Annotated in this window: 113 protein-coding genes, 1 tRNA gene, 1 pseudogene and 1 riboswitch (1 of these 116 cut by a window edge); of the genes and pseudogenes, 47 read left to right on the forward strand and 68 right to left on the reverse strand. The window is 58.1% G+C overall.

The genetic code is table 11. The annotated features are described in order from the left end of the window. Positions 1–268: 268 nt before the first annotated feature. Positions 269–1030, forward strand: coding sequence for an NAD kinase (locus tag AC2FD9_RS09150; RefSeq protein ID WP_496836479.1), 762 nt, complete (start codon positions 269–271; stop codon positions 1028–1030). A 258-nt stretch (positions 1031–1288) separates the two neighbouring features. On the opposite strand, the gene AC2FD9_RS09155 is transcribed toward AC2FD9_RS09150, so the two are convergent. From AC2FD9_RS09155 to AC2FD9_RS09165, 3 genes are all read right to left on the reverse strand, one after another. Continuing rightward, entirely contained in the window at positions 1289–2722 is a 1434-nt protein-coding gene (locus tag AC2FD9_RS09155; protein ID WP_496836480.1) for an amidase family protein, read from the reverse strand. Between the two features lie 91 nt (positions 2723–2813). Next, entirely contained in the window at positions 2814–4703 is a 1890-nt protein-coding gene (gene prpE, locus AC2FD9_RS09160) for a propionate-CoA ligase PrpE (protein ID WP_496836481.1), read from the reverse strand. 274 nt (positions 4704–4977) lie between these two features. Further along, positions 4978–7251, reverse strand: coding sequence for an NADP-dependent malic enzyme (locus tag AC2FD9_RS09165; protein ID WP_058274225.1), 2274 nt, complete (start codon positions 7249–7251; stop codon positions 4978–4980). A gap of 185 nt (positions 7252–7436) precedes the next feature. Between AC2FD9_RS09165 and AC2FD9_RS09170 the strand changes: the two genes are divergently transcribed. The 7 genes from AC2FD9_RS09170 (at position 7437) to upp (ending at position 13835) form a co-directional block, all read left to right on the forward strand. After that, the gene (locus AC2FD9_RS09170; protein ID WP_282169182.1) at positions 7437–8141 is read left to right on the forward strand and encodes a hypothetical protein; all 705 of its coding nucleotides are present in this window, start codon (positions 7437–7439) and stop codon (positions 8139–8141) included. Then, positions 8104–9207: a cupin domain-containing protein gene (locus AC2FD9_RS09175; RefSeq protein WP_496836482.1), complete on the forward strand. Its 1104-nt coding sequence runs from the start codon at positions 8104–8106 to the stop codon at positions 9205–9207. The genes AC2FD9_RS09170 and AC2FD9_RS09175 overlap by 38 nt, the downstream gene beginning before the upstream one ends. A gap of 103 nt (positions 9208–9310) precedes the next feature. Then, positions 9311–9703, forward strand: a complete 393-nt coding sequence (locus AC2FD9_RS09180) for a cytidine deaminase (RefSeq protein ID WP_282153767.1) — start codon at positions 9311–9313, stop codon at positions 9701–9703. A gap of 4 nt (positions 9704–9707) precedes the next feature. Further along, positions 9708–11015, forward strand: a complete 1308-nt coding sequence (locus AC2FD9_RS09185; protein ID WP_496836483.1) for a thymidine phosphorylase — start codon at positions 9708–9710, stop codon at positions 11013–11015. Beyond that, positions 11012–12223: a phosphopentomutase gene (locus AC2FD9_RS09190; protein ID WP_496836484.1), complete on the forward strand. Its 1212-nt coding sequence runs from the start codon at positions 11012–11014 to the stop codon at positions 12221–12223. Before AC2FD9_RS09185 ends, AC2FD9_RS09190 begins: the two co-directional genes overlap by 4 nt. Next, a complete protein-coding gene (locus tag AC2FD9_RS09195) occupies positions 12220–13206 on the forward strand; it encodes an adenosine deaminase (RefSeq protein WP_496836486.1) in 987 nt (328 codons plus the stop codon). Before AC2FD9_RS09190 ends, AC2FD9_RS09195 begins: the two co-directional genes overlap by 4 nt. Beyond that, positions 13203–13835 carry a uracil phosphoribosyltransferase gene (gene upp, locus AC2FD9_RS09200; RefSeq protein WP_058274218.1) on the forward strand — a complete coding sequence of 211 codons (633 nt, stop codon included), beginning with the start codon at positions 13203–13205 and terminating at the stop codon, positions 13833–13835. Before AC2FD9_RS09195 ends, upp begins: the two co-directional genes overlap by 4 nt. A 5-nt stretch (positions 13836–13840) precedes the next feature. Here the strand turns inward: upp and AC2FD9_RS09205 are convergent, their stop codons facing one another. Continuing rightward, complete coding sequence (locus tag AC2FD9_RS09205; RefSeq protein ID WP_496836488.1) at positions 13841–14854, reverse strand: hypothetical protein; 1014 nt, start codon at positions 14852–14854, stop codon at positions 13841–13843. A 153-nt stretch (positions 14855–15007) separates the two neighbouring features. On the opposite strand from AC2FD9_RS09205, the gene AC2FD9_RS09210 reads away from it, so the two are divergent. Together AC2FD9_RS09210 and AC2FD9_RS09215 are read left to right on the forward strand one after the other, a co-directional pair. Beyond that, entirely contained in the window at positions 15008–15943 is a 936-nt protein-coding gene (locus tag AC2FD9_RS09210) for a DMT family transporter (protein ID WP_496836490.1), read from the forward strand. A 321-nt stretch (positions 15944–16264) separates the two neighbouring features. After that, the gene (locus AC2FD9_RS09215) at positions 16265–17023 is read left to right on the forward strand and encodes a Hint domain-containing protein (protein WP_282119944.1); all 759 of its coding nucleotides are present in this window, start codon (positions 16265–16267) and stop codon (positions 17021–17023) included. Positions 17024–17087: 64 nt separating this feature from the next. On the opposite strand, the gene AC2FD9_RS09220 is transcribed toward AC2FD9_RS09215, so the two are convergent. From AC2FD9_RS09220 to AC2FD9_RS09255, 8 genes are all read right to left on the reverse strand, one after another. Then, positions 17088–19289, reverse strand: coding sequence for a 3-hydroxyacyl-CoA dehydrogenase NAD-binding domain-containing protein (locus AC2FD9_RS09220; protein ID WP_496836493.1), 2202 nt, complete (start codon positions 19287–19289; stop codon positions 17088–17090). Next, on the reverse strand, positions 19282–19770 hold the full coding sequence (locus AC2FD9_RS09225; RefSeq protein ID WP_496836494.1) for a cupin domain-containing protein: 489 nt from the start codon (positions 19768–19770) through the stop codon (positions 19282–19284). The genes AC2FD9_RS09220 and AC2FD9_RS09225 overlap by 8 nt, the downstream gene beginning before the upstream one ends. Then, positions 19770–20981: an acetyl-CoA C-acetyltransferase gene (locus AC2FD9_RS09230; protein WP_472724145.1), complete on the reverse strand. Its 1212-nt coding sequence runs from the start codon at positions 20979–20981 to the stop codon at positions 19770–19772. The genes AC2FD9_RS09225 and AC2FD9_RS09230 overlap by 1 nt, the downstream gene beginning before the upstream one ends. An 11-nt stretch (positions 20982–20992) precedes the next feature. Then, positions 20993–21631, reverse strand: coding sequence for a glutathione S-transferase family protein (locus tag AC2FD9_RS09235; protein WP_496836497.1), 639 nt, complete (start codon positions 21629–21631; stop codon positions 20993–20995). Positions 21632–21766: 135 nt separating this feature from the next. Next, complete coding sequence (locus tag AC2FD9_RS09240) at positions 21767–21979, reverse strand: hypothetical protein (protein WP_058274212.1); 213 nt, start codon at positions 21977–21979, stop codon at positions 21767–21769. Positions 21980–22033: 54 nt separating this feature from the next. Further along, positions 22034–23815, reverse strand: a complete 1782-nt coding sequence (locus AC2FD9_RS09245) for an acyl-CoA dehydrogenase C-terminal domain-containing protein (protein ID WP_496768292.1) — start codon at positions 23813–23815, stop codon at positions 22034–22036. A gap of 49 nt (positions 23816–23864) precedes the next feature. After that, positions 23865–24266 carry a MerR family transcriptional regulator gene (locus AC2FD9_RS09250; RefSeq protein ID WP_058274210.1) on the reverse strand — a complete coding sequence of 134 codons (402 nt, stop codon included), beginning with the start codon at positions 24264–24266 and terminating at the stop codon, positions 23865–23867. A 283-nt stretch (positions 24267–24549) separates the two neighbouring features. Beyond that, positions 24550–24918 (reverse strand): MerR family transcriptional regulator, encoded by a 369-nt coding sequence (locus tag AC2FD9_RS09255; protein ID WP_058275812.1) that lies wholly within the window; start codon positions 24916–24918, stop codon positions 24550–24552. 117 nt (positions 24919–25035) lie between these two features. On the opposite strand from AC2FD9_RS09255, the gene AC2FD9_RS09260 reads away from it, so the two are divergent. Genes AC2FD9_RS09260 through AC2FD9_RS09270 form a run of 3 tightly spaced genes read left to right on the forward strand, consistent with a single transcriptional unit; the run spans position 25036 to position 27296 of the window. Then, positions 25036–25455 (forward strand): PaaI family thioesterase, encoded by a 420-nt coding sequence (locus AC2FD9_RS09260; protein WP_108860423.1) that lies wholly within the window; start codon positions 25036–25038, stop codon positions 25453–25455. Continuing rightward, the gene (locus AC2FD9_RS09265) at positions 25455–25973 is read left to right on the forward strand and encodes a PaaI family thioesterase (RefSeq protein WP_496836499.1); all 519 of its coding nucleotides are present in this window, start codon (positions 25455–25457) and stop codon (positions 25971–25973) included. The genes AC2FD9_RS09260 and AC2FD9_RS09265 overlap by 1 nt, the downstream gene beginning before the upstream one ends. Positions 25974–25979: 6 nt before the next feature. Next, entirely contained in the window at positions 25980–27296 is a 1317-nt protein-coding gene (locus AC2FD9_RS09270; protein WP_496836500.1) for an MATE family efflux transporter, read from the forward strand. Here the strand turns inward: AC2FD9_RS09270 and arsC are convergent. From arsC to AC2FD9_RS09290, 4 genes are read right to left on the reverse strand one after another with little or no spacing between them, the layout of a single operon-like run. Next, positions 27293–27634 carry an arsenate reductase (glutaredoxin) gene (gene arsC, locus AC2FD9_RS09275; protein WP_496836502.1) on the reverse strand — a complete coding sequence of 114 codons (342 nt, stop codon included), beginning with the start codon at positions 27632–27634 and terminating at the stop codon, positions 27293–27295. The two genes, AC2FD9_RS09270 and arsC, sit on opposite strands and share 4 nt — an antisense overlap. Next, positions 27631–28689: a quinone-dependent dihydroorotate dehydrogenase gene (locus AC2FD9_RS09280; protein WP_496836504.1), complete on the reverse strand. Its 1059-nt coding sequence runs from the start codon at positions 28687–28689 to the stop codon at positions 27631–27633. Before AC2FD9_RS09280 ends, arsC begins: the two co-directional genes overlap by 4 nt. Continuing rightward, on the reverse strand, positions 28686–29117 hold the full coding sequence (locus AC2FD9_RS09285; protein ID WP_496836506.1) for a DUF1330 domain-containing protein: 432 nt from the start codon (positions 29115–29117) through the stop codon (positions 28686–28688). Before AC2FD9_RS09285 ends, AC2FD9_RS09280 begins: the two co-directional genes overlap by 4 nt. Beyond that, on the reverse strand, positions 29114–29452 hold the full coding sequence (locus AC2FD9_RS09290) for a DUF952 domain-containing protein (RefSeq protein WP_496836508.1): 339 nt from the start codon (positions 29450–29452) through the stop codon (positions 29114–29116). The genes AC2FD9_RS09285 and AC2FD9_RS09290 overlap by 4 nt, the downstream gene beginning before the upstream one ends. A gap of 108 nt (positions 29453–29560) precedes the next feature. Here AC2FD9_RS09290 and AC2FD9_RS09295 point away from each other — a divergent pair, with 108 nt between their 5' ends. The 3 genes from AC2FD9_RS09295 to mnmH all read left to right on the forward strand — a co-directional run bounded on the left by AC2FD9_RS09295 (position 29561) and on the right by mnmH (position 33039). After that, the gene (locus AC2FD9_RS09295) at positions 29561–31138 is read left to right on the forward strand and encodes a bifunctional metallophosphatase/5'-nucleotidase (protein ID WP_496836510.1); all 1578 of its coding nucleotides are present in this window, start codon (positions 29561–29563) and stop codon (positions 31136–31138) included. Between the two features lie 140 nt (positions 31139–31278). Then, positions 31279–31944 (forward strand): SOS response-associated peptidase, encoded by a 666-nt coding sequence (locus AC2FD9_RS09300; protein ID WP_496836512.1) that lies wholly within the window; start codon positions 31279–31281, stop codon positions 31942–31944. 42 nt (positions 31945–31986) lie between these two features. Continuing rightward, positions 31987–33039, forward strand: coding sequence for a tRNA 2-selenouridine(34) synthase MnmH (mnmH, locus tag AC2FD9_RS09305; RefSeq protein WP_496836514.1), 1053 nt, complete (start codon positions 31987–31989; stop codon positions 33037–33039). On the opposite strand, the gene selD is transcribed toward mnmH, so the two are convergent. The 7 genes from selD to AC2FD9_RS09340 are packed head-to-tail and all read right to left on the reverse strand — an operon-like array spanning position 33030 to position 41116. Then, on the reverse strand, positions 33030–35189 hold the full coding sequence (selD, locus tag AC2FD9_RS09310) for a selenide, water dikinase SelD (RefSeq protein ID WP_496836516.1): 2160 nt from the start codon (positions 35187–35189) through the stop codon (positions 33030–33032). The two genes, mnmH and selD, sit on opposite strands and share 10 nt — an antisense overlap. A 5-nt stretch (positions 35190–35194) precedes the next feature. Further along, positions 35195–35581 carry a Na+/H+ antiporter subunit G gene (locus tag AC2FD9_RS09315; protein ID WP_472724135.1) on the reverse strand — a complete coding sequence of 129 codons (387 nt, stop codon included), beginning with the start codon at positions 35579–35581 and terminating at the stop codon, positions 35195–35197. 7 nt (positions 35582–35588) lie between these two features. After that, the gene (locus AC2FD9_RS09320; RefSeq protein ID WP_058274196.1) at positions 35589–35858 is read right to left on the reverse strand and encodes a K+/H+ antiporter subunit F; all 270 of its coding nucleotides are present in this window, start codon (positions 35856–35858) and stop codon (positions 35589–35591) included. Beyond that, positions 35855–36355: a Na+/H+ antiporter subunit E gene (locus tag AC2FD9_RS09325; RefSeq protein WP_496836518.1), complete on the reverse strand. Its 501-nt coding sequence runs from the start codon at positions 36353–36355 to the stop codon at positions 35855–35857. Before AC2FD9_RS09325 ends, AC2FD9_RS09320 begins: the two co-directional genes overlap by 4 nt. Further along, the gene (locus AC2FD9_RS09330) at positions 36352–37890 is read right to left on the reverse strand and encodes a monovalent cation/H+ antiporter subunit D (RefSeq protein ID WP_496836520.1); all 1539 of its coding nucleotides are present in this window, start codon (positions 37888–37890) and stop codon (positions 36352–36354) included. The genes AC2FD9_RS09325 and AC2FD9_RS09330 overlap by 4 nt, the downstream gene beginning before the upstream one ends. Next, positions 37887–38246: a Na+/H+ antiporter subunit C gene (locus AC2FD9_RS09335; RefSeq protein WP_108860216.1), complete on the reverse strand. Its 360-nt coding sequence runs from the start codon at positions 38244–38246 to the stop codon at positions 37887–37889. Before AC2FD9_RS09335 ends, AC2FD9_RS09330 begins: the two co-directional genes overlap by 4 nt. Next, entirely contained in the window at positions 38246–41116 is a 2871-nt protein-coding gene (locus AC2FD9_RS09340; RefSeq protein ID WP_496697038.1) for a monovalent cation/H+ antiporter subunit A, read from the reverse strand. The genes AC2FD9_RS09335 and AC2FD9_RS09340 overlap by 1 nt, the downstream gene beginning before the upstream one ends. A gap of 218 nt (positions 41117–41334) precedes the next feature. On the opposite strand from AC2FD9_RS09340, the gene AC2FD9_RS09345 reads away from it, so the two are divergent. Then, entirely contained in the window at positions 41335–41808 is a 474-nt protein-coding gene (locus tag AC2FD9_RS09345) for a rhodanese-like domain-containing protein (protein WP_282169202.1), read from the forward strand. Then, positions 41805–42620: a CE1 family esterase gene (locus tag AC2FD9_RS09350; RefSeq protein ID WP_496836521.1), complete on the forward strand. Its 816-nt coding sequence runs from the start codon at positions 41805–41807 to the stop codon at positions 42618–42620. The genes AC2FD9_RS09345 and AC2FD9_RS09350 overlap by 4 nt, the downstream gene beginning before the upstream one ends. Here AC2FD9_RS09350 and mdoH read toward each other — a convergent pair whose 3' ends face one another. From mdoH to cbiE, 13 genes are all read right to left on the reverse strand, one after another. Further along, positions 42621–44489, reverse strand: coding sequence for a glucans biosynthesis glucosyltransferase MdoH (gene mdoH, locus AC2FD9_RS09355; protein WP_496836523.1), 1869 nt, complete (start codon positions 44487–44489; stop codon positions 42621–42623). Beyond that, the gene (locus AC2FD9_RS09360; RefSeq protein WP_496836525.1) at positions 44486–45985 is read right to left on the reverse strand and encodes an OpgD/OpgG family glucan biosynthesis protein; all 1500 of its coding nucleotides are present in this window, start codon (positions 45983–45985) and stop codon (positions 44486–44488) included. The genes mdoH and AC2FD9_RS09360 overlap by 4 nt, the downstream gene beginning before the upstream one ends. After that, a complete protein-coding gene (locus AC2FD9_RS09365; RefSeq protein ID WP_496697028.1) occupies positions 45982–47199 on the reverse strand; it encodes an OpgC family protein in 1218 nt (405 codons plus the stop codon). The genes AC2FD9_RS09360 and AC2FD9_RS09365 overlap by 4 nt, the downstream gene beginning before the upstream one ends. 32 nt (positions 47200–47231) lie before the next feature. Then, positions 47232–48602: a tetratricopeptide repeat protein gene (locus AC2FD9_RS09370; protein WP_496836528.1), complete on the reverse strand. Its 1371-nt coding sequence runs from the start codon at positions 48600–48602 to the stop codon at positions 47232–47234. Between the two features lie 181 nt (positions 48603–48783). Next, positions 48784–49968 carry a CaiB/BaiF CoA transferase family protein gene (locus AC2FD9_RS09375; RefSeq protein WP_496836529.1) on the reverse strand — a complete coding sequence of 395 codons (1185 nt, stop codon included), beginning with the start codon at positions 49966–49968 and terminating at the stop codon, positions 48784–48786. Continuing rightward, on the reverse strand, positions 49955–51574 hold the full coding sequence (locus AC2FD9_RS09380; protein ID WP_109313950.1) for a thiamine pyrophosphate-binding protein: 1620 nt from the start codon (positions 51572–51574) through the stop codon (positions 49955–49957). Before AC2FD9_RS09380 ends, AC2FD9_RS09375 begins: the two co-directional genes overlap by 14 nt. A gap of 78 nt (positions 51575–51652) precedes the next feature. Further along, positions 51653–52111, reverse strand: a complete 459-nt coding sequence (locus AC2FD9_RS09385) for a DUF302 domain-containing protein (RefSeq protein ID WP_496836531.1) — start codon at positions 52109–52111, stop codon at positions 51653–51655. Between the two features lie 100 nt (positions 52112–52211). Further along, entirely contained in the window at positions 52212–52955 is a 744-nt protein-coding gene (cobF, locus tag AC2FD9_RS09390) for a precorrin-6A synthase (deacetylating) (protein WP_496836533.1), read from the reverse strand. Further along, positions 52948–53676, reverse strand: coding sequence for a uroporphyrinogen-III C-methyltransferase (gene cobA, locus AC2FD9_RS09395; RefSeq protein WP_496697020.1), 729 nt, complete (start codon positions 53674–53676; stop codon positions 52948–52950). Before cobA ends, cobF begins: the two co-directional genes overlap by 8 nt. After that, positions 53673–55001: a cobyrinic acid a,c-diamide synthase CobB gene (locus tag AC2FD9_RS09400; RefSeq protein ID WP_496697018.1), complete on the reverse strand. Its 1329-nt coding sequence runs from the start codon at positions 54999–55001 to the stop codon at positions 53673–53675. The genes cobA and AC2FD9_RS09400 overlap by 4 nt, the downstream gene beginning before the upstream one ends. Continuing rightward, positions 54994–55788 carry a precorrin-4 C(11)-methyltransferase gene (gene cobM, locus AC2FD9_RS09405; RefSeq protein WP_058274182.1) on the reverse strand — a complete coding sequence of 265 codons (795 nt, stop codon included), beginning with the start codon at positions 55786–55788 and terminating at the stop codon, positions 54994–54996. Before cobM ends, AC2FD9_RS09400 begins: the two co-directional genes overlap by 8 nt. Continuing rightward, positions 55785–56153, reverse strand: coding sequence for a cobalamin biosynthesis protein (locus tag AC2FD9_RS09410; protein WP_109313944.1), 369 nt, complete (start codon positions 56151–56153; stop codon positions 55785–55787). The genes cobM and AC2FD9_RS09410 overlap by 4 nt, the downstream gene beginning before the upstream one ends. Continuing rightward, a complete protein-coding gene (gene cbiE, locus AC2FD9_RS09415) occupies positions 56150–57349 on the reverse strand; it encodes a precorrin-6y C5,15-methyltransferase (decarboxylating) subunit CbiE (protein ID WP_496836535.1) in 1200 nt (399 codons plus the stop codon). The genes AC2FD9_RS09410 and cbiE overlap by 4 nt, the downstream gene beginning before the upstream one ends. Here cbiE and AC2FD9_RS09420 point away from each other — a divergent pair. Beyond that, a complete protein-coding gene (locus tag AC2FD9_RS09420) occupies positions 57348–58097 on the forward strand; it encodes a cobalt-precorrin-6A reductase (protein WP_472724117.1) in 750 nt (249 codons plus the stop codon). The two genes, cbiE and AC2FD9_RS09420, sit on opposite strands and share 2 nt — an antisense overlap. Here AC2FD9_RS09420 and cobJ read toward each other — a convergent pair. The 8 genes from cobJ to AC2FD9_RS09460 all read right to left on the reverse strand — a co-directional run bounded on the left by cobJ (position 58070) and on the right by AC2FD9_RS09460 (position 66689). After that, positions 58070–58822 (reverse strand): precorrin-3B C(17)-methyltransferase, encoded by a 753-nt coding sequence (gene cobJ, locus AC2FD9_RS09425; protein WP_496836536.1) that lies wholly within the window; start codon positions 58820–58822, stop codon positions 58070–58072. The genes AC2FD9_RS09420 and cobJ overlap by 28 nt on opposite strands. Next, positions 58819–59547 carry a precorrin-2 C(20)-methyltransferase gene (locus AC2FD9_RS09430; protein WP_496836537.1) on the reverse strand — a complete coding sequence of 243 codons (729 nt, stop codon included), beginning with the start codon at positions 59545–59547 and terminating at the stop codon, positions 58819–58821. The genes cobJ and AC2FD9_RS09430 overlap by 4 nt, the downstream gene beginning before the upstream one ends. Then, entirely contained in the window at positions 59544–60173 is a 630-nt protein-coding gene (locus AC2FD9_RS09435) for a precorrin-8X methylmutase (protein ID WP_496836539.1), read from the reverse strand. The genes AC2FD9_RS09430 and AC2FD9_RS09435 overlap by 4 nt, the downstream gene beginning before the upstream one ends. Next, positions 60173–61300 carry a ferredoxin-like domain-containing protein gene (locus tag AC2FD9_RS09440; protein ID WP_496836541.1) on the reverse strand — a complete coding sequence of 376 codons (1128 nt, stop codon included), beginning with the start codon at positions 61298–61300 and terminating at the stop codon, positions 60173–60175. Before AC2FD9_RS09440 ends, AC2FD9_RS09435 begins: the two co-directional genes overlap by 1 nt. Then, entirely contained in the window at positions 61297–64590 is a 3294-nt protein-coding gene (gene cobN / locus AC2FD9_RS09445) for a cobaltochelatase subunit CobN (protein WP_496836543.1), read from the reverse strand. The genes AC2FD9_RS09440 and cobN overlap by 4 nt, the downstream gene beginning before the upstream one ends. A 3-nt stretch (positions 64591–64593) precedes the next feature. Beyond that, positions 64594–65649: a cobalamin biosynthesis protein CobW gene (gene cobW / locus AC2FD9_RS09450; protein WP_496836545.1), complete on the reverse strand. Its 1056-nt coding sequence runs from the start codon at positions 65647–65649 to the stop codon at positions 64594–64596. Further along, complete coding sequence (locus tag AC2FD9_RS09455; RefSeq protein ID WP_058274172.1) at positions 65646–66035, reverse strand: DUF1636 family protein; 390 nt, start codon at positions 66033–66035, stop codon at positions 65646–65648. Before AC2FD9_RS09455 ends, cobW begins: the two co-directional genes overlap by 4 nt. 84 nt (positions 66036–66119) lie before the next feature. Then, positions 66120–66329: riboswitch (cobalamin riboswitch) on the reverse strand. Between the two features lie 286 nt (positions 66330–66615). Beyond that, positions 66616–66689: transfer RNA gene (locus AC2FD9_RS09460), tRNA-Cys, on the reverse strand. A gap of 227 nt (positions 66690–66916) precedes the next feature. Here AC2FD9_RS09460 and AC2FD9_RS09465 point away from each other — a divergent pair. The 3 genes from AC2FD9_RS09465 to AC2FD9_RS09475 all read left to right on the forward strand — a co-directional run bounded on the left by AC2FD9_RS09465 (position 66917) and on the right by AC2FD9_RS09475 (position 69923). Continuing rightward, on the forward strand, positions 66917–67570 hold the full coding sequence (locus tag AC2FD9_RS09465) for a protein-L-isoaspartate O-methyltransferase family protein (RefSeq protein ID WP_282119906.1): 654 nt from the start codon (positions 66917–66919) through the stop codon (positions 67568–67570). A gap of 95 nt (positions 67571–67665) precedes the next feature. Further along, on the forward strand, positions 67666–69084 hold the full coding sequence (locus AC2FD9_RS09470; RefSeq protein ID WP_496836548.1) for a TolC family outer membrane protein: 1419 nt from the start codon (positions 67666–67668) through the stop codon (positions 69082–69084). A gap of 74 nt (positions 69085–69158) precedes the next feature. Then, positions 69159–69923: a hypothetical protein gene (locus AC2FD9_RS09475; RefSeq protein ID WP_496836550.1), complete on the forward strand. Its 765-nt coding sequence runs from the start codon at positions 69159–69161 to the stop codon at positions 69921–69923. A 3-nt stretch (positions 69924–69926) separates the two neighbouring features. Here AC2FD9_RS09475 and AC2FD9_RS09480 read toward each other — a convergent pair whose 3' ends face one another. Further along, the gene (locus tag AC2FD9_RS09480) at positions 69927–71384 is read right to left on the reverse strand and encodes a cobyric acid synthase (RefSeq protein WP_496836552.1); all 1458 of its coding nucleotides are present in this window, start codon (positions 71382–71384) and stop codon (positions 69927–69929) included. Between the two features lie 60 nt (positions 71385–71444). Between AC2FD9_RS09480 and AC2FD9_RS09485 the strand changes: the two genes are divergently transcribed. Then, the gene (locus AC2FD9_RS09485; protein ID WP_496836553.1) at positions 71445–72014 is read left to right on the forward strand and encodes a cobalamin biosynthesis protein CobQ; all 570 of its coding nucleotides are present in this window, start codon (positions 71445–71447) and stop codon (positions 72012–72014) included. A 67-nt stretch (positions 72015–72081) separates the two neighbouring features. Here AC2FD9_RS09485 and AC2FD9_RS09490 read toward each other — a convergent pair whose 3' ends face one another. Continuing rightward, positions 72082–72402 (reverse strand): DUF6280 family protein, encoded by a 321-nt coding sequence (locus tag AC2FD9_RS09490; protein WP_008757056.1) that lies wholly within the window; start codon positions 72400–72402, stop codon positions 72082–72084. 218 nt (positions 72403–72620) lie between these two features. Between AC2FD9_RS09490 and efp the strand changes: the two genes are divergently transcribed. Continuing rightward, entirely contained in the window at positions 72621–73184 is a 564-nt protein-coding gene (efp, locus tag AC2FD9_RS09495; protein ID WP_058274164.1) for an elongation factor P, read from the forward strand. 58 nt (positions 73185–73242) lie between these two features. On the opposite strand, the gene AC2FD9_RS09500 is transcribed toward efp, so the two are convergent. Further along, positions 73243–74187, reverse strand: a complete 945-nt coding sequence (locus tag AC2FD9_RS09500) for an ABC transporter transmembrane domain-containing protein (protein ID WP_282153716.1) — start codon at positions 74185–74187, stop codon at positions 73243–73245. A 106-nt stretch (positions 74188–74293) separates the two neighbouring features. Further along, positions 74294–75031 carry a CAF17-like 4Fe-4S cluster assembly/insertion protein YgfZ gene (gene ygfZ, locus AC2FD9_RS09505; protein WP_282119900.1) on the reverse strand — a complete coding sequence of 246 codons (738 nt, stop codon included), beginning with the start codon at positions 75029–75031 and terminating at the stop codon, positions 74294–74296. 74 nt (positions 75032–75105) lie between these two features. On the opposite strand from ygfZ, the gene AC2FD9_RS09510 reads away from it, so the two are divergent. Beyond that, positions 75106–75780 (forward strand): TIGR04283 family arsenosugar biosynthesis glycosyltransferase, encoded by a 675-nt coding sequence (locus tag AC2FD9_RS09510; protein ID WP_282119899.1) that lies wholly within the window; start codon positions 75106–75108, stop codon positions 75778–75780. A 7-nt stretch (positions 75781–75787) separates the two neighbouring features. Here the strand turns inward: AC2FD9_RS09510 and AC2FD9_RS09515 are convergent. Both AC2FD9_RS09515 and AC2FD9_RS09520 read right to left on the reverse strand, forming a co-directional pair. After that, a pseudogene (locus AC2FD9_RS09515) lies at positions 75788–76543 on the reverse strand (hypothetical protein); the annotation flags it as partial. A 78-nt stretch (positions 76544–76621) separates the two neighbouring features. Next, positions 76622–77509 carry a MurR/RpiR family transcriptional regulator gene (locus tag AC2FD9_RS09520; protein ID WP_108860251.1) on the reverse strand — a complete coding sequence of 296 codons (888 nt, stop codon included), beginning with the start codon at positions 77507–77509 and terminating at the stop codon, positions 76622–76624. A gap of 136 nt (positions 77510–77645) precedes the next feature. On the opposite strand from AC2FD9_RS09520, the gene AC2FD9_RS09525 reads away from it, so the two are divergent. The 10 genes from AC2FD9_RS09525 to AC2FD9_RS09570 all read left to right on the forward strand — a co-directional run bounded on the left by AC2FD9_RS09525 (position 77646) and on the right by AC2FD9_RS09570 (position 89109). Continuing rightward, on the forward strand, positions 77646–78401 hold the full coding sequence (locus tag AC2FD9_RS09525; RefSeq protein ID WP_496836557.1) for an N-formylglutamate amidohydrolase: 756 nt from the start codon (positions 77646–77648) through the stop codon (positions 78399–78401). Further along, positions 78398–78982, forward strand: coding sequence for a TRAP transporter small permease subunit (locus AC2FD9_RS09530; protein WP_282119896.1), 585 nt, complete (start codon positions 78398–78400; stop codon positions 78980–78982). The genes AC2FD9_RS09525 and AC2FD9_RS09530 overlap by 4 nt, the downstream gene beginning before the upstream one ends. Beyond that, positions 78979–80298 (forward strand): TRAP transporter large permease, encoded by a 1320-nt coding sequence (locus AC2FD9_RS09535; protein WP_113790362.1) that lies wholly within the window; start codon positions 78979–78981, stop codon positions 80296–80298. The genes AC2FD9_RS09530 and AC2FD9_RS09535 overlap by 4 nt, the downstream gene beginning before the upstream one ends. A 50-nt stretch (positions 80299–80348) precedes the next feature. Next, complete coding sequence (locus AC2FD9_RS09540) at positions 80349–81383, forward strand: TRAP transporter substrate-binding protein (protein ID WP_058274157.1); 1035 nt, start codon at positions 80349–80351, stop codon at positions 81381–81383. Between the two features lie 148 nt (positions 81384–81531). Next, positions 81532–83217, forward strand: a complete 1686-nt coding sequence (locus AC2FD9_RS09545) for a Na/Pi cotransporter family protein (protein ID WP_496836560.1) — start codon at positions 81532–81534, stop codon at positions 83215–83217. Positions 83218–83267: 50 nt separating this feature from the next. Next, a complete protein-coding gene (locus tag AC2FD9_RS09550; protein WP_496836562.1) occupies positions 83268–84629 on the forward strand; it encodes a glutamine synthetase family protein in 1362 nt (453 codons plus the stop codon). A 131-nt stretch (positions 84630–84760) separates the two neighbouring features. Beyond that, entirely contained in the window at positions 84761–86143 is a 1383-nt protein-coding gene (locus AC2FD9_RS09555; RefSeq protein ID WP_496836563.1) for an aldehyde dehydrogenase family protein, read from the forward strand. A 67-nt stretch (positions 86144–86210) separates the two neighbouring features. Further along, positions 86211–87356: an iron-containing alcohol dehydrogenase gene (locus AC2FD9_RS09560; RefSeq protein ID WP_058274153.1), complete on the forward strand. Its 1146-nt coding sequence runs from the start codon at positions 86211–86213 to the stop codon at positions 87354–87356. 74 nt (positions 87357–87430) lie between these two features. Continuing rightward, entirely contained in the window at positions 87431–88270 is an 840-nt protein-coding gene (locus AC2FD9_RS09565; RefSeq protein WP_496754620.1) for an EamA family transporter, read from the forward strand. 68 nt (positions 88271–88338) lie between these two features. Then, a complete protein-coding gene (locus AC2FD9_RS09570) occupies positions 88339–89109 on the forward strand; it encodes an alpha/beta hydrolase (RefSeq protein ID WP_496836566.1) in 771 nt (256 codons plus the stop codon). Positions 89110–89127: 18 nt separating this feature from the next. Here the strand turns inward: AC2FD9_RS09570 and AC2FD9_RS09575 are convergent, their stop codons facing one another. From AC2FD9_RS09575 to AC2FD9_RS09590, 4 genes are all read right to left on the reverse strand, one after another. Beyond that, complete coding sequence (locus AC2FD9_RS09575; protein ID WP_496836567.1) at positions 89128–89409, reverse strand: hypothetical protein; 282 nt, start codon at positions 89407–89409, stop codon at positions 89128–89130. Between the two features lie 254 nt (positions 89410–89663). Beyond that, positions 89664–90626 carry an MrcB family domain-containing protein gene (locus tag AC2FD9_RS09580; protein ID WP_472724097.1) on the reverse strand — a complete coding sequence of 321 codons (963 nt, stop codon included), beginning with the start codon at positions 90624–90626 and terminating at the stop codon, positions 89664–89666. A gap of 8 nt (positions 90627–90634) precedes the next feature. Then, positions 90635–92593, reverse strand: a complete 1959-nt coding sequence (gene parE / locus AC2FD9_RS09585; protein WP_108860261.1) for a DNA topoisomerase IV subunit B — start codon at positions 92591–92593, stop codon at positions 90635–90637. Positions 92594–92752: 159 nt separating this feature from the next. Continuing rightward, positions 92753–93307, reverse strand: a complete 555-nt coding sequence (locus AC2FD9_RS09590) for an NYN domain-containing protein (protein WP_472724096.1) — start codon at positions 93305–93307, stop codon at positions 92753–92755. Positions 93308–93497: 190 nt separating this feature from the next. Here AC2FD9_RS09590 and AC2FD9_RS09595 point away from each other — a divergent pair, with 190 nt between their 5' ends. Continuing rightward, the gene (locus AC2FD9_RS09595; protein ID WP_496836569.1) at positions 93498–94106 is read left to right on the forward strand and encodes a carboxymuconolactone decarboxylase family protein; all 609 of its coding nucleotides are present in this window, start codon (positions 93498–93500) and stop codon (positions 94104–94106) included. Between the two features lie 6 nt (positions 94107–94112). Here AC2FD9_RS09595 and AC2FD9_RS09600 read toward each other — a convergent pair whose 3' ends face one another. After that, positions 94113–94988 (reverse strand): alpha/beta fold hydrolase, encoded by an 876-nt coding sequence (locus tag AC2FD9_RS09600; protein WP_496836571.1) that lies wholly within the window; start codon positions 94986–94988, stop codon positions 94113–94115. A 126-nt stretch (positions 94989–95114) separates the two neighbouring features. Here AC2FD9_RS09600 and ppk2 point away from each other — a divergent pair, with 126 nt between their 5' ends. Beyond that, entirely contained in the window at positions 95115–96038 is a 924-nt protein-coding gene (gene ppk2 / locus AC2FD9_RS09605) for a polyphosphate kinase 2 (protein WP_496836573.1), read from the forward strand. Between the two features lie 117 nt (positions 96039–96155). Next, positions 96156–97508 carry an MATE family efflux transporter gene (locus tag AC2FD9_RS09610; RefSeq protein WP_496836575.1) on the forward strand — a complete coding sequence of 451 codons (1353 nt, stop codon included), beginning with the start codon at positions 96156–96158 and terminating at the stop codon, positions 97506–97508. A gap of 11 nt (positions 97509–97519) precedes the next feature. Here the strand turns inward: AC2FD9_RS09610 and AC2FD9_RS09615 are convergent, their stop codons facing one another. Continuing rightward, complete coding sequence (locus tag AC2FD9_RS09615; RefSeq protein ID WP_058275875.1) at positions 97520–97921, reverse strand: hypothetical protein; 402 nt, start codon at positions 97919–97921, stop codon at positions 97520–97522. A gap of 10 nt (positions 97922–97931) precedes the next feature. Beyond that, positions 97932–99134, reverse strand: coding sequence for a pyridoxal phosphate-dependent aminotransferase (locus tag AC2FD9_RS09620; protein ID WP_496836577.1), 1203 nt, complete (start codon positions 99132–99134; stop codon positions 97932–97934). A gap of 91 nt (positions 99135–99225) precedes the next feature. Here AC2FD9_RS09620 and AC2FD9_RS09625 point away from each other — a divergent pair, with 91 nt between their 5' ends. From AC2FD9_RS09625 to AC2FD9_RS09635, 3 genes are all read left to right on the forward strand, one after another. After that, a complete protein-coding gene (locus AC2FD9_RS09625) occupies positions 99226–99618 on the forward strand; it encodes a helix-turn-helix domain-containing protein (RefSeq protein WP_496766884.1) in 393 nt (130 codons plus the stop codon). Positions 99619–99653: 35 nt separating this feature from the next. Beyond that, positions 99654–99872 carry a succinate dehydrogenase assembly factor 2 gene (locus AC2FD9_RS09630; protein ID WP_108860430.1) on the forward strand — a complete coding sequence of 73 codons (219 nt, stop codon included), beginning with the start codon at positions 99654–99656 and terminating at the stop codon, positions 99870–99872. Between the two features lie 78 nt (positions 99873–99950). Further along, positions 99951–100448, forward strand: coding sequence for a MarR family winged helix-turn-helix transcriptional regulator (locus AC2FD9_RS09635; protein WP_282169244.1), 498 nt, complete (start codon positions 99951–99953; stop codon positions 100446–100448). Here the strand turns inward: AC2FD9_RS09635 and AC2FD9_RS09640 are convergent, their stop codons facing one another. From AC2FD9_RS09640 to AC2FD9_RS09650, 3 genes are read right to left on the reverse strand one after another with little or no spacing between them, the layout of a single operon-like run. Next, positions 100449–101171 carry a DUF1194 domain-containing protein gene (locus AC2FD9_RS09640; protein WP_109313912.1) on the reverse strand — a complete coding sequence of 241 codons (723 nt, stop codon included), beginning with the start codon at positions 101169–101171 and terminating at the stop codon, positions 100449–100451. Continuing rightward, the gene (locus AC2FD9_RS09645) at positions 101168–101872 is read right to left on the reverse strand and encodes a DUF1194 domain-containing protein (RefSeq protein ID WP_282153691.1); all 705 of its coding nucleotides are present in this window, start codon (positions 101870–101872) and stop codon (positions 101168–101170) included. The genes AC2FD9_RS09640 and AC2FD9_RS09645 overlap by 4 nt, the downstream gene beginning before the upstream one ends. Further along, a complete protein-coding gene (locus AC2FD9_RS09650) occupies positions 101869–102297 on the reverse strand; it encodes a VOC family protein (RefSeq protein ID WP_282153690.1) in 429 nt (142 codons plus the stop codon). The genes AC2FD9_RS09645 and AC2FD9_RS09650 overlap by 4 nt, the downstream gene beginning before the upstream one ends. 175 nt (positions 102298–102472) lie before the next feature. Between AC2FD9_RS09650 and thyX the strand changes: the two genes are divergently transcribed. Beyond that, a complete protein-coding gene (thyX, locus tag AC2FD9_RS09655) occupies positions 102473–103384 on the forward strand; it encodes an FAD-dependent thymidylate synthase (protein WP_058274136.1) in 912 nt (303 codons plus the stop codon). Positions 103385–103613: 229 nt separating this feature from the next. On the opposite strand, the gene AC2FD9_RS09660 is transcribed toward thyX, so the two are convergent. Beyond that, positions 103614–103820: a cold-shock protein gene (locus AC2FD9_RS09660; protein ID WP_010439113.1), complete on the reverse strand. Its 207-nt coding sequence runs from the start codon at positions 103818–103820 to the stop codon at positions 103614–103616. Positions 103821–104035: 215 nt separating this feature from the next. Here AC2FD9_RS09660 and AC2FD9_RS09665 point away from each other — a divergent pair, with 215 nt between their 5' ends. Both AC2FD9_RS09665 and AC2FD9_RS09670 read left to right on the forward strand, forming a co-directional pair. Further along, on the forward strand, positions 104036–104353 hold the full coding sequence (locus AC2FD9_RS09665; protein ID WP_496836581.1) for an ArsC/Spx/MgsR family protein: 318 nt from the start codon (positions 104036–104038) through the stop codon (positions 104351–104353). Between the two features lie 39 nt (positions 104354–104392). Beyond that, complete coding sequence (locus tag AC2FD9_RS09670; RefSeq protein ID WP_058275883.1) at positions 104393–104761, forward strand: hypothetical protein; 369 nt, start codon at positions 104393–104395, stop codon at positions 104759–104761. A gap of 1 nt (position 104762) precedes the next feature. Here AC2FD9_RS09670 and AC2FD9_RS09675 read toward each other — a convergent pair whose 3' ends face one another. The 7 genes from AC2FD9_RS09675 to AC2FD9_RS09705 all read right to left on the reverse strand — a co-directional run bounded on the left by AC2FD9_RS09675 (position 104763) and on the right by AC2FD9_RS09705 (position 110562). Continuing rightward, complete coding sequence (locus AC2FD9_RS09675; RefSeq protein WP_058274133.1) at positions 104763–105290, reverse strand: DoxX family protein; 528 nt, start codon at positions 105288–105290, stop codon at positions 104763–104765. Next, on the reverse strand, positions 105287–106048 hold the full coding sequence (locus AC2FD9_RS09680; RefSeq protein WP_496836583.1) for an HvfC/BufC family peptide modification chaperone: 762 nt from the start codon (positions 106046–106048) through the stop codon (positions 105287–105289). The genes AC2FD9_RS09675 and AC2FD9_RS09680 overlap by 4 nt, the downstream gene beginning before the upstream one ends. Further along, entirely contained in the window at positions 106045–106902 is an 858-nt protein-coding gene (gene bufB, locus AC2FD9_RS09685) for an MNIO family bufferin maturase (protein WP_496836584.1), read from the reverse strand. Before bufB ends, AC2FD9_RS09680 begins: the two co-directional genes overlap by 4 nt. Positions 106903–106972: 70 nt before the next feature. Then, positions 106973–107275, reverse strand: a complete 303-nt coding sequence (locus AC2FD9_RS09690) for a BufA1 family periplasmic bufferin-type metallophore (RefSeq protein ID WP_058275886.1) — start codon at positions 107273–107275, stop codon at positions 106973–106975. Positions 107276–107497: 222 nt separating this feature from the next. Continuing rightward, complete coding sequence (gene thrS / locus AC2FD9_RS09695; RefSeq protein ID WP_496836586.1) at positions 107498–109456, reverse strand: threonine--tRNA ligase; 1959 nt, start codon at positions 109454–109456, stop codon at positions 107498–107500. 177 nt (positions 109457–109633) lie between these two features. Further along, positions 109634–110014: a hypothetical protein gene (locus AC2FD9_RS09700; protein ID WP_282119870.1), complete on the reverse strand. Its 381-nt coding sequence runs from the start codon at positions 110012–110014 to the stop codon at positions 109634–109636. 134 nt (positions 110015–110148) lie between these two features. Continuing rightward, the gene (locus tag AC2FD9_RS09705; RefSeq protein WP_282119869.1) at positions 110149–110562 is read right to left on the reverse strand and encodes a hypothetical protein; all 414 of its coding nucleotides are present in this window, start codon (positions 110560–110562) and stop codon (positions 110149–110151) included. A gap of 411 nt (positions 110563–110973) precedes the next feature. Here AC2FD9_RS09705 and AC2FD9_RS09710 point away from each other — a divergent pair, with 411 nt between their 5' ends. The 3 genes from AC2FD9_RS09710 to AC2FD9_RS09720 all read left to right on the forward strand — a co-directional run. Continuing rightward, a complete protein-coding gene (locus tag AC2FD9_RS09710) occupies positions 110974–111267 on the forward strand; it encodes a putative quinol monooxygenase (protein WP_282169252.1) in 294 nt (97 codons plus the stop codon). Between the two features lie 41 nt (positions 111268–111308). Continuing rightward, a complete protein-coding gene (locus AC2FD9_RS09715) occupies positions 111309–111767 on the forward strand; it encodes a GFA family protein (protein WP_496836589.1) in 459 nt (152 codons plus the stop codon). A gap of 232 nt (positions 111768–111999) precedes the next feature. Beyond that, a protein-coding gene (locus tag AC2FD9_RS09720; RefSeq protein ID WP_282169254.1) for an SDR family NAD(P)-dependent oxidoreductase crosses the window boundary here: on the forward strand, positions 112000–112291 show its 5' end (the start). It continues 434 nt past the right edge of the window; only the first 292 of its 726 coding nucleotides appear in the window; the start codon lies at positions 112000–112002; its stop codon lies beyond the right edge, outside the window.

A 112291-nucleotide genomic window follows, 5' to 3' on the forward strand; every position in this document is an offset into this window, starting at 1 on the left:
GCTGACGACCCAGCTCGGATGTGATCGAGCCGAACAGCTCGGGATCACGGTCAGACAGGGACTGGGTGAAAAATCCGGTATCACGGAGATTGGCGTTCATGGGGGCTCCACATGGCTGGGTAAGAATCTTGCGGATTTCCTATCGGAAACGGTACATGCGCAAAAGCTTTAAAGCGACGAATTGGCCCGCTGTGGCGTCAAGTCTGGCTTATCGGGGAAAGGTATGGTTGTTTCGGAACCAAATGTGCAAGACCGGAAACCGCAACAAATGATCCAGAGAATCGCTTTCCTCGCCAGCGACGTCAAAGTGGCCCAAACAGCCCGCGACGTGCTGGTGAAACGTTATGGAAACGCGGCACCGCGGGATGCCGATGTTGTCGTTGCACTGGGCGGTGACGGGTTTATGCTCCATACGTTGCACAGCATGCAGCATCTGGACACGCCGGTTTATGGCATGAACCGAGGAACAATCGGCTTTCTGATGAACGAGTTCCACGAAGCCGACCTTATGGCCCGTCTGGGCGAAGCCGAGGAAGAAGTCATTAACCCACTGGCCATGCGTGCGATGGATCAGTCAGGTAAGATGCACGAGGCGCTGGCGATCAACGAGGTGTCGCTGCTGCGCGCAGGGCCACAAGCCGCGCGCCTCAGGATAAGTGTCGATAGCCGTGTTCGCATGGATGAACTGGTCTGTGATGGCGCGTTGTTGTCCACGCCTGCCGGATCGACCGCCTATAACTACTCGGCTCACGGCCCGATTCTGCCAATTGGATCAGATGTTCTTGCCCTGACGGCTATTGCTGCATTCAGGCCGCGTCGGTGGCGCGGTGCGCTGTTGCCCAAGATCGCCAAGGTGCGTTTCGATGTGCTGGATGCGGACAAACGCCCGGTCATGGCCGATGCAGATTCGGTTTCATTCCCTGATATCGACTGGGTCGAGATCCGCTCTGAACCTGCAATCCAGCACCGCATTTTGTTCGACCCTGGGCATGGGTTGGAAGAGCGCCTGATATCCGAGCAATTCACCTAAATTTTGGGACTTACGAATTTTTTAGAACTTGTGTGAAGCAGTTCACATGAGCTTCATTAACTTTCCGCTAATCTGATCTTGCCCGGAGAACACGTCTAGGTGGGAGTGAGTGGCCACCAAACGACGTTTTCGAACGATTGCGCAGTTTACGCGCTGGCGAGGGTAGGTGGTGCTACGCTCGTTAATGATATCTGGGCTTATTTTAGTAAGCGGACCCCGGGCACAATAACCCGGGGTCTATTTTCGTTTTGGGTCGCACTACGTGCCCATCTTTTCCCACAACGGAAAGCACATCTGACCGACGCGCGCCTCAATTGCGGCGGTGGCATCCACGGCCATATCTTCACGCCAGCGGCGGGCAGCGATCTGGACATTGATCGGCTGCGGGCCGCTGGGCAAATCCGCCAGCCGGGACGGAACGCAAGCGGCGGGCAGGCCAAGGAAGTTCATCGCATAGGAATAAACGGCGCATCCAAGTACCTCGTGCACCCCTTCGGCACCTTCGGTGTCCCGATCCGGTTTGAAGAATGGTTGCGGCAGGAAGGGCGACAAGACCAATGCGTAGTCTTCCATAAACAACGACCATTCACGGGCAAACTGGGTGCGCTTGGCCAGCATTCGGATCAGGTCGGTTTCAACTATGGGCGGGAATTCCTGAAAATAGACGTCAAAGATCTCGCGGATGGTTTCAGATCCTGCCGCCTTGATGTCGTTTTGCATCAATGTCAGGACTTCGCCCATCAAGGCGCGATACCCTGACCGACCACACTCGAATACATCGGGCGGGTCGATCTCCTCCACCAGATAACCGGCGTCGACCAGCGCATCGCGGGCCGTGTTCAGCGCCTTGTCGACCTCGGGGTGTAGCGCATAGCCGAAGGTGTTCTTGGTGAAGGCAACTTTGATCGGATCATCCAAGGCTTCCCCTCGCCACGGCATTGAAACGTGAAACGGATCGCGCGGGTCGGCGGCGATCAGGCTGGGCATGGACAGATGCAAGTCGGCGGCAGAGCGGGTAATCAGCCCCTGCACCGACATGGATTGTGCCAGAATTCCGCGTTCGGCTTGCTGGCTGGGGTTCCACGCGGGGACGCGCCCCAGCCCTGGTTTGACTGTGACCGCGCCATTGGCCGCCGCGGGAAACCGCAGACTGCCACCGATGTCGTTGCCATGCGCCAGCGCGCCAATCCCAGCCATCACGCCCGCACCGGCCCCGCCCGAAGACCCGCCGGGTGAGATATGGCGGCCCCAAGGGTTGTGTGTCCGGCCATGCAGCGGGTTGTCTGTATCGGCGCGGAATGAGAATTCGGGCGTGTTCGTCCGCCCGATCACGATGGCCCCGGCTTTCTGCAGATTGCGCACAACCGGCGCGTCGTCGGGCGCGATCACATCCTTCAGGGCAACAACACCGTTCGAGGTCGCACGCCCCTTTTGATCGACGTTAATTTTGATAGTGACGGGAACGCCATGCAACGGCCCCGCGGGTGCACCGCCTGCCACGGCCGCATCCAGTTCACGCGCACGCTCCAACGCCTCGGTGCTCAGGTCTTCGACCACCGCGTTCAGGTCTGGGTTGGCCTGATGCATTCGGTCGACTGCATGCTGAGTGACCTCCAACGCGCTCAACTCACCGCTGCGGGTCAAGGCGGTCAGGTCGGTGGCGTTCAGACGCCAGATATCGGTTTGTGTCATGGGCCCTCGCTGTCTTGGGATGACAGTAGGGGGCTTGTTTCAGGTTGCAAGAGAAAGACATGCGGGCGACGGATCGTCGCCCGCATGTCTGCTACTGAGCGTAGCCAAGGGTTTTCAACGCGACGGTGATCTCGTCCAAAATAGCCGGGTCATCGATGGTAGCTGGCATCTTGTAGTCCTTGCTGTCCGCAATCGACACCATCGTTCCACGCAGGATCTTGCCCGAGCGGGTCTTGGGAAGGCGGTCTACCACCACGGCTAGTTTGAACGCAGCGACCGGCCCGATCTTTTCGCGCACCAGTTTGACGACGTCTTGAACCACCTCGCCATGGTCGCGGTCACAGCCTGCATTCAGGCAAAGGAACCCTACTGGCATTTGACCTTTCAACTGGTCGGTCACACCGATCACTGCACATTCGGCCACGTCGGGGTGGGCGGCCAGAACCTCTTCCATCCCGCCGGTCGACAAGCGGTGGCCAGCGACGTTGATCACGTCATCGGTGCGCGCCATGATGTATAGGTAGCCATCCTCGTCGACCATGCCTGCATCGCCGGTCTCGTAATAACCGGGGAAGTGGTTCAGGTATGAACTTTTGAACCGATCCTCGGCATTCCACAGCGTTGGCAAGGTGCCCGGGGGCAGGGGAAGCTTGATCGCAATAGCGCCCAGCTCACCTGGCTTCATCGGATGACCGCCTTCGTCCAAAATTTGCACATCATAGCCAGGCATCGGTTTGGCGGGTGAACCCAGCTTGACCGGCAGTTCCTCGATCCCCAGTGGGTTGCCGGCGATGGTCCAGCCGGTTTCGGTCTGCCACCAATGATCGATCACCGGCACCTTCAGCGCGTCCTGCGCCCATTCGATCGTATCGGGATCAGCCCGCTCACCTGCCAGATATAAGGCGCGCAAGCAGGAGAGGTCATACTTCGCCAGCATTTCCCCCTTGGGGTCTTCACGCTTCACGGCGCGGATGGCGGTCGGGGCGGTGAAAAAGCTTTTGACCTTATGCTCGGAAATCACCCGCCAGAACGTGCCTGCGTCGGGGGTGCCAACAGGTTTACCTTCGAACACAATCGTCGTGTTGCCGTGGATCAGCGGAGCGTAGCAGATATAGGAATGCCCCACGACCCAGCCCACATCCGAGGCCGCCCAGAACACATCGCCCGGATCGACATCGTAGATGTTCTTCATTGTCCAGTTCAGCGCCACCAAATGGCCTGCGGTCGGGCGTACAACACCTTTGGGTGCGCCGGTGGTGCCGGAAGTATACAGGATGTACGCCGGATGATTGCCATCGACTGGAACGCATTCTGCCGGTTCGACACCATATTGGAAGCCATGCCAGTTGTAGTCGCGCCCTTCAATTAATTGCGCCACTTCCTGCTCGCGCTGGAAGACCACGCAGAACTCGGGCTTGTGGTTGGCCATGTCGATGGCCCCGTCCAGCAGCGGTTTGTAATGCACGACGCGACCCGGTTCCATCCCGCAGGATGCGGCGATGATGGCCTTGGGCTTGGCGTCGTCGATCCGGACAGCCAGCTCATTGCTGGCAAAGCCGCCGAACACCACCGAGTGCACGGCCCCCAGACGGGCGCAGGCGAGCATGGCCTCCAGCGCTTCGGGGATCATCGGCATATAGATGATGACACGGTCGCCCTTTTCGACGCCCTTGGCGCGCAATGCCCCGGCCAGATTGGCCACGCGGTTGCGCAGTTCGACATATGAAATCTCGCGCTTGGTGTGGGTGATCGGGCTGTCATAGATGATTGCGGCCTGTTCGCCGCGACCATTTTCGACATGCCGGTCGACCGCGTTCCAGCAGGTGTTCACTTTGGCATCGCTGAACCACTCATACAAAGGGGCGTTGTCGTCAAACAGGGCTTTGGTCGGCGGTTGAACCCAGTCAATTGCCTTTGCAGCGTTCATCCAAAAAGCCTCTGGATCCGATTTCCAGCCTTCGTAAATGTCCTGATATGCCACGGTGAACTCCTCCTAAATCTCCTTGAGAAATGTGTTATGTGGCCAAGGGGCACCGCACAAGCGAGCGCTGTGACGGAGCGTCACTTTATCGCAAAAAATTTGCAAGAATCCGCAGGTTGGCCTGCAAATTTTTGCAAATCATCGCCTTTTTGCTGACTTTTAAGGATCAATTTTGCGCTTTTGCAAAGTTGAATATTTTGGCGTGCAAATTATTGCCTGCTGTGAATCAAACAGGGTGCCGATACTGGCGCCCTGAATACTGTGCTCAGGTTTATTAACCGTAATGCGCTACGGGTGTACCCGCGATCGCCGCCATATTCAGCAATCCGCGCGCTGTGATCGACGGCGTCACGATATGCGCCTTGTTGCCCATGCCCATCAGGATCGGGCCGACCTCCAAGCCATCGGCCTTCATTTTCAGGATATTGCGCACTCCGCTCGCCGCATCCGCATGGGCAAAGATCAGAACGTTTGCTGTTCCTTTCAGGCGTGAGTTCGGGAAGATCCGCGAACGCAGTTCAGGGTCGAGGGCCAGATCCAGATTCATTTCACCTTCATATGTGAAATCGCGCGGCTCGGCGTCGAGGATATCCAGTGCCGCCCGCAACCTTTTGCCCGATCCTTCAGCCTGATTGCCAAACTGCGACTGAGAACAGAAGGCGATTTTAGGCTCGATCCCGAAACGCCGAACATGACGCGCGGCGCCAATGGTCGACTCGGCCAGCTCTTCGGGGGTTGGTAGCTGCCGAACATGGGTATCGGCAATGAACAGCGGTCCGTCCTCGAGGATCATCAGCGACAGCGCGCCATGCGGGTGCAGATCGACATCGCCCAGAACCTGTTCGACGTAGTTGAGGTGCCAACGATACTCGCCAAAGGTGCCGCAGATCATGCTGTCTGCCTCACCACGTTGCACCATGATGGCCGCAATGGCGGTGTTGTTCGTCCGCATGATCGCCTTTGCCAGGTCCGGCGTGACACCGCGGCGTTGCATGATCTCGTGATACGAGTTCCAGTAGTCATAATATCGCGGGTCGTCTTGCGGGTTTACAATCTGGAAGTCTTTGCCGGGACGGACCGTCAGCCCCAACCGTTCGCATCGTGCATTGATCACTTCGGGGCGGCCGATCAGGATTGGGGTTTCGGTTGTTTCCTCAAGAATAGCCTGAGCTGCGCGCAGAACACGCTCGTCCTCGCCCTCGGCAAATACGATCCGGCGCGAGGCCACGGCCGCGGCCTCAAAGACCGGGCGCATCAGCAGGGCAGACTTGAAGACAGACTGATTCAACCGTTCTTTGTATGCCTCGAAGTCGTCGATCGGGCGCTTGGCCACACCGCTTTCCATCGCGGCTTTGGCAACGGCCGAGGACACGACGCCGACAAGGCGCGGGTCAAAGGGTTTGGGGATCAGATAATCGGGGCCAAATGTCAGTTGCTCACCTTTGTAGGCCGCAGCCGCCTCGGCGCTGGTCGTGGCGCGTGCCATCTCGGCGATCCCGTCCACACAGGCGATCTGCATTTCGTCGTTGATTTCGGTCGCGCCCACATCCAGCGCGCCGCGGAAGATGAAGGGGAAACACAGCACGTTGTTGACCTGATTGGGAAAGTCGCTGCGGCCGGTGGCAATGATCGCGTCCGGCGCGACTTCGCGTGCGGCTTGTGGCAAAATTTCCGGGCTTGGATTGGCCAGCGCGAAGATGATCGGGCGCTTGGCCATCTTCTCAACCATCTCGGGCTTCAGGACGTTCGGCCCGCTAAGGCCAAGGAACAGGTCTGCATCGCCGATTACATCGTCCAGCGTGCGCAAATCCGTTTTTTGTGCGAATTGATCCTTGTGCGGGTTCATGTCCTCTTCACGGCCTTCATAGACAAGCCCGTGAATGTCGCACAGCCAGATATTCTCGCGTTTGACGCCCAGTTTGACCAGCATCATCAGGCAGGCAATTCCCGCCGCGCCGCCACCGGTTGAGACCACTTTGACGTCTTCAAAATTTTTGCCGGCGACGTGCAGCGCATTCTTGGCCGCGGCACCCACGACAATCGCGGTGCCGTGCTGGTCGTCGTGAAAGACCGGGATGTTCATCCGTTCCCGGCACAGCTTTTCGACAATAAAACAGTCCGGCGCCTTGATGTCTTCAAGGTTGATCGCGCCAAAGGTCGGTTCCAATGCGCAAACGATATCCGCCAGTTTTTCGGGGTCGGGTTGATCGACCTCGATGTCAAAGCAATCGATCCCGGCGAATTTCTTGAACAGGACGGCCTTGCCTTCCATCACCGGTTTGGATGCAAGTGCGCCGATGTTTCCCAGCCCCAGAACAGCTGTCCCGTTTGAGACGACAGCTACCAGGTTCCCGCGTGCGGTATACAGCTCGGCGTTGGCAGGATCCGCTTTGATTTCCAGGCTGGCCTCTGCCACACCGGGCGAATAGGCGCGTGCCAGATCGCGGCCGTTCGCCATCGGTTTTGTCGCTTTGATTTCAAGCTTACCGGGCTTTGGATGGGCGTGATATTCTAGCGCGGCCTGCCGCAGGCTGGGTGTGTCCGACATCGGCGACTCAACTCCTCAGAAAATTTGATTTAGTGTTAAACTATTTCCCCGGCTTTGGCTACGCTACGTCATTTTGCAACAGTTTCGCTAAAGTTCACCGACATCCCGTTGAAAAGCGTCGTATTGCTTTTACATTCGGGCAACTTTGGAGCCAACTTAGACCTGTCGAGCACTGAAAGCCATAAATGAGCTATAAAGACGAAATTCAGGCCGGGACTGCCTTTCCGGCGGAACAAGTTGTGGTTGGTCCGGATCGCGCCGCTTACGTATCGGTTTTGCTGATCGCCATCCTTATCCTTGCCGCCGTCAGTATCTGGCCGGTTCAAGCCCTTGCTCTGAACGAAGAGGGGGGATTGTTCGAAACGATCTCGGCCGCAGCGCTTTTTGCCTCAGGTCTGGCCGCGCTCTGGCGCTATCCCGGCATCACCCGTCTTTATATTGCGCTGGTCTGTCTGTTGCTGGCGGAAAGAGAGCTTGAGGCGGAAATCTATCCAGTCGACAGCCTGCCATATTGGATCCTTAACGGTTTGGACAGTGTGCTTGATATGACGTCTGTCCGGATTGTTCTGGCCGTCATCGTGATCGGAGGTGCCCTATGGCACGGAGCCCCGACGGCATGGCAGGCGGTAAAGCGACGGGCGCCTTTTTTCTTGATTTTCGTGCTGGCGGGATTGCTGGCGGTAACCGCTCAGCTGCTCGAGGAAGTTTCCGGAATCTACCAGGCAGATCTGTCCACACTTATGACGGTGCGGTTCTTTGTGCTGGAAGAAACGCTTGAGATGTTCTTTTCGATTGGCATTTTGGCCTCTGTTCTGATCGGATGGCCAAAATCCGATGCCGAAGAGACGCTGAATGACCTCGACCTTGAACAACAGCCAGACGCGCGCTGAAATCCGACTGCCCACCAGCGAGCTGCGCGACGATATCCCGTTTTTCACAAAGACCCTCGGAATGAGGATGGATATGATCTATCCCGCTGACGATCCGAGTGTTGCCGTGTTTTCAGGCCACGGGTTGCGCCTTCGGGTTGAGAGGGACGCGCCTGAAGCGGCAGGCACGATCCGCATCCTGACAGACGATCCTGACGGTTTTGCGGGCGGACAGCGGACTCTGGTCGCGCCAAATGGTACACGGGTTGAAATTGACGAGTTGAACCCGCCAATGGTGATGCCTGAAACGGTGCATTCCTTTGTGGTTCGCAGGCTCAAGGATCAGGCACCCTGGATCATCGGGCGGGCAGGGATGCACTACCGCGATCTTGTGCCGGATCGGCTAGGTGGGTCGATCATCGCCAGCCATATCCGTATACCCGATGGCGGCCCGGTGCCGGATATGGTGCATTTCCACAAGGTTGGGTTTCAACTGATTTTCTGCATCCATGGTTGGGTTGACGTCGTCTACGAGGATCAGGGCGACAAAATGCGCCTGACAGCTGGGGATTGCTTTATCCAACCCCCAGAAATCCGTCACCGCGTTCTTGAAGCCTCGGATAATGTTCAGGTGATCGAAATCGGTGTTCCCGCCGAACATGTCACCGAAATCGACCACGAGATGGAACTGCCTACGCCGAATTTCCGCCCGGACCGCGAATGGCAAGGGCAGCGTTTTGTTTATAACAAAGCCGAGAATTCAGAGTGGGGACCATTCCGCCTGCCAGGATACATCTGTCGCGACACGACGATTGCCGAGAATACCAAGGGTGTTGCAGGCGTGCAGGTAGTACGAAAAGGGCAGGGTGAACCGGTCTGGGCGACGCATGACACGGATATCCATTTTACCTTCGTCATGACGGGCGAGGTAACTTTGGAAGGTGAAGGGCGCGACCCCTACCGTCTGGAACAAGGGGATGCGTTCGTGATCCCGCCCGGTATGCGCACCAAACTGTCCGAACCTTCTGATGATGTCGAATTGCTTGAAGTCACCCTTCCGGGGGTCTTCAATACCGATCTGGGCTAGGTGAGAATTTGCCTGGGAATCTTGTACTCGGGGGTTCAACTCCCCGGGCAGTTTCCTTTAGGGTGTGATTTTCTGACCAGTTGATCAAAAATGGGGAATCGCCATGACTTTGAAAGATGCAGCACTGTCTGTCCGGGAAAAAGCCTATGCGCCTTATTCCAACTTCAAAGTTGGAGCTGCACTCCGGTCAGCCAGCGGTGAGGTCTATTCCGGCTGTAACGTGGAAAATGTGGCGTATCCCGAGGGCACCTGTGCCGAGGCCGGAGCTATTGCCGCGATGGTCGCTGCGGGCGAACAGGAACTGTCCGAGGTCTATGTTGTCGCCTCAAGTCCGCAACCGGTTCCGCCGTGTGGCGGTTGCCGGCAAAAGTTGGCCGAATTTGGCAAGCGGGACGTCAAGGTGACGTTGGCGACCATGGATGGCGCCGAGTTTGTAACCACGATTGGACAATTGCTGCCGGGCGCTTTCGACGCCTCGCACATGGAGGACGTGTGACCCCATGGACGCCCGTTCGATCATTGCAAAACTGCGCCGGAATGAAGTGCCGACCGGAGATGAGCTAAACTGGTTCGCGCAAGGTTTGGCCGATGGTGGTGTCAGCGACGCTCAAGCGGGCGCTTTTGCCATGGCCGTCTGCATGGGCGGATTGGGTACCAAAGGGCGCGCCGATCTGACGATCGCAATGCGCGACAGCGGTGATGTGCTCAGCTGGGATTTCGATGGCCCGGTAATTGACAAACACTCGACCGGTGGGGTGGGAGACAGCGTAAGCCTCGTGCTCGCCCCTGCACTGGCTGAGATGGGGGCTTATGTCCCTATGATCTCGGGGCGGGGTCTGGGTCATACTGGCGGCACCCTGGACAAGCTTGAGGCCATTCCTGGTGTCAGCACCCAGATCGGTCAGGACCGCCTGACGCAGATTTTGCGGGATACAGGCGCGGCTATTGTCGGGGCTACGGGGCAGATCGCCCCGGCCGACAAACGCCTTTATGCGATCCGTGATGTGACGGCGACCGTTGAAAGCCTGGACCTGATCACAGCGTCGATCCTGTCCAAGAAACTGGCCGCCAGCCCCGAGGCATTGGTGCTGGACGTCAAGGTCGGCAGCGGCGCGTTTATGAAGACGCTGGAGGATGCGCGCAAACTGGCAAAGGCCCTGTCGGAAACTGCGAATGCAGCAGGTTGCCGGACCTCGGCGGTCATCACCGATATGCACCAACCTTTGGTGCCTGCGCTGGGCAATGCGTTGGAAGTGGCCGAGGTGATGAAGGTCATGACGCAAGACCCCTATGCCCCGCTGGCCGAAATCTCGGCCGAGTTGGGCGGGGTTCTGCTGGCGGATGCCGGGATGTTCGCAACCGCCGAAGAAGGGCGCGACAAGATCACGGATGTCATCCGCGACGGTCGCGCGGCGGAACGCTTTGGGCGTATGATGGCAGCCGTAGGCGCGCCGCTGCAATTTGTTGAAAACTGGTCCCGGTACTTGCCAGAGGCCAGCGTGATCCTTGAAGTTCCGGCACCGACCAACGGACACATCACTGCCATTAACGGTGAGGCGCTGGGCCTGACAGTTGTTGCACTGGGCGGCGGACGGCAGGTTGAAGACGACGTCATCAACCCGGCCGTGGGTCTGTCTGACATCGTCCGGCTGGGCGACAAAGTCGAGAAGGGCGCGCCTTTGGCGGTAATCCACGCTTCGCGGGAGGATGCCGCGCGGCGGGCCGCCCAGAGCGTTCTCAGCGCGATCACGATAGGTGCCGATGCCCCGGCAGAGCCCACTCTTGTCCACGAAAGGATTACGCCGTGACCCGCGCGTTTCTTGTGGTGATGGACTCGGTTGGCATCGGCGGCGCGCCGGATGCTGATCGGTTCTTTAATGGTGATGTGTCGGACACGGGTGCAAACACACTGGCCCATATTTCACAGGCCTGCGCCGAAGGGCGGGCTGATGACGGGCGCTCAGGTCCACTGTACCTGCCAAACTTGGATGCGCTGGGACTGGGGGCCGCAACGCGGTTGGCATCGGGGTCGGAAACACCGGGGTTGGAGGTCGATCCGTCTGGGCGCTGGGGGTGCGCGAGAGAGCATTCACTGGGCAAGGATACGCCTTCGGGCCACTGGGAGCTGGCCGGTCTGCCTGTGCCGTGGGATTGGCATTACTTCCCGGATACCACGCCAACCTTCCCCGCCGACTTAAGCCGGGCTGCGGCCCAGGCGGCTGGAACAGACAGTATTCTGGGTGATTGTCACGCCTCGGGCACGACCATTATCGCTGAACTAGGGGCCGAGCATATGCGGACGGGTCGGCCGATCTGCTACACCTCCGCTGACAGCGTTTTCCAGATCGCGGCACATGAGGAGAGCTTTGGCCTCGACCGCCTGCTGGACATGTGCAAGGCGCTTGCCCTGCGGTTGCATGAGATGAAAGTGGGTCGCGTCATCGCGCGACCTTTCACAGGCTCACCCGATCAGGGCTTTACCCGCACCACCAACCGAAAGGATTTTGCCATTCTGCCGCCGGCGCCGGTTTTGACCAATTGGGTGCAGGATGCAGGACGCCGCGTCCATGCGGTGGGCAAGATCGGTGACATCTTCTCGATGCAGGGGATCGACACGCTACGCAAAGGGTCGGATGCCGAGTTGATGGGCCACTTGTCCGATTTGGTCGATCAGGCCGAAGAAGGCAGCCTGACCTTCGCCAATTTTGTTGAATTCGACAGCCTCTATGGCCACCGCCGTGATATCAGCGGCTATGCCCGCGCCTTGGAATGGTTCGACCGCGAGATCGGTTTGATTCTGAACAAGCTGCGCCCGGGCGATCTTATGCTTTTGACCGCCGATCACGGCAATGACCCCAGTTGGATCGGAACCGACCACACGCGCGAACAGGCGCCCGTTCTGATCGCGGGGCAGGGCACGGGCCAAATCGGGGCCGTCGATTTTGCCGATGTCGCTGCAAGTATCGCACACCATCTGAACATTCCGGCACAAGGGCCGGGGAAGAGTTTTCTATGACCGTCGCAGACCTACCCAAAATCGAGTTGCACCTGCACCATGAAGGGGCAGCACCGCCTGAATTCATCCGTCAGCTTGCGCATGAAAAACGCATAGACCTGAGCGGTATCTTTAAATCAGACGGAAGTTATGACTTCCGCGACTTCGCCCACTTTCTCAGTGTCTACGAGGCCGCCTGCGAGGTGCTTAAATCACCCGAGGATTTCCGTCGCCTGACCTTGGCCATTCTAGAGGAAAGCGCTGCGAATGGGGTGGTCTATTCGGAAACTTTCCTCAGCCCTGATTTCTGCGGCGGCGGGGATGTGCACGCCTGGCGTGACTATCTGAACGCCATTCAGGATGCGGCAGACGAGGCCGAGCGCAAGTTCGATATCACCCTGCGCGGCGTTGTCACGTGCGTCCGGCATTTCGGACCCGAACAGGCGAAACAAAGCGCCTATTGCGCAGCAGAAACCGCCGGTGACTGGATCACCGGGTTTGGCATGGGCGGTAATGAGGGCGTCGGGACGCAGGGCGATTACAAATGGGCCTTTGAATGCGCTCGCGAAGCTGGGTTGCGCCTGACCACCCATGCCGGAGAGTTCGGCGGGCCTGAAAGCGTACGCGATGCTGTTCGGGACCTCGGTGTCGAACGGGTCGGCCACGGCGTGCGGGCCATCGAGGACGACGATCTGATCCGGGAACTTGTCGACCGCGAAGTCACACTTGAAGTCTGCCCCGGTTCCAACGTGGTTCTGGGCCTGTTTCCCGATTTTAAGGCACATCCTATTGCCCGGTTGCGCGATCAGGGCGTGAACGTCACAGTTTCCACCGACGATCCGCCGTTTTTCCATACCACCATGCGGCGCGAATATGAGATGCTGCATCAGGCCTTTGGCTGGGACGCCGAGGATTTTGCGGCCCTGAACGACACAGCCTTGAACGCGGCCTTCTGCGATGATGAAACCCGCGAACGGGTCAAGAAAAGACTGGAGAGAACATGAGCGAACACCTGACCGTCGTTGACCACCCGCTGGTGCAGCACAAACTGACGCTCATGCGGGACAAGGGCACCTCGACCGCCGTGTTCCGCCAGCTGTTGCGCGAGATCACGCTGCTGTTGGCCTATGAGGTCACGCGTGAGCTGAAGCTGACCACCCGCCACATCGAAACCCCAATGGAGGAAATGGACGCCCCCATTCTGGCCGGTAAAAAACTGGCTCTGGTGTCGATCCTGCGTGCGGGCAACGGAATGTTGGATGGGGTGCTGGAACTGGTCCCATCAGCGCGCGTAGGCTTTGTCGGACTGTACCGCGACGAAGAAACCCTGAAACCCGTTCAGTATTACTTCAAAGCGCCCGAAGGTCTGAAGGATCGTCTGGTCATCGCGGTTGATCCGATGCTGGCAACCGGCAACAGCTCGGCCGCGGCGATTGATCTGCTGAAAGAGGCCGGGGCGACCGATATCCGATTCCTCTGCCTGTTGGCCGCGCCCGAAGGCGTCGCCCGCATGAAAGAGGCGCATCCTGACGTGAATATCGTCACGGCGTCGCTGGATCGCGAGTTGAACTCGAAAGGGTATATCATGCCTGGGTTGGGCGATGCCGGCGACCGGATGTTCGGCACCAAGTAACCGGCCTACTCGCCACAGATATTCTGCAGTCGGACCCAATCGCGGTCCGGCAGCACTTGCGGCAGCGGGCGCCCGGCCATCGGGTCAGCCTCGATCAAGCCCAGAGTGTCTTCCCCCGTGACATCCACAGCATAGGCATATGGCGTTGATGGCAGCGCTGCCTGGGCAAAAACCTCTAGCAAAGCTTGATCGGACAAAGTTGGGCGCGGTTCTGACAAGACCTGTTCGGTATAGGCGTCAACGATCTCGGGCGTCAGCTCTCCGGTTGTTAGCAGGCGGAATGCCGTGGTTGGGCCGGTTCGGTCCAGTACCTCGTCCAAGGGATCCTGTGCGGCAGCCCGCGCGCGTTCGGCGATGATGTAACCGGCGGCGATGGATGGGTCCTCGTGATCTTCAACCAATGAGCGGTTCAACAGAATGATCCCACCAGGCAGGCCGAGGCTTGTTTGCACCCCGGCGGGCAGAATAACGACCTCTCGCACTCCGGTTCGGACTGCCAGTTGGTCCAACGCAGCCTGCGCATCCTCTGAGGTGCACGAAACACCCGAAACCCGTTCAATCCGGTGCAGGATCGCATCTCCGATATCGTATCGCTTGATCTCGGGGACAACAGAAACGACGTGGCTTTGCAGTGCGGCCGGAACCCAAAACAGCAATAGTGCGGCAACTGCAGCAACCACTCCCGCAACACTAAGCCAGCGCAACCGTCCGGGATGCGGGCGCGACCGATCAATTGCCTTTTGCAAACGGTCGATCGCCGCGATCATCGTGGTCTCTGTTTCTTCCAGCTCCAGCGTTTCGTCGGGGTCGCCGTCCGGGTTAAAGATTGCGGGATAAAGTCCGGGGTTCTGTCGTTCCAGCGCAGCCAATGACCAATGGGTCAATGCCCGATCGTTGAAATCAGAAATCGTCAGCGTTGCTTCGCCAATCGACACCACAACCTCGCGCCGCTGCACGTCGGGCGAGGGGCGCCACAGACCGGTGGCTTCGATCCGTTCGTACTGTTTCAGAGCCGTCATCAAGGTGAAGTTTGCTCGTTATTATTTTGCCCCAGCTTAACATGGTAAATTCAAAGGGCGCAAACCAGTTGCGCCGTCTGCAGTAAATGTGCTGGATACAACGGCGCGCGAAGGATCGGCCTGTCGTGCTCCACTGTTATGCTGAGGTGAATGATGCAGGCGGACACTCAGACGTCACCGATACTGGCATCGGTGCTGATGATCAGCGCGATGGCGATCATCGGCGTGATAGACAACGTAGTGATCCTGTTGGCGGAAACGGTTGGCCTGTGGCAATTCCACCTGAGCCGCGCGTTGCTGATGTTGCCGCTGATCTTTGGTCTGTCGCTATTGGGGCTGGGCAGTATGCGCCCGAAACGATTTGGCCCGGTGATTCTGCGCAGCGTACTGATCACCCTGGCCATGTTGTTCTATTTCGCGTCGCTTGCGGTCATGCCGATTGCGCAGGCGCTGGCCGGGTTGTTCACGTCGCCGATCTTTGTCCTGTTGATCTCGGCCCTGGCAATGAAACAACGGATTGGTCCTTGGCGTATCGTTGCGGTTTTGCTGGGGTTTGCAGGGATCCTGTGCGTGCTGCAGCTTGACCCCTATGATTTCGATACCCGCAGCCTGTTGCCGGTCGCCGGGGGCATGTTCTACGCGCTGAGTGCCGTTATCACGCGCAGCCACTGTTCGGATGAAAGCACCGTCGCTCTGTTGGCCGCGATGATCATCACGCTGGGGGCGGCCGGGGGGATCGGTCTTCTGGTTCTCGAGCTGATTCCGGTGGCCGCGCCGGATGGCCCCGACGGCTTCGCCGCCCGGGGGTGGGTCTGGCAGATGCAGCCCGCATTGTTGTGGATCGCAATACAGGCGGTTGGTTCCACGATTGCCGTCTTCATGTTGATCAAGGCCTATCAGGTGGGTGAGCCGTCCTATGTCGCGGTCTTTGAGTACTCGGTCATGGTCTTTGGTCCGCTCTTTGCTTTTGCGGTCTTCGGGCAGGCAATCGGGCCGATGCAGATTGCTGGGATTGGCTTGATAGCAATCGCTGGTGCCCTGTTGGGATGGCGTGCAGGGCGCGAGGCTGCTCGGCCAGAACCGGTTTAGCCGTATCCTGAGGCCAGCCTATTGTTTTGAGTGGGCAAGCGGGGATCATTCAGACCTGATACCGATGGGTGTAACATGACCCGGGCGATTTCAATCGACGGGCTCCGACAGATTCGGCCGCACGGATGAGCGCTGGTGGTCATTATAGTTTCCAAAAACCTGCCAATATTTCCCAATTGCGCAGTGTTGTTCAAAGAATTGTTGTTTTTCACGGCTTTAAGAGCGCAAATTGGGCAGCAATGTGTCTAAACAAAGTCGGCCATGATTAAGTTGTGCTAGTCGTTATGAGTAGTTGTTTTGTGTCAGAAGTGGGTGCGACACGTGTTAAAAGTACAGAGTGTTTTGAGTTATGAGGCCGTTCCGAACCATCAAGTGCAGGACAACCCTGCGGTTTCGTTGAACGCGCGTCGGGGTGGTTTTGTCCACGGAACTAAGATTGCGACGGATCGCGGTTGGCAGCCTGTTGAAGGACTGCAAGCAGGCGATCTGATCCGAACGATGGACAACGGGTTCAGGGCAGTCTCGCGGGTTGCGACCGATTGCATCGCAATCCCTGCCAGTGAGACCAAAGCGGAAAACCTGCCGGTCCGTGTGCCGTCAAACACTTTGTATAATGGCGATCCGGTCTGGTTGATGCCAGAGCAGGGCGTGGCGTTGGATAATACCAAACTGAACCGGGGTCCGATCACGCTGCCGATCAGCATGCCCGTGGTCCCTGCGCGGGTTCTCAGCGGTACGTTCCGGCTTTCGTCCAGCGCGCCATCATTGCTGTTTGAGGTTTGTTCGTTGTTCTTTGAGCAAGACGAAGTGATCTACATTGAGGGCGGACTGCGCGCCTTTTGTCCTGCGGGTCGCTTTGGGTCGAACAGCCGGCCCGCGAATGCCTCTTACAAGGTGGTCGATGCTGAGCGGACCGAAGATCTGATCGACATGGTCGCGCATAGCAGGGATATAGCAGTGCTTGCAAACTCACTGGGCGCGCTACCGGCGCCGATCATGCAGAACCCGATTTTTCCGGCGCGACCTGTTATGGGCGCGCGACGTCCTGGGAGACCGGGGCGGCCTGCTCCGATATTCTAATTTTCTTAAAGCTATTGATTAAAGAATGGCGCTGGCGCGGTAACCCGCACCAGCGTCTATTTTTTTAGGCAGCTTTTGCTTCGGGGTCAAAGCGACCATAGAAGCTCTGGCCTTTCTCAGCCATCTCACGCAGCAGTGGCGGGCAGGCGAAGCGTTCGCCATACTGCGCAGCCAACTGATCACAGCGCTCGGCCGCGTAGGGCGTACCGATGATGTCCAGCCAGCTGAGCGGACCACCCGACCATGGCGCAAAGCCCCAGCCAAGGATCGCACCTACGTCGCCTTCGCGGATGTCCTCCAGAACGCCTTCTTCCAACGCGCGGACCGCTTCAAGAACCTGCGCGAACATCAGACGTTCTTGCACTTCGATCAGGTCAGGCTGGTCCTCGGCATGCGGGTATTTCTCCTGCAGACCCTTCCAGTACTCGGTGCGCTTGCCTTTTTCGTCATAGTCGAAGAAGCCCGCGTTTGCCTTGCGGCCCAGACGGCCCTGTTCTTCCATCCAGAAGATCAGATCATCGCCCGGGTTTTCCGGATAGGCATCGCCCATCGCGGCTTTGGTGGCGCGTGCAATCTTGGCGCCCAGATCAATCGAGGTTTCATCGTTCAGCTGGATCGGCCCAACGGGGAAGCCCAGCTGACGCGCGGCGTTGTCAATCAGCACAGGGCTGACGCCCTCGGTGATCATGCGCAAACCTTCGTTGATATAGGGGATGATGCAGCGGTTGGCGTAGAAGAAGCGTGCGTCGTTGACCACGATCGGCGTCTTGCGGATTTGGCGGACATAGTCCAGCGCCTTGGCCACCGCGCGATCACCGGTTTCCTTGCCCTTGATGATCTCGACCAGGAACATCTTCTCGACCGGTGAGAAGAAGTGAATCCCGATGAACTGATCCGGGCGCACGCTCGCCTTGGCCAGATCCGAGATCGGCAGGGTCGAGGTGTTCGAGGCAAAGATGCAATCCTCAGGGATGATCGCCTCGACCTTCTTGGTCATCTCGGCCTTTACGCCGACGTCTTCAAACACGGCTTCGATGATCAGGTCGCAGCCCTTGAGGTTGTCCAGATCCGGCGTCGCAGTGATGCGACCCAGCATGGCCTCTTTCTTTTCAGCGGTGACCTTACCGCGCTTCATACCCTTGTCCAGGTAGCTCTCGGTATAGGCTTTGCCTTTATCCGCGGCCTCTTGGTCACGGTCGATCAGAACCACTTCCATACCGGCCTGAGCTGAGACCAGCGCGATACCGGCACCCATCATGCCTGCGCCCAGAACACCGATCTTCTTGACCCGCTGATCGGGTACGCCCGCGGGGCGAACGGCACCTTTTTCCAGCGCTTCCTTGTTCAGGAACAGCGAACGGATCATTGCGCCCGAAGACGGGTTCATCAAAACAGATGTAAACCACCGCGCTTCGATCTTCAGTGCGGTGTCGAAATCGACCAGTGCGCCTTCGTAAACTGCACTCAGCAGAGCCTTAGCCGCAGGGAAGGCGCCTTGGGTTTTGCCGTTCACCATCGCCGATGCGCCGACAAAGTTCATGAAACCGGCAGGGTGGTAGGGGGCACCGCCGGGCATCTTATAGCCCTTCGCATCCCACGGCTTGACGATGTCTGCATCCTTGGCGTTAAGCACCCATTCTTTGGCTGCGGCCATCGGGTCGGCTGCGATCTCGTCAATATAACCCGCGCCCTTGGCTTTCTTGACGTCCAGCATCTTGCCTTCCAGCAGCAGCGGAGCGGCGGCAATCGCGCCAACCTTGCGGACCATCCGGGTGGTGCCGCCCGCGCCGGGGAAGATGCCGACCATGATTTCGGGCAGGCCATATTTGGCCTTGGGGTTTTCGGCCGCAAATATGCGATGCGTAGACAGCGGCAGTTCCATGCCAATGCCTGCGGCAGTGCCGGGCAGAACGGTCGCAATCGGCTTGCCGCCCTTCTTGGTCTTGGGGTCCATGCCCGCCATCTCGATCTTGCGCAGCAGGGCGTGCATCTGCATCGTGCCCTCGAACAAGCCTTTTGCCGGGTTGTCGCCCGCCTGTTCCTTCATCACGGCCAGCAGGTTCAGGTCCATGCCGCCTGCAAAGGAGCCTTCTTTACCGGATGTGATAACGATCCCTTTGACGTCTTCATCAGCCAGCGCTTGATCGACCAGATCGCTCAGTTGCGCCAGCCCGTCAAAGGACATCACGTTCATGGTTTTCCCGGGCACGTCCCAGGTAATAATGGCGACGCCGTCTGCGTCTTTGCTCAGAGTGAAATCAGTCATTGTCATCTCCAATCTGGTCAGCCGTCAGCGGGCTGCCATCTTTGCGGGTGAAGGCGAATCCGTTCTCATCATCCTTCACCATCATGTCTATGTCGCTGTAATAGCCGGTCTCGGTCGGGGTCCGTGTGCCCACCACCAGAAAGGTCGCGGGCGCATCGGTTTTGTTCACAATGTGGTGGCCGTTGGCCTCACCTGCGGGCCAAGCGGCGCAATCGCCGGGCTGCATCTCATGCTCACCATCATCATCGATCAGCACGCAGGTGCCGCTGAGCATGATGGCAAATTCGTCCTGCTCCATGTGGTAATGGCGCAGCGAAGACATGCCTTGCGGTTCCAAGCGCACGATGTTGACCCCGTATTGGGACAGCCCGCCTGCATCGCCCACACGCTGGACGAAACGACCTGCGGTCGCCTCGGCCAGTTTGCCGGGATAGGATGAGCCACCCTGAAACGGGATCTGAGAGAGATCCAGCTTGGGCATCAGACGCGCTCGATGATCGTCGCTGCACCCATACCGGATGCAATGCAGAGCGTGGCCAGACCGGTTTCCTTGTCCTGACGCTCCAGTTCATCCAGCAGAGTGCCGATGATCATCGCACCGGTTGCGCCCAGCGGGTGGCCCATGGCGATCGAACCGCCGTTGACGTTGACCAAACCGGGGTCGACATCAAACGCCTGCTGGAACCGCAGAACGACTGAGGCAAAAGCTTCGTTCACTTCGAACAGGTCCAGATCGCTGATTTTCATTCCGTTGTCGGCCAGAATCTTCTCGGTCACCGGTACCGGGCCAGTCAGCATGATGGTCGGGTCGGTGCCAATCTTGGCCGTCGCTTTGATGCGGGCGCGCGGCTTCAGACCGTATTTCTCGCCGAATTCCTTGTTGCCAATCAGAACGGCCGCAGCACCATCCACGATGCCAGAGCTGTTGCCTGCGTGGTGGATGTGGTTGATCTTTTCCAAGTGCGGGTATTTCAGCATCGCCACCTTATCAAAGCCGGGCATCTGTTCGCCCATCATCTGGAAGGCCGGGTTCAGGCCGCCAAGGCTTTGCATGTCAGTGCCGGGGCGCATGTATTCGTCGCGGTCCAGAATGGTCAGGCCGTTCTGATCCTTGATTGTGATAACCGATTTATCAAAACGGTTGTCTGCCCATGCTTCTGCTGCGCGGCGTTGGGATTCCATCGCCAACGCGTCTGCGTCATCACGACTAAAGCCATATTCGGTCGCGATGATATCGGCCGAGATTCCCTGTGGCACGAAATAGGTGTCCATCGCCAACGAGGGATCAACGGCAATCGCTGCGCCGTCGCTGCCCATGGCAACGCGTCCCATCATTTCCACGCCACCTGCGATGTACGCTTGGCCAGCGCCGCCCTTGACCTGGTTTGCCGCCAAGTTCACAGCTTCCATGCCGGACGCACAGAAACGGTTGATCGCCAGACCGGGGATCGACTGGTCCAGGTCCGAGGCCAGAACCGCGGAACGTGCCAGACAGCCGCCTTGTTCCATCACCTGCGTGACATTTCCCCAGATCACGTCCTCAACGGCGTGGCCTTCCAGATTGTTGCGCTCTTTCATCGCATTCAGGGTCAGGGCGGACAGGCGTACCGAGGTTACCTCGTGCAGGCTGCCATCCTTGCGGCCCTTGCCGCGCGGTGTGCGCAGGGCGTCATAAATATAAGCTTCGGTCATGGGGTCTCTCCTTAAGCTCGATCCGACGGTTTGCCGGGCATCAGGTCATAGGGGTGTTTCCAGCCTGGCTGTTCCGACAAGCGGGTCAGCCAAGCGTCGATATGGGGCCAGTCGGCGCGGTCAAAGCCGAATGGTTCGGGATAATACAGATAGCTGCAGCAGCTGAGATCGGCATTCGTGACATCGTCGCCAACAATCCAGTCGCGGCCGTTCAGATGATCGTTCAACACTTGGTAAGCGGCCTTCAGGCGCCCTTGATTGAAAGCGATCACATCGGGATTGCGGTGCTGTTCCGGGAGGAAATTGATCAGGAAGCGGGTCAGGCCGGCCATCGAGCTGAGTTTGTGATTATCCCACAGCACCCAGCGCAGAACATCGTAATTCTCTTCCCGGTTCTTGCCACCGAACTTACCTGACTTCTCAGTCACATAGGTCTGAATGGCGCCAGACTGGCTTGTGCGGAAATCACCGTCGATCAGGACAGGTGCTTCGCCCATTTCATTCACTTCGGCGCGAAACTCGGGCGTGCGAGTTACACCTTTGAAAAAGTCGACAAAGACCGGTTCCCACTCCAGCCCGGACATTTCCAGCGCCAGCGCAGCCTTATAACTGTTTCCGCTTTCTCCGAAGCAATGAAGCATGATTGTCATGTGATCGCCCCTCCCAAGGCGCATGGTGCGAAGTCGAATTTCGCGTATTTCGAGAAAGACGAACCATAAGGCTAAGCGCCAAAGGGCATTGTCTTGCTGAAAACACGCCCACCTGAGTGAAGGTGGCTGTAGTGTTTAACGCTTGCGGTCATCCAACTCGGAATTGAAGATTCGCAGGCGATGGGTCAGGTTGTCCTCGTTGATCACGCTGTTGAAATTCTCGAATAGAAACGACAGCGCCTCTCCTTCGTCCAATCCAGCATCACGCGCGAACGCTTTGAGCTTGCGATACCCGTCTTCGGTCATTGCGACGGGAAAGCGGCGGGTTAGTCGAAAACGCTTTGGCATGTGGTTCCTCCGGTAAGCTGGGTCCGGGCGATATCGCCCGGACCCAGACTGAGATCAGAAGTTCGCCGCGTCCAGAGCCATGACCGTGTCCGCGCCCGTCTGGATGCGCGCCAAATGCATGCCTGTGGCGGGCAGGCGGCGCGCCATGTAGAAGCGCCCGGTGTTGATCTTGGTCTCGTAGAACTCCTTGTCCGACGCGCCGCCATCCAGCGCATCTTGCGCGGCTTTGGCCATCTGCGCCCACATCAAGCCCAGGCAAACATGTCCGAACATGTGCATGAAGTCATAAGAACCGGACAGAGCATTGTTGGGGTTCTTCATGCCTTCCTGCATGAAGTACATGCCAGCGGCCTGCAGGTCTTTGGACGCAGCCTTCAGCGGTTCGATGAAGGCCTTGTCATAGGCTTCGTCTTTACCAGCGTTGTCTTTGCAGAAGGTCTTGACCATGTCGAAGAACGCCATGACGTGCTTGCCGCCGTCTTGCGCCAGCTTACGACCGACCAGATCCAGCGCCTGAACCCCATTGGCCCCTTCGTAGATCATCGCGATACGGGCATCGCGGGTGTATTGCGACATGCCCCATTCTTCGATGTAGCCGTGGCCGCCATAGACCTGCTGCGCCTGAACGGTCATGTCATAGCCCTGATCGGTCAAAAAGCCTTTGATGACCGGTGTCAGCAGCGAGATCAGTCCGTCCGCATCTTTGTCGTCAGACCGATGCGCCTTGTCGATCATGGTCGCGCCCCACAGGATGAACGCACGCGCACCTTCGGTGAAGCTTTTCTGGTCCATCAGGTTGCGGCGGATGTCCGGGTGCACGATCAGCGGATCAGCTGGGCCGTCCGGGTTCTTTACACCGGTCACGTCACGGCCCTGCAGGCGGTCTTTGGCGTATTCGACGGCATTCTGGTACGCGGCCTCTGCCTGAGACAGACCTTGCATGCCCACACCCAGACGCGCTTCGTTCATCATGGTGAACATGGCACGCATGCCTTTGTGCTCTTCGCCCAGCAGCCAGCCGGTGGCTTCGTCATAGTTCATGACGCAGGTCGAGTTGCCGTGGATACCCATCTTCTCTTCGATCTTGCCGACCGAAACTCCGTTACGCTCGCCCGGCGTACCATCTTCATTGACGATGAACTTGGGCACGATGAACAGGGAGACGCCCTTGATTCCTTCGGGGCCGCCGGGGATCTTGGCCAACACCAGGTGGATGATGTTGTCAGCCATGTCGTGATCTCCGGACGAGATAAATATCTTTTGGCCCGAAATCTTATAGCTGCCGTTGCCCTGCGGTTCTGCCTTGGTGCGCATCAGGCCCAGATCGGTGCCGCAATGCGGTTCCGTCAGGTTCATGGTGCCGGTCCATTCGCAGCTGACCATATTGGGCAGGTATTTGTCTTTCTGTTCGTCGGTTCCGTGCGCCAGGATCGCTGACGCCGCGCCGTGCGTCAGGCCCTGATACATCACGAATGCCTGGTTCGCAGCCGAGAACATCTCGCCAACGGCGGTGCCCAGGACGTATGGCATATTCTGACCGCCATACTCTTCCGGCATGTCGAGCCCAGTCCAGCCACCTTCTTTCATCTGCTCAAAGGCGTCTTTGAACCCGGTCGGCGTGTATACGATACCGTTTTCCAACCGGCATCCTTCGGTGTCCCCAACCACGTTCAGCGGGTGCAGAACATTGGTGGCCACTTTGCCTGCTTCTTCCAGAACGGCGCCTGTGAATTCGGCTTCAAGCTCGTTGTACCCCGGAACGTCGGAGTCCGAGATTTTCAGTACGTCGTGCAGAATGAACTGCGTATCTTTGGTTGGCGCGTTGTAGACGGGCATGTGAAGCTCCCTTTAATTCATATGTCCGGGTGGTAGGCAGGCGAGGGGGTTACTCGGCAGCCTTTTTGTCTTGTTTGACCGAGGCGATGACTTTCTCGCCCCAGCGCAACTGTTCTTTCAGGTCGTCGATCGCCTGGGTCAGTTCCTCACGGCGCGCTTCCATGTCTTCCAGACGCTCGCACGCAATTTCATAGGTGCGCGATATCTGAGTCATCTGTTGGTCGCCGACATGGTAAAGGTCCAGAAGCTGGCGAATTTCTTCCAGGCTGAACCCAAAGCGCTTGCCGCGCAGGATCAATTTCAGGCGGGCACGATCGCTTTTGGTGAACAGCCGTTTCTGGCCTTCACGGATCGGAAACAAAAGCTCTTTGGCCTCGTAGAACCGCAACGTACGGGGCGTGACATCATAGGTCTCGCACATTTCGCGGATGGTCATCAGATCTTCGGTCATGGTTTCAGCACTCTCGTCACTGGCGTCAATGAAAGTCAGTTGCGCAGTCGATGCGCACGTTACAACACGTAGATGACGTTCACGTAATGTGAACGCTGCGTCACAACAGAAGTTTACGTAACTTCCGCGCGCGTCAAGTCGCGGATTTCCGACTTTTTCGGAATTAACGTAACGGAATTTGTGGGTGGCAATTCCCGCAGAGCGACCCAACACACCTTAAGGCATGGCCGAAGTGTGCGAGATTCGCTTCATTTTTTGAGTGCGCGATGGTGCGCCAACGGAATCACTCGAGCGATTTGGCAGTCTGGTCGCGCATCTCGGTCAGGGCATCAATTGCCTCGTCCAATTGCTGTTTTTGCTGGTTCAGTTCGACGATCTGCTTATCCGCGACGTCGACAAATGCACGCATTTGGATCTCGTTGCCTTCATTTTCATAGATCAGCAGCCACTGCCGGATATCTTCCAGCGAAAACCCATATTTGCGGCCGCGCAGGATCAAAGTCATGCGTGCGCATTCCCGCGGACCATAATATCGCGATCTGCCTTCCCGATCGGGTTGCAGCAATTCGATGTACTCATAGTAGCGCAGGGTACGTGGAGTCACATCGTACTCGGCGCACATCTCTTTGAATGACAAACGGTTGTCGGACATTCCTGATCTCCTCTGGCGCAGCCTATGTTCTGTCAGCGGCAAGCGCAACCGGCGGGCTTGCTCTTTTGGCGGACACGGGCTCATAAAGGGATAAACCAAAAGAACGGATTCAAGTACATGGTCGACAAAGCCGCAATTGCGCGCCAGTTCATCGAGGCGATCCCGCATGCAAGGGCGTTGGGTCTGAAGCTGACCTCAATCGGAAATGGCGAAGCGGGTATTACAATGCCGTACAGCAAAGAGCTTGTTGGCGATCCGCGCACTGGGGTAATTCATGGCGGCGCTGTTTTCGCCGCACTGGATACCTGTTGTGGTGCCGCCGTCATGAGCCATCCGTCGGCCCCAGGGGGTACGGCGACAATTGACCTGAGGATCGACTATATGCGGGCGGCAACACCGGGACAGACGATAACGACCCAGGCGACATGCTACCACATCACACGGAATGTCGCCTTTGTGCGCGCGACGGCGATGGACGAAGACGATGGTCTTCCGGTGGCCACAGCGGCAGGGTCATTCACGGTGGAGGGTCTGTAATGGCGCGTACTCGCCCGGAACCCGTCCAGGTCGTAAAACAACGCCGGGATGCGGCGCTGAACGCGATTGTCGATGGTGTGCCCTACATTCGGTTCCTCGACATCGGCTTTGATCGCCGCGGTGATGAACTGACTGGTGTTTTGAACTTTGATCAGAAACTGATCGGTAATCCGTTACTGCCCGCATTGCATGGCGGCGTCACGGCGGCGTTTCTAGAAGTCACGGCCGTCATCACGCTGAGTTGGGAGTTCTTGCTGCCCAAGATCGAAAGCGGGGAACTAAATGCCAGTGATATCGCCGACTACAAAAAAGTACGTTTTCCAAAGACCGTTGATTTCACCGTCGACTATCTGCGGTCAGGCCTGCCGCGTGATGCCTATGCGCGCGCATTCATCAGCCGGGCCGGGCGTCGCTATGCCTCTGTCAGGGTCGAGGCCTGGCAGGACAATCACGCGAAGCTCTTTGCACAGGCTTCGGGGCATTTCCTGATGCCACAGCCCACTACCGACGGAAAATAGAACGCTATGCACGACGCTTCGGCACCCATTACGCATAAGCGGGTGCTCCGGATTGCAGCGCCGATCGTATTGTCCAATGCGACGGTGCCAATTCTGGGGGCGGTGGATACTGGTGTCGTGGGGCAGTTGGGTCAGGCGGCCCCAATCGGTGCGGTCGGCATGGGAGCCGTTATTCTAGCCACCATCTACTGGGTGTTCGGGTTCCTGCGTATGGGGACAACCGGTCTTGCTGCCCAGGCACGTGGTGCAGGGGACACGGCGGAAACCGGAGCCTTGCTGATGCGCGGGCTGTTGCTGGGCGGCGCGGCGGGTCTGTTCTTTATACTGACGCAGGTCTGGTTGTTCTGGGGGGCGTTCGCCCTGTCTCCAGCCAGTCCAGAGGTTGAATCTCTGACCCGCGCCTATCTGGAGATCCGTATCTGGGGTGCCCCGGCGACGATCGCGCTTTTTGCCGTGACAGGTTGGCTGATCGCGGTAGAGCGCACCAAGGGTGTGTTCGTTTTGCAGATCTGGATGAACGGGCTGAACATCGTTCTGGATCTCTGGTTTGTTCTTGGCCTTGGCTGGGGCGTCGAAGGTGTCGCCATCGCGACGCTGATCGCCGAATGGACCGGGTTGGCGCTTGGTCTCTGGTTGTGCCACGACGCTTTCGCTGGAAATCAGTGGCGCGACTGGCCCAGGATTTTTGACCCTGCGCGTCTGCGCCGAATGATGCAGGTGAACGGCGACATAATGGTGCGTTCGGTGCTTTTGACCGGCGCATTTACCACTTTTTTGTTTGTTGGTTCCGATCTGGGGGACGTCAATCTGGCGGCAAATCAGGTGCTGCTGCAATTTCTTGAGATCACGGCTTTTGCCTTGGACGGTTTTGCCTTCTCTGCCGAGGCGCTGGTGGGCAGTGCGGTCGGCGCGCGTGATCGCGCCCAGGTCCGGCGCGCGTCGATCATGGCGTCGCAATGGGGCGTCGGGGGTGCGTTTGCCCTGGGTCTTGTGTTTTTTCTGACCGGACCATCCCTGATTGATCTGATGTCAACCTCACCCGAAGTGCGGATTGCCGCGCGGGAGTTTCTGCTCTGGGCGGCCCTTGCGCCGGTGATCGGCGTAGCCAGCTGGATGTTCGACGGTATCTATATCGGGGCGACCTGGACCCGCGCCATGCGGCAGGCGATGATCCAGTCCGTCGCGATATATGTAGTGGCCCTATTCCTGTTGGTGCCGACGTTCGGCAACCATGGGCTTTGGGCCGCGCTGATGGTCCTGAACATCGTGCGCGGGGTCACGTTGGGATGGCGATACCCTAAGCTGGAAGCGCAGATCGCTTAAAGCAGCGACAGCAGGTTTTCGGGCGGACGACCAATCGCGGCCTTGTCGCCGGCAATGGCCAGAGGACGCTCGATCAGGATGGGGTTTTCGGCCATAGCTTGAATCAGGTCATCATCGGGTGTCGTTTTCGTCAGGCCCAGTTCCTTGAACCGCTTTTCGCCTGTCCGCATCATCTCGATGGCCGGAATTCCCAATTGGGACAACACCGCGCGCAGCTCATCAGCAGACGGCGCATCCTCCAGATATTTGCGAACCTTGACGGTCGCACCTTTTTCTTCCAGCAACGCCAGACCGGCGCGGGATTTGGAACAGCGCGGGTTATGCCAATATTCAATCACAGCCAGTCCTCTCTTTTGCTGCCAACGGCCTCTGCGACCGAAGTGAACCCGTCTTGCGCCAGCAGTTCATCCAGATCTTCGGCAATTTCTGCGGCCAATGAAATGCCGCCATATACCATGGCCGTATAGAACTGCACAGCCGAAGCCCCGGCGCAGATCTTGGCGTAAGCCTGCTTTGCCGTCCCGATCCCGCCAACGCCAATCAATGGGATTTGCCCGTCGGTCAACTGGCTAAGACGTGCCAGAACGCGGGTCGATTTCTGGAATAACGGTGCGCCGGACAGACCGCCTGCTTCACCCTTATGGGCACTGCGCAGACCTTCGCGTGACAGGGTCGTGTTGGTGGCAATCACCGCATCCACGCCGGTTTCGCGGGCCACATCGGCGATGTCTTGCAATTCGCCTTCGGTCAGATCCGGAGCAATCTTCAGGAAGATTGGCAAGGGGCGGGGCAGTGCGTTGCGCGTCTCAATCACGCCACTTAGCAACGCACTCAGGGCCGCCTTGCCCTGAAGATCACGCAGTTTTTCCGTATTCGGGGATGAGACGTTGACCGTGGCAAAATCCAGATGCGCGGCGCAATGGGCCAGGACCTTGGCAAAATCGCCGGGGCGGTCGTCGCTGTCTTTGTTGGCACCCAGGTTCAGGCCAATCACCGCGTCCTTTGGGCGGTCAGCCAGACGGCGGGCCATGACCTCCATGCCTTCGTTGTTGAACCCGAACCGGTTGATGGCGGCCATGTCCTGGGTCAGGCGGAACAGGCGTGGTTTCGGGTTGCCGGGCTGCGGGCGCGGGGTCACGGCACCGACCTCAATAAACCCGAACCCTGCGCGGGACAAAGGCGCAAGAACCTCACCATTCTTGTCGAATCCTGCGGCCAGGCCAACGGGATTCGGCAGGTCCAATCCCGCCACTTCGGTGCGCAACCGACTGGAGGTCACTGGACCCGGCGCAGGGGCCAATCCGGCCTTTAGCGCCTTGATCGATAATCCGTGAGCTGTCTCAGGATCCATGCGGTGCAGGGCTGCCAGCCCCAGTTTTTCAGTCAGTTTCATCCGAATGCCTCTCCGCCAATGGTAGGGGCGCATCGTATAAGGCGCGTGGTTTCGACGGCGGCTTGGCGGTGCACCACAGCCATTTGGTAAACCGGGTCCGTCACCATTTCCAGAAACGCGTGCGCTGTGGGATAGCGGGCGATGAATACTGCGTCCCAGTTTTCGTTTTGCGGGCCGATCAGTGTCGTCTGAAACACGCCGCGCCACAGGATCGAAGCGCCAAGGCGCGCTATGATCGGAGCGGTTTCCGAGCCGTACTTGCCGTAAGCCTGCGCGCCGGTCAGCCCGGCATCCACGAGTTTGTGCCCTGCGGGATACTCAGCAGCGTCGCGGAACTTCACCAAGTTCAGCATCTCGATCGGGTGGTCCCGATCAAGGTCCTTGAAGGCCTCAAACTGGGCGCGGTCCGGATCGACAAAATTGGTCATTCCATATCCTTGGGGTACTGGTGAGCGGTTCCATCAAAGGGCAGGGCGCGCGACCAGACAACATCGGTCATTTTGATCTGCCGATAAAGATGGGGGAAAAGCGCGCCACCGCGCGAAACCTCCCATTTCAGGTCGTCGCCCATCACATCGGCGTCACACGCCAGCAGGGTCAGCCCTTCGACCCCGGCAAAATGTTTGGCAGCTGTTTCTGCCGCCTGCTTGGCAGTCGAGAAGTGAACATATCCGTCAGAGACATCAATCGGCGCCCCGTCTGATGCGCCTTGCGCCTGTAACGTGGCCCATTCATCGGCCCGAAAAATTTTGTAAATCAGCATGCGGTCGTGATGCACCGGGCCACGGGTAGAATCAAGCCGGATTTCCCCCTTTGACTCTCGGCGTTGCGCGTCGCAACATCTCCGCAATTAACAATAGGGAGTTAAACTATGCTCACCCGTCTTTTGACATCTGCTGCGGTGCTCAGCCTGACCGCAGGCATGGCATTTGCCGAGTACAAACTGACGATTCTGCACACCAACGATTTCCACTCGCGTTTTGAGCCGATCAACAAATACGACAGCGGTTGCGGTGATGAAGACAATGCCGAAGGCAAGTGCTTTGGCGGTTCCGCGCGCTTGGTCACTGCGGTCGAGGAGGCACGTGGCCGTGCCGAAAACTCGATTCTGGTTGATGGCGGAGACCAGTTTCAGGGATCGCTGTTCTATACTTATTACAAGGGCAAGGTCGCGGCCGAGTTCATGAACAAGCTGGGCTACAACGCGATGACGGTGGGTAACCACGAATTCGACGACGGCCCCGAGGTTCTGCGCGGCTTTATCGACTCGGTCGATTTCCTGGTTCTAATGTCCAATGCGGATGTTGCGGACGAAGAGTTGCTGACCGACAAGATCAAGAAATCGACCGTAATCGAAGTTGGCGGCGAAAAGATCGGCCTGATCGGCCTGACACCTATCGACACTGATGAGCTTGCCTCGCCCGGTCCGAATATCTCGTTCTCGGACCCGGTGCCTGCGGTTCAGGCTGAGGTGGATAAGCTGACCGGTGAAGGCGTCAACAAGATCATCGTTCTCAGCCACTCGGGCTACGGTGTGGATCAGCGCGTTGCGCAGGAAACCACCGGAGTTGACGTGATCGTAGGTGGCCACTCGAACACATACCTGTCGAACACCTCGGACAAGGCCGCCGGCCCGTACCCGACCGTGGTAAACGGCGTGCAGATCGTTCAGGCCTATGCCTACGGCAAATTTCTGGGTGAGCTGAATGTGACCTTTGACGATGACGGCAACGTGGTCGAGGCTGCTGGCGAGCCGCTGATCATGGACAACACAGTCACCGAGGATCAGGCCGCTTTGGATCGTATTGCCGAGCTGGCCGTGCCATTGGATGAAATCCGCAACAAAGTGGTTGCAAACTCTGCCGATGCCATCGAAGGCGACCGCGCTATTTGCCGTGTTCAGGAATGCCAGATGGGCAACCTTGTGGCCGACGCAATGTTGGCACGCGTCGCGGATCAGGGCGTTAAGATTGCGATTGCCAACTCGGGCGGTCTGCGGGCTTCGATCGATCCGGGCGACGTGACCATGGGCGAAGTGCTGACCGTGCTGCCGTTCCAGAACACGCTGTCGACCTTCGAGATCAGCGGCCAGGGCGTCATCGATGCGCTGGAAAACGGCGTCAGCCAGGTGGAAGAGGTCAAAGGCCGCTTTCCGCAGGTTGCTGGCCTGACCTTCACCTGGGACCCGGCCGTTGCGCCGAACGAAGGGCGTATCGCTGAGGTCATGGTTGCCGACGGAGACGGGTTTGTTCCCATCGATCCGGCCGCGACTTATCTGGTGGTCACCAACAACTACGTCCGCAATGGCGGTGACGGCTACAAGATGTTCTCGGGTGACGACAAAAACGCCTATGACTTTGGCCCCGATCTGGCCGATGTAACGGCAGAATATCTTGCCGAAAACGCGCCCTACACGCCTTATCTGGATGGGCGGATCAAGCAGAAGTAAATCTGTTTCGATAAACAAACCAAAAGGCCGCGTTTGACGCGGCCTTTTCAGTCTTATGGTCAGAAACGGCTTGATGGTGTTCCACTCGGTATCGGCGCGGGCGACATTAACCTACAATTTCTGAAAAAGGGACAAGGCCTATGTGCGGACGGTTTGCCGTAACACTTCCCAACGATGCAATGGCGCAGCTTTTTTCGGCGCGCCCGGCTAATACTTTGCCTGCGGTGCCGAATTTCAACGTCTGCCCGACCAATCAGGTGCATGTGGTGCGCGCGGGGGAAACCGGGCGCACGCTTGACCCGCTGCGCTGGGGGTTTTTGCCCCATTGGTACAAGGCCGAAAACGCAGGACCTCTGTTGATCAACGCGCGGGCGGAAACGCTTGCCGAAAAGCCCGCCTTTCGTGCCGCGTGCCGGGAACGCCGCTGCCTGATCGCCGCGACGGGGTTCTATGAATGGACCAAGACGGAACAAGGCGACCGGTTACCGTGGTACATTTTTCGTCAGGACAACGCACCGATTGCCTTTGCCGGTGTTTGGCAGGATTGGGGGCCTGAAGATGCGCGGCAGGGCACCTGCGCCATCGTCACGACGCCGGCCAACCGTCACCTGAGCGCGATCCATCATCGCATGCCTTTGATTCTGGAACCCGATGACTGGCCGCTGTGGCTGGGGGAGGCCGGAAAGGGGGCCGCGCGTCTGATGCAGCCAGGGGACGAAGATGTCCTCAGCTATCATCGCGTCAGCCCGACCGTGAATTCGAACCGCGCCAGCGGGCCGGAATTGATTGAACCGATCGAAATTTAGCCCTGCCTTTTCATTCACGGCTTTGCGGGATAGACCTCTGACATGGTTCTGAAATTCAACAGTTTGCCCGATCTATATGCGCATGAATTTGACACGGTGATCGACGTGCGCAGCCCGGCGGAATTTGCCGAGGACCATCTTCCTGGTGCCATCAGCCTTCCCGTTTTGGACAACGAGGAACGCGCCCGTGTCGGCACGATCTATGTTCAGGAAAGCCCATTTTTGGCGCGCAAACTGGGGGCCGCGCTGGTGTTTCGGAATGCGGCCAATCACATCGAGAACAGCCTGTCCCATCATGAAGGAGCATGGCGACCTTTGGTGTATTGCTGGCGCGGTGGGCAAAGATCGGGCTCGTTCACATGGATGCTGCAACAGATCGGCTGGCGCGCCGAAGTGGTCGAGGGTGGCTATCGCACCTATCGCCGCTTGGTGAAGCGGTATCTTTATGATGACCCGCTGCCGCATCGCCTGATCGCGCTGGACGGATATACCGGCACGGCGAAGACCGAACTATTAGTGCATCTTGCTGCTCGCGGCGTTCAGGTTCTGGATCTAGAGGGGCTGGCCAACCACCGTGGGTCCTTGCTGGGTGATATGCCCGGTGGACAACCCAGCCAAAAGGCGTTCGAGTCTGCCCTATCGTCTGTGCTGTGCCGTCTGGACATGTCGCGCCCCGTGGTGGTCGAGGCGGAGTCGTCCAAAATCGGGTCTCTGATCCTGCCGCCGACGCTTTGGGCGGCTTTGCGCCAAGCCCCGCGCATCCAGATCACAGCCTCCGTTCAGGCGCGTTCGGACTACTTGGTATCCGCCTATGATGACGTTCTGTCGGACTCTGACCGCCTGCGCGACCGCCTTTCCCCGCTGCGGTTTCACCGCGGGCATGACGTGGTGGACGGTTGGCTGGACATGATTGACGCTGGTGACAAACGCGCACTGACTCAGGCTTTGATCGAGCAGCACTATGATCCTGCATATGCCAAATCTGCCCGAGTGCGCAGTTCAGACGTTATAGCGAATATCCATGCGTCGGCGCTGGATCATGCTGGCTTGTCTGTAACAGCAGCGCAGATCGAAGCTATTCTGGATCAGGTTTGAACCCGAAGCCCCGGTGCATCGGTCATGTGCCCAATGATAACGGCAGGATATCCCGCTTCGCGCAAAGCTTCGCAAATCACCCGCGCCTGATCTGCAGGTATCGCGGCCAGTAAGCCTCCGGCAGTCTGAGGATCATACAGCAGGTCAGTTTTACCGCCCGTCGGTAATTCGGGCGTAATCGCGCGATTGTCCTCGAACAGCGTTGAGTTGATGCCCTGCGCGCTCAGTTCCAAAGCGCCATCCATCACCGGAACTGCCTCCAGATCCAGGGTGGCACCGCAACCCGAAGCCTCGGTCATGCCCAGCAGGTGTCCAGCCAGACCAAATCCCGTTACATCGGTCATCGCATGTGCGCCTGCCAATATTTCTGAAGCCCTGCCTTGTGGCTGCACCATATGTGCAAGGGCCGCCGCAACCCATTCGCCCTTTGCTGCGCCCGCCATTTCTGCCGCCATCAGAACGCCGCTGCCCAACGGTTTGGTCAGGATCAGGGCATCCCCGATTCTGGCGCCGGTCAGTGTGATCGGGTCGGCGTCGCACAGACCGGTCAGGGTGAACCCGATCGTCATCTCGTCACCCATCGAGCTGTGGCCGCCGACAATCTCGGCCCCGGCGTCACGGATGACGTCGCTGGCCGTGGCCATGATCTCGGCCATGGTGCGACGCTGAAGGGTTGGCGACATGCGGGGCAGGATGATCGTCGCCGTGGCGGCCTGTGGGCAGGCCCCCATGGCCCAGATATCCCCGAGCGCGTGAACCGCTGCAATGCGTGTCATCAAAGCGGGATCGTCCACGAAGCCGCGCAGATGGTCCGAGGTCATGACCTGCCGGGCACCCCCGGTCTGCAACAGGGCGGCATCATCGCCGGGCAGTGGTGTCACATCCGCACGAACAGGGGTGGGCAGATCGGCAAGCGCGGATTGCAGCGCGCCGCGCCCAACCTTGGCACCACAGCCCCCGCACATGGGTTTGTCGCCCAAGGCTTCGGTCAAACCAGCCGCGTGATGGCGGGGCAAGGACGGAGGCTTCATCTGCGGCAGGTTGCGAAACTTGTCCATAAAGCTTTGGTCGATGTGGTTTTTCCATTTCCACATCAACGGCCCGCTGAACGAGGTCCCCAGCCGTTCCCCCAATGCAGACTTGCCGCCTAATGAAATCAGCTTGAGGTAATCTTTTTGCGGCTCATACCGACGCGCAACACCTGACCCTAAGGCGGCCCTTAGGTTTTGGTACAATACGGGGGCCTCGCGCACCGCGTAAACGCCGGCTTTGGGGCGGGGGTTTTCTGTCAGATGTGCGCAATCACCCGCCGCAAAAATGGCAGGGTCGCTGGACTGCAATTGAGCGTTGACGCGGATGAAGCCATCCTGAAGATCCAGCCCTGTTTTCGCGATCCAGTCATAAGGTTTTGCACCGGCTGCGCCGGTCACAAAGCTGGCCAGGATTTGGCGGCCATCCTCTAGTGCGACGTGATCCTGAGCGATGTGCGAAACAGATGCCCGTTCGATCACTTCGATGCCCAGATCAGCCATTGCCTTGCGAATGGTCTGCGCGGACTTGGGGTGGGTCGCTGTCAGGGCATGCGCGTTGTCAATCAGGGTCAGATGCGCGGTGCGCCCGTTGGTGCGCAAGGCAAAGGCCATAGCCATGATGAGCTCAGCCCCGGCCACCCCACCGCCGATCACCGCGACCGTGGCATCACCTGATCCTTCCAGGTACTCTGCCCATCTGGCAGCAAACGGACCCAGCGGTTTGGCAGGAACGGCATGATGGTCAAAGCCGGGCAGGGCGGGCATTTCCGATGTAATCCCCACATTGACCGATGCTACATCAAACGCCACCGGGGGACGGTCTGGCACATGAACCTCGCGCCGGTCTGGGTCGATGCCGGAAACCGCGCCCAGAATGAAACGCGCGCCGGCAAAGCGGGCCAGTTTGATCAGATCTATGTTCAAGTCCTGACGAGCGTAGTGCCCGGCGACAAAGCCCGGCAGCATTCCCGAATATGGCGCGGTGGGGCCGGGGTTGATCACCGTCACCCGCGCGCCGGGCAGGGGATTCATGCCCCACTTGCGCAGCAACAGCGCATGGGTGTGACCGCCGCCGATTAGAACCAGATCGCGGGTTAGGGGCAGCGGTGGGTGGTGCATCAAACTCAGGACTTGCTGTGATCAGGGACGTCTTCGACTTGCTCAACCGCGTGCGTGGCCCAAAGTTCATCCTCGCCCGCATCCGGCAGATCGCTGGGTTTTTCATGACGGTGAATGTGCCATTTGGCAATGAACAGGGCTGTGATCGGCGCCGTCAGGAACAGGAACAGGGTTATCAGAAGTTCGTGCAGCGACAGGTGCTGTTCGATCAGAACCGAGTGGCAGATCGATGCCAGCAACACACCACCCACGCCCAGGGTCGTCGCCTTGGTGGGTGCGTGCAGGCGGGACATCGGGTCTTTCAGCTTGATCATGCCATAGGACCCGACAAAGCCGAAGATACCTGAGACAACCAGGAAGAAGGCGATCAGAAGTTCTACGATGAAACCCATTCCACCCTCACTCGATGATATTGCCACGCAGCATGAAGCGCGCGTAGGCAACCGTTGAGACAAAGCCCAGCATGGCAATGATCATGGCGGATTCAAAGAACACTTCGGTTCCCAGAGTCAGACCATATAGGATCAACAGCGCGATCGTGTTGATGACCATCGTATCCAGCGCAAGAACGCGGGTGCCGACGCCGTCTGCGGTGATGATCCGCCAAAGGCACATCATAATGGCCGCTCCGAAGCAGGCGAATGCAAAGGCGATTGCAATGTCGATCATTCGAAAATCTCCTTCAGGCGACGCTCATAGCGGCTTTTGATCTGGTCGCGCACTGCATCAGGATCGGGGGCGTCCAGACAATGCACAAGAAGATTATGCCCCTGCGCAGACAGATCGCTGCTGACGGTTCCGGGGGTCATGGTGATCGTACCCGCCAGCACTGTGATCGCCTCGGGCGTGCGCAATTCCAGAGGCACACAGATCCAGGCCGGCTGACGATCTGCGTCGCGTTTGAACAGGATAATCCGGGCAACGGTGATGTTCGCGATCACGATGTCCCAAAGCACAACCAGGATGTATTCAACGACCATGGGCCAATTGCGCAGCTTTGGGCGGTCAGGCCAGTAGGGCTGTGTGATGAAGGGAATGATGATGCCCAGGATCAGGCCAAAGACCAGCGAATTCAGGGTCATGTTGTTGGCCAGCAGGACCCACACGATGGTCAGCAGGAACGTCAGATGCGGGTGCGGGAATATCCGGTGCAGAAGTCTGATCATGTGTCGCCTCCCAATACGGCTGCGATGTAATCTTCGGGTGTGAACAATTGCTCGGCCGTCTTATTGGTATACTCCAGCGCAGGCCCGGCAAACAGGGTCAGCAGCACAAGGCCGATCGCCATGGCAAATACGGCTGTGAAAGCCAGGCCGGGGTTGGGCTCGGGCGCTGGCGCGGTTTCTTCTTCGTTTTCAGGGTCCATTTCCGTGTTGTGTTGGGCATCATGGCTTTTCCAGAAGATCAACGAGCCCGCTCGGGCAAGGCCAACAATAGTCACGAAGGAACCGATCAGGATTACGGCCCAGATGGCGTTTGCATCCGGTGCGTCCCGTGCGGCGTCCAGCACCAGCAACTTGCCGACAAAACCCGATAGCGGCGGCATGCCCGCCAGTGCAATGGCACCCACAAAGAACAGAGCCGATATCAGACCCGTTTGCGGCATTGGTGCAGTTGGGGCAATCGCGCCGCCCCGGCGTTCCATCACCAGATCGGCAACCAGGAACATAAGCGCAGTGGCCAAGGTGGAATGATACACGTAATACAGTGCCGCCGCTGTGGCCGTTTCCGTGAACAGCGAGATCGCAATCAACAACGTTCCCATCGAGGTGATGGCACAGAACGCCACCATACGCGCAATATGCTGTGTGCCGAGAATGCCGATGGCACCAACGGCCAGCGTCACCAAAGCGGCGGGTTGTAACCAAGCGCCAACAAGGCCCTGCGTTGCCTCAACCTCTGGCCCGAAGCCCAGCGTGTACATCCGCAGGATAGAGTAGGCGCCGACCTTGGTCATGATCGCAAACAGGGCTGCCACTGGCATGGGGGCACTGGCGTAGCTCGCAGGTAGCCAGAAGTGCAGTGGCAACACAGCGGCTTTGATGCAAAACACCAGCAGCAGCAAAACCGCACCAACCCGCAGCAGGGCGGTGTCATCCGCTGGTAATTCGGCCACTCGCAAGGCCAAGTCGGCCATGTTCAACGTTCCGGTCACAGCATAAAGCGTGCCTAAAGCAAACAGGAAAAGGGTGGACCCCAGCAGGTTATAGGCCACATATTGCACCCCGGCTTTCAACCGTACTGCACCGCCCCCATGCGTCATCAGGCCATAGGACGCGATCAACAGAACTTCGAAGAACACGAACAGGTTAAAGGCATCACCGGTCAGGAATGCGCCGCAGACTCCCATCAGTTGAAAGTGGAACAGGGCGTGAAAATGTTTACCCCGATCGTCCCAGCCTGAGGCGATAGCATAAAGCACGATCGGCAAAGCCAACAGTGCAGTCAGAAGCACCATCATGGCCGATAGTCGGTCCAGCACCAGAACGATGCCAAAGGGCGCAGGCCAGTTGCCCAGTTCGTAGACCTGAATATCGCCACCTGCGGCCTGTGCGGTGATAGTCAGGGCAATACCAATTAGGGCCACCACCCCAGCGACCGAAAAGATGCGCTGCAGGTCCAGGTGAAAGCGCAGGACCATAATGATGAACGGGGCCAGGATCGCGGGCAGGACGATTGGCGCAACGATCCAATGGTTCATGCGTCTTCTCCCGGCGCGTCAACGCTGTCATGGGCGTTCATGTCGATATGGTCATCCTTGGAGGACAGGTAGGCGCTGAGTGCGATCATCACTATCACAGCGGTCATTCCGAACGAGATCACGATGGCCGTCAGCACCAAAGCCTGCGGCAGCGGATCGGTATAGGGCACCTCTTTGTATTTGTTCAAAACGGCAGGCGCGTCCAAAGCCAATCGGCCCGTTGCGAACAGGAACACGTTCACGGCGTAAGTCAGCAGAGACAGACCCAGAATGACAGGGAAGGTCCGGCGGCGCAGGATCAGGAATATCCCGGCAGCAGTCATGACGCCAACGGCAGAGGCTACGAGCGCTTCCATCAGACCTGCTCCTTGTTTTCTTCTTCTTGCGGCGGATTATCCCGCAATGGGTTGATATCCATCGGGAATTCCTGCGCCATGCCCGGTTGCCACGCGAACCTGGACAGGCTGTCCAGCGCCAGCATCACCGCCCCCAGAACAGCCAGGAAGACGCCGGTGTCGAACAGGATGGCGGTGGCCCATTCGAACTCTTCCAGCGGTGGCCAGTGAATATAGCCAAAATCGCTGGTCAGGAACGGACGATCGTTAAACCACGCACCCAGACCAGTAGCGGCGGCAATCAGCACGCCCCAGCCGATGGAGCCATGGTAGTAGAACCTCTGGCGTTCGATGGCCCAAGTATAACCGCTGGCCATGTATTGCATCAGGAAGGCGATCGCGACGACAAGGCCCGCGATGAAGCCTCCGCCCGGCTGATTGTGGCCGCGGAAAAAGATATAAGCCCCGACCATCAGCGCGATGGGCATCATCATTCGGGTCACGACCACCATCATCAACGGATGCGAGTCCCCCGACTGTGGCCAATGCGGTTTCCGGTTCAGCAGGTAGCTGCGGACATTGGTGCCCAGAACTGCCTCGGTCAGGGCAAAGATGATAAGCGCGGCAATACCCAGAACGATGATTTCGCCAAAGGTATCAAAGCCCCTGAAGTCCACGAGGATGACGTTGACCACATTGGTGCCGCCACCACCTTTGTAAGAATTCGCCAGATGGAATTCCGAAATCGTCGGAAAGGCAAAATCCCGCAGCAGCAGCGCATAGATCAGCGCGCCCGAACCAATGCCCGCCACGACTGAAATAGCCGCGTCGCGCCAGCGGCGCGCGGCGCTGCTGTCCCAGGGCGTATCCGTGGGCAGGAAATTCAGCGACAGCAGCAGCAGGATCATCGTGACCACTTCGACCGAGATCTGCGTCAGCGCCAGATCCGGGGCGGACAGATAATTGAATGCCATCGAAACGATCAGGCCGACAACACCAATCAGCACCAGCGACAACAGGCGATTGCGGTGGAACCACATAATCGCCAGCGTTGCACCGACAAGGCAGATCCATCCGATAAGCGGAATAATCTGAATGGGCAGCGCCTCCCGCGTTTCGGGTCCAATCGTGCCGGTTGTATAGGCATAATAACCCAGCGCGAGGGTGAAACCGATCATAACGATCGCGTAACGGCTGAGGACGCCGTTATGCAAAGTATCGGTGATCAACCGACTGAGTTTTGTCAGCACGCCAATCACAGTGTCAAAGATCACCTTGGCCTCGGGACGCGGCAAAGCATTCCAGATTTTCTCTTCATGCCGATGCAAGCTTAGCAGGAACAGACCGCCCAGTGTCGCGACCACGGACATATAGAGGGCAGGCGTAAAGCCGTGCCACAATTTCAGCGAATAATACGGCAGCTTCTCACCGCCAATGACCGCGCTGGACACAACAGCGACCAATGGGCCCACGATGGCGGCAGAGTTCAGCCCGATCAGTACCACCAGCACGACAAGGAAGGCAGGCGCCAACCATAGACCGACGGGTGGATCATGCGGATGGGCCGGGTAATCATGCCGCTCCGGGCCCAGGAACACGTGGCTGACAAACCGGAAGGAATAGGCCGCTGAAAACAGCGCCGCCAACAATGCCAGACCCGGCACAAGATAATGAGAGTGCAGCCATGTGGTGTGAACGGTCTCTTCCAGCATCATTTCCTTGGACAGGAACCCGTTCAGGGGCGGTATGCCCGCCATCGACAGCGCAGCGATTGTGCCAATCGTAAAGGTGATCGGCATCAGATGACGCAGACCACCCAGACGTTTGATATCCCGCGTACCGGTTTCGTGATCCACGATCCCTGCGGTCATGAACAGCGCAGCCTTGAACGTGGCGTGGTTGATGATGTGAAATATCGCGGCTACGGCGGCGATCTTTGTGCCAAAGCCCAGCAACATGGTGACCAACCCCAGATGCGACACGGTCGAAAACGCCAGAAGGGCCTTGAGGTCATCCTTGAACAGAGCGATCACCGCGCCCATCAGCATGGTGATAAGTCCAGTTGTGGCAACAATGTAGAACCAAGCGTCGGTGCCGGCCAAAACGGGCCACATCCGGGCCATCAGGAACAACCCGGCCTTCACCATGGTGGCCGAGTGCAGGTAGGCAGAAACCGGTGTCGGGGCCGCCATGGCGTGGGGCAGCCAGAAATGGAATGGGAATTGCGCCGACTTGGTAAAGCAACCTAGCAGGATCAGGATCAACGCGGGCAGGTAATAGGGTGACGCCTGGATCAGCTCTTTGTTCTGCAAAATTACGCTTAGGTCATAAGACCCGACGATATTGCCCAGGATCAGCATCCCGGCGATCATCGCCAACCCGCCAGAGCCGGTCACTGCAAGCGCCATCCGCGCACCTTGACGTCCTTCGGGCAGGTGTTTCCAATATCCGATCAACAGGAAGGAGCTAAGCGACGTGAGTTCCCAAAAGATAAGCAAAAGCAGTATGTTGTCGGACAGAACAATCCCGACCATCGCGCCCTGAAACAGCAGAAGATAGGTGTAAAACTGCCCCATCGGGTCCTCGCGCGACAGGTAAAATCGTGCGTAGAGGATGATAAGTAACCCGATACCAAGTATCAGCAAGGCAAACAAAAATCCCAAGCCATCCAGCATGAAATTTGCGTTCAATCCAAGGGCTGGTATCCACTCGAACCGGGCTGTCACAACATCGCCTCGCATCACAGACGGGATGTGGATCAACAGACCCATCAGCGCCAGAAATGTGGTCAACCCAGCAGCAGAAGCAGCTGCATTTCGTCCTGCCCTGATCAGAAGAGCTGGAAAAACAGCGCCGAGAAAAGGAAGGGCCGCGATGAGGAATAGGGACAAGTGCGATACTCCGTTCTGGGCGGTCAAGTAGTACTGATTTTGTAAGGATAATTTTCTTACTGTCCAGCTAATACAACTCATTTGCCGCGCGCCAACACAGCAAGGCTGCGGCTTTTGCCTGCAAAAATGACGTGAACTTGAACTGCCAGGATAAATTCGGCGCGGATTCCAAATCTGCGCTGTGATAGAAACCCGGTGTCAGGTCAGGAGGGTGCGACGTGGCCCGAAACTTAAACCGATCCCGCAGGTGGATCTTGATTGGAGGCTGTGCCGCAGTGGCGGGGGGATTTGCGATACGCGAATACCGGCTTATTCCGCCTGACTATGCGGGACGGCAACTTAGCGTGCAGGATGCGCATAGGCAGGCCGTGGCCGGAGACGTGTTGTTGCTGGACATTCGCACCCCGAAAGAGTGGCAGTCCACTGGGATAGGAGAGGGCGCGAAATATTTGGACATGCGCCGTGACGATTTCATTCCCGCTCTGACGCAGCTCGTCAAAGGTGACAAGGGCGCGGCAATTGCGTTGATCTGTGCGCGGGGCGTGCGTTCGGCGCGGTTGAGCAACCGGCTGACCGAGGCAGGATTTACGAATATTATTGATGTGCCCGAAGGCATGTTGGGGTCGGCCGCTGGGCCGGGATGGGTACGCGCCGGATTGCCGGTTCGCGACTACGACAGGAGTGCAGTATGATCCGGGAATTAACACTGGCAACGGGTTTGGCGCTGGTCGGGCAGTCGGGGCTGGCCGCCTGTGCCGATCTGGAGGGTATGTGCGAAACCGCCTCAGGCGGATACCATATCGAATTGCCCGAGGATGAGAACCCGCCACTGGTGGTGTTTCTGCACGGCTATGGTGGCACCGCCACCGGTACTTTGAAAAACCGTGGCATGGTGGAACCGCTGCTAGCGCGCGGCTACGCTGTAATGGCGCCAGAAGGGTCGGAGCGCAACGGGCGACAAAGCTGGAACTTCTTTCCGGGTTGGGAAGGACGCGATGAAACCGCCTTTTTGACCGAGGCGGTTGAGGATGCCGCGGATCGGTTTGGCGTGGATACGGACCGGGTCGTTCTGGGCGGGTTCTCGGCGGGCGCGTTCATGGTCTACTACCTTGCCTGCGCCGCGCCCGATACGTTCTCGGCCTATGTGCCCGTTTCAGGTGGGTTCTGGCGCCCTGATCCTGAATCTTGCGATGGCCCGGTTCGGATGTTCCACACTCATGGCTGGACGGACAACGTGGTGCCGCTGGAAGGGCGCTTGTTGGGCGGTGGCCGATTTCATCAGGGCGATATCTTTGCCGGACTTGAGATTTGGCGCGTTGCAAATGGATGTGTCGATACCAAGCCCAGCGGGTTCTCGAACACCGGCTCTTTCATGCGCCGATATTGGAGCGGATGTGACGACGGCAGCGCGCTGGAGTTTGCGCTGTTTCCCGATGGTCACATGGTGCCCAAAGGCTGGGCCGATATGATGATCGATTGGTACGAAGGTTTGCCGGGTGGGTGATCACTCGGCCGGAGTCATCACGCCCTTACCCTCGATCACTTTCTTCAGCTCATCCCTGTAGCGACGGGCCGAGCGTGTGATTGCGGGCTCGTTATAGTCCTCTTTCATGCCAACCATACGGCGGGCTGCTCCGGCCGATACGCCACTGAGCGCGGACAAAGGAATCGCAAAGGCAAGGCTGATCGCAATCGGGGCCAACCAGACTGATACAAGACCGGACAGGATGCCCACGCTAAGGGCCGCGCCGCTGATCGTTTCGACCGTGTGGCAAAGGATCAGCGTGCGCAGACCATAGCTGCCGCCATCCCGCGCCTGTGGGGACCAACCCTTTTGGATACCAAAGGTGGTGCGAATGACGGCGATCATCTGTTGCACCATCAGAATGGGGGCGTAGAGGATCGACAGAACAACCTCGGCCAGGAATGAGGTCAGGAACTTGCGCCCGCCACCGAATTCGGCATAGCGCACTCCGCTGAGTGGCAGGGCCAGAACACCCAAGACCTTTGGCGCAAGCAGCATCGCATACATGACCAGAATGATCAGCACATGGCGGGTTTCCGTCATCTCAGGCCATTGCGGGAACATTGGATTGTCAGGGCTGAAATAATGCAAGACCGAGGCATCCTCACCCTGACCGATCAGCGCCCACATCACCAGCAGCGCAAACCAAAGCGGCGACATCAGATATCCGACTGCGCCGTGGAACATGTGGAACCGTGACACCGACTGGAACCCGGCTGAGCCCAACAGTTTCAGGTGCTGCAAATTGCCCTGACACCAGCGCCTGTCGCGCAGGGCGTGATCTATCAGTGTCGGCGGCGTTTCTTCATAAGACCCGCGAATGCGGGGCAGGAACCGCACGCCCCAACCGGCCCGACGCAGCAGACCGGCCTCGACGAAGTCATGGCTCATGATCAGTTTTTCCCGACCGTTCAGTGCTCGCAGTTTCGGCAAACCCGCACAGTTGGCGAATGCTTGGGTGCGGATAATGGCGTTATGCCCCCAATAGTTGCCTTCCTGTCCGCACCAGCGCGCAAGCCCTTCGGCAAAAGCAATGCCATAGACGCCATTGGCGAACTGCTGCATCCGTGCAAAGACTGATTGTGCCCCGATCAGCTGAGGATAGCTCTGAATCAAACCTGCGCCGGGGTCCCGGGCCAATGCGTCGGTCAAACGGGCGATGGCGCGACCGGTCATCAGACTGTCGGCATCCAATACCAGCATGGCATCCCACTCGGCACCCCAGCGGCTGACCCAGTCGGCGATGTTGCCAACCTTGCGGTCGGTGTTTTGTTCGCGACGGCGGTAATACAGTTCCAGCCCGGGGGCGAGGGTGGTGCGCAGCGCCTCGACACTGGCTTGTTCCTGTGCGGCGATCTCTGGGTCGCGCGTGTCCGAGAGGATGAACATGGCATAGTGATGCTGCCCACCGCGCGCCTGCAAGTCTTCAAGCATGGTCCGGGCATTGCCCAGCACGTTCCAGGGCACCTCGTTGTACACTGGTGTCAACAGGGCGACACGCAACGGTTGGGCGCGACCCTGACGTACGGGACGCTCCTGCCGGGACAGGGAGACCATGCCCAGCAACACAGTGCAGACCGTGAAGGAGATCCAGAAGAAGTTGAACGAGATCAGCGCCAGAAGGATGGCCTCAATCAGGTTGATGCCTTCGGCGTCGAACCAGTCCGTCATTACCCATAGCAGGCCCAGCGTCGCCGCCATTGCGGGCGAAAACGCCAGCGCACGCCAGAACCCGGCCGAGGGACGTTTGGCATCAGGAACCTGTGCATCCCGAAACCCTGCGCTGAAATCCTGCGCAGGCATGGCCAGAGGCGTCTCAGACGGCATGATATGAAGGTCTCTGGTCATGAGGTCCAACGGTAAAGCCAGACCTCAGAGGCTGGCTGTTTGTCTTTCAGCAACTGCGCGCGCAATTCGACATGGTCGCGGTCGCCGGGCTCGAACGAAAACGCCAGCCGCAAACCGCCTGTGTCGGGGTTGCGTTGCAGCACACCTTCGGATGTTTCGGCATGCGGCGAGTCCACGAAAATGGTCATCGCCTCTGGGTCGTCGAACAGCTCGCTTTCTTCAAAATCGATGACGGCCAGACGCCCTTCACCAAACGTGTTGTCACCCATCGCGGTGTTGATCACGCGCGCCATCGGTGTGCGCTGGGGCTCATCCCCCCAGATCAGGCGATAGGACAGGTCGACCTGGCTGCCAGCCGTATAGGGTTCGGCAGGGCGCCAGTAGGCAACGATGTTATCGTAGATTTCCTGATCCGCCGGAATTTCAACCAGCGTGACGGCACCTTTGCCCCAATCCGCACCGGGTTCGACCCACAGGCTGGGGCGCTTGTGGTAATTCGCCTCAAGATCCGCGTAATCCGAGAATTCACGCTTGCGCTGCAACAGGCCAAAGCCGCGCGGGTTGGTGTCGACGAACGACGAAATCTGCAGGCGGGTTGGGTTCGCCAATGGCCGCCACAGAACCTCTCCAGCACCGTTGCGCACCAACAGACCATCGCTGTCGTGTACGGCAGGGCGGAAGTCGTCGAACCGGCTGTGGTTGGTCTGATCGAACAGGAACATCGACGTGCCGGGGGCGATACCCACATGCGTCAGCTCTTCGCGTGGGAACAGCGTGGCTTCGATATCCATCACGCAGTCCGCACCGGCGGTGATATTGAACCGATACGCACCGGTCACGCTGGGGCTGTCCATCAGCGCATGGACGACCATGTCGCGCTGGCCGGGTTTTGGGCGCTCCAGCCAGAAGCGGATGAATTCAGGGAATTCCTCTCCATCCGGGTCGCCGGTTTTGAGTGCCAGACCACGGGCCGAAAGGCCATAAACCTCATGCAGGCCAATAGCGCGGAAATAGCTGGCACCTTGCCAGACGCAGAACTCGTCGGTCTTGCCGGGACGGTGCATTTCGGTGCGCAGACGCAGGCCGGAAAAGCCCAGCGTGTCGTCTATCGGCAGTTCCGGGACATCCTCGGATTTGTCGAACATCTCCAGATCGAATGCGACCGGAGTGGTCATCCCGTTTTCGACGGTTTCGACTTTAACAGTGCGCGGGAAGTACAGGCCAGGCGTAAAGAAATCGACGTTAAAGGGTGTTTCGGTTTCGTACCACAGCGCGCGGTCTAGCCGGAACCGGATCGAGCGGTATTGCTGATATGTCAGATCCTGCCATTCCTGCGGCACCATCTCGCGTTCCGCATAAGGCCGGCTGGCCAGATCGCGGGCCATCTCAATGACGACATTGCGGTCAAATGGGACCTCACCGCCGGTGGCGAAGGTCGCGGGCGCAAATGCAAGCGCCGACGTTGAGACCAGAAATGCGCGACGTGTAAAATTCATTTCTTAGACTTCCAAGGTTGTGACTTAAACCAAGCGGCCATGTATGCCACGCCGATGATCATCGCAAAGCCAATCATGTTGGCGACGAAAACACTGGCAACATCTCGCCCACTCAGGTCCAGACCGACGCCGATAAGTCGTGCTGCAGCCATCGAAAATACGAACACGGCCAATGATTGTTGCCCAACTTTAGTGATGACGGTCAGCAGGAACTGCCAGACTTTGGCCGCGGTACCCTGACCGGTTGCAATCAGGCGATGCCCATGTTCCCCGGCGACAACCCAGCCCAGATAGGCGAGTGACAGGAAATGCAGATAGCGGAACAGGCCAAAATCGGTTTTGTCGCGGAACTCTTTCGTCACGGGCCAGACCTTGCGGATTTCGTCAGCCAGATCGGGGGCCGCTGCGTTGATCCATGTGAATACCTTCCACGAACCAAAGGGCATCGAGAAGATCAGGAACAGTGCTGCCGCCCAGATCAAGGTTTTCGATACCGGGGGGGCAGGTATCCAGCCGCGCATGAAGGCGAAACCAGTAAAGAACAGCAGTTGCCAGCCAAAGGGGTTGAAGAACCACTGCCGCTCAGACCACGGTTCGGCTGGGAGGTCCAGAATGTCGGTCTGTGCGACCAGCCAGATCGCGACGGATGTCCCAGCGACGGCCCAGAAACCGAACCGGTAGAGGCCCATAAACATGGGCATCATTGCCAGAACCACCAGATACATCGGCAGGATGTCGAAATAGTTCGGAACATAGGTCAGCGTGAACAAACCCACGATCTGAGGCGCAGGATCGTTGAAGAAGTGCTGCAGGTTTAAAGACGAAACGTAGGTCTTTTCGAACAGCCCTGATTGATCCAGCGCCGCCATTGACATGGCGACAAAGAAGAACAGGCAGATATGCGCCCAGTAGACCTGCCAGATACGGAACGACACGCGGGCCGTTCCAATCCACCACCCCTTGCGCAGGAACGCTCCGCCAAAGGCAATCGCCGACGCCATGCCCGAGCAGAACACGAAAATCTCGGTCGCGTCCGAGAATCCAAACCGCGCGGGAATCCACTTGGCCCATGGATCGTTCGGGATATGTGCGATCAGGATGATGAACATCGCGATGCCGCGATAGAAATCCAGGCGCGGGTCGCGCGTGCGGGCAGGGGCCGCCGCAGAGGCAGCCACTGGCGCAAAATCAGAAGCGGGCGAAACTGTCGCCATACGTATTCTGTCCTTCTTGGTCTTAGTTTTTGTTATTCAGCCGGGACGCTTTGTGCGTCTCCGTTGTCGCGTGCCGCATCGATCAATGTGCGGCGCGCAAGAGCGTAATTGTCTTCGCCCCCGGCTCTTTTGGCGCGACGGTCATCCAGGATGCGCTCGACAGCATCCAGACGGCCGGCGCGCAGGCCGGAATCAATTGTGATGCGCTCGAATACATCACGTTGGGCGTGGCTTCCACCTGCCAGTTGCATACCTGCTCGGGCGTTCGATAAAAAGTCGAAGGCGTCGCCGTAAAGGCCTTCGCCAAAGGCTTCAAGTCCTTTGGCGGCCGCAATACCCGGATCGGACATGCGGATCGGAGTGTCCCCCTGATTGCGCTGCGCATCTTTCTGAATACGCTGCAACATCTTGCTGGTCGCCTCAGGGCGATTGTCGCCGGTCAGGGCCAGAAGATAGTGAAGATCGGCAAAGATCAGACAACCATCTTCGGTCCGCGCTGCACTGAGATCCGCCAGTTCTTCCCAGCGGTTGCCCACATTGACGCCCTCAAGCTCAAGCCGTGACAGCAGGGACGTGGCGTTCGAGATATCGCGGTAGTCGTCGGTTTTGTCCTGACGGATGTAATTGTCATACAGCTCCATCACCTGATCGACCTGACCCAGATCCAGATGCATCAGCGCCTTGTGCCACCAGACGTGATAGCGGAAGTTGTTGCAGTGGGTCCAAGCCTCTTCGCGTCCTGCCAACCAATCAAGGCCCAGCTGCGCGTTGCCTGTCATCTCATGCACGTGTGCAACGGCGTGCAGACCCCAGGCATCGTCCGACACCATCCACAGCGCCTGCCGACCTGCGATTTCGGCCTTTTCGTAGGCACCGGTTTCTTCCAACGCAAAGGAATGACAGCCCAGCAAATACCCACGACCTGCATGATCGGGTTCGTACGCCGGCAGAATCCGCTCGATCGACCGGCGCATGCCTTCCGAGTCGCCAAGCACAAATCGTGTCGCGTGGCTGAGTTTCATTGCCAGCGAGTCTTGTGGGTGGTCGCGCAGAATCTCTTCGAATTTTTGTATGGCTTGCGTGGGCAGGTCAGCCAGATACAGACCCAGCGCTTCGACATACAGTCGCTCGCGCGCTGAGACCGGCTGGCGTTGCATGGCACCGTTGGCGGCTGCCATCGCTTCGACGGCGACCGGCATCATCTCGCGACGGCCCAACAGGACCATGAACAAGCCTTTGATTGCATGACCCAGGGCAAAATCGGGTTCAAGCTCCAGAACTTTGCCAAGATGCTGCGGCGTCACGGCGGCATGGGCCATGAACCCAAGCAGAACACCATCCCAGGCCTCGGCACTTGCCGGGTGGCTGAGAGTGTTCATCTGTCCGAAAACGTCTTGCTTCATGTTCATGTTCCGATCCAATCGAGAATATCTACATCACCTGATGTAGCAGAGACTCTGGGTGGGTCGTATCAGTATCGGCCCTGCTCTCGAATTGGTGAAATGCCGTGTGGGCAAAAATTGAAAAAAACCGCCGATTCAATGGCATGTTTCAGCAACATGCCGCCGAAATGGGCAGAGTGTTTCAATCGTCAAAGGGGTTTTCAGCGCGCAAAACGGCCTGCGTATCGGCCCCAAAGACGGGCGGAGCAGCCCGATATGTTACAGGTGTGCGCGACAGTTTCAGCGGATTCCCGATCAGTTGAACGTCACCCGGTGCGGCCTGCATCGCGATCTGCATCTGGCGGGCTTCGACCTGATCGGTTGAAAAAACCTGATCCAAAGTCTGTACTGGACCAACCGGAACCTTGCGGGCTTCGAGCTGCTCAATCATGGTCTCTGAAGTATGGGTCTTCACCACCGGACGCAGCACGGCGTTTAACGCGTCACGATTTTCCAGCCTAGCTGGGTTGGTGGCGAAACGTGGGTCATCCGCCAGATCGGGGTGATCGATGAATTCGCAGAACCGGCGGAACTGACTGTCATTTCCGACGGCCAGAATGACGTGGCCATCGGCGGTTTCATAAACGTCATAGGGCACGATGTTCGGATGCCCGTTGCCGCGCCGTTGGGGCACGGTGCCCGAGGTTAGATAGTTCGCACCTTCGTTGATTAGCCACGCGATCTGCGCATCTACCAGCGCCAGATCAATCTGCTGGCCTTCGCCGGTCTGATCGCGGTGGCGCAGGGCGGCTAGAATGCCGACACTTGCGTACATTCCGCACATCACATCGGCGATGCCAACGCCCACCTTCATCGGCGCGCCATTGGGTTCGCCTGTCAGCGACATGATCCCGCCGTACCCCTGCGCCATCAGGTCATAGCCCGGCTTGGACGCGTTCGGCCCGGTCTGGCCGTAACCCGAGATCGAGCAATAGACGAGGCTGGGAAAGTCTTGCGACAACGTGGCGTAGTCCAGACCGTATTTCGCCAATCCGCCGGGTTTGAAGTTCTCGATCAGAATGTCCGCATGCGAGGCCAACCGTTTGATTTCAGATTGCCCCTCGGTCGTGGTGATGTCGATAGCCACGGATTTCTTGTTGCGGTTGGCCGACATGAAATAAGCGCTTAGATCGGACCGGTTGCCTTGCGCATCTTCGACGTAAGGAGGGCCCCACTGGCGGGTGTCATCCCCGCCAGTCGCGGGGTTTTCGATCTTGATCACGCTGGCCCCCAGATCGCCCAGCAACTGCGTGCAGGTCGGTCCGGCCAAAATGCGACTGAGGTCCAGGATTTTGACGCCCTTCAGCGGTCCTTCAGATCCGGCCATCATAGCCCCCACGGTCAATTTCTGCGGCAATCACGGTGAATGAGTTGGCTTTCATCGCCTCATTCAGGGCATTGCGCAGTTCCTCGCGGTTGCGAACGGTGTGACCTTTACCGCCAAACGCCCGGCCCATGGCTGCAAAGTCGTGATGGTCGAAATCCACGCCCCTGTTGCCCATCTGGCGCTGGCGCTGTTTCAGCTCGATCAGCGCAAGGCTGGCATCGACAAAGACAAGAAAGATCGGGTTTCCGCCCATTTCGGCGGCAGTCGACAGCTCTCCGGCTACCATCAGGAACCCGGCGTCGCCGGAAAAACTGATGACTGGGCGGTCCGGTTCGGCCAGTTTCATGCCAATCGCCATTGGTACGGCGCAGCCCATGGTACACAGCGCCGAGGACTGGATCAGTCCGCGTTCCTCGGAACAATCCCACATCTGACTCAGCAAGATACGATGCGCGCCACTGTCGGCTGTAGCCAGTGTTTCGGCAGGCAGGGTTGCACGGGTTTCGGCGATGACAGCGGCGGGGCCCCATTCCTCATCGGTCGGGAACGCCTCAGCCAGCGCGGTTTTGACCCGTGTGGGTTCGCCGTCCGGCCACGTTTCGCGGGCAGGGTTGCCCTTTGCCATGGCCTCCAACGTGGCACCCGTATCGGCGACCATATTCAGGCTGGCCTGATGCATATAGTGGTCATTGACCACAGCCGAGATGTCGATGACTCGCTTTTCTTCAGGGTCCCAGACCTCGCGCCAGCCGGGGCGCATCTCGATCGGGTCGTAGCCAAGGCACAAGACCAGATCGGCCTGTTCAACCAGCGGCAAAAGGTGTTTGTCGGCCAGCGGTGACAATCCGGCCCCGCCAAGGCAAAGGGGGTGATCTTCGGGCACAACTCCCTTGGCTTTGTAGGTGGTTACAAAGGGGATGCCGAAATGTTCCAGAAACGCCTGCACAACATTGCGCGATCCGTCATACAGCACGTCCAGCCCCACAATCGCAATGGGACGTTCCGCGTCAGCCACCCAACGGCGCGCTTTCTCCAGGCAATTGCCCTCGGGCGCGACGGCGGCAGCCTTGACCAGTCGCCGCTTCTTGACGCTGGATACGCACATATCCGCAACCGAGATCGGAATATCGATATGCACGGGTCCGGGGCGCGGCTGGTTGGCCAGCGATACGGCCTTGTCTGCCACGATATCCGCGCCCTGTGCCGTCAGTTTAAAGGTTCCTTTGGTGATCGAGCGATAGACCTGTGCGTGATCCATAACCTGATGGGTATAGGTCAGCGCTTCATCCGCATCGACGCAACCGGTCAGCACGATCATCGGCACCCGGTCCTGCAAAGCGTTCGCGACCACGTTGATCCCGTTCATCGCACCGGGGCCAAGCGTCGCCACCAGAATGGCAGGCGCGCCGTCGCGGTGATGCACGGCTTCGGCCATGAATCCGGCGGCGTTTTCGTGCTTGGTCAGGTGAAAGGTGATCCCCGCCTGTTCCAGCGCATCCACCAACGTCAGAACCTCGCCACCGGGCATACCAAAGGCATGGCGGCATCCGGCCTCGTAAAGTCTTTGGGCCAAAAGGTCCGCAGCGCGGGGCGAAAGGTCCTGCATTAGTTATGCTCCGAAATAATACGTCATTGCAGATTGCGGAGGACGCGTCCGGACGCAAGCAGGTTCACGGCAGTGTGACTAATTGACTGCGGATTCCGCCACTGCCTGAAACTTTTCATCCAGTTCCGCCGCAATTTCTTGCAGTGGCTCACCGCCTTGCTTGGCATAGGGGGCAAAGACGTGGCTTGGGGTTTTGTAGGACAAAGTCGCCGTGCCATCCGCATTCTCGGTCACGTAGAACCGGATGGGCGCTTCGATCATTGCGTTGACCGAGGTTTCCAGAACCCGCACCGCGTAGTCGTTGTTAAAGGCACCGATTACCAAGTTTCCGGGAATAATGATGCCACGGGCCGCCGCCGCCTTGGTGGGCCCGGCCTGCGTTACAACAATCAGACCATTTTCTTTGACAGCGGCCTTCGTATCCGCGACCAAAGCATCATGGCTTTTGTCGGTGAAGTGAACGGCCCAGCCCGGCAGCGGTTCTTGCGCCAGCGCGGGAAGGGCCAGCAAACACAGTACGGTCGAAATAGCCTTCATCGTGCTGTCCTCATGGGTATGGGTACGAAATTGATGCCAGAAACTCGTATTTCGCGCAGTCACAATCCCGTGGGTAGCAGTCGCAGAAGTTGCCTTCGGATCAGTCCACGTGCCTTTTCAGGAGATAGATGTCCATGATCCAGCCATGATCCGCCCGCGCTTTTGCCCGCGTTTCGACTATCAGCGACGCCATATCAGCCAAACGACCGTGGATCAGGATTTCTTCCTTCATCCCCACATAAGCGCCCCACCAGATTTCGTAGTTGGCCATCTCAAGGCTTTGAAACGAACACTCGCCGTCCAGCATAACAGCCACTTTTGAAGCGTTTAGCGGCCAGCCTTCATCCCGAATGCGCCGACCGGTGGTCACGACATACGGCGCGCCCAGATCGTTAATCGGTATCGCATGCGCCGCGGTCAGCGCCTGAAGCGCAGTGATACCAGGGATTACGCGCGTCTCCGGTTGGGGTTGCAGCCGAGAGGCGATGCGCAGCGAACTGTCATAAAGCGAGGGATCGCCCCAGATCAAAAGGGCAACCCGCTTTGCATCACGATGCGCCGCGATCGCCTCCTGCCATCGCAGAGCGATGGCATCGTGCCATTCATCCACGCCGCGCAGATAGCCATCATCGGCGCGTCGTTTGGGAATATCAAAATATGCGATCTGTGGCGCGGTGTCGGTTACCTGCGCGATAATCTCTTCTCGCAAATCGGCCAGATCGGCCTTGTTTTCGCCCTTGCGCGGGATCAGGATCAGGTCTGCGTCCCGAATGGCACTAGCGCCTTGAAACGTCAGGTGGTCCGGATTGCCGGTGCCAATACCGATCAGGGTCAGGTCAAACATCGTCAGTCTCTGCCAGAGGGCCGTAAAGGATCAGGGCAGGGGCCGTGCCGATCTCAGCACCCAGCTTGTCCGCCAACTCACCAACCGTGGATCGGTGTAGTACCTGATCCGGGGTTGAAACGGATTCGGCCATCAGCGCCGGTGTTTCCAGCGGCAAGCCATGTTCATTCAGCGCCTTGACCAGCAAAGGAAATGTGCGCTTGCCCATGAACACAACCGTGGTGGCATCTGGGTCGGCAAGCGCGGTCAAATTCAGATCGTCCGGCAGCTTGCCACTGACATCGTGGCCGGTGACGAATTGCACGCGACGCGCCGTGAGTCGCCGCGTCAGGGGAATGCCAGCCGCCGCTGCTGCGGCAACCGCTGATGGGATGCCAGGGATAATCTCATATTCGATCCTGGCCTCGCGCAGCGCCACCAGTTCTTCTTCCAGACGTCCAAACAGACCGCCATCGCCGGATTTCAGTCGCACAACGCGGGCACCGGTTTTGGCATAGTCTACCAACAGGCGGCTGACGTGGTCTTGTTTCGGTGACGGGCGACCGGCGCGTTTGCCGACGCCAACAAGGTCTGCGTCCTGATGCGCATGGCTCAGGATTGGGCCACTGCTGAGGTCATCGAACAGCACTGCGTCTGCCTTTTGCATCCGGTCCACGGCCTTAAGCGTCAGCAGTTCCGGATCCCCGGGACCGGAGCCAATGAACGAAACGAAACCGCTCATGCCTGCGCCTCTGCGATCAGATGAAAAAATGTTCCGGTCACGTTGCCCCGAAATGATCCGGTTTGTGGACCCTCAACCCCTTCAGCATCGAACACCCGGGCCAAAGGCGCATCGGGTTGTTCCACGATCGAAGAATAATGAAACTCATGGCCACGCAATGTCGCTTCAGCGGCATACCCTGCCATTGGGGCCAACAATTGCGCCTTGCGATACCCAAGATTGAACTTTCGCTTCTCATAGGAGGTCACGAGCCCAAGCAGACCTGCCATCTGATGCCGGCCCCCTTCCTTGTCGACCAGAGCTTCGCCCAAGGCCATATACCCACCGCATTCCCCATGAACGGGCTTTGTCTCCGCGTGTTTGCGCAGACCGCTCAGGAATGCGTCGGCAGCTGCCAAAGTGCCCGCGTGCAGTTCAGGGTAGCCACCGGGCAACCAGACCAGATCGGCATCCGCAGCCGGGGCTTCATTTGCCAGCGGTGAAAACGGCAGGATTTCCGCCCCCGCCGCGCGCCAGCCTTCCAGCAAATGCGGGTAGGTGAACGAAAACGCCGCATCTCGTGCAAGCGCGATCCGCTGTGCCGGAGGCCGCGGCAGCGCGGCTGACGATGGCCCCTTGGGGCCTGAGGAAGCCGCCGCCTTGATCGCCTCAAGATCCACATGCTCGCGCAGGAATGTGGCGTAACCGGCAATCGCGCTTTCCAGATCCGGGTGCTCGACCGCCTGAATCAAACCAAGATGCCGCTCGGGCAGGGTCAGATCTCCACGCCGGGGCAACACGCCCAGAACCGGCAATCCTGCTCGCTCCATACCCAACCGGGTCAGGCGTTCGTGGCGTGGGCTGGCGCAGCGGTTCAGGATCACACCGGCAAAGGGCAGGTCGGGATTGTACATCCGAAATCCCAGCGCAGTGGCCGCCGCAGATTGGGCCTGACCGCCCACATCCAGCACCAGAACTACAGGCCACCCCATACGCTGCGCGGTTTCCGCGCTTGATCCGTGCCCAAGCTCTCCGGGCTTGGCAACGCCGTCGAACAGGCCCATCGAACCTTCGGCCACGACGATATCCGCGCCTTCGGCCTGGGCAGAAATCGCGTTCAGCATCGGATCGGCCATCGCCCAGCTGTCTAGGTTGAACGAGGCGCGTCCGGCTGCGGCACGGTGAAAGGCTGGATCGATATAGTCCGGTCCGCTCTTGAACGGTTGCACCGTCAGGCCATCCTCGGCAAGCGCACGCAGAAGACCCAGCATGACGGTGGTTTTGCCTGTCCCGGAAGACGGCGCAGAAATCAGTAACCCCGGAGGGTTGGTCATCCCGTCATTCATTCTCGGGGCTCCAGCTTGACCATGGACTGTCCGCGCTTTGCGGGCGGTACCGGCGGTCGTAATCTTTTGAATAGAGACAGCTTTCGGCAAAGCCTTCGCCTGCAAGTGCCGGGCCAACCATGATCAGAGCGGTGCGAGAGATACTCTCGTCCAGTGCGTCTTTCAGGGTCGCCAACGTGGCGCGAATGATCCGTTCGTCCGGCCAGCTGGCGCGATATACCACTGCCACTGGGCAGTCTGCTCCATAGGCCGGGGTAAGGTCCGCGATCACGTTGTCCAGATTTCCGATCGACAGGTGAATGGCCAGAGTTGCGCCGGTACGGGCAAAGTTCTCAAGAGTTTCGCCTTCGGGCATTGAAGATGCGCGGCCGGGCGTCCGGGTCAGGACCACAGATTGCGCCAATCCGGGCAAGGTCAGTTCCGTTCCCAGCGATGCAGCCGCTGCGGCGAACGATGGTACACCGGGGGTCACGCTGACCGGAATGCCCATCTCCTTCAATCGCCGGATCTGTTCACCCATTGCCGACCAAACCGACAGGTCGCCGGAATGCAGACGTGCAATGTCATTGCCAGCCTTATGCGCTGCCTCAATCTCGGCCATGATCTGATCCAGATCCATTGGCGCGGTGTTGATGATCTTTGCGCCCTCGGGGCAGTGGGCCAGAATCTCTTCGGGCACCAGCGATCCTGCATACAGGCACACCGGGCACGACGCGATGATATCACGCCCCCGCAGGGTCAGAAGGTCGGCAGCGCCGGGTCCGGCGCCGATGAAATGAACGGTCATGTTTGTCCTCCGATGGCGACGGCGCAGGTTGCAAGCCGGTCGTCCGAAATCTGTCTGGGTGAGGTCAGCCGCGCGCCTGTTCCGGCAGCGGCAAGGGCGGATGCTTCGGCTACGCTGCCGGTGCCATAGGTGGCACGGCTGCGGTTCGAGCAGGTGAGAGTGCGCTGTCCCGCCAGATCGGCAGCAGCAATGAAATGCAGGGGCAGGGCGGTCTCTGCGGCAAACTCGGACAGCGCGGCGTGACCTTCCTTGTCGGCAACAGTGGCCAGCGCGTCGACGTTTTGCCCAACGCTGGCCCGCTCAAATACAGCGCGCAGGCTGTCCACAGTCGCAGTTGATGAAAACCCCAAACCTGCGATGATCATAGGATTACGCTCCACTGCACCACCGGATATGCGGATTTCCAACCACGCCGAGGCCCCAGTGCCGAAGCCTGCGCCAGTTCGATGCGCAAAAGTTCTCCGCCTAGTTTTTCGTGCCATTGCGCCAGTAAGGCTTCGCTTTCCAGCGTCACAGCATTGGCGACCAACCTGGTGCCGGCGGGCAGGGCGGTGTGCAACCAATTCAGCAATTCGGTACTCAGGCCGCCGCCGATGAATACCGCATCCGGAAACCCAAGGCCGTCCAGCGCGGTCGGCGCGGTGCCATGCACCACTTGCAGCCGGTCTTGCCCTAACGTGTCGGCATTGCGGCGAATGCGGTCCGCGCGATCCTCGCGGGGTTCGATCGTGGTTGCGGTCAGGGTCGGGTCGCACATCAGCCACTCGATACTGATCGAGCCGGTGCCGCCGCCGATATCCCACAGATGCTCGCCGCGCTTGGGGGCCAGCGCCGACAGGGTCAGCGCCCGCACTGGGCGTTTGGTGATCTGGCCATCATTCTCGAAGATCTCATCCGGCTTACCCGAGGCCTTGGGCAGCGCCTTTCCTTCACCCGCAACTTCAAGCCCAACGCAGACCGGATGATCGAACCCGCCCAGCAGGGCTTCGGTCAGCGACACGCTGCGCGACCGTTCGCGGGGGCCGCCAAGGGCTTCCATGACATGCAATTGCGTATCGGCAAAGCCAGTTTCGTTCAGATATGTCGCAAGCTCGGCCACCGCAGCGCCGTTGCGCAGCAGCAGGATGGCGCGCAATCCAGGCGAAAGATGCGGGCGCAGACGAGTCAGCGGGGCGGCGTGCAGACCGAATGTCTGCGTGCTTTCCAACGGCCAGCCCAGACGTGCCGCAGCCAGCGAGAACGTGGACTGACCCGGATGGGCGGTCCATTCTCCGGCGTCGAAGTTGCGCGCGATTACCGAGCCCGCGCCGAACCAGAACGGATCGCCCGAGGCCAGAACAACCGTTGGGTGTCCGCGAAACCCGGTCAGGATCGGCAGGCCGTCGGTAAAAGGCACGGGCCAATCTACGCGCTGTGCGCCTGTGTCGGGGATCAGTGACAAATGGCGCGGCGGGCCCATGATGATTTCGGCACGCTCCAGTACTTGACGACTTGCGGGTGACAGGCCATCCAGTCCATCTTCGCCCAAGCCCAAAACGCTTAGCCACGGAGCTTCATGCATGACCAACCTCCTGATCCTTGGTGGCACGACCGAGGCCAATGCACTGGCCAAAACCTTGGCCGATCAGGGCATCCCGGCAACCTATTCCTATGCCGGTCGGGTAGACAATCCAAGACCGCAGCCCCTGCCAGTGCGTGTTGGAGGGTTCGGCGGCGTCGAAGGCCTGACCCGTTACCTGACGGACCACGCGATCACTCATGTAGTCGATGCCACCCATCCCTTTGCCGCGCAAATGAGCACAAACGCCATTTCTGCGTGTCGCGAGGCCGGGGTGCCCCTGGTCGCTTTGACGCGCCCGGCATGGCGCGCGCAGGACGAAGATCGTTGGCAGCACGTTTCTGATATAGGCGCGGCGGTTACCGCCTTGAGCGGTCCAAAACGGCGCGTTTTTCTGGCCGTTGGCCGCCTGCATCTTGAAGATTTCGCGGCTCAGCCCCAACATCACTTCTTGCTGAGGCTGGTGGATGAACCGGATGCACTGCCGCTGCCCGATTGCGAGGCGATCGTGTCGCGCGGACCTTTCACTGAAGCAGGGGACCGGGCGCTGATGCTGCAGCATGGAATTGAACTGGTTGTGTCCAAGAACTCTGGCGGCAACGGTGCACGCGCAAAGCTGGATGCCGCGCGCGCTCTGGGCGTACCGGTGCTGATGATCGACAGGCCGACCCTTCCGCAAAGGACCGAATTGTCGAACGTGACGCAGGTTCTGGACTGGTTGGCTCATTCCGGGGTGAACCTCGGGGTATAGACGATCGGCGCGCTGTCACGGTTGATGACGCGCGTCAGGGATGACCCGACAATGACGACGGTTTGCATGTCAGCCATGTCAGGCGTCGCCTCGGCCAGTGTTGAAATCCGGATCGCCTCATCCGCGCGGGATACGGCACGCGCGAACAGGATCAGGCGCTCGGGCTCGCATTCTTCGCGTAGGATTTCCAGTGTTTTTACAAAGCCTTCCGGGCGGGATTTCGAGCGCGGGTTATAAAACGCCATCGCGAAATCCGCCTGCGCTGCTAGGCGAAGACGTTTTTCAACCAGCGACCAGGGTTTCAGATTGTCGCTGAGGTTGATGGCACAGAAATCATGACCCAGCGGTGCCCCGGCCCGCGCGGATGCCGCCAGCATCGCTGTTATGCCGGGTAGGACATCTATGGGAATGTTACGCCACTCGGCGGGACCATTCTCTAGGGCTTCGAACACAGCTGCCGCCATTGCGAACACACCGGGATCGCCCGAGGATACCACGACCACCCGTTTCCCCTCAGCCGCCATCTGCAACGCGTGTTGGGATCGGTCGATCTCGACCCGATTGTCGCTAGCATGCAACGTCAGACCAGGGCGCTCGGCCACGCGCGCGACATAGGGGATATAACCGACCACGTCCGTGGCATCCGCCAACGCAGCTGAAACCTCGGGGGTTACAAGATCTTCGTTACCAGGCCCCAGACCCGCAATCTTGACCCAACCGCTCATGGCCGCCGTCCTTGACCATGCACGATGATGATCGAGAAATAGGGCGTCACCTTTTCGCATGCCTCGGACAGTTTCGTCACCACCTGGTTCGGCATCTGCGCAAACTCGACAATCCATGCGCGGTCATACAAACCGGCTGTTTTCAGCGCGCGCTTTACCTTGTCTATATTGCGTCCGATTTTCATGACAACCAAAGCATCAGTCTGCGCCATGCGAATTGCCAGATCTTCTTCAGGCAGGGTACCGACCAGTACCGTCAGCACATCATCGCCCCAAGTGATCGGATTACCCGTTGCGGTCCACGCGCCGGACATTCCGGTGATGGCTGGCACGACCTCAACATCAGCCTGATCGCGCAAGCGGCTGTAAAGATGCATGAAAGATCCATAGAAAAACGGGTCGCCCTCGCACAAAACCACCACGTCCTCGCCCTGATCCGACAGAGCTTTGAGATGCGCGGCACAGTCCTTGTAAAAGGCCGAGAGCAATTCGTTATAGCGCGGATCATCCAGTGGAATTTCCGTCGTGACAGGGTATTCCATGGGAAACTCAACAGCGCTGTCCGGGATCATCCCATTGACGATCTTGCGCGCCTGACCGCTGCGACCGGGCTTGCGAAAGAACGCCACGTGGCGCGCATTGCGCAGCAGGCGGTCGGCCCGCACGCTCATCAGGTCCGGATCCCCGGGGCCAAGGCCCACGCCGTATATCTTGCCGCCACTCATTCGGCGCGGCTCGCAATGGCGTTTATCGCGGCGACGGTGATGGCGCTGCCGCCCAGACGGCCCTTGATGATGCAAGAGGGCACGGGCTGCGCCTCCCACAATGCGTCCTTGGATTCGACGGCACCGACAAAGCCCACCGGGCACCCGATGATGGCGGCCGGGCGTGGGCAATCGGGGTCTTCCAGCATATTCAGCAGGTGGAACAGAGCGGTCGGCGCATTACCGATAGCGACCACAGCGCCTTCCAGATGCGGACGCCACAGCTCCAGAGCAGCAGCGGATCGGGTGTTGCTCATCTCAGCCGCCAGTGGGCGCACGCGTTCGTCATGCAGAGTGCAGATCACCTCATTATCGGCCGGCAGGCGGAAGCGGGTCACACCCTCGCTGACCATTCGCGCATCGCACAGTATAGGTGCGCCATTCTCTAACGTGGTCCTTGCGGCTGGCACGAAACCGGGCGAAAAATGTACGAATTCTTCCAGACCGACCATTCCGGCGGCGTGGATCATGCGAACCGCAACCTGCTCTTCATCAGCGTCAAAGCGCGCCAGATCGGCCTCAGACCGGATCGTGGCAAAGCTTTGCTTATAGATCGCTGCGCCATCGGTTTCGTATTCATAGGGCATCAGGAGAGGTCCATAGTCATAAGTGTTTCAGGTGCCAGCCCGCGTTGGGACGGCTCATCCCCCGCGCGACCGTTTTTGACAAGATCAAATCGTCCGTCATTGCCGACCAGTGTGACATTTGCCGTCCCCATTCGGGCGCAGCCTTTGGCGCAACCGGATACGTGTAGGCTGCCTGCAACCCGCGCCGCCAATTCGCGCGCAACCCTACGGGTTTCCACTTGTGCTTGCGGGCAGAATGGTGCGCCGGGGCAGGCGTCGGTTGTCATCAGCGGGTCGTTGCCATCTATGACAAAGTCGGGTGTTTGTATCGCCGCCCCGCCTTCCAGCAGAATCAGCCGCCATGGGGTGACCCGCAAGGCAGACGCCACGCTGTCTGCAATGAGGTCAGAGAGTTGTCGCGCCGGCAATTGTCCGAACGCCGCGCCATACAGAGTACCCAGATCGCAGACGCCGGGCTGCGGCGGTGTGCCGATGCCACCGGGCGCGCTGCCTTGCCACTCCGCTGGCAAATCCTGCGTCGCGGCCACCCGCGCCATGCGGCGGGTTTCTGGCGTGAAACGTTCGGAAAACCATCCAGCCAGAGCGATAAGCCGGTCAATTGCATTGGTTTCTGTGACCCGGCAGCCAGTTTTGGCCCCGTCGGCGCGCAGGATGAGGCCATCAGTACCTGCCTCGACCCGGATATCGGCCGAATCCGCCGCCAACAGGCGCTTGGGGCCAGTGTCGATGGCAAAGCCGAATTTGGCGGGCAGAGTCGGCAATTCCTCCAACCGATCGATCAGTTCCTGTGTCAGCTGTGCGGTTCGATCACCTGATCTGTATAGGGGCGACACCAGGATATTGCGGCGCACTTCAATACCGGGCTCAGCATCCAAAAGGTTCAGCGCGGCCAGTTCGGCCAGCAATGCCTGATGATCGTCTTCTTTTACCCCGCGCAGCTGTAAATTGGCGCGGTTGGTCAGGTCGATTGTGCCATTGCCAAATTGCTCGGCCAACTCACAAAGACCACGTGTTTGTTCGGCGCTCAAACGGGCCAGACGCGGGCGCACCCGAACCACCAGACCATCGCCCGACATCATCGGCCGATGCGCACCGGGGCACCAACCCTGAACGACCGGGGCGCTCATCCCAGCCCCTCCAGATCGGCCCGGATTGAGTTGCGGCGGGTGCTCCAAAGGCCCGCGTCCAACAACGCGCGGAACCTGTCCTGCATGGCCTGATACGCGCGCGGGTTGGCCTCCTGCAAAAATGCGTCGACCTCGGTGTCGCCCAAAGTCGCGTCGTGATAGAGGTCGAACAGGTGCGGCGCGACCGTGCCTGACAGATGGGCGAAAGAGGCCATGTGATCCAGCGTCGCCGCAACTTCGGCAGCGCCCCGAAAGCCATGCCTTTGCATGCCTGCAATCCAGTTCGGGTTGGCGGCACGGGCATGAACCACACGGCTGATTTCTTCAGGCAGCGTTCGGGCGCGCGGGCTATCCGGGTTGGTGTTGTCCAGATGGTATAGCTGCGCCGTACCACCGGTGACTGTCTTGGCGGCGGCGAAACCAGCCTCGTGCGTGGCATAGTCGTTGGCCAACAGCAGATCGGTTTCGGTCAGATCCTGCAGGTGCACGAAACTGTCGGCGTTCGTGACCCGTTGGGTAATGCCGTCCAAATCTTGTGTGACGTGTTCGCCTTCCAAAGCGAAAGAGCTGGCCTCAAGCCATGCCTCACCCGCCTGCGCGCGGGCCTCATCCGTATAGATTTCGGACAGCTGGGTCATGTTCACGCCATAGCTGCCCGGGGCCGGGCCAAAGACGCGCGCCGCCGGGGCCTGTCCGGCATAAGGGTTCCAGTCTGGGGCTTCATCGCGATCCGACAACGCGCGAACAGCTTGACCATAAAGCGCTGAAAGGGTCGGGAACACATCACGGAACAGGCCTGAGACGCGCAAGGTCACGTCCAGACGTGGGCGACTGAGGTCAGTGATAGGTAGCACTTCGATGCCCGACACCCGCTCGGACCCTTTGTCCCAAACGGGTTTGACGCCCAGCAAGTGCAGCGCCATGGCAAACTCTTCGCCCGCCGTGCGCATCGTGGCTGAACCCCAGAGATCAACGATCAGCCCCTTGGGATAATCGCCCTCTTCCTGCAGGTGTCGCCGCACCAATTCTTCAGCCAGCTTTACGCCTTGGGTATAGGCCGCACGGGTGGGGACTGAGCGCGGATCGGTGGTATACAGATTGCGCCCGGTGGGCAGGACGTCTGACCGTCCGCGGTAGGGGGACCCGGACGGGCCTGCCTCGATCCGTTTGCCTGCTAGCGCGTCGATCAATGCCGTGCGTTCGGCATGGGCAGAAGGAGCCGTGTCAAAATTGGCAGTGGCTTCGGGCACACGTCCAAAGATATGCAGCCCGTCTCCGAACTGGCTTTCCTTGATGTCACAGACGAAACGATCGATCCGGGTGATCGCCTCGGCGATGCAGGTGGCCTGATCGAGACCGAGGTCGTTCTCCAGCCCGATGGCTTGCGCTTCGTCCCGAATATCTTCTTGCAGGCGATCGCGGCGCTTGGGGTCCAGCCCGTCGGCATTCGAAAACTCATCCAGCAGCGATTCCAGCCGAACCATCCGATCCGGGGTACCGCTTTCCTTCATTGGCGGTGGGATATGGCCGAGTGTGACCGCCCCGATCCGGCGCTTGGCCTGCGCGGCCTCGCCAGGGTCGTTGACGATGAAGGGGTAGATGACAGGTAGATCGCCGATCAGTACCTCGGGCCAGCATTCGTTGGACAGCGCCACAGATTTGCCTGGCAGCCATTCCAGCGTACCGTGCGCGCCGATATGGATCAGTGCATCCGTACCAAGACCTTTGCGCAGCCAAAGGTAGAAGGCCACGTAGCTGTGGCGCGGGGTACGCGACAGGTCATGATAATCGTCATCACGCAACTCGGGCGTGCCGCGTTCAGGTTGCAACGCGACCAGCGCCTTGCCGCGGCGCAGGGCGGTGAAGTGGAACGCGCCATCTGCAAAGGCCGGATCATCCTCGGGCTTGCCCCAGACGGTTTCGAGGTCTGCGCGCAGTTGTTCCGGCAAGTCTGCCAGCGCAGTAAGATATTCGCCAAGCGACCACGTAATCCGCGCGTCCAACAACGTATCAGAAATCGGCTGGGCAGGAGCGGTGTCATACCCTTCGCCCTGCAGGTCGGCCAGCATCGCCTCGGCCGAGGCCAAAGCATCGAGGCCCACCGCATGGGCCATCTGCCAGTCTTTGCCGGGATAGGTGGACAGCACCAAGGCGGGGACCTGATCCCCTTTGGGCTTGTCGTTCAGGTTCAACCAGCCGGTGACCCTGTCGATGATAGCCTCGATCCGTTCCGGTTCAGCCCGGTGGGCAAAACGGGAATACTCCAGATGCGGGTCACGCTTGCCCGGTTCCTTGAAAGAGGCGATGCCTGCCGAGATCCGACCGTCCACTTCGGGCAGGACGACATGCATCGCTAGATCAGCGGGCGAAAGACCGCGCTCTGCCTCGGCCCAAGCCTGGCGGCGTGAGGTGGCCAGAGCAACCTGAAACACCGGCACATTGGCGGCGTCCAGTGGCGAGGTGCCGGATGCGCCTTTGCCCGAGAACGAGGTTGCGTTGATGATGGCCGCCGGTTCAATGGAGGCGATATTCTCGCGCAGCCAATCGGCGGCTGCAGGTGCTTTTAGCGAGGGGGCGAACATGCCTACAGCTTCGATGCCTCGCTCTCGCAAACGGCGGATCAGGGCTGCGACCGGGGCAGTGTCTGCCGATGTCAGATAAGCACGATAGAAGGTTACCAGAATACACTTCGCGTCGCTCGTGAACGTTGTTTCGATCGGGATTACGCCACGATCCGGGCACCAAGCGCCGCACTCTGGCAAGGTCTTTGCACCCATCACCGGCCCGGCATAAAGCCCCGCCGCAAGCGCCATTTGTGCCAAAGCCGCTTGCGCCGCGACTTCGCCGCCAGTGTCACACAGATGCGCTAGCCGCCGCAGGGTCGAGACGGGCAGGGTGGAGTAGTCATCCAGACGCGTGTCCTCGCGCCCGTCGGCGGGTAGGACGGCCAGCGCGATGCCCTTGGCCTGTGCCAGCGCCAGAACTTGCTGCAATCCGTAGGACCAGTAAGGGACACCGCCGATGAGGCGGATCAGGATGCCCTTGGCGCCCTCGAGCGTTTGTTCGACGTAGGTGTCGACGGACAGCGGGTGTTTTAACGCAGTCAGATTGGCCAACCGCATCGTCGGCATCCGCCCTTCGGCACCACCACCGCGATGCCAGCCTGCCGCGAAAGCGCCAAGGTCGCTGTCCGAAAAGGACAGCACCACCAGATCCGCCGGGCTCTGGCCCAGATCGGTTGGGGTTTCGGTCTCTTCTAACCCGTGGCTTTCGCGGAAGACGACGTGCATGGTTTACTCTGCGGCCTCGGTCACACCCACGAGGATATCGCGGATGGCGGCCTCATTGATGTCGTCATGCTCGGCAATGATCACCAGACGCGAGCGGCGCTCTTCACCCGGTTCCCACGGGCGGTCGTACTGATGACGCACGCGGGCACCAACGGCCTGCACCAGCAGACGCATGGGTTTGCCCTGAACGGCGGCATAGCCTTTGACGCGCAGAATGTTCAGCTCATTGGCCAGACGTTCGATATTGGCGACCAGTTCCGCCGGGTCGGTCTGTTCGGGCAACTCGACGATGATGCTTTCGAAATCGTCGTGTTCGTGGTCGTGGTGGCCGTCGTGATGCGACGGGCGCGCATCCATGTCATCCTCGGCGGCGGCTTCGAGGCCCAGCACGACACGCACGTCAACGGCGCCTTCGGCAACCTCAACCACGGGCAGCGGGCGCGGAGCCTCAGCCGCGATGACCTCTTTGGCTTTGGCAACGCCTTCCGGACCGGCCAGATCGGGTTTTGTCAGCAGGATGATGTCGGCGCACGAGATCTGGTCCTCGAAGACTTCGGACAGAGGCGTTTCGTGGTCGATCGAGTCATCGGCCAGGCGCTGGGCGTCCACGGCTTCGACGTTAGGGGCGAAACGCCCGGCGGCGACGGCCTCGGCATCGGCCAGAGCGATCACGCCATCGACGGTGATTCTCGAGCGGATATCCGGCCAATCAAACGCCTTTAGCAGCGGCTTGGGCAGGGCGAGACCGGACGTTTCGATCAGTATGTGATCGGGGCGCGGCTCCAGCGCCATCAGCGCCTCAATGGTCGGGATGAAATCATCGGCTACGGTGCAGCAGATGCAGCCATTGGCAAGTTCCATGATGTTTTCCGCCGGGCAATCCGGAATGGCGCAGGATTTCAGGATATCGCCATCCACACCCACATCGCCAAACTCGTTGACGATAACGGCCAGGCGCTTGCCCTGCGGGTTCTGCATCAGGTGTTTGACAAGCGTGGTTTTGCCCGAGCCCAGAAAGCCGGTGATCACAGTGACGGGGAGTTTTTCAAGGTTGCTCATTTCAGGGCTCCAATCGGGGGAATGCGGGCCGCACAGTTTTTGCGGAAATGTTCGGGGCGTTCGCGCCATTTCACCAGACCGTCTTCAGCGGCCAGATACTTGGTGACGCCTTCAACGATGGTCTCGACATGGTCAGTCTCGTCGAGGTTTTCATAAACGAAGGTCCATCGGGACGGGCCGCCACGCAAAACGATCGAGCATCCCTGATCACAGTTCGACAGACATTCCACCGGTTTCAGGTCGACGCCGTCCGGCAAGCCAGCCTGTTCAAGTGCTTTATGCAGCAAAGTGCCAGGTCGCTGGGCGTCATCTTCGATAGGTAACCCACGGCGGCATGTCGTGCAGACCAGCAACTCGACTGGTGCGGTCTCGGTCACGTCTCTCATCCCCCTCATCCTTTATACGGGGGACGGGGTTTCATGCGGGCCACGCGTCTGCACATGGACCCGACACCGGAACACCCCGCCCGGTTTCAACTTCGGGTGCTGGCAGGTCTCCCGGCTTGCGGATGTCAGAGGCGAGCCTCTGTTGGATGTCCCGCCTTCCCGGCCTATTAGGCCAGTGGCTTTGGGCACCCTCTCCGGTCACGGTCGCGGGGGCGGCTGTGCTTGGCGGAATAACCGCTGGCACATTCCCTTTTCATCCATCCGGGGATGGACACCAACGCATGCGACATGCGGCACGGGCAGGGGGCTTGTCAAGCACGACTGGGGTTTGAAAACCCGCTACGTCAGAAAAGCGACTTGCCGAAGTCAGTCAGCGGCATCCGATGCGATCCGATCACGCAGCGAGGCGCAATTCAGCCCGGCCGTCGCAGATGATTCAGCACTTCTCGGTTTGGCAATCAAGTAGTGCGGTTGTGTAAATGGAATCGCTGGACCCGCAATCGCAACATGCATCTGATACTGAACTTTAGGCGTCCGAAATTGCGAAAGCAGCGCAGAAAGCTAAGTGCTTGGAAATAAATGGAGGCGAGTACCGGAATCGAACCGGTGTACACGGATTTGCAATCCGCTGCGTCACCACTCCGCCAACTCGCCTTTTCAAGTAAAATCAAATACTTGCCGTGGTGTGATCGGCGTTTTAGCAGCTTTCGACAGGAGCGTCCAGAGGGGGGAGCGCAAATTTCAGGGCCGGGTGCCAACTTAGTCTTTGGTTGCGACGTTGTATCTTGTGAAGATTGGAAAGTTTCCGTGTCTGGGCCGTTGCCGGTTTTTCAAGGATGTGGCAGAACTCAATCACCCAAGGGAGCAAGATGAGCGATCCAATGACAGATTTCGCAGCCCGCCGCCGGACGATGGTCGATACGCAGATACGTCCTTCTGATGTCACGAAGTTTCCCATCATAGACGCGATGCTGACCGTCAAGCGCGAGAATTTCGTGCCGGACGCGCAGCGCGAAGCGGCATATGTCGAGGGATTGATCGAACTGGGTGATGGGCGCTGCATGTTGGAGCCGCGGACCCTGGCTAAGATTCTGGACATATTGAACATTTCGAACGACGAGTCGGTTTTGGATATTGCTCCGGCCTTGGGGTATTCGACGGCAGTCGCCGCGCGCATGGCACAGCTGGTTGTTGCCGTAGAGGAAGATGAAAATCTGGCGGCCGAATCTCAGTCTATCCTGATGGAGGCGGAGGCTGACAATGCGATTGTCCATGTCGGCCCGCTTGAGCAAGGTGCCCCCGAACATGGGCCCTATGACGTGATTATGGTCCAGGGTGGTGTGGAACAGGTTCCGGATGCGTTGATCGCGCAACTTAAGGACCATGGGCGAATTGCGTGCCTTTTTGTCCAAGGTGCACTGGGGATCGTCCGTATCGGCCATAAATCTGGGGATCGGGTGACCTGGCGGGACGCGTTTAATGCCAATGCACCGATTTTGCAGGCATTTTCCACGAACCGTGTATTTTCGCTATAGTTTTATGGCGGATTGTTCTGCCGCCTTGATTAGTTGAACACAAACGCGCAAACTGTCGGCAGAGCAGCGTAATTTTGATTTGAGAGGATTTCGTTATGAGTTCTATGGCGGGAGGAAAGCTGGTCAAGGCGCTGGCGCTGACTGCGGGGGTCGCACTTAGCTTTGTACCGGGACGGGTCGTTTGGGCCGACAATATTACTGACGCATTCATTGGCGCGTACAATACCAGCGGGTTGCTGGAACAGAACCGCGCATTGTTGCGTGCGGCGGACGAAGACGTGGCAATTGCATTGTCAGCGCTTCGACCGATCATCAACTGGACGGTCGCGATTAGCAGCAACTATAACCGTCGCAACGTCAGCGATGTGGTGACAAGAACCGACCCGAACAACTTCTTTACGGGGCTGACCCTCAGCCAACTGCTCTACGATGGTGGGGCCGCTGTTCTGGGCAAGCAATCGGCGCAAGAAACGGTGCTGTCGACCAGGCAGACCCTTGTTGATATTGAACAGCAGGTTTTGTTCCGCGGTGCCAATGCGTATCTTGAAGTGCTGCTGCAGGAAGAAACCGTACAGATCCGCCTGAACAACGTCGATGTATCGGCAGAGGAACTGCGCGCATCGCAGGACCGGTTTGATGTTGGCGAAGTCACGCGTACGGACGTTGCGCTGTCACAAGCCCAGCTTGCAAGCTCGCAAGCTGATCTGGCCGTTGCACGCGGTAACCTCGACACGGCGCGGGCGGAATACGTGAATGCCGTTGGCAAATCGCCCGGGCGCACAGCTGGTCAACCGAGCCTGCCAAATCTGCCAAGCTCGGAACCGCAGGCCGTCAGCCTAGCGCAGCGAAACCACCCCGCCATTCTTTCGGCACAGCATCAGGTGCGTGCCTTCGACCTGATCGTTGCGCAACAGCGCGCCAACCTGGGTCCGAATGTCAGCCTGAACGCCGACGCCGGTATCACTGAGACCTATGACAACGATGACAATATCGAAGACGGCAGTGTTTCGCTGAACTTCAGTCAGCCGATTTACGCTGGTGGCCGTTTGGCCGCAAGCGTGCGCCGCGCCATGGCTACACGGGATGCATCGCGCGCCAATCTGTTGAATGTGCAGAAAGATATCACTCAGGGTGTGACAGATGCCTACGCCCGTTTCCAAGCCGCGTCAGCAAGTTTGCGGGCGTCGACCGAACGGGTGCGGGCATCGCAGGTGGCATTTGATGGTATCCGCGAAGAAGCTACTTTGGGTGCCCGGACCACGCTGGATGTTCTGAACGCACAGCAGGATTTGCTGGACGCGCAACTGGCCGAGGTTGCATCGCGGATCGAGCGATCGCGGGCCGCATACCAGTTAGTGCAGGCACAGGGCCTGTTGACCGCCGAACGTTTGGGACTGGCCGTGCAGATCTATGATCCGACGCTGTACTATAACCTGGTCAAGAAAGCGCCGGCTCAGGTCAGCAGACAAAGCAAGGACCTGGATCGCGTTCTCAAAGCGTTGCGTCGCGACTAAGGGCCAATACTATCTGTTGTGACGACCGGTTTGTTTGGCTACACTCAATCCTGAGGATAGAGCGGTAGAGAACAATGACGGAAAAAGTCGTGAACGGCAGAGTAGAGGACGTGCTGTCCTCGATCAAACGGCTAGTCGGTGAAAGAGGTGAGCAAACCTCGGAGTCGGCGCCTTCAATCGCCCGCAAGCCCGGGCGATTGGTACTTACCGATGCATTGCGAGTCGGCGGAACGTCCAGCATTCAGGACGGCCCGGAGAATGAAGCAGAGGTCAAAGCAGGCTACACGGCTGACGCGTCGGTCAAGCCGATGCTTCTGCGCGCGTGCGACATCGTTAATCGTGAAAACCCCGCCAACAAAGAACAGGCCGCGCCAGAGCCGCCCAAAAACCCGACTAACAGTCTGAGCGCAAAGATCGAAGCCCTAGAAGCGGCGATTGCACGCACTGAGGACCAGTGGGAGCCGGATGGCGACAGCGAAGACGAGTACTCCGGTACTCCGGCGAAGGCCCTTGAATTCAGCGCGCGCAAAGAATTTACGGATACCGAGGGAAAGAAAGCCGAACCCACTCAGGCAAAGGCCAAAGAAGCTGTCGCGACGACCAAGGCAACTTTCGTTCGCGACCCCGAGGTGATCACCGCACCACCTGTTCACCCAGTCGAAGCAGCAGCGGAAGATTCAGCGATAGCTGGTATTAGCGAAGACGCATTGCGCAAAATGATCGCTGAGGTTGTCCGTGAAGAATTGCAGGGTGTTTTGGGCGAACGTATCACCCGCAACGTCCGTAAGATGGTCCGGCGCGAAATCTACAAAGCCCTGGCCGAGCAGGACCTCGAATAACACTCAGACGCTTTTGGGCGTTTCTGCAAGCGCCAGCAGGCGGTCCAGATCCATATTCTGTTCAAGGTGGTCGGCCAGCGCGTTCAACGTATCTTCGACCCCGTCTTCATAGGCCAGGTCCGAGGTCACGCCCAATTGCGACAGGTAAGACGCGCGGAATGCGTCCGAGCTGAAGATACCGTGCAGGTAACTACCGCGGATACGACCAGAGGCGTTTGCAGCACCTTCTGGCCGCCCCTCGACCTCTAGCCAAGCGCGGGCGCAATCAGGGCCTTCGGTACGGCCCATGTGGATTTCGTAGCCCGACACCGGTTCTCCTCCGTTAAGGGCGCGGGCCGAAGTGAGCGTTACCTGTTTCTTCCCTGCCATCACGGTCTCAACATCCAGCAGGCCTAACGCTTCAACAGTTCCCGGTTGTCCGTCGACGCCATCCGGATCAGCGATTGTCTTGCCCAGCATTTGATAGCCGCCGCACAGGCCCAGAACATGGCCGCCCCGGCGGACATGGGCATATAGGTCGATATCCCAGCCCTGAGCCCGGAAATAAGCCAGATCGCCAATGGTGGATTTGCTGCCGGGCAGCAGTACCAAATCGGCATCACCGGGCAGGGGGCGTCCTGCTGGCACGATCTCGACCGAGACACCGGGTTCGGCAGACAAAGGGTCGAGGTCGTCAAAATTTGCCATGCGTTCCAACTGCGGAACAACCACCTTGCAGGCCCCGCCAGAGTGGGACCGGATATCCATCATATCCTCGGCTGGCAGTTTCCACGCATCATGGAACCAGGGAACGACGCCCAGACAGGGCCATCCGGTACGTGCAGCGATTTCATCGCGACCTTCATCGAAAAGGGATACGTCGCCCTTGAACCGATTGACGGCAAAACCCCGGATCATCTCCAGATCGCGTGCATCCAATACCGCCTGGGTGCCTACGATCTGGGCAATGACACCCCCGCGGTGAATATCACCTACCAGAATAACGGGTACGGCTGCAGCGCGCGCAAATCCCATATTGGCGATGTCACCCTTGCGCAGGTTGGTTTCGGCCGGGCTACCCGCGCCTTCGATCAGGACAAGATCCGCGTCGCTGCACAAGCGGTCAAAGCTTTCAAGCGCTGCGCCCAGAAGTTTGGATTTATCCTTGCGGTAATCGCCCGCCTTCATCGTGCCGGCCCGTTGGCCTTGTACGATGATCTGAGCACCAGTGTCGGTTTCCGGTTTCAGCAGAATTGGATTCATGTCTGTATGCGTCGCACGCCGCGCCGCCAGCGCTTGCAGGGCCTGTGCGCGCCCGATCTCTCCGCCATTTTCGGTGACGGCGGCATTGTTCGACATGTTCTGCGGTTTGAACGGTGCAACGCGCAGCCCGCGCCGGGTGAAAGCCCGCGCCAGACCGGCCACTAGAACCGATTTCCCGACATTGCTGCCGGTGCCCTGAATCATGATGGACCGAACCATGGCCTGTCTCCTATGTTGATGCGCAGATGACCTGATTTGCGGGCAAAGGAAAAGCCAAAGTTGAACACGCCAGCGCATCTTTTGATCGGAGCTGCCGCCTTTGCCCGCCCAGCCCAGGGACGTATCCTGTGGGCCGCTCTGTTTGGTTCGCTATTGCCGGACCTGTCGCTTTACCTGATGGCGGGCACGTCCCTTTACGTGCTTGGGATTCCACCAAGCGTGGTCTTCAACCAGCTTTATTTTTCCGACGGCTGGCAGACCGTGTTTGCGATCGACAATTCCTTTGTCCTTTGGGGGGGGGCCTTGCTTGTCGGGGTATGGATGCGCTGGAAGGTCTGGACCGTTGGGGCGTCCGCCGGGTTGCTGCATCTTTCGATGGATTTTCTGCTGCATGCCGGGGATGGGCGGCCGCAGTTCTGGCCATTCAGCAATTGGGTGTTTCACAGCCCCATCAGCTATTGGGACAGCACGCATCACGCTTTGTGGGTGGCACCAATTTCGGCCGTGCTTTGTGTCGCGTGTTACGCCGTTTTGTGGCGTCGCGGCATGCCCATCTGGGCGAAAGCGTTCTTTGCCGTGCTGCTGATGGCCGAACTGTGGGTCGCGCGGCAGTGGCTGTTGTTCTTTTGAATGATGGCATAAGAAAAGCGCGCTCCCAGCTAGGGAGCGCGCTTTTTCATGCGAAAGTCACCTTGGATCAGGCGGCTTCTGCTTGTTGGGCCGCGTTGCGACGTTCGCTTTCTTCACGCGACAGCGCAACCGAGGTGCGCACACCACGTCCAACGAACTCCATCAGTCCGCCAACAACGCGCTCATTCGGGTCGATACCCGCGCAGGACAGGACCTCGCGACCATCACGAGAGCGCGCCCACCGGGCAATTTGTTCCGGACCATTGCCATATTTTTTGTCATCGGCAATAGCGTCATCCAGCGCAGCCAGTACGACAGCCGCGAAAAGTTTGCGTGCACGATTGCCTTGCTCGTTGTTAAAGGCAGTGCCGTCAACGAAATCTCTCATCTCGTCTTCCTTGTTGTTCTTGCTCTTGCATTTTCGGCGTGACGGTTCTTATGACCGATTAAGTGCGATTCGGATACACTTAAAATGCATAGTTGCGTTGCGTCATTTGCATAGCTTGCTGCAGGTGCAGCACTAAGTCTCGTCATCTTGTCAGGTGTGTTCCCGCCAGATATAGGAGCGGGAACTGACGCATCAACCGTTTGTGAAGGATTTAAGTCATGCCCAAGATAAATGGGAACGAAATTCGCCCCGGAAATGTGCTTGAGCATAACGGCGGGCTATGGGCCGCTGTCAAAGTTGACCACGTAAAGCCCGGTAAAGGCGGTGCTTTTGCACAGGTCGAACTGCGCAATCTGCGTAATGGCTCGAAGTTGAACGAGCGGTTCCGCTCGGCTGACAAAGTGGAACGCGTGCGTCTTGAGCAGAAAGACCAGCAGTTTCTGTACGAATCTGACGGCATGCTGGTTTTCATGGATTCCGAGACATATGAGCAGATCGAATTGCCTGCGGAACTGCTGGGCGAACGCCGCCCGTTTCTGCAGGACGGCATGACAATTGTCGTCGAATTTTATGAAAGCGAGGCTCTGAACGCCACGGTGCCTCAGAAAGTGACCTGCAAGATCGTTGAGACCGAGCCTGTGGTCAAAGGTCAGACCGCCGCGAATTCGTTCAAACCGGCCATTCTGGACAACGGTGTCAAAGTCATGGTGCCGCCATTTGTCGGTCAGGATGAGATGATCGTGGTGAACACCGAAACCATGGATTATTCCGAACGCGCCTAACCACGCGTTTGCCAGAGTAAAGAAAAACCGCGTGGACCCGTGCCGCGCGGTTTATTTGTCAGCTGCCCCGTCTGATTTGGCGATACCGTTCGGGGTTGGGGCCAAACAGTTCAAGCATCAGTTCATACTTGATGCGATTGGCGCTGACCTGCCGGTAAAAGGCGATCAGGAATGCCGTGGGGCCCTGAATGCGGCTGAGGCCGCTTGTGGCGGCGACCACAGTGCCGACATCCGTTTTCCCGTTCAGAACCAAATAGCCGCCCAACATCAGGACACCGACTGTTCCGGCTCCGTTTATGACGCTCAGTAGAAACTTGGCCGAAAGTTTCCAGATGAACATCTTGCGCCGTGTTTCGTAGATCTCGTCGAACTGCGCCTCAACCTCGCGCGCGATTTCGTTGATCCGCTCGACATTCAGCTTATCGTTGGCTCCGCGTAAAATCCGGACACGTTCGGCGACAAACACGTTCACCTTGCGTTGGGATACCAGCACGATGATGATCTGCGGCACGATCATCGAAAAGGCGATCATGCCCAGCCCAGGTTGCGTTGACGAGATATAGCCGATCACACTGATCAACGTGCCGATCTGAACGACCGGGTCCGAGAAAGCGCCGCCCGCGAATTTCCCCAGCTCTTCTGCCTCGGCTGAAATCGCCGTGGTCATCGTGCCCTTGCGCATCGTTTCGCCCGAGACATTGATATCTGAGGCACGCAGCAGCAGCCTTTGGCGGATCATGCGGATCAGATCTTCGCCCAACGTTCCTGCGCGATAGCTCAAAAGCCACTTTAGGGCGAGGCTGAGTAAGATGACCGACATCATTCCGACACCCAGGTAGATCAGCCTGTCCGTGCTTACATCGGCCGAGGTCAGGTGGTTGATGATGTCGCGCTGAAACTCCAGCGGAACTGCAGCCAGACCCGCAATCGCAATGGACAGAACGATGAGGATGATCTGCCGTCCGGCGCTGGCGCGCCAGATTGCCCTGTATAGCTGGAACATACGTGCATCCGGATTGCTGATTTCAAACCAGTGTGACAGCGCGGTTGGCTATGTTCAAACCACACCAATTCAATCGGTTGCTCAGCCGTGCCGGTTCGGCAACACGTTAAGTGTCCAACTGTATGGTGGCGTCACCGGCCTGCATGTCGTTACCCACGCGGTCCAATCGCAAATAGGCGATCCCGCGACCATTGGATTGGGTGAACAATGTACCGGCCGGTTTTCCGCCAGAAGTAATTGCAGTTCCAACCGCTGCAGACCCAGTGACGCTAACGCTGCGCAGACCCTTGCGCAGTTCAGTCTTGTGTTTCATCCGCGCGGTGACTTCTTGCCCGACATAACAGCCTTTCTTGAAGTCCACGCCGTTTAGCGCCTCGAACCCGGCCTCAAGGATATAGCTTTCGGGTGTCAGTTCGATTCCAGTTTCCGGAATGCAGTGTCGCACGCGGATTGAATCCCAATCTGTACCGTCGTCGCTTTCCGAACCCGATGTATAGGTCCGCCAGCCCATATCCGGGTGCCTTGGGTCGGGCAGGGCACCTTCGGGCGCAGGGCCAGTACCGCGCTGCAGGCTCAGGTCGCTGTCTTCGATGCTGACATCTGCGCGTAGCTTGTACATGCCCAACCGTTTGGTAAATCCATCAGCAAGGCCTTCGGCAACATCTAGCAAAACCGTGTCACCCTCGCGCTTCAGGAAGAAGTCCGCCAGGTATTTGCCTTGTGGGGTCAGCAGGGCGGCGTAGACCAGCCCATTGTCCAACCCTGCGATGTCGTTGGTGATCAACCCTTGAAGAAAGCTGTCCGTGTCCGAGCCGCTCAGGCGCAATATACGGCGGTTGGGCATCTGGGTTGTCCTCGTCTTTTCCTCGAACCTCGTGATATAGGGGTTTCCGCTGCCATGACCAGAGGGTTTCCGCCGTGCCTGCGCCGATTAGCATCGTTATCCCGACCCTGAATTCGGACGGGAGCCTTCCCGCGACCCTTGCAGCCTTGATGGAAGGCCTGCATGCGGGGCTGATCCGCGAATTGATCGTCTCGGACGGAGGGTCGGCCGATCAGACGTTAAAGATTGCGGATGAGGCCGGGGCTGAGATCGTGACAGGGCCGCCTTCGCGCGGGGGGCAATTGGCCCGAGGATGCGCCGCAGCCAAAGGGGACTGGCTGCTTGTTTTGCATGCCGACACGGTTTTGCAAGCGGGGTGGGGTAAGGTTGTAGGCGACCATCTTTTCACCGGAACCCCGGCTGCTTTTCGCTTGGCGTTTCGGGCGTCAGGCTTTGCGCCGGCATGGGTGGCGGGTTGGGCCAATCTGCGCAGTCGTCTTTTTGGCCTGCCATATGGCGATCAGGGCCTGTTGGTCCCGAGTGAGATGTATCGAAAGGCGGGGGGCTTTCCTGATCAACCCTTGATGGAGGACGTCGCTTTGGTCCGCAGTTTGCGCGGCATCACTTTGCTGCCCAGCCGGGCAGTTACGAGCGCGGATCGCTATGAGCGTGCGGGCTGGTTGCGTCGGGGAGGGCGGAACCTGTGGACTCTGACGCGGTATTTTCTGGGGGCAGATCCTGCGAAGCTGGCGCAGGACTATCGGCGCTGAGCGACGCGCGCAGCTCGACCACAGATTTGCCCAGACGGAACGGCGCCGCGAAACTGACCAGACATAACGCGATGATCTGCAGTACAAGTATATGCGCATTGTCTTGCAGGTATTCCCATTCGTCCTTCAACTTGCCGACCTGTTCCACCAGATCATCATAGCTTTGCGCCAGGATCAGATAGTCTCCGGCAATCGCGGGAACCTTGCGGCGCATGTTGTCGATCGCGGCCTGTGTTATGTCGTCCAGAGTGGTAAAGACTAGGAACTGATCGATGTTGAACGCATCAGCCTTGTCGGCCATTGCGCGCATTTCGTCCTGTTCGTCTTTTGCCTGACTGCCAAACAAAAAATGCAGCCCCTGCAGTGGCGCGACCTCATTTGTGACTGCGATGAACAATGGCAGGTCGGCATTGCTGGCGGTTGAGGCCGACAGGAATTCAACCTTTTCGCACAGAATAGCAGTATCTGGATCAAAGGCCGGGTCGCAAAACCGCAGGCGGAACCGCGCGGCATCACGGTCAAAGGCCAGCCCGGCGGCGTAAGCCACGTCTATTTGGCGATCCAGTCGCGAGCTATCCGAAGTGTAAAGCCCGGCCAAAACCGCGACCAGCGCGCCAACGCCACCCAGCACGACCCAGACGAGGTCCGCGAGTTTCCAGGCACGATGCCCGGCGGGTTTACGGAAAAGAAAGGCGGTGCCAATCGATCCAATCAGAAAGAACAGGATCAAAAGCGGCAGTTGGTTTTGGGTCACGAAACTCATGCCTTCAAAGTGACGGCCTGCCATGCGGCTGGCAACACTCCTCACGCTCAGTTGTTCCGTTTGGGTGGTAAAAAGCCGTTATGAGCCCGAGCTTTGACCGAATTTCCGGAACAGTTTGGTGCGGTCAAAAGCTTGCTCCAACTCATCCGTGCGCTCTTTAACCGAATCCCACAGCCGTTCTTGTACTTCGGCGATGACGCATTCCATCAAAACCAGAATGGCTGCCATGGAGTCCCACGCAGACGGCACGGCAATGCGCGCAGCAAAGGTGTGTTTGGCCAGCCGATGAATGGGTGAGCGCCACTGATCGGTGAACAGAACAATTTCAGCCTCACGTTCATGGCACAGCTGGCCGATCAGCAGTGACGCGTTTTCATATCGGCGAACATCCAGCGTCACCAGCACATCATCTTTGCGTATGTCCAGCAAGTCATGCGTCCACGATGCCGCAACGGGCAGTAGTCGGACATCCGGGCGGATCATCTGCAGGTGCAGGTACAAGTATTGGGCCAGCGTACCGGTGATGCGGCCGCCGGTAATGAAAATGCGCCTGTTGGGGTCACATAACAGATTGCAGAAGCTGTCGAATTCACCGGGGTCGACCTCATCAATCGTGCGTTTCTGATTGGCGAGAGTCTGTTGGGAATACCGGTTCAGGATGTGTTCTTCGGGCAGGTCGTTCTGCCAAAGGTCACGCTTGGCGACTGGGCCCGAGATCATCTCTTTCACCTCACCCCGCAGGGCGGCCTGAAACTGCGGATAGCCGTCAAAGCCGGTTTTCTGCAGCATCCGTGCGACGGTTGTGGTCGAAACCGAGGCGGTGCTGGCCAGCTCGGTGATGCTGCCAAGGCCAGCCATGGGGTAGTCGTCCAGCAATACACTGACCAGTTGCCGCTCGGATGGGGTCATCTTGTCTTTGTGGGCCAGCAGCCTGTCCGTCACCCGCACGCGGCGTTCCTCCTGCATCTTTTCGATCTTAGTGTGAATAATTTTTCAGCAAGATCAAGAGTGGTGAAATTTATACAGGAAAAATATTGACAGGTTAAGGTCTCTTGTGGAAATTTTTCCACACGCATCTTAATTGGAATCGCAAGGCGGTATTTTGGACTTCGGAACAGTCGTTCACACGGACACAGTGGATGGTCCCTATTCGGTAATGCTGGTCTGCGAACACGCGTCCAGCCGCATTCCCGCGTTTTTGGGGGATATGGGATTGCCCGTGGGCGCGCTTCAAAGCCACATCGCGTGGGATCCGGGGGCATTGGCTGTGGCCAAGCTGATGGCGACGCGCCTGTCGGCACCGCTGGTGTATGGCGGGGTGTCCCGGCTGGTCTATGACTGCAATCGCCCGCCCGAAGCCGCAGGGGCCATGCCGGCGCGCAGCGAGGACTATCAAATCCCAGCGAATGTCGATCTGTCCGAGGAAGAGCGCGAAAGCAGGATTGAGAGCATCTACCGGCCCTTCAGCAGGGCGCTGTCTGAACTAATCTCTCAAAACGGGGATACGCTTGAAATTATGGTCACGGTCCACAGCTTTACACCAGTCTATTATGGTCAGACGCGTGAGGTGGAACTGGGCATATTACACGGGACGGACGACCGGTTCGCCCAGGCAATGATGATGACAGCACCCGCCGACCAACCCTATGAGACTCGCTTGAATGAGCCGTATTCGGCGGCGGACGGAGTTGCCCATACCCTTGACGCGCAGGCGCTGCCGAACGGGCTGTTGAACGTCATGATCGAGATCCGTAATGACCTGATACAAACGCCCGAGCAGCAAGAGGCGATGGCCGACTGTCTGGCGTCATGGATCGCGCGGACCCTTGCAGAGTTTCAGAAAGGGGGCGCGGCGTGATCAAAGCGATGGCGTCATATGTGCGGATCGTTGATGCGGTCAACTACCGGATCGGGCGGGTCATGATGTGGGGCCTGTTCGTGATGATGGGCATCCTGCTGTGGTCCTCGATCTCAAAAACGTTTTTCGTGCCATCGCATTGGACGCTGGAAATGGCGCAGTTTGCGATGGTGACCTATTACATTATGGGCGGACCGTATTCGATACAGCTGGGATCGAACGTCCGAATGGACCTGTTTTATCACAACTGGAGCCCGCACCGGAAAGCCTGGTTCGATGCCTTCACCGTTCTGCTGCTGATCTTCTACCTAGGGGTATTGTTTTATGGCGGGCTTGGGTCGACGGCCTACAGCCTTGGCTATTGGGGCGATGAACCGGTCTCCTACTTTTTTGGACTGTTGACAGGCAGTGAGGAAATTGGCCGGCTTGAACGCTCATCGACGGCGTGGCGGCCGTATATCTGGCCGGTAAAAACCATCATGGTGTTCGGCTTTTTCCTGATGCTGCTGCAGGCGATATCGGAATTCTTCAAAGACATAGCCCGGATCAACGGGCAGGAAATCGGGGTCGTGCGGGCATGAGCCAAGAATATATCGCCATCTTCATGTTCGCATTGATGATGCTGATGCTGTTCACAGGTCAGCGGGTCTTTGGCGCGATTGGCGCGGTGGCTACCATTGCCGCGCTGGCGCTTTGGGGCACAGGCGGGCAGGACATTACGTTCTCGGCCGCGATGAAGCTAATGAAATGGTATCCGCTGCTGACGCTGCCGATGTTCATTTTCATGGGGTATGTGCTCAGCGAAAGCCGGCTGGCGGATGACTTGTATAAGATGTTCCACGTCTGGATGGGGCCTATCAATGGTGGTCTGGCCATCGGCACCATCGGTCTTATGGTGTTGGTCTCTGCCATGAACGGCCTGAGCGTTGCAGGTATGGCCATTGGTGCGACCATTGCGCTGCCGGAGCTGCTTCGGCGCGGTTACGACAAGACGATGGTGACCGGCGTCATTCAGGCGGGTTCTAGTCTTGGCATTTTGGTGCCACCCTCGGTCGTTCTGGTCCTCTATGCGATGATCGCACGCCAGCCTGTCGGGCAACTGTGGCTGGCGGGGATTATTCCGGGTCTGCTGATGGCTGCGATGTTCATTCTCTACATCTGGATCCGCTGCCGCATTCAGCCCGAGCTGGGACCCGCAATGGAAGACGCGCATGAGGTGCCGTGGGCCGAGAAGATTCGGCTGCTGGGGGCAGGGGCGCTGCCTCTGATCATCTTCGCGGCGATGATGGTACCGTTTGTGAATGGTTGGACCTCGCTGGTCGAAAGCTCGGCGATCGGAGCGCTGACCGCTCTGGCTGTGTCCGTCATCAAGCGCCGCATGACTTGGAAGATTTTCGAAGACTGCACCAAGCAGACGTTGGCCATTTCCTGCATGTTCATGTGGATTATTCTGGCCGCGCTGGGCTTTGGGGCCGTATTTGACGGTCTCGGCGCCGTAAAAGCCATCGACAACCTATTCACAGACCAACTGGGCCTGTCGCCCTGGATGATCCTGATCCTGATGCAGCTAAGCTTTATCGTCATGGGCACGTTCCTGGATGACACGGCAATGCTGGTCATCGTGGCACCGCTTTATGTCCCGCTGGTCGGCGAGTTGGGCTTTGATCTGATCTGGTATGGGGTGCTTTATACGATCACGACGCAGATCGCCTATATGACGCCGCCCTTCGGGTACAACCTGTTCCTGATGCGCGCGATGGCCCCGCCCGAGATCACCCTGCGGGACATCTATGGTTCGATCTTTCCTTTTGTCGCGGTGATGGTGCTGGCGCTGACAATCATCATGATTTTCCCGGAAATCGCTCTGTGGTTGCCCGGGTATGTCTATGGAAACTAATAAGAATGCTCGGTGAACGGGCACAGAAACTTTAACGGAGAGGAATTGACATGACGACAAGACGTAAGTTTCTGAAAACTGCTGGGGTTGGCGTTGCTGCCGCACCACTGGCGACGCCTGCCTTGGCGCAGAACACGATCACATGGCGGATGCAAACATATGCTGGCCCAGCCTTGGCCGAGCACGTGATTGATCCTGCGATCAAGATGTTCAACCAAATCGCCGGTGACCGGATGCAGATCGAGCTGTTCTATGCTGATCAGCTGGTTCCCACGGGAGAGTTGTTCCGGGCGATGCAGAAAGGCACCATCGACGCGGTACAGTCGGACGACGACTCGATGGCATCGCCTACCGAAGTAACTGTGTTCGGTGGCTATTTCCCGTTCGCCTCACGCTATTCGCTGGACGTGCCTGTGCTGTTCAACCAGTGGGGCCTGAACGAGATCTGGGACGAGGAATATTCCAAGGTCGGCGTCAAGCACATCAGCGCCGGTGCATGGGATCCGTGCCACTTTGCGACCAAGGACCCGATCAACTCGCTGGCGGATATGAAGGGCAAACGCATCTTCACCTTCCCGACGGCGGGGCGCTTCCTGTCTCAGTTCGGCGTCGTGCCGGTAACCCTGCCGTGGGAAGACATCGAGGTTGCGGTTCAAACGGGCGAACTGGACGGTATCGCGTGGTCGGGCATCACCGAAGACTACACCGTCGGCTGGGCCGATGTGACCAACTATTTCCTGACCAACAACGTGTCGGGTGCCTGGGCGGGTCACTTCTTTGCCAATATGGACCGCTGGAACGAACTACCCGAAGATCTGCAGACCCTGTTCAAGGTTTGCTGTGATCAGTCACATTACTACCGTCAGTGGTGGTATTGGGGTGGTGAGGCCAACCTGCGCGTCAACGGCACCAAGATGCAATTGACCTCTATCCCGGACGAAGAATGGGTAACCGTTGAGGAAGCCGCCGTGAAGTTCTGGGACGAAGTCGCAGCCGAGTCCGAGACCAAAGCGAAAGTTGTCGACATCTTCAAGCGTTACAACGCCGAGATGCTAAAGGCTGGTCGGCCCTATCGTTACACCTAAGAAACCCTTCTTCCCGACGCGTGGGGCACCCCGTGCGTCGGGATTGGACATCAATAAGCGACATCATTTATGCTCTCGTCTGTTCCAAGAATAGAAAAACAAAACCGGAAGCACATTTGTGCGCACCGGTCAGACGAGGTGTGAACATATGGCTATCGCGAGCTTTTTGATTGAGATTTTTGCCGCAACCATGTTGCTGCTATTCGCCGTACGCTTGGTTCGTACCGGTATCGAACGGCGCTTTGGTGCGCTGTTCCAGTCGATCCTGACACGCCACTCCAACAGCTTTGTTGCAGGGGGGGCTGGCATGGTTCTGGCCACGATCCTGCAAAGCTCGGCCGCCGTTACGGTTTTGCTGACCGGTTTCGCTGCGGCGGGGATGGTGACGTTTGGGATGGCGCTGGCGGGTGTTCTGGGCGCGGATTTGGGCGCCGCTTTAGTCATTCAGGTTCTGTCCTATGATCTGGGCTGGCTTCAACCCGCATTGCTGGCGTTGGGCGGTTGGCTGTACCTGAAATCCGAACGGTCGAATGTACGGCTTATGGGCCGGATCGTTCTGGGCGTCGCCTTTATCCTGATCTCGCTTCAATTCCTGCGCGAAGCAGTTGAGCCGATCCGCGAAAGCGCGTTTTTGCCCGCAATCGCGGGGTATCTTGAGACCGATTATTTCAGCGCCTTCATTGTCGGCGCAGTGCTGGCCTTTGTTATGCACAGCTCGGTCGCGACGATCCTGATGTGCGTGGCCTTGGTTCAGATCGGTGCAATTCCCTTTGCCGCCGGGTTGTCGCTGGTGCTGGGAGCAAATCTGGGTTCGGCCTTTATTCCAATGTGGCTGACGCGCGATATGACCGTCTCAGCCCGGCGTATTCCTCTGGCCAACCTCTTATTGCGGGGAAGCGCGGCGCTGGTAATGCTGATCGTCGTGAATGTTGGCGGGTTGCAAGAGGCGCTATTGGTGACGAGCCCGGCGCAGTCTCTAATTTTTGCACATATCGGTTTCAATTTGGCAGTATTCCTGCTGGCCACAGGCTTCGTGAACCAGTTGGAACAGCCGATGGCCGTTCTGATGGCGGAGCCCAAAGCCGAGGCCAATGCGCTGGATCAGTTTTCGGATGCGCTGACACCGCTGGGGGACCCCAGCGGCGAAAGGGCCAGCGTTGCGATGTCCTCGGTGCGTCACGAGCTGTTGCAGATGATCACGCAAGTCGAGCGTATGTTCCGACCCGTTTTGGATATCTACGAACAGGATGACAGTGACGCGATTTCAGCGCTTTGGCAGCAGGACGAGCGGGTGAATACGCAACTGACCGAGATCCGCCGTTTCGTCGCGCGCATGCCGCGGCAGAATATGAGCAAAGGGCAGGTCAAAGCCGCACGAGGGTTGGTCGAATATGCCATCCGTCTTGAAGCTGCGGGCGATGTCGTCTCCAACCGGATGACCCGGACGGCGCAGATCAAACACACCGAACGTTCGGAGTTCTCAGCGCAGGGCTGGAAAGAGCTGAAAGATTTGCACGTGGCCATTCTGGAAAGCTTCTCGCTGGCGCGTCACGTGCTGTTGGTGGACGACATGGATTGTGCCCGACGGCTGGTGTTGGACAAGGCCGAGGTCAAGCGGATGTCCCGCAATAGCCGCAAGGCGCACCTCAAACGGTTGGAGCGCGGTCAGACTGAGAGTTTCCAGTCCTCCGATCTGCACCTGGAAACGCTGCGGTCCATGCGGGACCTGCACGGGCATATCGCGGCCATAGCCTATCCGATCCTCTACAAAAGCGGTCAGGTTCTGGAAACGCGCCTGGTGATGGAAATGGAAAAAGAAGCCAACGATGACTGACGGCAGGTAATCGAAACCGAGGTCTCTGCAAGTGACAAAGGATACCAATGATGGGCAATGATGCGATTTTGGCTGATCTGAAAGCCAAATTCGAGGCGGGCGAGGTCGACACGGTGCTGGTCTGCATGGTGGACATGCAGGGCCGCCTGATGGGTAAGCGGTTTCACGCAGGCCATTTCGTGGCGGGCGCATGGGAAGAGACACATTGCTGCAACTACCTGCTGGCCACAGATCTGGAGATGGCGACACCCGACGGCTATGCCTCGACCAGTTGGGAGCGGGGTTACGGCGATTATGTCATGAAGCCGGACCTGAGCACGCTGCGTCCGGTGCCGTGGCTGGAAGGCACGGCGATGGTGATGTGCGATATGCTGGATCACCACACCCATGATGAGGTTCCACACGCGCCTCGGTCTATTTTGAAGAAGCAGGTCAACCGGCTGAAGGCCATGGGCTATGACGCGATGTGCGCCACCGAGCTGGAGTTTTTCCTCTTTGAGAAGAGCTTTGACCAGATCCGCAAGGAAGGCTTCCGCGATCTGCAGCCGATCTCGGGCTATAACGAAGATTATCACATCCTTCAGACCACCAAGGAAGAGCATGTGATGCGCCCGATCCGCAACCATCTGTGGAATGCGGGGATTCCGGTTGAGAACTCGAAAGGCGAGGCCGAGACCGGGCAGGAAGAGCTGAACATCAAATATGCACCGGCGATGGACACGGCCGAATACCACTCGATCGCCAAGAACGCGGTGAAAGAGATCGCCTGGCAACACGGTCACGCGGCGACATTCCTGCCGAAGTGGCACCATGACAAGGTGGGCAGCTCGTCCCACGTGCATCAGTCGCTTTGGGCGGATGGCAAGCCAGCGTTTTATGATGCGGATGACGCGTTGGGTATGTCGGCGCTGATGAAAAGCTATATGGCGGGTCTGCTCAAATATGCCGCTGACTATACCTATTTCATGGCCCCCTACATCAACAGCTACAAGCGGTTCATGAAGGGTACCTTTGCGCCGACACGGATCATCTGGTCGGTAGACAACCGTACGGCTGGCTTCCGTCTGTGCGGCGATGGGACGAAAGCCGTGCGGGTTGAGTGTCGTATTCCGGGATCAGATATGAACCCGTATCTGGCGATGGCTGGCATGTTGGCCGCCGGGATCGCCGGTATTGAAGAAGGCCTGGAACTGCAATCGCCCACCACCGGTGATGTCTATCAGGGTGACACTGGCATGATCCCCGGCAATCTGCGCGCGGCGCGGGATGCGTTGCACGGGTCATCGATGCTGCGGGCTGCTATCGGCGATGAGGTGGTCGATCACTATACCCGCGCGGCGGAAGTCGAGATCGAGGAATTCGAGCGGGTTGTGACGGATTGGGAAATTGCCCGGGGGTTTGAGCGGGCTTGAGATTGGGTCCGGCTGGGGGCTTTGCCCGCCGCCATTGGCGCTCGAACCAATGGCGCACCAATGGCAGCACCCAAAGGATATTTGTGGCCAGATGAAGCAGGGATCCTGTTTCTTTCGGAATTGGAGTGGATATGGGGCAGATGTTGAAATGTGTCTCGCCGATTGATGGATCGGTTTTTGCTGAACGTGAAGTGCTATCACGGGATGCAGCGTTTGAAGCGGCAGCGCGATCGCGGGCGGCACAGGCAGAATGGGCGGCGCGGCCATTGCAGGAACGTATCGATCTTGTCATGGCAGGCGTGGCTGTGGTTGGGGCGATGAACGATGAGATTGTGCCCGAGTTGGCGCATATGATGGGTCGTCCGGTACGTTATGGCGGTGAGTTCGGCGGCTTTAACGAGCGTGCGAGCCATATGGCTCAGATTGCCGAGGCGTCTCTGGCTGATATCGCAGTGGGCGAGGATGAAACCTTCAAACGCTATATCAAGCGCATTCCGCACGGCGTGGTCTTTGTAGTGGCGCCCTGGAACTATCCCTACATGACCGCAATCAACACTGTGGCCCCGGCGCTGATTGCGGGGAACACTGTGATCCTGAAACATGCCACGCAGACGCTGCTGGTGGGCGAGCGCATGGCGCAAGCGTTTCATTCCGTGGGTATACCCGAAGATGTGTTTCAGAATGTCTTCCTGAACCATAACACGACCAATGACCTGATCGCAGGCAATGCGTTCGACTTTGTGAACTTCACCGGGTCAGTCGGTGGTGGCCAAGCGATGGAGCGCGCGGCTGCTGGGACATTCACCGGTGTTGGCACCGAGCTGGGTGGCAAGGATCCGGGCTATGTCATGGATGACGCTGATCTGGATGCAGCGGTGGAAACGCTGATCGACGGTGCCATGTTCAACTCGGGCCAGTGCTGTTGTGGGATTGAGCGGATTTATGTTCACGAAAGCCTTTATGACGACTTCGTCGCCAAGGCAGTCGATGTGGTGAAAGGCTATAAACTGGGCAATCCTCTGGACAGCGATACAACGATTGGTCCGATGGCCAATGTGCGCTTTGCCAAAGAGGTGCGCGCGCAGATCGCCGAGGCTGTTGCGGCCGGGGCCGTGGCTCATATCGACACGTTCCCCGAAGACGATGGCGGAGCCTATCTGACACCGCAGATCCTGACCAACGTCACCCATGACATGCGGGTGATGCAGGACGAGAGCTTCGGCCCCGTGGTCGGCATCATGAAAGTGTCCTCGGACGACGAAGCCATCGCCTTGATGAATGACAGTGAATTTGGTCTGACCGCCAGCCTGTGGACCCGCGATGTAGACCGGGCCGAACGCGTGGGCGATGCGATCGAAACCGGAACCGTGTTCATGAACCGCGCCGATTATCTGGATCCGGGTCTTTGTTGGACTGGCTGCAAGAATACTGGACGCGGCGGCGGTTTGTCCGTCATTGGCTATCACAACTTGACACGTCCTAAATCCTACCACCTTAAAAAGGTCACGGGCTAAGGGCACCGGCCTGCCCGGTTCAGACCCCCTCGGCCGGGCAGGTCTCAAATCACAAAGGAAACCTGACATGTCACTTGTTGGAAACTGGTCCTATCCGACCGCTATCAAATTCGGCGCAGGCCGCATCAAGGAACTGCCCGAGGCATGTGCTGCCGCTGGTATGAAAAGGCCGTTGTTGGTCACTGACAAAGGGCTGGCCGATCTGCCGATCACTGCGGCAACGTTGGATATCATGGAGGCCGCAGGGCTGGGGCGCGGGCTATTCAGCGATGTGGATCCGAACCCGAACGAAAAAAATCTTGAGGCAGGGGTCGCGGCCTACAATGCGGGCGGCCATGATGGCGTGATCGCTTTTGGCGGCGGTTCCGGGTTGGATTTGGGCAAGATGGTTGCCTTTATGGCAGGGCAGACGCGCCCGGTTTGGGATTTCGAGGATATCGGCGATTGGTGGACACGCGCGGATTCGGATGTCATTGCGCCGATTATCGCTGTGCCGACCACAGCCGGGACCGGGTCCGAGGTCGGGCGCGCCAGTGTCATTACGAATTCCGAAACCCACGCGAAAAAGATCATATTCCATCCCAAGGTTCTGCCGACAGTGGTGATCTGCGACCCCGAGCTGACAGTTGGCATGCCCAAGTTCATCACGGCGGGCACAGGTCTGGATGCATTTGCGCATTGCGTCGAGGCGTATTCCAGCCCGCATTATCATCCGATGAGCCACGGTATTGCGCTGGAAGGTATGCGGCTGGTCAAGGAGTACCTGCCACGCGCTTATGAAGATGGCACGGATATCGAGGCCCGCGCGCAGATGATGAGCGCGGCAGCCATGGGGGCGACCGCCTTTCAGAAAGGCCTAGGCGCGATCCACGCCATGAGCCATCCGATTGGCGCGGTTTTCAACACTCACCACGGCACAACTAATGCGGTTTGCATGCCTGCAGTGCTGGAGTTCAATGCGCCAGCTATCGCTGATCGGTTTCAGTCGGCGGCAGCCTATCTGGGAATTGATGGCGGCTTTGATGGCGTCCGCGGTTTTGTCCAGTCGTTCAACGACTCGCTGGGTATCCCAACTAGGCTGTCCGAACTGGGTGTGACCGAAGCAGCGATCCCGGAACTCGTGCGAGGCGCGATCATCGATCCGTCTTGTGGTGGTAACCCAATCGAATTGACAGAGGACAATCTGACCGCTCTGTTCAAGGCTGCATTGTGATCGGTCTTGCTCTGTGCAAGTAACGAAACCGGCCCGTATCTTGGGCCGGTTCCCTCTGCGCGAAAGGTTCGGACGTGACTCTGTTTGTCATTGCCATCATTTTGACGGCTGCGTTGCTGCATGCGGTGTGGAACGCCATCGTTAAAACAGCCGCCGACCGAACGACCACTTTGGGCCTTGTCGCATTTGGGCATGTAATCCCTGCAACGGCCATGGTCCTGCTGCTGCCGCTGCCCAGTGCTGAGAGCTTTCCCTATATCCTGATCTCGACCGTCGTGCATTTTGGGTACTACTACATGCTGGGCAAAGCCTATGAGCATGGGGATCTGAGCGTCGTCTATCCGATCGCCCGTGGTATCGTGCCTGCGTTGGTCTCACTCTGGGCGATGATACTGGTGGGCGAGGTTCTGCCGCTGCAGGCATGGGGCGGGATTGCGCTGATCGCGCTTGGTATTCAGCTCAGCAGTTGGAGTGCCTTGCGGTCCGGCGTCGGGCGCTGGGCGCTGTGGTTTGCGCTCGGTACAGGGTTTTGCATCTCGATTTATTCGGTCGTGGATGGCATCGGGGTGCGATTGTCGGGCAATACGCTCAGCTATTGGGCATGGGGTGCGTTCCTGCATCTGTTCATTGCGGGCTTTGTCGGCATCAAAAAACGGGACACGTTAGCACAGCTTCCTGCAAAGGTCTGGATGATCGGCATCCTGGGCGGGCTGGTGTCGATGACGGCCTATGGTCTGGTGCTTTACGCCAAGAATTTCGCACCACTGGGTGCGGTTTCAGCACTGCGTGAGACTTCAGTGATCTTCGCTGCGCTGATCGGGTTCATCTTCCTGCATGAAGGCAACTGGATGCGTCGCCTTGGTGCGGCCCTACTGATGGCCGTTGGCGTAGCCCTGATTGGTATGTCTGTCTGACGCCGGCGGTCTTGCCGCGCGCGCCTGTCGTCTCGCATAGTGGGGGCAAGTGACGAGAGGGCGTTTTGATGACCAAAGAGATTGTTCTGATCCACGGGGCCTTTGCCGGACCTTGGTGTATGGCGGACTACGCGGGTTTCTTCCGCGCGCGCGGTTGGACGGTGCACACCCCTGCGCTGCGCTTTCATGATGGGGACCCCAAGGCCGAGCCTGACCCCGGCCTTACGGATACCAGTGTCGCGGATTATGCCAATGATATTGCCGAGTTCGTGCAGGGCTTGGACAGCAAGCCGGTCATCCTCGGCCATGCCATCGCGGGCGTTGTGGCGCAGCAAGTGGCCGCGCGCGGGTTGGCCAGCGCCATTGTCCTGATCAATCCGAACGCGCCGTGGGGGACCTTGCCCGAAACCGACGATGAGCGCGCCATCCCGCGCGCGCTGATGGAGGGTGGGGCGTTCTGGAAACAGCCCATGCATGTCGAGTTCGACCTGATGGCCCCTTTTGCGTTGAACAAGATGCCCGAGGCGCAGCAGCATGAGGTGTTCGACCAGCTGGGGGCCGAAAGCGGGCGGGTGATGTTCGAGATGTTCTTTTGGATGTTCGACGACCACCACGCGATGAAGGTCGACATCGACAAGGTCGATTGCCCGGTGCTGATCGTCTCGGGCACCGAGGATCGCGCCGTCAACCCGGACACCTGCCGTGCGCTGGCCAATCTGTACGGGGATCGCGCGACATTTATGCCCGTGAAAAACCACGCGCATTTCCTGTTCATGGAGCCAAGTTGGGAACAACCCGCCGGCCAGATTGCAGACTGGCTGGAGGGTAAGGTGGGCTAGGCGGCCCGACCTTTCAATTCAGCGATTGACCTGAATACCGCTCTCCGGTTTCCACTTCATGACACCGTCGCCGCTTTTGATACAACGCAGAAGGTGTTCTTCGCGCGTACTGGACGTTTCGGTCACGGTGTTGTTGCCAGAGATCACAACAAAGGCGTCCACCGAATAAGCGAGGCCGTTGTAATAGCAGAACCGTAACTCTGCCCCGACCGGAATAGGCGATGCGCCGATCAGCGACTGCTGCGCGCTTGCCTGACTGGCCAGCAAGGCAAAGGCCAGCCCGAGGGTTAGTGTCTTCATATTGTCCTCCCGTTCGAAATTTATGTTCGTTCAAATTGGGTCTTGGACGCTCGGATCCTCAGAATTTGTTCTTGGATGACAATTGCGCGCAAGTGTGAACGGGATCAACGGGTTAGGCAAGAGGGGAGTTTGAGGGGGCGACATTGGGGATGCTCAAGACTTAATCTGTGTTCAGCAAAAAACGCCCCATGTAAGCGGGGCAAATCCAGCGCAAGAAACCTAAAGCTGTTAGTCAGTGATAAGACCAAATGTACTTACTTCTTTATCGTGTACTCAAATCGAATTGAGTTTCTGAGCCTATCAATGTCGGAAGCATTCGATTGCTTGTGGATCATTCGATGACACGTCGGGCAAAGAACCAAGAAATCATCTGGTATTCTATATCTACGGCTTTCACCTTCAGCCAAGCCGCTAATCGGTTTCGTGTGATGAACGTCTATCGGGGTGTTCTTTAACGGACCATCGAATCCAAAGTGCAATCTAGGGTCCATACCGCACGCTTCGCAAACCACACCCCTCGCTTGAAGGACCGTCTTTCTGATATTCGGCGTTCGTTCTATGCGACGCGAAAGAAAGTACTTGCGGGTCTCTGTTATATCGGATGTTCCAGCTTCTTCCATCATAGTGTCTGTGGGAGTGATACCACCGCGATCTACAAGTGCATTGTAGGCCGAGAGCATTCTTTCTAGATCATGATAGAACTGATCGGAGTCAATCTGAGCCGCTGGATATGTGCGGCCAAACGAGTGGCCGGATTCGTAACCAAGTGGTAGGGACTCTGAAGAACCCAAAACGATTGGTTCTACAGCGAACAGCTTGGTAAACTCTGGCACCCTTTCCGCCAAGTCATTTGCTCTTCGGCGAAGTACTTGACGACCTTTGCGCTCGCCAAACTCTTTGTATACTTCCGTTGTACCTTGATTCATCGACAGCACAATTTCTTCTGTTTGTGCATTGATCAGGAAAACTACGTAGAAACCTTTCGTGGCGCTTTCAGTTACTAGTGGGTCAAAAAATGCCAACCAAGGTACAGCCGCCCAGTTGCCTGCGCCAACGCTAGATTTCACCTTTAACTCGTAAGGTAGAAAAATTAAGTGTTTCTTAGCTTCTAGTGATACGTCGTGTCGAACAAATTTCCCAAAATCGCTACCGGCAAATGGTTTAGCTCGTTCAAAAACGAACTCTCTCGCCATTCTGGCGAGCATTTGGTGAAGCATTTCTTCTCCTAAACATCCAACTCTTCCACAAACCGCGCGTTCTCCTGAATGTATTGGAACCGCAGTTCGGGTTTTTTGCCCATCAGGCGCTCGACCAGATCGCCGGTCTCGCCGGGTTCATCCTCGTCGATGGTGACCCGGATCAATTTCCGGGACGCGGGGTCCATCGTGGTCTCTTTCAAGTCCTTGGCGTCCATCTCGCCCAGACCCTTGAAGCGGGAAACGTCGATCTTGCCTTTGCCGCCCAGACCTTTCTCAAGCCATTCGTCGCGCTCGGCCTCGTCCAGGCAATAAACCCGCTTGGCGCCTTGGGTCAGGCGATACAGCGGCGGGCAGGCCAGATACAGGTGGCCCGTGTCGATCATCGGGCGCATCTGGGTGAAGAAGAACGTCATCAACAGCGCCGCGATATGCGCCCCGTCCACGTCCGCGTCGGTCATGATGATGATCTTGTCATAGCGCAGATCGTCGACATTAAACTTGGTGCCAAGACCGACACCCAGTGCCTGCGTCAGATCGTTGATCTCGGCATTGGTGCCCAGCTTGGAGCTGGCCGCGCCCAGCACGTTCAGGATCTTGCCGCGCAGGGGCAAAAGGGCTTGCGTTTTGCGGTTGCGACCCATCTTGGCCGAGCCGCCCGCAGAATCCCCTTCGACGATGAATAATTCTGTGCCATCGCGTGTTGAACTAGAACAGTCCACCAACTTGCCGGGAAGACGAAGTTTTTTAGTGGCGGACTTACGTTGTGTTTCTTTCTCGGCGCGTCGGCGCAGACGTTCTTCGGACCTCAGAATGAGGAAATCGAGAATAGCACCGGCGGATTTCGTGTCCGCGGCCAGCCAGTTATCGAAATGGTCGCGGACCGAATTCTCTACCAACCGTTGCGCCTCGACCGTCGCAAGGCGGTCTTTGGTCTGGCCCACGAATTCCGGCTCGCTGATAAAGCAGGACACCAGCGCGCAGCCACCAGTGATCAGGTCGTCGCGGGTGATCTGAGCGGCCTTCTTGTTATTGATCAGTTCGCCGTACGCCTTGATGCCCTTGAGGACCGCAGCCCAGAAACCTGCCACATGAGTGCCGCCTTCGGGGGTGGGGACGGTGTTACAGTAGGACTGGATGAACCCGTCACGCGAGGGCGTCCAATTGATCGCCCATTCGACCTTGCCTGCTGCCCCGAATTTTTCCCGAAAATCCACAGTGCCGGCAAAAGGCTGCTCGGCATAGGTGGACGAGCCGTTCATCGTTTCCTTCAGGTAGTCAGACAGACCGCCGGGGAAGTGGAAGCTGGCCTCGGTTGGCGTTTCGCCGTCGTCGATATGGGATTTCCAGCGAATTTCGACGCCCGAGAACAGGTAAGCCTTGGAGCGGATGGATTTGAACAACCGCGCCGGTTTGAACTTGTGATGGCCAAAGATTTCTTCGTCCGCGTGGAAGGTCACGGTGGTGCCGCGCCGGTTTGGGGCTGCGCCAACCTTTTCGACCGGTCCCAGAGGAACACCACGCGAAAAGCGTTGTTCATAAAGTTGCTTATCCCGCGCCACCTGTACAACCATGGAATCTGACAACGCATTAACAACCGATGCACCCACACCGTGCAGACCGCCCGAGGTCTGATAGGCCTTGCCCGAGAACTTACCGCCTGCGTGCAGGGTGCAGAGGATCACCTCAAGCGCGGATTTGTCCGGAAACTTGGGGTGGGGGTCGATCGGAATACCGCGCCCGTTGTCTCGCACCGTCAGGGCGTAATCTGCGTGCAGCTCGACCTCAATCCGGTTGGCGTGACCTGCGACCGCTTCGTCCATCGAGTTGTCGAGGATTTCGGCCACCATATGGTGCAGCGCACGCTCATCCGTGCCGCCGATATACATACCGGGGCGTTTGCGGACCGGTTCCAGACCTTCAAGCACCTCGATCGAGGAGGCGTCATAAGTATTGGTCGCTTCTGGCGTCAACAGATCGTCGGGCATGGGTGCTGCTCTTGTTTTTGGGTTTGGTCCCATTATGGCAGGGGATGTGGTCCGGGGGAAGGGGCGCGCGAAGTGTTGTGTGCGGTTTGTCGGCTGTGGTGCGCCGTGATTGGGAGCTGAGGTTGAAACGCTACATGTTTGACAAGGCTGGAACCACGGTCACAACGCCAGCCAGAGAGCCCCATTCCGATAGCCACCCTGCACAAGCTCTTTGGCCTGCAGCACATCCGGATAATCGTCAACCCAGTCGCGAAAACGGTCGTTTGTGACAATGGTAGCACTTAGGTCGCGAGCGACCTGTAGAACAAGTGGGTCGGCTGGCGTTCCCTTGGGGGCGACCATAACGCGGTCAACGGGCAACCCAAGCAGTGAGGCAAGGGCTTTGTCATTCATGTAGCGATCCGAGATTTTGTAGCCGACATTTGCATCGAACACGACGCCGGGCGTCAGGCCGGAGGCGGTCAAAGCATCGACAACTTCTCGCACGGTGGCAATGTCCGGAATGCCCTCTCGCCAGTGCAAAATATTTGATCCATCAACCACGGCCCAGTTCTCCGGCGCTTTCGATCTGCGCAACCATTTTCCAAGCAGCAATATCGCGCTTGCAACGGTGCAAAGCCCTGCGACCATTGCCCAATCAGAAAAAGCAGGGCGGGACAGTGCCGCGAACAGGCCGCAGATTGACAGGACAAACAAGAACAGAGGAAGGCGCATCGCTGGAAAATCAATATAGTGAAACGGGGTGTCGGCAGTTCTTTATCAGGTGGCGGTGGAGAATGCCCAGAACGTTCTCATTGCGGTCACGTGAAATGTTCCAAGAAAACGTGGCCTCCAAGGCCTCGCATTGTTTCTGCATTCTGTTTAGGTTTGGCTGCAAAAGCAAATGGATACGGGAGGCAAAGAGATGAGCTGGATCAGAACCATCCCTTTTGATGAGGCAACAGGAAAACTCAGGAAACTTTACGACCGTGTTACTGGCCCGGACAACAACGTCGACAACATCATGATGGTGCATTCCTTGCGGCCACATTCGATGGAAGGCCACATGGCCATGTACAAGAACGTGCTGCACCATTCGGCGAACACGATCCCGAAGTGGTTTCTTGAGGTGCTGGGCGTATGGGTCAGCGCTCTGAACAAATGCGGTTATTGTGTCGAGCACCACTACAGCGGTCTGCAGCGTTTGTTGGGCGATCCGGAGCGTAGCCAGGCAATTCGCGCGGCGATTGAGGCTGGCACGCCAGAGGAGGCCCCGTTGGATGCGGCTCAGATTGAGGCCATGCGTTACGCGCGCAAATTGACCGAGGCCCCGGCGGAGTTGAAACTGCAAGACGTGGAAGCACTGCGCACGGCCGGATGGGACGACGGTGAGATCCTCGAAATCAATCAGGTCTGCGCGTATTTCTCTTATGCGAACCGGACAGTTTTGGGGCTGGGGTGTTCCACAGATGGTGACATATTGGGCCTGTCGCCCAACAACTCGGATGACCCGGCGGATTGGGGGCATCGGTGACCGGATTTAGCGCGCGATCCAGCCCATGATTGCGTGCGCTACCGCTTCGGGCTGTTGATGGTGCAGCCAGTGATCAGCGTTCGGAATGTCGATGCGCGTCAGGTCCGGCGCGTAGTCTTCCAGCCCCTCAGTCGACTCTGGTAGCAACGCCTTGTCTTCACGCCCCCACAGCAACAGGTGGGGGCAGCGAACCATCAACCGGTCCTTCGGCAGCTCTGGCAGATCCGTGCGCGGTGCGCCGGGTTTCGTAACCACCAGCGGTGACGCGCGGTACCAGTTCAACATGGCCTCCAGCCGCCCGGGCCGCGCCCATTCTGTACGATAGGCCTGCATTTGCTGGTCCGTCAGCCAGTCTGTTCCCATCCCGAAACGAAAAAACTGTTCAAGCTTGGCAAAATTGTCCGCCGACAAACGCTCCTCTGCGTCTGGTGCGCGCAAGGCATTGATGTATTGCGAAGCCTCGGATTGCGCGCCCCCTGCGGCCATGGCCCGTTGGAAGGGCACTGGGTGCACGCCGTTGGCGATGATCAACCGGTCCACCAGATCCGGGCGGAACATAGCCAAACCATAGGCCACAGACGCTCCCCAATCGTGGCCAAGAACACAAACCGGACGGGCGAGCCCCTCGATCAGCGTCACCATGTCCGAGACCAGTCGCGACAGGGCATAATGGCCGACGTCCTCTGGCGCCCAGCTTTGCCCGTAACCGCGTTGATCGGGGGCGATGCAATAGAAGTGGGAAGACAGATGCGGGGCCAGGTCCTGCCACGCGCCGCTATATTCGGGAAACCCGTGAAGCATCAACAAGGGCGGAAGGTCGGGGTCCCCCCAGCTGCGCAGACGGAACCTCTGGCCGTTAAGATCAATGAACTTGTTTTTCATAGCCGAAGCCCTGTGTTGTACCTGAAGCACACGCCCAGAAAGATGTAAAAGTTTGACACCAATCAAAGCGTGTTTTTCACCCGACTGCTAGGCGTTTTCCCGGACAGTGAGACAAGGAGAACCTGAATGGAAGTAGTGACGCAGATCGAGAATGTGCAAGACCCTGCTAACCTGTCGGCGATAGCCAAAACCTCACCGGCTGAGCCTAGCCCCGAGAGAATTCGTCAGGCCTTTGAAAGCGGCAAATATCCTTATGATCGCAAGATGGCGCGCAAAGCTTATGAGGCGGAGAAGGCGCAACTGCAGGCAGAATTGCTAAAAGTACAACATTGGGCACAGGAAACCGGCCAGCGGTTTGTCTTGCTGTTCGAGGGCAGGGATGCCGCAGGCAAAGGTGGAACGATCAAACGATTCATGGAGCACCTGAACCCACGCCAAGCGCGTGTAGTTGCGCTGAATAAACCCACCTGGGAAGAGAAGGGACAGTGGTACTATCAGCGCTATGTTCAGGAATTGCCTACGGTCGGCGAAATGGTTTTCTACGACCGGTCCTGGTACAACCGCGCCGGGGTTGAACGGGTCATGGGTTTTTGTTCGCCCAACGAGTATCTTGAGTTCATGCGTCAAACACCCGAGCTGGAGCGGATGCTGGTGCGCTCGGGTATCCAGCTCTACAAATACTGGTTCTCGGTTACGCAGCCTGAACAGCAACGCCGGTTTAAAAGCCGCGAAACCGATCCTCTGAAACAGTGGAAACTGTCACCGATCGACAAGGCCAGCCTTGATAAATGGGACGATTATACCGAGGCCAAGGAGGCGATGTTCTTCTATACCGATACCGCCGACGCCCCGTGGACCATCGTGAAATCGAACGACAAAAAGCGCGCGCGCCTGCATTGCATGCGCCACTTCCTGTCTACGCTGGACTATCCGGACAAGAACAATGAAATCGTCGACAGCCCCGATCCTTTGATCGTCGGCCAGGCGCATCACGTGATTCAGCACTCGGAACATATTCTGGGCAATTCACTGCATCCTGAAACCGTGTGACAGGAGTCCTCTCAGGTAACATTTGAACCTGCGGGTTTAGTCTCAAGGTGAAATTTCGTCGTTCGCCTCTTGTCCCGGCCTCGGGCCGGGCATAAGGCTGTTCGGATGAGTAAGGTGATGACATATCGTGGCCACTTCCGGGCCATTTCTGTGCTGGGCCTGCCGCTGATCGGCGGGCACCTGGCCCAATTTGCTATTGGGCTGACGGATACGGTCATGCTGGGTTGGTACGGTGTCGAGGCGCTGGCCGCCGTGACCTTGGCCAGCAGCTATTTCTTTGTGCTGTTCCTGTTTGGGGCCGGATTCGGTTTGGCCGTCATGCCGATGGTGGCGACAGCTGCGGCTGAAGAAGACGAAACAAGTATTCGCCGTACAACGCGTATGGGGTTGTGGTTGTCGCTTATCTACGCGGCCGTCATGATGCCAATGCTCTGGTGGTCGTACCCTATTTTCCTTGCGTTGAAGCAGGACCCGCAAGTCGCTGAAACTGCGTCCCAGTACCTCAGGGTTGCTGGGTGGGGCCTAATTCCGGCGCTTTTGGTGATGGTGCTGAAATCCTATCTGGCCGCGTTAGAGCGGACCCAGATCGTGCTCTGGATCACCGTGGCCGCTGCAGTGGTCAACGCGATCACCAACTATGCCCTGATCTTCGGCAATTGGGGAGCCCCTGAGCTGGGTGTGATGGGCGCCGCCATCGCGTCGGTTGTCACTCAGGTCGTATCGTTGGTTTGCGTGGTGATCTACGCCATGCGCGTTTTGCCCGAACATAGCCTGTTCCAAAGGTTCTGGCGTCCGGACTGGGAGATGTTTCTGAGCGTTCTCCGCCTAGGCGTCCCGATTGGCCTGACGACCCTGTCCGAAGTCAGCCTGTTCGCAATGTCGGCGATCATGATGGGCTGGCTGGGTCAGGTTCCGCTGGCGGCACATGGCATTGCACTGAATTTGGCATCCGCGACGTTCATGGTGCATCTGGGGCTGTCAAACGCTGCGACGATCCGGGCCGGGAATGCGTTGGGCCGGAAAGATAGGCCACATCTGGAACGCGGCGCGATTGCGGTGACGGGGATGTCTTTGGTGATCTCGATCCTGACTGTCATCCTGTTCCTAGCCTATGCCGAGCCTTTGATTTCCCTGTTCATGGAACCGGATGACCCGCAGCGTCCGGAAATCCTGATGATCGGTACAGGCCTGCTGGCCATGGCGGCTTTGTTCCAATTGGTGGACGGGGCACAGGTCATTGCGCTTGGCCTCCTGCGTGGGTTGCAGGATGCAAAGGTCCCGATGGTCATGGCCGCGCTCAGCTATTGGGGCGTGGGGATTACGTCCTCGTACTACTTTGGCTTCGTGTTGGGCATGGACGGAATCGGAGTCTGGCTGGGCCTTGTTCTGGGTCTGGCCTGCGCAGCGGTTATGCTGATGGCGCGGTTCTGGATGCGCTCGGTCCGCGAGGTCGGTGTGCCCGCCGAGTAAGATTCGGCGGGTCAGTCTTTGCCGAAGCGGTCTGCCTTTTTTCGCACCAGGACAGAACGTAGGTCATGCATGGCCAGCAGCAACCGGTCGGTTACATCCTCAAGCTGCTCTGGTGTCGCCTTGGATTGCGCCCATTGCGTGGTGAGGTTCAGGTAGTCAACCGCGCGGTGAATGTCGTCGATGTCGCGCTGGGCCAGCAACGCTTTTCGTGCATCCATCCAACGGGCAATCTCGGCCTTGTCGGCGTCGGACAACGTGCGTTGGCCTTGCGGTTTCACCTCGCCATTGCGGATGTTGATGACCGCGATCTGATCCATCTCGATCCTGCGCTGGCGGTTTTCAGTGTCGATCCTGAAAACCGCCGCACCATTTTCGCGAACGCGGAAATAATATTCGGGCAGTTCCGACGTCATTTGCGCTTACTCAAGTCAATGATGCGCAAAAGCGCTGGATGCGGGTGCAGGCTTCGGTCAGCGCCTCGTCCGAGGTCGCATAGCTGACGCGAAAGTTTGGCGACAGGCCAAAGGCTGCACCGAACACGACGGCCACGTCCACCTCTTCCAGCAAGGCGGTTGCAAATGCCTCATCCGAGTCGATCACAGTGCCTGCTGGGGTGGTTTTGCCAATCAACCCGGCAATGGACGGATAGACATAGAACGCGCCTTCGGGTGTCGGGCAGCTGATGCCGTCGATATGGTTCAACATGCGCACAACAAGATCACGGCGGCGTTTGAACGTTTCGTTGTTGGGGGCCAGGAAGGACTGAGTGCCGTTCAGTGCTTCAACCGCCGCCCATTGGCTGACCGAGCAGGGGTTCGAGGTCGATTGCGATTGAATCTTGCGCATTGCGGCGATGATTTCGACCGGTCCTGCTGCGTAGCCAATGCGCCAACCGGTCATGGCATAAGCTTTGGAGACGCCATTGCAGGTCAGCGTCCGGTCATACAGGCGGGGCTCGACTTCGGCCGGGGTGCAGAATTCGAACCCGTCATAGGCCAGATGTTCATACATGTCGTCGGACATGACCCAGACATGCGGATGACGCATCAGAACATCGGTCAGTTCTTTCAGCTCTTCACGGCTATAGCCTGCACCAGTGGGGTTCGACGGTGAGTTGAAGATAAGCCATTTGGTCTTTGGCGTGATCGCAGCCTCAAGCTGATCTGCAGTGAGTTTGAAGTTGGTCTGGATCGAAGTTTCCGCGATTACCGGAGTGCCCCCCGCCAACAGCACCATGTCGGGATAGGAAACCCAATACGGTGCAGGGATCACAACTTCATCGCCCTCATTCATCGTAGCCATCAGGGCATTGTACAAAGTTTGCTTGCCGCCGGTGCCGACCGAAATCTGCGCGGGCGTGTAATCCAACCCGTGGTCACGCTTCATCTTGGCGCAGGCGGCTTGCTTCAACTCTGGGATGCCGTCAGGCGCAGTATATTTGGTTTTACCGGCCGCGATGGCCGCAACTGCTGCGTCCTTGATGTTCTGCGGAGTGTCGAAATCGGGCTCGCCCGCGCTTAGGCCGATGACATCGCGCCCGGCAGCTTTCAACTCGGCCGCTTTAGCGGTTATCGCAATGGTGGGCGATGGCTTCACGCGTGACAGTGTCGCAGAAAGGAAACTCATGGTCGGCCTCGATTTGTATGTTCAGCTTGACTGTCATAGGGTGCGCCGGAATGACGATCAAGCGATATGAATTATGGAATTGGAGAGCCCGATGAACGACGAGAATGACTGGTACGGACCGGACTCTGCGACATTCGGGGACAGGCTGGCAGGGGCACGCGAAGCGGCTGGTATGACCCAGGCCCAGATGGCCCGCAGGCTTGGCGTGAAAAAGACAACAATTGCAGCTTGGGAAAACGATCTGTCCGAACCGCGGGCGAACCGTCTTTCCATGATGGCAGGCATGGTCAACGTGTCGATCATGTGGTTGCTGACCGGTGAAGGCGAAGGCATGGATGCCCCCGTCGAAGCGGAAGAGGGCGCACCCGAGCTTGCGGATGTCGTGGCTGAGCTGCGTTCCATTCGCGGCGAGATGCGCGCCAGTGCCGAGCGGGCAGCGAAACTGGAAAAACGGCTGCGTCTGATGCTGGAGCAAGGTCGGTGAACGAACCTCGGGACGTTAGAATTAAGCGGCTGAAGATGCGATCCATGCGACGTGGGATCAAGGAAATGGATCTGATCCTGTCGGCCTATGCTGACCGAAACCTGACGGCCATGGAGCCGTCGGATCTGGATAACTATGATGCGTTGCTGCACGAAAACGACCAGGATCTTTATCAGTGGGTCACAGGGCAGGTGCAGCCGCCCGAAACCTATTCCGAATTGATCTCGGACATCGCGCAGACCTTTCAAAAATAAAAGAAAACCCGGCTTAACCGATTTTTCGGGATTTCCATTCATCCTGCCTGAAACAGCGCGACTGAATCGGAGGATCGGATGAGTATGGAAATGCAGGTCTCCGCGCCGGGAACCAAAGGGTTCATGACCAGCTATCTTGAGGCACTTGCCTTGGTGGAACGGCTGCACCGGTTGCTATTGGACGTCATCAAGGATGAGTTTGAGCGTGTTGGCGTATTGGAGATCAACGCCGTGCAGGCTTTGCTTTTGTTCAATATCGGCGACCATGAAGTCACCGCGGGTGAACTGAAAAGTCGCGGGTATTATCAGGGCAGCAACGTCAGCTACAACCTGAAGAAACTGGTCGAAATGGGGTACATGCACCATCAAAGATGCGAGATCGACCGCCGATCCGTAAGGGTTCGATTGACCCCACGCGGTCGTGAGATACGCGATGTCGTATCTGAGCTGTTTTCGCGCCACGCCGAGGGGCTGCAAAATCGCGGCGTGTTGGGGCTGGAAGGCATCGACGACATCACCACATCCCTGCGTCGGGTCGAGCGGTATTGGACGGACCAAATCCGGTACATCTATTGATCAGGGGCGCAGGGAATCTGTGGCGTCGGACAGGGTTAGCCCCTCCAGCTCGCGTATCAGTTTTCGGGTCATCGCGTCCTCATAGGCCTCAAAGCCCAAAGCGACTTCGACGAAGGCTCCGGGCCCCAGAATAACCCATGTGTTGTAATAGGCGGAAAGCTCACCGACTTGGACATAGCGTTTGTCGCCATGACTGGGATCGTCTGCTCCGATCACGAGCCCGTTGATCGTGATGCCGGTGTTTTCCAGTTCGGCTTTCACGCTGCGTGGATGAGGGCCCAGATTGTGCTTGCCGTCCCCTGACAGATCCAATGTGCGTTTCCAGCAATTCGGTTGCTGCGACAGTAGATTGGCTCCGAACCGCATTGCCGACCCAACAGCCGTGCCCTGTGGTGCGTTACCCCGCGCGACGGTCTTCAATTGGTCGCTGATCCGTGCAAGATCTTGTGCCGTGCGGATCTTAGTCCAGTTTACCAACATGCGTTGATGGCGGGGCTCGCTCCATTCGTAGATCGCCAATCGCACAGGCGCGCCGATGTCGGACAGGATCAGTTGAACAACTTCAGGGCGTTGCAAGGCCGCAGCCAGACCGCCGGTTTGCATCCTATACTCGGCGCTGTCGACCGAACCGGACACGTCCAGCCCCAACGCCAGTGCTTGCCTGCATTCCGACGCAGCGGCGCTGGCGAACATGGAAATTATCGCGGCCAGGAGGCGGATCATTGATGTGCACCCTCCTTCAACGCACCGATCTGCAACCCTTTCAGCTCACGCTCAAGTTTGCGACGCATCGCGCGCTCAAAATCTTCGAACCCTTGCGCGATTTCCAGAAACGCACCGGGGCCGTGCAGAACGTTGTTCTCGAAGAACGGGATGAGAAACAGCTCTCCTTCAAAGTCCGCAGCGTTGATCACCAACCCGTTGACCACGACGTTTTGAAAGGGAAAGTGCCGGTATGCAGAGTCCGGTCCATAGCCGTCATTGTTTGAGCCATCCCCGGACAGATCGATAGTTTGGAACAGGCAGGGCGGTGCTTGCTGCATCAAAGTCGCGCCAAATGCCAAGGCATAGCCCATTGCTGTGGCTGAGCCGCTGTCCGAGCGAACCGATTGCTGCACTGTTGAGGCTGCGACCAGCAGATCGGCTTCGGTGTTTATCATGGTCCAGTTCAGAACAACGCGTTGTGTGGTGCGACCACTCCACTCATACACGGCCAGCGCCACGGGTGCGGGCGAGGAAAAAAACGCCTCGACCACTTCTGGTGCGATCAATGCAGCCGCAAGACCCTGCCGTTGCAAAACGTCTTCGTTCTCGTCCACGGAAGTCGAGATATCCATGGCGAGCGCCAGCGCAAGGCGACAGGTCTCGGCCCGAACGGGGCTGGCCAGAACGGCCAGACCCAATGCTATCAGCCAGCGGATCACCAGTGACCGGCACTTTCCATGCTGGCCCAGGGCTCGGCCGGTTCCAGCGCGTCACCATTTTGCAGCAGCTCGACCGAGATATTGTCGGGTGAGCGCACAAACGCCATACGCCCGTCACGCGGTGGGCGATTGATCACGACGCCGTTGTCCTTCAGGTGCTGGCAAACCTCATAGATGTTGTCGACCCCATAAGCGAGATGCCCGAAATGACGGCTGTCGCTGGGCAGGGTGTCATCCCCATCCCAGTTATGCGTCAGCTCGATCGGCCGATCCTCTTGTCCCGGGGGGGCCATGAAGATCAGTGAAAATCGGCCCGCTTCGCTGTCATAACGGCGGGTTTCCTTCAGGCCCAGCAGTTCATAGAACGCCATCGACTTCTCCAGATCCTTCACGCGGACCATGGTGTGAAGATATGTCAGCCCCATTGTGGCTTCCTTTCTATTCAGGTGATGGGCTGCAGCTTAGCGCGCGGGCCAAGCGTGTCGAGGGGCAGGGTGGACACAATTTGGAAATTGCGACGCTTGGTGCACATGTCGCGGTTCCTGTCTGTGAATTGCCGATATATAGTGGTGAGCGACTCATTGCTGGAAAGGAACATTCATGCCGCTGTCCTCTGACCAACTGGCCGAGATCGAAGCGCAACGGGCGCAATCGCATCCAACACGCCGCGTTGTGGCTGAGGGGATGGAAGACCACCTCTATACCGCGCATCAAGTGCTGGACCACGGCTTTGTGCGCGTCATTGACTACATGGGGGATGACGCAGCAATTTGTCAGGCGGCACGCGTATCTTACGGCAAGGGCACCAAGTCGGTGCAGAATGACGAGGGTCTGATCCGCTATCTGATGCGGCACTGGCACTCGACCCCGTTCGAGATGTGCGAGATCAAGCTGCATGTCAAACTGCCGGTCTTTGTCGCCCGACAGTGGATTCGTCACCGGACCGCAAATGTGAATGAGTATTCTGCGCGGTATTCTATTCTGGACCGAGAGTTTTATATCCCTGCACCGGACCACGTGGCCGCACAATCCGAAGTGAACAATCAGGGTCGCGGCGACGCCCTGCAAGGGGAAGAGGCAGCCCGCGTTCTAGAAATGCTCAAGGCCGACAGCGCGCGGTGTTATGACAATTACGAAGCCATGATCAACCAGGATGGTCAACAGGGGCTGGCGCGAGAATTGGCGCGCATGAACCTGCCTGCGAATATCTACACGCAGTGGTACTGGAAGGTGGATCTGCACAACCTGTTCCATTTCCTGCGCCTGCGGGCCGATCCACATGCTCAGTACGAAATCCGAGTTTACGCCGACATGATGTGCAAGATCGTCGCCGACTGGGTGCCCTTCGCGTATAGAGCGTTCGAAGATTACCGTTTGGGTGCGGTCAACCTTTCGGCGCAGATGGTTGATAGCCTGCGACGCATGTTGGCCGGTGAAACTGTGACGCAGGAAAACTCGGGCATGACGGCACGGGAATGGCGCGAGTTCGAGGCTGTCATTCGCGAGGGTTAAAGCCGACAGAACTCTTTCTTCTGATGTCATGACGCCTTTTCGAGCGGTTCATGACATCAGTCATCAGTGTGATGTGAGAACGCTCGGAAATCGTGGTGTTCGGCTAAAACGAAAGCACTCATGCCGATACCAAACCGACGCGAGGGTAAGGTTTCAAACCCTTGAGAATGGACAACGGCCGGAAATTGGCCGTTGGCCTGCTTTTAGTACCCGCAGATGACGGGGTGTTTTATAACGGCTTCAAATCAGAGGCCATTTGTCGGCCGTCGCGTCCGTCTTCCAACTCATACGAGACTTTCTGATTGTCAGCGAGCCCGGTCAGACCGGACCGTTCTACGGCCGAGATATGAACAAAAACGTCCTTGCCACCTTCGTCAGGGGCAATAAACCCATAGCCTTTCGTGGTATTAAACCATTTCACGGTGCCAGTTGGCATTTCCCGTGTCTCCTTCTACTTACACGTTGTCCCACAAATTGGTGGGGGCAGTGGTTGACGCAACCACAACGCATCACCGCTTCGCCCACACGACGCAGCCCGAATTGTGTGTTTCGTCTTTTTCAACATTGCACGGTGAAGTAAAAAATCAAGAATAACTGGATGTAGCAGGCAAAAATGCCAAAAATTCATACAAGTACAGGAACGGTCCCAAAATGCGTCTATATGGCCTGAAAAACTGTGTTACTTGCCGTAAGGCACTGAAAGAAATTGAAAATATTGAATTTGTAGACGTTCGCGCGCAAGGAGTTCCCGATTCTGTCCTGACAGAGGCGTTTGATACCTTCGGCGAAGCTTTGCTCAATACCCGGTCGACAAGTTGGCGCGGATTGGACGCGGAACAACGCACCCGACCACCGCTGGAGTTGCTGAAGGAACACCCGACTTTGATGAAGCGCCCCTTGATCGAAGATGACGGTACGTTGTTGTTGGGCTGGACCTCGAAAACCAAGGCAAGCCTTGGCGTTGCCTGATCGGGCGCTTATGTGTCTGACGTAAATATGAGGGTTTAAATGCGCAACGCATCAATGATTTTGGGCGTCATTGCCGGTTTGATCGGAATGATTGTTGGCTTTTTTGGCTATGGCTATATCGAATTCATAAACCACTACGGCGAGATCGAAGGCCTTGCTGAGCAAGTGGACAACGTACAGTTCATCCAGACCGCTTCCATTATTGCGCCTTTGCTGGCCATCGCGGGGGGCGCAATGGCCCATGCGCGGGCTCTGATCGGTGGAATATTGCTGCTGATCTCAGCCGTCGGGATGTATTTCGCGTTTGGATTCAACGTCTTCACGATGTTTCCGGTGGCCTTTGCCGCCGTGGCAGGCATCCTTGGGCTGGCCGCAGGAAAACCGGACGAGCCCAAGGCACATTTCTAGGTCATTTCACGTGCAGGGCCCGGTCGACAGACAAGGGGCCTGCGCCGTTGATCACGATAACGAGCAGCACGAAAGTCCAGAGCGTCCGCTGGTCCAGCACGTTTGGTGCGGCGGTGAAAAAGCTTCCAAGCGCTGCGCCATGCCCGGTGACGTCGACAATTGTCTGAACCCAGACAAATCCGATCATACCCAAGGCCGCCAGCCGGGACAGAAGGCCCACCAGAATCAAGGCCGGCAGCAGAAACTCAGCCCAGGTGCCGGCAACTGCGATCACCCAATAAGAAAAGCCAAGTTGTGAACTGTCATAGCTGACGGCTTCCATTGCTTTGGGAAAAATCTGGACGTATGCACCGTCAGACGGGAACAGGAAACCCAAAATGCCACTGCCTAGTTTGGTGGTTGCTGAGTTCCAATAGTAGACAAGCAGCGTCGCGGCAAAAACCACCCGGGCCAGTGTTGGCGTGAGCCAGCCAGAGGTCATTTCCAGCCGTCCCAGGGTATTATTGTGAAAAGAGATCAGGGCAGTCATGTTGCCAGCCTTTCGATAGACACAGAAGTAATCGCGCCGCCCTGCAAAAGCAGCGCCAGAGTGGCCCCAAGGTCAAATTCGGGGAATATGGCAGAGGTTTGTTCGAATGCCTCGCCAATGGTAAGCCCGGCCTGAACGTGGGCGATCCAGTCCGCTCCGCCCTTGGGCAGCAAATGCGGGGCCGGGTCGAATTCGGGCCGGGTAATCAGGATATCTTCGGACCCGGGTGCAGGTTTGGGTGCACCCTCTTCGGAATTGAAGCGCCAGATCGAAAACAGCGGCCAATCTGACCGAAGAACCTTCATGGATGGCGCAAATTCCAGCTTTGCCAGGACGATCTCTTCCGGTGGAATGGCCAGCGCATCAGGCGGTGCAGGTTGGCTGTCAGCAGAGTGGTAGGACCGGCGCAGCGCCAGTTCCAGACGCGCGACGTCGGCAAGGTAGCCAAGGTGCGACAACTGCTCCATCCCGGCAAGGAACTCAGGAAATTCCTCACCGTAAAACATCATCAGCGGTGAAGACGGGGGGTGTTTGCGCAGGAAAAGCCCGGCAAGCCCATCCATGTTCTGAGGCCCCAGCAGTCGTGCGATCATGGGAAAGGCTTGATGCATCGCCTCGGTCAGCGAAACAGCCACGTTGTTGCGGTAAACGCTGAACCGCCGCCCGGCAGGGCGTTCTGTGGCATCCCATAATCCGTCCGGAACAGCCGCCGACGGGTCAAGCAGGGCTACGCGGAACGAGGTTTGCGAGACGCTCATGCGGGGATGCGGTCCAGTGCCGCCTGCGCCCGATCTGCTTCGGCCCGAAGAACGGACCAGTCGGGTACGTCCGTATCCCATTCGATCAGAACGGGTTTTGAACCGGAACGCTCTAATACGTAATCCAGCAACGCCCAAACCGGATCGACGACTTCGCGACCGTGGCTGTCGATCAGCAAGGGACGACCATGGTCGTCTTCGTCTTCGTCATGACCGCCAAGGTGTATCTCGTGGACGTTGTCCAGCGGGTAGGCGTCGATGTAGCCCTGCGGCGAGAAGTCCAGGTTGGTGGCCGACACGAAGACATTGTTCACGTCCAGCAAAAGACCACATCCTGTCCGACGTGCGATTTCCCGCAGGAAGTCAGGCTCGGACCATGTACTTTCTTCAAAAGCCAAATAGCTGGATGGGTTTTCCAGCAGCATTTGCCGCCCCACGGTTTCCTGAACCTGGTCTATATGTGCGCAGGTTCGCTCCAGCGTTTCGTCCGTGTAGGGCAGGGGCAGAAGATCGTTCAGGAAATGACTGTCATGGGTCGACCAGGCCAGATGCTCGGAAAAGCTGGCCGGATTCAGCCACCCCACCAAGTGTTTCAGGCGCGCCAGATGATCGGTGTCCAGAGGGCCTTCTCCACCGATCGAGAGGCCAACGCCGTGGACGGAAATAGGAAATTTTTCAGAGAGGTGGCGCAATTGTGCAAGCGGCCTGCCGCCGTCACCCATGTAGTTTTCGGCATGGATCTCAAGCCAGCCAACCGGATGCGCATGGTCCAGAATCTGGTCGTAATGCTGGGGTTTATACCCGACGCCCGGTGCCGCGGGCAGCCTGTTCGATCGAAGTGAACTATCCAGCATGTGCAAATCCTCCGGTCACGAAAAGAGGCGGGCGATAGGGCCCGCCCCTCCGATTCTCAGATGCTTGGGCTTATGCCGGCAGGTCGCGCTCCAGCGGTTCCAGCGAACCTTCACGCGCTGCACCATCTGCAGACTTGGGCAGTTCGATATCGGCGCAGGTTCCAGCGTCGACCAGTGTCCAGGCGTTGCCCTGATAGTCAACGGTCGAGGTGCCCGCGCAGGTGGTGCCGGGGCCAGCGGCACAGTCGTTCTGACCGGCCAGCGAAACGCCATAGCATTTCTCTTTGGCTTGTGCGGAGGCGGTTGTGGCTACGCCAGATACGGCTGCTGCAACTGCGCTTGCGATAACCAGGGTTTTTGCGGTGTTCGACATCTCGGTAATCCCTTTTGATGACTGCGTATGTCTTCTTGTGACAATGACAAAGGTAGTAGCTAAATCGGGGCAGGTGAATTCACGAGCCCGTGTCTCACAACCCCGTCAAAGAGCGTAATGCCCTCTTGAAGGTTAACAAACTGTTTTTGAAATGAAAAATGGAAAATGTTTCAATCCGACCCCGAATTCGGGGTCGGATTTCGGGCAATTTGTCGCCGAATGTTACAGAAGATCAGGCGGCGTCGCGGCCAATGACAGCTCTTTTGTTACAGCCTCAAGCGATTGAACCTGTGTCTGTTTTTCGCCAAGGCGGCGCACACTTACGGTACGCTCTTCAACTTCGCGGTGACCGACTGCCAGAATGATCGGCACCTTGCCGACCGAGTGCTCACGAACCTTGTAGTTGATCTTTTCGTTGCGAATATCCGCCTCGGCCCGCACGCCAGCAGCCTTGAGCTTTTCGACAACTTCCAAAACATAGTCATCCGCCTCGGACGTGATCGAGGCGACCACAACCTGACGCGGGGCCAACCAGAACGGCAGCTTACCAGCGTGTTCCTCGATCAGGATACCGATGAAGCGTTCGAACGAGCCCAGGGTCGCACGGTGCAGCATGAACGGACGGTGCTTGGCACCGTCGGCACCGATAAAGTTCGCATCCAGACGCTCGGGCAAGTTTGGATCAACCTGCAGGGTGCCGCACTGCCATGTCCGGCCGATCGCGTCGGTCAGAGTGAATTCCAGCTTGGGGCCATAGAACGCGCCTTCGCCTTCGAGAACCTCATAGTCATAGCCCGCTGCCTTACAGGCATCACCCAGCGCCTTTTCGACCAGATCCCAGCTTTCGTCCGATCCGATCCGTTTTTCCGGTCGGGTCGACAGCTTGATTGTCCAATCATGGAACCCGAGGTCAGCATAGACCTTGGACAGGAACGCAATGAACTTGGCGGTCTCAGATTCGATCTGTTCCTCGGCGCAGAAGATATGGCCATCGTCCTGCGTGAAACCACGGACCCGCATGATCCCATGCAAAGCGCCCGAGGGTTCGTACCGGGCGCACGATCCAAACTCCGCCATACGCAGGGGCAGGTCGCGATAGGACTTCAGGCCTTGATTGAACACCTGCACGTGGCAGGGGCAGTTCATCGGCTTCAGCGCGTTGATCGCCTTTTCGCGGGCGTGTTCTTCGTCGACTTCGACGATGAACATGTTCTCTTGATATTTGTCCCAGTGGCCAGACGCTTCCCACAGCTTGCGGTCCACGACCTGCGGCGTGTTCACTTCGACATAGCCGTCTCGTTCCTGCATCCGGCGCATATAGTCCTGCAGGGTGGTGTAGATCTTCCAGCCGTTCGGATGCCAGAAGATCTGGCCCGGCGCTTCTTCCTGCATGTGGAACAGGTTCATCTCGCGGCCCAGCTTGCGGTGATCACGCTTGGCAGCCTCTTCCAGCATATGCAGATGCGCTTTAAGCTTTTCCTTGCCGGTGAAGGCCACGCCATAAATGCGCTGCAGCATTGCGCGGTCGCTGTCGCCACGCCAATAGGCTCCAGCAATGCTCATCAGCTTAAAGGCGTCGCCCGGCAACTGGCCGGTATGCTGCAAGTGCGGGCCACGGCAGAGATCCTGCCAGTGGCCGTGCCAGTACATGCGAAGCGGTTCGTCACCCGGAATGGCTTCGATCAGCTCGACTTTATAAGGCTCGTTATTGGCCTTGTAGAATTCGATTGCGCGCTGACGGTCCCAAATTTCGGTGGTCACGGGATCGCGCTTGTTGATGATCTCTTTCATCTTTTTCTCGATAAGGCCGAGATCTTCGGGGGTAAACGGTTCTTCCCGGTCGAAATCATAGTACCAACCGTTGTCAATCACGGGGCCGATGGTGACCTTGGTTGCAGGCCAGATTTCCTGTACCGCGCGCGCCATCACGTGCGCCAGATCGTGACGGATCAGCTCGTTGGCCTGTTCCTCATCTTTCATGGTGTGGATGGCGATCTGCGCGTCAGATTCGATGGGCCACTGCAGGTCCCAGTGCTGGCCGTTCACGGTGGCCGAGATGGCCTTTTTGGCCAGTGAGGTCGAGATATCAGCAGCGACCTGAGCTGGCGTGACGCCTGCGTCATAGGATCGTGCATTGCCATCGGGAAAAGTAAGGGAGACTGACTGTGAGTCCAGGGCCATATCGGCTCTCCTCGTCGGTTTGGCGCCCACTGAACGCCCGGTTGCGGGTATCGCCATTTAAAGCTCTGAAAACAGTAATCTTTTAGGACGTTTCGGCGTCACTGGTCACTGTTTTGTGGCTTTTGGCGACAATAAAGCCACAAGGCGTCTCATATAGCGATTGTCAGAGCGGTGCAATCACTGTCCTGCACAGTATGGCCCGCCTTCCTGTAAGTCGCCGAACACTGCCCATGCCTGGTGGCAGGCGTTTGCGAGTGGTATGTCACCCTTGGGAATGCTGTCCTTGAAATTGGGGTATTCCATTCGGTCGCCCAAGTTCATCAGCACCGTCATCAGGTGGTTGCGTGGAATGAACGCTCGGAAGCGATAGTCGCCGCCTGGTGTTTCGATCACTTCGCCTTCCATACCATAATCGCGCAGAAGTTCGGCGTCCTGAGCGCGGCGGAACCGCAGACAGACGCGAGACCCCATGTGCGGCCCGCTGGTCTTGCCGTCCTCATCCTTTGCAACGGCTGAGAAAAAGCCCGAACCCTCGGGCGTCGAGAATGCTACCCACATATGCAGGTCCTCCTAATTTTTTGAAAAGGGGGGAGTAGCTATCAGATGTTATGCAGGGTCGTCAAATCGGGGGGCTTACGTGCGCGGGCGCATGGCCTGTAGGCATAAAACCAAACCTCTTCGCCTGGCAGCCCCTACGTGATGGTTGGAGACTGCTCGTCGTCATCCAGTTTTGACTCGATCACCTTCTGCTGAGCCAATCTTTCTGGAAGGCGGTCACTGATGTCTTTGAGCCGCTGTGTTGGATTGACGCTCATGCCGACAGTTCCGCTGTGGGTATGAGTGATGCTTACGCCATCAGCGCGTCCGAATGCTCGGTCCTGAGCTAGGGCCAACAAGGCGATTTGTTCTTTGCCAGAGAGCTTTCCCGATACAAATTCGGCGTTCCCATCTATGCGATTGAAGAGTTCATCCATCGACAAAAGATCGTTCATGCGTTTCACAGCGAGCTCGCCGTTCGACTGGATCAACTTTCTTGTCTCGGGGTCCAGTTTAGGTCGCCCGCCGGGATTACCAGAATGACCGGGCTTGAAGAGCGGTGTTGGCACAGTGAACTCCTCTGTTCTCAGAAAGTGAAGGCAAAAAGAACTAAGTGTCTAACATATAATCACAATTCGGCTTGATTTGCGAATACTTGTGCATTTTGCTGCGGGGCTGGTCGGTGGTCATGCCCGAACTAAAGTCACAGCGGATTTTTGGTCAGCGTCTGCTATCGTGCTGAGCGACCACTAAATGCATAAAGTTCGATTGTCTGCTGCCGGAAGACCGCTTAGCGGTGCTTAGCCGTCATCCGACAAAAACGGTCGGATGACCTCGTTGAGCTCAAAGCAGACCTAGGGGCGTTCTGCGGCGAATGACTGCTCCGAGCCCAAAGCAGACACACCCGTTACAAAATGATATGGTCATGGAACCAGAGGCGCTCATACATTCAGGAACCGTACTTTACGGAGGTCGGACGAATGATCATGCGCATCTTTCAGGTCGTGACTCGGCCAGGCAAAGAGGAAGAGTTCAGCAAGTTCTTCCATGAAACAGCTATACCCTTGATGAGAGGTACTAAGGGCATCGTTCAAGTGTTTCCTGGTGCCGCACGTGCTGACACACCACGAGAATTCAGCTTTGTCATGGTGTGGGAAAACCTAGAGTCACTAAAGGCTTTTGTCGGCGAAAACTACCAGAGCCCGCATATCGATCCGGCGGAGGCCGAATTGGTCGGGTCGCGTTCTATCAAGCATTATGAGCTGGTCCAATAAGGGCCATGGCTTGAACGCTAGGAAACAACTCGGGGGAAATAATGATCAAAGGGAAATGCGGCTGCGGAGCCGTAACGTATCAGATGACATCACAACCCATGTTCGTGCATTGCTGTCACTGTAGCGAATGTCAGCGACAAACCGGAGCGGCCTACGTCTTGAACGCCATCATTGAGGCCGATCGCGTGACGTGCAAAGGGCCAATCACCGAAAACGAGCTCTCCACTCCAAGCGGGAAAGGTCAGATTATTACGCGCTGTAGGGATTGCGGCGTCGCCGTTTTTAGCAGCTACATGATCCGCCTTGGAAAGCTAAGGTACGTGCGCGTCGGAACACTGGACAACCCGGATCAATGTCCTCCGGATGCACAGATTTTCACGAGCAGCAAACAGGCCTGGGTGCCACTCAGCGAGGACATTCCTATCTTCGAGGAATTTTACAAATTCGATGAGGTGTGGCCGCAGAATTCGTTGGAACGTTTGGAGACTGTTCTATCCTGACGGATCAGTCGCTGTGGCTAAATGGCGGCTTTGCCCGCTTTGCCGACGTTTGAGCTTCATGATGCAATCTAATCCATCTAACGACCGCTTCGAGCCCAAAGCTGCATGTATGGCTTTACCTCTGCGGAACAAAAGAAGCTGTGCACTGCTGCCAGAATTGCCGGTATTTGGTCGTTAAAGTTCGAGTGAACTTGTAGTCTTTCCAAAGGTCGAGACTGAGCGGAGAGGATACATGGCAACAACTTTTGATTTTCACGGCAAGACGGCGGTCGTCACCGGCGGAGCGAAAGGTATCGGCTATGGAATTTCATTGAGCCTGCAAAAGGCAGGAGCAAACGTCCATGTTCTGGATATCGAGGCGTTAGAAGAAGACGGCATTCACTCACATGTTTGCGATGTGACAGATACCCAATCCATTACCCGAGCAATTCAAGCTGTAGTTTCATCAGACCAAACTGTTGACGTGCTCATCAACAACGCCGGGTCGGGGGCGGGAAGCAAATCGGTGATCGAAACTGATCCGG

Source organism: Ruegeria sp. YTSC230 (assembly GCF_059609665.1).

Bases quoted from the DNA above. Each gene is read 5' to 3' on its own strand.
- AC2FD9_RS09380 (WP_109313950.1), bottom strand. From the start codon at position 51,574: ATGCAGGACCTTTCGCCCCGCGCTGCGGACCTTTTGGCCCAAAGACTT.
- AC2FD9_RS09235 (WP_496836497.1), bottom strand. From the start codon at position 21,631: ATGACAATCATGCTTCATTGCTTCGGAGAAAGCGGAAACAGTTATAAG.
- upp (WP_058274218.1), top strand. From the start codon at position 13,203: ATGAGCGAACACCTGACCGTCGTTGACCACCCGCTGGTGCAGCACAAA.
- AC2FD9_RS09590 (WP_472724096.1), bottom strand. From the start codon at position 93,307: ATGCGCCTTCCTCTGTTCTTGTTTGTCCTGTCAATCTGCGGCCTGTTC.
- AC2FD9_RS09630 (WP_108860430.1), top strand. From the start codon at position 99,654: ATGCGATCCATGCGACGTGGGATCAAGGAAATGGATCTGATCCTGTCG.
- mnmH (WP_496836514.1), top strand. From the start codon at position 31,987: ATGGTTCTGAAATTCAACAGTTTGCCCGATCTATATGCGCATGAATTT.
- AC2FD9_RS09290 (WP_496836508.1), bottom strand. From the start codon at position 29,452: ATGCTGATTTACAAAATTTTTCGGGCCGATGAATGGGCCACGTTACAG.
- AC2FD9_RS09470 (WP_496836548.1), top strand. From the start codon at position 67,666: ATGAGTTCTATGGCGGGAGGAAAGCTGGTCAAGGCGCTGGCGCTGACT.
- ygfZ (WP_282119900.1), bottom strand. From the start codon at position 75,031: ATGCCCAACCGCCGTATATTGCGCCTGAGCGGCTCGGACACGGACAGC.
- AC2FD9_RS09575 (WP_496836567.1), bottom strand. From the start codon at position 89,409: ATGAAGACACTAACCCTCGGGCTGGCCTTTGCCTTGCTGGCCAGTCAG.
- AC2FD9_RS09385 (WP_496836531.1), bottom strand. From the start codon at position 52,111: ATGAAGGCTATTTCGACCGTACTGTGTTTGCTGGCCCTTCCCGCGCTG.
- AC2FD9_RS09680 (WP_496836583.1), bottom strand. From the start codon at position 106,048: ATGAGCGTCTCGCAAACCTCGTTCCGCGTAGCCCTGCTTGACCCGTCG.
- AC2FD9_RS09490 (WP_008757056.1), bottom strand. From the start codon at position 72,402: ATGAGAGATTTCGTTGACGGCACTGCCTTTAACAACGAGCAAGGCAAT.
- AC2FD9_RS09520 (WP_108860251.1), bottom strand. From the start codon at position 77,509: ATGCAGGAGGAACGCCGCGTGCGGGTGACGGACAGGCTGCTGGCCCAC.
- bufB (WP_496836584.1), bottom strand. From the start codon at position 106,902: ATGCTGGATAGTTCACTTCGATCGAACAGGCTGCCCGCGGCACCGGGC.
- AC2FD9_RS09660 (WP_010439113.1), bottom strand. From the start codon at position 103,820: ATGCCAACTGGCACCGTGAAATGGTTTAATACCACGAAAGGCTATGGG.
- thyX (WP_058274136.1), top strand. From the start codon at position 102,473: ATGCCGCTGTCCTCTGACCAACTGGCCGAGATCGAAGCGCAACGGGCG.
- AC2FD9_RS09180 (WP_282153767.1), top strand. From the start codon at position 9,311: ATGACTTTGAAAGATGCAGCACTGTCTGTCCGGGAAAAAGCCTATGCG.
- AC2FD9_RS09165 (WP_058274225.1), bottom strand. From the start codon at position 7,251: ATGTCGGACACACCCAGCCTGCGGCAGGCCGCGCTAGAATATCACGCC.
- AC2FD9_RS09225 (WP_496836494.1), bottom strand. From the start codon at position 19,770: ATGCCCAAGCTGGATCTCTCTCAGATCCCGTTTCAGGGTGGCTCATCC.
- AC2FD9_RS09635 (WP_282169244.1), top strand. From the start codon at position 99,951: ATGAGTATGGAAATGCAGGTCTCCGCGCCGGGAACCAAAGGGTTCATG.
- AC2FD9_RS09295 (WP_496836510.1), top strand. From the start codon at position 29,561: ATGCTCACCCGTCTTTTGACATCTGCTGCGGTGCTCAGCCTGACCGCA.
- cobA (WP_496697020.1), bottom strand. From the start codon at position 53,676: ATGAGCGGTTTCGTTTCGTTCATTGGCTCCGGTCCCGGGGATCCGGAA.
- AC2FD9_RS09170 (WP_282169182.1), top strand. From the start codon at position 7,437: ATGAGCTATAAAGACGAAATTCAGGCCGGGACTGCCTTTCCGGCGGAA.
- AC2FD9_RS09230 (WP_472724145.1), bottom strand. From the start codon at position 20,981: ATGACCGAAGCTTATATTTATGACGCCCTGCGCACACCGCGCGGCAAG.
- AC2FD9_RS09255 (WP_058275812.1), bottom strand. From the start codon at position 24,918: ATGTCCGACAACCGTTTGTCATTCAAAGAGATGTGCGCCGAGTACGAT.
- AC2FD9_RS09260 (WP_108860423.1), top strand. From the start codon at position 25,036: ATGGTCGACAAAGCCGCAATTGCGCGCCAGTTCATCGAGGCGATCCCG.
- AC2FD9_RS09715 (WP_496836589.1), top strand. From the start codon at position 111,309: ATGATCAAAGGGAAATGCGGCTGCGGAGCCGTAACGTATCAGATGACA.
- AC2FD9_RS09420 (WP_472724117.1), top strand. From the start codon at position 57,348: ATGACCAACCTCCTGATCCTTGGTGGCACGACCGAGGCCAATGCACTG.
- AC2FD9_RS09615 (WP_058275875.1), bottom strand. From the start codon at position 97,921: ATGACGTCGGAACTGCCCGAATATTATTTCCGCGTTCGCGAAAATGGT.
- AC2FD9_RS09640 (WP_109313912.1), bottom strand. From the start codon at position 101,171: ATGATCCGCCTCCTGGCCGCGATAATTTCCATGTTCGCCAGCGCCGCT.
- AC2FD9_RS09280 (WP_496836504.1), bottom strand. From the start codon at position 28,689: ATGAAACTGACTGAAAAACTGGGGCTGGCAGCCCTGCACCGCATGGAT.
- thrS (WP_496836586.1), bottom strand. From the start codon at position 109,456: ATGGCCCTGGACTCACAGTCAGTCTCCCTTACTTTTCCCGATGGCAAT.
- AC2FD9_RS09150 (WP_496836479.1), top strand. From the start codon at position 269: ATGATCCAGAGAATCGCTTTCCTCGCCAGCGACGTCAAAGTGGCCCAA.
- AC2FD9_RS09500 (WP_282153716.1), bottom strand. From the start codon at position 74,187: ATGTTCCAGCTATACAGGGCAATCTGGCGCGCCAGCGCCGGACGGCAG.
- AC2FD9_RS09435 (WP_496836539.1), bottom strand. From the start codon at position 60,173: ATGCCCTATGAATACGAAACCGATGGCGCAGCGATCTATAAGCAAAGC.
- AC2FD9_RS09410 (WP_109313944.1), bottom strand. From the start codon at position 56,153: ATGATCATCGCAGGTTTGGGGTTTTCATCAACTGCGACTGTGGACAGC.
- parE (WP_108860261.1), bottom strand. From the start codon at position 92,593: ATGCCCGACGATCTGTTGACGCCAGAAGCGACCAATACTTATGACGCC.
- AC2FD9_RS09270 (WP_496836500.1), top strand. From the start codon at position 25,980: ATGCACGACGCTTCGGCACCCATTACGCATAAGCGGGTGCTCCGGATT.
- AC2FD9_RS09570 (WP_496836566.1), top strand. From the start codon at position 88,339: ATGACCAAAGAGATTGTTCTGATCCACGGGGCCTTTGCCGGACCTTGG.
- AC2FD9_RS09175 (WP_496836482.1), top strand. From the start codon at position 8,104: ATGACCTCGACCTTGAACAACAGCCAGACGCGCGCTGAAATCCGACTG.
- AC2FD9_RS09300 (WP_496836512.1), top strand. From the start codon at position 31,279: ATGTGCGGACGGTTTGCCGTAACACTTCCCAACGATGCAATGGCGCAG.
- AC2FD9_RS09580 (WP_472724097.1), bottom strand. From the start codon at position 90,626: ATGCTTCACCAAATGCTCGCCAGAATGGCGAGAGAGTTCGTTTTTGAA.
- AC2FD9_RS09475 (WP_496836550.1), top strand. From the start codon at position 69,159: ATGACGGAAAAAGTCGTGAACGGCAGAGTAGAGGACGTGCTGTCCTCG.
- AC2FD9_RS09360 (WP_496836525.1), bottom strand. From the start codon at position 45,985: ATGAATTTTACACGTCGCGCATTTCTGGTCTCAACGTCGGCGCTTGCA.
- AC2FD9_RS09335 (WP_108860216.1), bottom strand. From the start codon at position 38,246: ATGGAAGCGCTCGTAGCCTCTGCCGTTGGCGTCATGACTGCTGCCGGG.
- AC2FD9_RS09480 (WP_496836552.1), bottom strand. From the start codon at position 71,384: ATGGTTCGGTCCATCATGATTCAGGGCACCGGCAGCAATGTCGGGAAA.
- AC2FD9_RS09700 (WP_282119870.1), bottom strand. From the start codon at position 110,014: ATGTGGGTAGCATTCTCGACGCCCGAGGGTTCGGGCTTTTTCTCAGCC.
- AC2FD9_RS09545 (WP_496836560.1), top strand. From the start codon at position 81,532: ATGGCTATCGCGAGCTTTTTGATTGAGATTTTTGCCGCAACCATGTTG.
- AC2FD9_RS09265 (WP_496836499.1), top strand. From the start codon at position 25,455: ATGGCGCGTACTCGCCCGGAACCCGTCCAGGTCGTAAAACAACGCCGG.
- cobM (WP_058274182.1), bottom strand. From the start codon at position 55,788: ATGACCGTTCATTTCATCGGCGCCGGACCCGGCGCTGCCGACCTTCTG.
- AC2FD9_RS09535 (WP_113790362.1), top strand. From the start codon at position 78,979: ATGAGCCAAGAATATATCGCCATCTTCATGTTCGCATTGATGATGCTG.
- AC2FD9_RS09710 (WP_282169252.1), top strand. From the start codon at position 110,974: ATGATCATGCGCATCTTTCAGGTCGTGACTCGGCCAGGCAAAGAGGAA.
- AC2FD9_RS09690 (WP_058275886.1), bottom strand. From the start codon at position 107,275: ATGTCGAACACCGCAAAAACCCTGGTTATCGCAAGCGCAGTTGCAGCA.
- AC2FD9_RS09195 (WP_496836486.1), top strand. From the start codon at position 12,220: ATGACCGTCGCAGACCTACCCAAAATCGAGTTGCACCTGCACCATGAA.
- AC2FD9_RS09540 (WP_058274157.1), top strand. From the start codon at position 80,349: ATGACGACAAGACGTAAGTTTCTGAAAACTGCTGGGGTTGGCGTTGCT.
- AC2FD9_RS09350 (WP_496836521.1), top strand. From the start codon at position 41,805: ATGATCCGGGAATTAACACTGGCAACGGGTTTGGCGCTGGTCGGGCAG.
- AC2FD9_RS09620 (WP_496836577.1), bottom strand. From the start codon at position 99,134: ATGAGTTTCCTTTCTGCGACACTGTCACGCGTGAAGCCATCGCCCACC.
- AC2FD9_RS09315 (WP_472724135.1), bottom strand. From the start codon at position 35,581: ATGGGTTTCATCGTAGAACTTCTGATCGCCTTCTTCCTGGTTGTCTCA.
- AC2FD9_RS09560 (WP_058274153.1), top strand. From the start codon at position 86,211: ATGTCACTTGTTGGAAACTGGTCCTATCCGACCGCTATCAAATTCGGC.
- mdoH (WP_496836523.1), bottom strand. From the start codon at position 44,489: ATGACCAGAGACCTTCATATCATGCCGTCTGAGACGCCTCTGGCCATG.
- AC2FD9_RS09595 (WP_496836569.1), top strand. From the start codon at position 93,498: ATGAGCTGGATCAGAACCATCCCTTTTGATGAGGCAACAGGAAAACTC.
- AC2FD9_RS09430 (WP_496836537.1), bottom strand. From the start codon at position 59,547: ATGAGTGGCGGCAAGATATACGGCGTGGGCCTTGGCCCCGGGGATCCG.
- cobJ (WP_496836536.1), bottom strand. From the start codon at position 58,822: ATGAGCGGTTGGGTCAAGATTGCGGGTCTGGGGCCTGGTAACGAAGAT.
- AC2FD9_RS09155 (WP_496836480.1), bottom strand. From the start codon at position 2,722: ATGACACAAACCGATATCTGGCGTCTGAACGCCACCGACCTGACCGCC.
- AC2FD9_RS09670 (WP_058275883.1), top strand. From the start codon at position 104,393: ATGCGCAACGCATCAATGATTTTGGGCGTCATTGCCGGTTTGATCGGA.
- AC2FD9_RS09365 (WP_496697028.1), bottom strand. From the start codon at position 47,199: ATGGCGACAGTTTCGCCCGCTTCTGATTTTGCGCCAGTGGCTGCCTCT.
- AC2FD9_RS09210 (WP_496836490.1), top strand. From the start codon at position 15,008: ATGCAGGCGGACACTCAGACGTCACCGATACTGGCATCGGTGCTGATG.
- AC2FD9_RS09550 (WP_496836562.1), top strand. From the start codon at position 83,268: ATGGGCAATGATGCGATTTTGGCTGATCTGAAAGCCAAATTCGAGGCG.
- AC2FD9_RS09185 (WP_496836483.1), top strand. From the start codon at position 9,708: ATGGACGCCCGTTCGATCATTGCAAAACTGCGCCGGAATGAAGTGCCG.
- AC2FD9_RS09600 (WP_496836571.1), bottom strand. From the start codon at position 94,988: ATGAAAAACAAGTTCATTGATCTTAACGGCCAGAGGTTCCGTCTGCGC.
- AC2FD9_RS09240 (WP_058274212.1), bottom strand. From the start codon at position 21,979: ATGCCAAAGCGTTTTCGACTAACCCGCCGCTTTCCCGTCGCAATGACC.
- AC2FD9_RS09250 (WP_058274210.1), bottom strand. From the start codon at position 24,266: ATGACCGAAGATCTGATGACCATCCGCGAAATGTGCGAGACCTATGAT.
- AC2FD9_RS09370 (WP_496836528.1), bottom strand. From the start codon at position 48,602: ATGAAGCAAGACGTTTTCGGACAGATGAACACTCTCAGCCACCCGGCA.
- selD (WP_496836516.1), bottom strand. From the start codon at position 35,189: ATGCACCACCCACCGCTGCCCCTAACCCGCGATCTGGTTCTAATCGGC.
- AC2FD9_RS09610 (WP_496836575.1), top strand. From the start codon at position 96,156: ATGACATATCGTGGCCACTTCCGGGCCATTTCTGTGCTGGGCCTGCCG.
- AC2FD9_RS09330 (WP_496836520.1), bottom strand. From the start codon at position 37,890: ATGAACCATTGGATCGTTGCGCCAATCGTCCTGCCCGCGATCCTGGCC.
- AC2FD9_RS09665 (WP_496836581.1), top strand. From the start codon at position 104,036: ATGCGTCTATATGGCCTGAAAAACTGTGTTACTTGCCGTAAGGCACTG.
- AC2FD9_RS09675 (WP_058274133.1), bottom strand. From the start codon at position 105,290: ATGACTGCCCTGATCTCTTTTCACAATAATACCCTGGGACGGCTGGAA.
- AC2FD9_RS09325 (WP_496836518.1), bottom strand. From the start codon at position 36,355: ATGATCAGACTTCTGCACCGGATATTCCCGCACCCGCATCTGACGTTC.
- AC2FD9_RS09245 (WP_496768292.1), bottom strand. From the start codon at position 23,815: ATGCCCGTCTACAACGCGCCAACCAAAGATACGCAGTTCATTCTGCAC.
- AC2FD9_RS09400 (WP_496697018.1), bottom strand. From the start codon at position 55,001: ATGAATGACGGGATGACCAACCCTCCGGGGTTACTGATTTCTGCGCCG.
- AC2FD9_RS09285 (WP_496836506.1), bottom strand. From the start codon at position 29,117: ATGACCAATTTTGTCGATCCGGACCGCGCCCAGTTTGAGGCCTTCAAG.
- AC2FD9_RS09650 (WP_282153690.1), bottom strand. From the start codon at position 102,297: ATGGGGCTGACATATCTTCACACCATGGTCCGCGTGAAGGATCTGGAG.
- efp (WP_058274164.1), top strand. From the start codon at position 72,621: ATGCCCAAGATAAATGGGAACGAAATTCGCCCCGGAAATGTGCTTGAG.
- AC2FD9_RS09440 (WP_496836541.1), bottom strand. From the start codon at position 61,300: ATGAGCGCCCCGGTCGTTCAGGGTTGGTGCCCCGGTGCGCATCGGCCG.
- cbiE (WP_496836535.1), bottom strand. From the start codon at position 57,349: ATGCATGAAGCTCCGTGGCTAAGCGTTTTGGGCTTGGGCGAAGATGGA.
- cobF (WP_496836533.1), bottom strand. From the start codon at position 52,955: ATGTTTGACCTGACCCTGATCGGTATTGGCACCGGCAATCCGGACCAC.
- AC2FD9_RS09375 (WP_496836529.1), bottom strand. From the start codon at position 49,968: ATGGCCGGATCTGAAGGACCGCTGAAGGGCGTCAAAATCCTGGACCTC.
- AC2FD9_RS09320 (WP_058274196.1), bottom strand. From the start codon at position 35,858: ATGATCGACATTGCAATCGCCTTTGCATTCGCCTGCTTCGGAGCGGCC.
- AC2FD9_RS09220 (WP_496836493.1), bottom strand. From the start codon at position 19,289: ATGACTGATTTCACTCTGAGCAAAGACGCAGACGGCGTCGCCATTATT.
- ppk2 (WP_496836573.1), top strand. From the start codon at position 95,115: ATGGAAGTAGTGACGCAGATCGAGAATGTGCAAGACCCTGCTAACCTG.
- cobW (WP_496836545.1), bottom strand. From the start codon at position 65,649: ATGAGCAACCTTGAAAAACTCCCCGTCACTGTGATCACCGGCTTTCTG.
- cobN (WP_496836543.1), bottom strand. From the start codon at position 64,590: ATGCACGTCGTCTTCCGCGAAAGCCACGGGTTAGAAGAGACCGAAACC.
- AC2FD9_RS09465 (WP_282119906.1), top strand. From the start codon at position 66,917: ATGACAGATTTCGCAGCCCGCCGCCGGACGATGGTCGATACGCAGATA.
- AC2FD9_RS09555 (WP_496836563.1), top strand. From the start codon at position 84,761: ATGGGGCAGATGTTGAAATGTGTCTCGCCGATTGATGGATCGGTTTTT.
- AC2FD9_RS09205 (WP_496836488.1), bottom strand. From the start codon at position 14,854: ATGACGGCTCTGAAACAGTACGAACGGATCGAAGCCACCGGTCTGTGG.
- AC2FD9_RS09455 (WP_058274172.1), bottom strand. From the start codon at position 66,035: ATGAGAGACGTGACCGAGACCGCACCAGTCGAGTTGCTGGTCTGCACG.
- AC2FD9_RS09625 (WP_496766884.1), top strand. From the start codon at position 99,226: ATGAACGACGAGAATGACTGGTACGGACCGGACTCTGCGACATTCGGG.